At 50.4% G+C, this 115,343-nt stretch carries 101 protein-coding genes and 1 tRNA gene (1 of these 102 running past the window's edge); 47 read left to right on the top strand and 55 right to left on the bottom strand.

Annotated features, from left to right (window positions below):
• The first annotated feature begins 598 nt into the window (after window positions 1-598).
• The 3 genes from BLX24_RS21130 (at window position 599) to BLX24_RS21140 (ending at window position 5,350) form a co-directional block, all read left to right on the top strand.
• Window positions 599-1,831: a metallophosphoesterase family protein gene (locus BLX24_RS21130; RefSeq protein WP_071505200.1), complete on the top strand. Its 1,233-nt coding sequence runs from the start codon at window positions 599-601 to the stop codon at window positions 1,829-1,831.
• Window positions 1,828-4,911, top strand: coding sequence for an SbcC/MukB-like Walker B domain-containing protein (locus BLX24_RS21135; protein ID WP_071505201.1), 3,084 nt, complete (start codon window positions 1,828-1,830; stop codon window positions 4,909-4,911). Before BLX24_RS21130 ends, BLX24_RS21135 begins: the two co-directional genes overlap by 4 nt.
• 166 nt (window positions 4,912-5,077) lie before the next feature.
• Window positions 5,078-5,350 carry an acyl carrier protein gene (locus BLX24_RS21140; protein ID WP_071505202.1) on the top strand — a complete coding sequence of 91 codons (273 nt, stop codon included), beginning with the start codon at window positions 5,078-5,080 and terminating at the stop codon, window positions 5,348-5,350.
• Window positions 5,351-5,431: 81 nt separating this feature from the next.
• On the opposite strand, the gene BLX24_RS21145 is transcribed toward BLX24_RS21140, so the two are convergent.
• The 3 genes from BLX24_RS21145 to BLX24_RS21155 all read right to left on the bottom strand — a co-directional run bounded on the left by BLX24_RS21145 (window position 5,432) and on the right by BLX24_RS21155 (window position 8,793).
• Window positions 5,432-6,250, bottom strand: coding sequence for an enoyl-ACP reductase FabI (locus BLX24_RS21145; protein WP_071505203.1), 819 nt, complete (start codon window positions 6,248-6,250; stop codon window positions 5,432-5,434).
• Between the two features lie 121 nt (window positions 6,251-6,371).
• On the bottom strand, window positions 6,372-7,409 hold the full coding sequence (locus BLX24_RS21150; RefSeq protein WP_071505204.1) for an alpha/beta hydrolase: 1,038 nt from the start codon (window positions 7,407-7,409) through the stop codon (window positions 6,372-6,374).
• Between the two features lie 4 nt (window positions 7,410-7,413).
• On the bottom strand, window positions 7,414-8,793 hold the full coding sequence (locus BLX24_RS21155) for a methyltransferase RsmF C-terminal domain-like protein (protein ID WP_071505205.1): 1,380 nt from the start codon (window positions 8,791-8,793) through the stop codon (window positions 7,414-7,416).
• Between the two features lie 94 nt (window positions 8,794-8,887).
• On the opposite strand from BLX24_RS21155, the gene BLX24_RS21160 reads away from it, so the two are divergent.
• Complete coding sequence (locus BLX24_RS21160) at window positions 8,888-9,409, top strand: KdsC family phosphatase (RefSeq protein WP_071505206.1); 522 nt, start codon at window positions 8,888-8,890, stop codon at window positions 9,407-9,409.
• Between the two features lie 99 nt (window positions 9,410-9,508).
• On the opposite strand, the gene folK is transcribed toward BLX24_RS21160, so the two are convergent.
• From folK to BLX24_RS21185, 5 genes are all read right to left on the bottom strand, one after another.
• Window positions 9,509-10,000 (bottom strand): 2-amino-4-hydroxy-6-hydroxymethyldihydropteridine diphosphokinase, encoded by a 492-nt coding sequence (folK, locus tag BLX24_RS21165; protein WP_071505207.1) that lies wholly within the window; start codon window positions 9,998-10,000, stop codon window positions 9,509-9,511.
• Window positions 10,001-10,028: 28 nt separating this feature from the next.
• A complete protein-coding gene (locus BLX24_RS21170; protein WP_071505208.1) occupies window positions 10,029-10,790 on the bottom strand; it encodes a TspO/MBR family protein in 762 nt (253 codons plus the stop codon).
• A gap of 96 nt (window positions 10,791-10,886) precedes the next feature.
• Window positions 10,887-12,875 (bottom strand): CHU_0125 family OmpA-like outer membrane integrity protein, encoded by a 1,989-nt coding sequence (locus BLX24_RS21175; protein WP_177225887.1) that lies wholly within the window; start codon window positions 12,873-12,875, stop codon window positions 10,887-10,889.
• Window positions 12,876-13,001: 126 nt separating this feature from the next.
• Window positions 13,002-13,562 carry an LOG family protein gene (locus BLX24_RS21180; protein WP_071505209.1) on the bottom strand — a complete coding sequence of 187 codons (561 nt, stop codon included), beginning with the start codon at window positions 13,560-13,562 and terminating at the stop codon, window positions 13,002-13,004.
• A 24-nt stretch (window positions 13,563-13,586) separates the two neighbouring features.
• Window positions 13,587-14,942 (bottom strand): UDP-N-acetylmuramate--L-alanine ligase, encoded by a 1,356-nt coding sequence (locus tag BLX24_RS21185; RefSeq protein WP_071505210.1) that lies wholly within the window; start codon window positions 14,940-14,942, stop codon window positions 13,587-13,589.
• Between the two features lie 98 nt (window positions 14,943-15,040).
• On the opposite strand from BLX24_RS21185, the gene BLX24_RS21190 reads away from it, so the two are divergent.
• The 6 genes from BLX24_RS21190 to BLX24_RS21215 all read left to right on the top strand — a co-directional run bounded on the left by BLX24_RS21190 (window position 15,041) and on the right by BLX24_RS21215 (window position 21,641).
• Window positions 15,041-15,898 (top strand): dienelactone hydrolase family protein, encoded by an 858-nt coding sequence (locus tag BLX24_RS21190; RefSeq protein WP_071505211.1) that lies wholly within the window; start codon window positions 15,041-15,043, stop codon window positions 15,896-15,898.
• A gap of 131 nt (window positions 15,899-16,029) precedes the next feature.
• On the top strand, window positions 16,030-16,713 hold the full coding sequence (locus BLX24_RS21195; RefSeq protein WP_071505292.1) for a response regulator: 684 nt from the start codon (window positions 16,030-16,032) through the stop codon (window positions 16,711-16,713).
• Between the two features lie 3 nt (window positions 16,714-16,716).
• A complete protein-coding gene (locus tag BLX24_RS21200; RefSeq protein WP_071505212.1) occupies window positions 16,717-18,084 on the top strand; it encodes a sensor histidine kinase in 1,368 nt (455 codons plus the stop codon).
• Between the two features lie 113 nt (window positions 18,085-18,197).
• Window positions 18,198-18,506 carry a hypothetical protein gene (locus BLX24_RS21205; RefSeq protein WP_071505213.1) on the top strand — a complete coding sequence of 103 codons (309 nt, stop codon included), beginning with the start codon at window positions 18,198-18,200 and terminating at the stop codon, window positions 18,504-18,506.
• A 54-nt stretch (window positions 18,507-18,560) separates the two neighbouring features.
• Window positions 18,561-20,183: a SulP family inorganic anion transporter gene (locus tag BLX24_RS21210; RefSeq protein WP_083422098.1), complete on the top strand. Its 1,623-nt coding sequence runs from the start codon at window positions 18,561-18,563 to the stop codon at window positions 20,181-20,183.
• Window positions 20,184-20,429: 246 nt separating this feature from the next.
• Complete coding sequence (locus BLX24_RS21215) at window positions 20,430-21,641, top strand: DUF6371 domain-containing protein (protein WP_071505214.1); 1,212 nt, start codon at window positions 20,430-20,432, stop codon at window positions 21,639-21,641.
• 1 nt (window position 21,642) lies between these two features.
• Here the strand turns inward: BLX24_RS21215 and tnpA are convergent, their stop codons facing one another.
• The 3 genes from tnpA to rocD form a co-directional block, all read right to left on the bottom strand.
• The gene (gene tnpA / locus BLX24_RS21220; RefSeq protein ID WP_071505215.1) at window positions 21,643-22,104 is read right to left on the bottom strand and encodes an IS200/IS605 family transposase; all 462 of its coding nucleotides are present in this window, start codon (window positions 22,102-22,104) and stop codon (window positions 21,643-21,645) included.
• Between the two features lie 587 nt (window positions 22,105-22,691).
• Window positions 22,692-22,764 (bottom strand) — tRNA-Gly (locus tag BLX24_RS21225).
• 86 nt (window positions 22,765-22,850) lie between these two features.
• Window positions 22,851-24,101, bottom strand: coding sequence for an ornithine--oxo-acid transaminase (rocD, locus tag BLX24_RS21230; RefSeq protein WP_071505216.1), 1,251 nt, complete (start codon window positions 24,099-24,101; stop codon window positions 22,851-22,853).
• A gap of 106 nt (window positions 24,102-24,207) precedes the next feature.
• Here rocD and BLX24_RS32780 point away from each other — a divergent pair, with 106 nt between their 5' ends.
• Window positions 24,208-24,378, top strand: coding sequence for a C1orf53 family protein (locus tag BLX24_RS32780; RefSeq protein ID WP_177225888.1), 171 nt, complete (start codon window positions 24,208-24,210; stop codon window positions 24,376-24,378).
• 63 nt (window positions 24,379-24,441) lie between these two features.
• Window positions 24,442-24,681: a 50S ribosomal protein L28 gene (gene rpmB, locus BLX24_RS21235; protein ID WP_071505217.1), complete on the top strand. Its 240-nt coding sequence runs from the start codon at window positions 24,442-24,444 to the stop codon at window positions 24,679-24,681.
• 82 nt (window positions 24,682-24,763) lie between these two features.
• Here the strand turns inward: rpmB and BLX24_RS21240 are convergent, their stop codons facing one another.
• Complete coding sequence (locus BLX24_RS21240; protein ID WP_071505218.1) at window positions 24,764-26,026, bottom strand: aspartyl protease family protein; 1,263 nt, start codon at window positions 26,024-26,026, stop codon at window positions 24,764-24,766.
• A gap of 211 nt (window positions 26,027-26,237) precedes the next feature.
• Here BLX24_RS21240 and tpiA point away from each other — a divergent pair, with 211 nt between their 5' ends.
• Together tpiA and BLX24_RS21250 are read left to right on the top strand one after the other, a co-directional pair.
• Window positions 26,238-27,002, top strand: coding sequence for a triose-phosphate isomerase (gene tpiA / locus BLX24_RS21245; protein ID WP_071505219.1), 765 nt, complete (start codon window positions 26,238-26,240; stop codon window positions 27,000-27,002).
• Between the two features lie 85 nt (window positions 27,003-27,087).
• Complete coding sequence (locus tag BLX24_RS21250; protein WP_071505220.1) at window positions 27,088-27,615, top strand: cupin domain-containing protein; 528 nt, start codon at window positions 27,088-27,090, stop codon at window positions 27,613-27,615.
• 76 nt (window positions 27,616-27,691) lie between these two features.
• Here BLX24_RS21250 and BLX24_RS21255 read toward each other — a convergent pair whose 3' ends face one another.
• The 3 genes from BLX24_RS21255 to BLX24_RS21265 form a co-directional block, all read right to left on the bottom strand.
• Window positions 27,692-28,801, bottom strand: coding sequence for a DUF4097 family beta strand repeat-containing protein (locus tag BLX24_RS21255; RefSeq protein WP_177225889.1), 1,110 nt, complete (start codon window positions 28,799-28,801; stop codon window positions 27,692-27,694).
• The gene (locus BLX24_RS21260; RefSeq protein ID WP_083422099.1) at window positions 28,785-29,408 is read right to left on the bottom strand and encodes a hypothetical protein; all 624 of its coding nucleotides are present in this window, start codon (window positions 29,406-29,408) and stop codon (window positions 28,785-28,787) included. Before BLX24_RS21260 ends, BLX24_RS21255 begins: the two co-directional genes overlap by 17 nt.
• A 68-nt stretch (window positions 29,409-29,476) precedes the next feature.
• Window positions 29,477-30,037 carry an RNA polymerase sigma factor gene (locus BLX24_RS21265; protein WP_071505222.1) on the bottom strand — a complete coding sequence of 187 codons (561 nt, stop codon included), beginning with the start codon at window positions 30,035-30,037 and terminating at the stop codon, window positions 29,477-29,479.
• Window positions 30,038-30,257: 220 nt separating this feature from the next.
• Between BLX24_RS21265 and BLX24_RS21270 the strand changes: the two genes are divergently transcribed.
• From BLX24_RS21270 to BLX24_RS21280, 3 genes are all read left to right on the top strand, one after another.
• The gene (locus tag BLX24_RS21270; protein ID WP_071505223.1) at window positions 30,258-32,573 is read left to right on the top strand and encodes an ATP-dependent helicase; all 2,316 of its coding nucleotides are present in this window, start codon (window positions 30,258-30,260) and stop codon (window positions 32,571-32,573) included.
• A 99-nt stretch (window positions 32,574-32,672) separates the two neighbouring features.
• Window positions 32,673-33,095, top strand: coding sequence for an rRNA maturation RNase YbeY (gene ybeY / locus BLX24_RS21275; protein WP_071505294.1), 423 nt, complete (start codon window positions 32,673-32,675; stop codon window positions 33,093-33,095).
• Between the two features lie 7 nt (window positions 33,096-33,102).
• Window positions 33,103-33,990, top strand: coding sequence for an SAM hydrolase/SAM-dependent halogenase family protein (locus BLX24_RS21280; RefSeq protein ID WP_071505224.1), 888 nt, complete (start codon window positions 33,103-33,105; stop codon window positions 33,988-33,990).
• On the opposite strand, the gene BLX24_RS21285 is transcribed toward BLX24_RS21280, so the two are convergent.
• Window positions 33,991-34,608, bottom strand: coding sequence for a DUF4230 domain-containing protein (locus BLX24_RS21285; RefSeq protein ID WP_071505225.1), 618 nt, complete (start codon window positions 34,606-34,608; stop codon window positions 33,991-33,993).
• Between the two features lie 168 nt (window positions 34,609-34,776).
• Window positions 34,777-36,069 (bottom strand): glutamyl-tRNA reductase, encoded by a 1,293-nt coding sequence (hemA, locus tag BLX24_RS21290; RefSeq protein WP_071505226.1) that lies wholly within the window; start codon window positions 36,067-36,069, stop codon window positions 34,777-34,779.
• 329 nt (window positions 36,070-36,398) lie between these two features.
• Here hemA and BLX24_RS21295 point away from each other — a divergent pair, with 329 nt between their 5' ends.
• Complete coding sequence (locus BLX24_RS21295; protein WP_071505227.1) at window positions 36,399-37,601, top strand: sensor histidine kinase; 1,203 nt, start codon at window positions 36,399-36,401, stop codon at window positions 37,599-37,601.
• Window positions 37,602-37,643: 42 nt separating this feature from the next.
• Here the strand turns inward: BLX24_RS21295 and BLX24_RS21300 are convergent, their stop codons facing one another.
• The gene (locus BLX24_RS21300) at window positions 37,644-38,198 is read right to left on the bottom strand and encodes a hypothetical protein (RefSeq protein ID WP_071505228.1); all 555 of its coding nucleotides are present in this window, start codon (window positions 38,196-38,198) and stop codon (window positions 37,644-37,646) included.
• A 44-nt stretch (window positions 38,199-38,242) separates the two neighbouring features.
• Here BLX24_RS21300 and BLX24_RS21305 point away from each other — a divergent pair, with 44 nt between their 5' ends.
• The gene (locus BLX24_RS21305; protein ID WP_071505229.1) at window positions 38,243-39,304 is read left to right on the top strand and encodes an acyl-CoA synthetase family protein; all 1,062 of its coding nucleotides are present in this window, start codon (window positions 38,243-38,245) and stop codon (window positions 39,302-39,304) included.
• Between the two features lie 51 nt (window positions 39,305-39,355).
• Here BLX24_RS21305 and BLX24_RS21310 read toward each other — a convergent pair whose 3' ends face one another.
• On the bottom strand, window positions 39,356-40,507 hold the full coding sequence (locus BLX24_RS21310; protein WP_071505230.1) for a sigma-54-dependent transcriptional regulator: 1,152 nt from the start codon (window positions 40,505-40,507) through the stop codon (window positions 39,356-39,358).
• Between the two features lie 345 nt (window positions 40,508-40,852).
• Here BLX24_RS21310 and BLX24_RS21315 point away from each other — a divergent pair, with 345 nt between their 5' ends.
• Both BLX24_RS21315 and BLX24_RS21320 read left to right on the top strand, forming a co-directional pair.
• Window positions 40,853-44,089: a SusC/RagA family TonB-linked outer membrane protein gene (locus BLX24_RS21315; protein WP_071505231.1), complete on the top strand. Its 3,237-nt coding sequence runs from the start codon at window positions 40,853-40,855 to the stop codon at window positions 44,087-44,089.
• Window positions 44,090-44,124: 35 nt separating this feature from the next.
• A complete protein-coding gene (locus BLX24_RS21320) occupies window positions 44,125-45,657 on the top strand; it encodes a SusD/RagB family nutrient-binding outer membrane lipoprotein (protein ID WP_071505232.1) in 1,533 nt (510 codons plus the stop codon).
• Window positions 45,658-45,737: 80 nt separating this feature from the next.
• Here BLX24_RS21320 and BLX24_RS21325 read toward each other — a convergent pair whose 3' ends face one another.
• From BLX24_RS21325 to BLX24_RS21355, 7 genes are all read right to left on the bottom strand, one after another.
• Entirely contained in the window at window positions 45,738-47,102 is a 1,365-nt protein-coding gene (locus BLX24_RS21325; RefSeq protein WP_071505233.1) for an alkaline phosphatase family protein, read from the bottom strand.
• Between the two features lie 40 nt (window positions 47,103-47,142).
• Complete coding sequence (eboE, locus tag BLX24_RS21330; protein ID WP_071505234.1) at window positions 47,143-48,330, bottom strand: metabolite traffic protein EboE; 1,188 nt, start codon at window positions 48,328-48,330, stop codon at window positions 47,143-47,145.
• An 82-nt stretch (window positions 48,331-48,412) separates the two neighbouring features.
• Entirely contained in the window at window positions 48,413-49,576 is a 1,164-nt protein-coding gene (locus BLX24_RS21335) for a 3-dehydroquinate synthase (protein WP_071505235.1), read from the bottom strand.
• 93 nt (window positions 49,577-49,669) lie between these two features.
• Window positions 49,670-50,545 (bottom strand): UbiA-like protein EboC, encoded by an 876-nt coding sequence (gene eboC / locus BLX24_RS21340; RefSeq protein WP_262482997.1) that lies wholly within the window; start codon window positions 50,543-50,545, stop codon window positions 49,670-49,672.
• On the bottom strand, window positions 50,546-51,469 hold the full coding sequence (locus BLX24_RS21345) for a TatD family hydrolase (protein WP_229201863.1): 924 nt from the start codon (window positions 51,467-51,469) through the stop codon (window positions 50,546-50,548).
• A 92-nt stretch (window positions 51,470-51,561) separates the two neighbouring features.
• Entirely contained in the window at window positions 51,562-52,398 is an 837-nt protein-coding gene (locus BLX24_RS21350; RefSeq protein WP_071505237.1) for an EboA domain-containing protein, read from the bottom strand.
• A gap of 158 nt (window positions 52,399-52,556) precedes the next feature.
• A complete protein-coding gene (locus BLX24_RS21355; protein WP_083422100.1) occupies window positions 52,557-53,252 on the bottom strand; it encodes a hypothetical protein in 696 nt (231 codons plus the stop codon).
• 270 nt (window positions 53,253-53,522) lie between these two features.
• On the opposite strand from BLX24_RS21355, the gene BLX24_RS33655 reads away from it, so the two are divergent.
• Window positions 53,523-53,741 (top strand): hypothetical protein, encoded by a 219-nt coding sequence (locus BLX24_RS33655; protein ID WP_071505238.1) that lies wholly within the window; start codon window positions 53,523-53,525, stop codon window positions 53,739-53,741.
• 102 nt (window positions 53,742-53,843) lie between these two features.
• The gene (locus BLX24_RS33660; RefSeq protein ID WP_071505239.1) at window positions 53,844-54,581 is read left to right on the top strand and encodes a vanadium-dependent haloperoxidase; all 738 of its coding nucleotides are present in this window, start codon (window positions 53,844-53,846) and stop codon (window positions 54,579-54,581) included.
• Window positions 54,582-54,649: 68 nt separating this feature from the next.
• On the opposite strand, the gene BLX24_RS21370 is transcribed toward BLX24_RS33660, so the two are convergent.
• The 11 genes from BLX24_RS21370 to BLX24_RS21420 all read right to left on the bottom strand — a co-directional run bounded on the left by BLX24_RS21370 (window position 54,650) and on the right by BLX24_RS21420 (window position 63,423).
• The gene (locus tag BLX24_RS21370; RefSeq protein ID WP_071505240.1) at window positions 54,650-55,015 is read right to left on the bottom strand and encodes a hypothetical protein; all 366 of its coding nucleotides are present in this window, start codon (window positions 55,013-55,015) and stop codon (window positions 54,650-54,652) included.
• Window positions 55,016-55,033: 18 nt separating this feature from the next.
• Window positions 55,034-55,348, bottom strand: a complete 315-nt coding sequence (locus BLX24_RS21375) for a hypothetical protein (protein ID WP_071505241.1) — start codon at window positions 55,346-55,348, stop codon at window positions 55,034-55,036.
• Between the two features lie 20 nt (window positions 55,349-55,368).
• The gene (locus BLX24_RS21380) at window positions 55,369-55,953 is read right to left on the bottom strand and encodes an RNA polymerase sigma factor (RefSeq protein ID WP_071505297.1); all 585 of its coding nucleotides are present in this window, start codon (window positions 55,951-55,953) and stop codon (window positions 55,369-55,371) included.
• A gap of 175 nt (window positions 55,954-56,128) precedes the next feature.
• Window positions 56,129-56,683, bottom strand: coding sequence for an acyl-CoA thioesterase (locus BLX24_RS21385; RefSeq protein ID WP_071505242.1), 555 nt, complete (start codon window positions 56,681-56,683; stop codon window positions 56,129-56,131).
• A gap of 149 nt (window positions 56,684-56,832) precedes the next feature.
• Window positions 56,833-57,441 carry a hypothetical protein gene (locus tag BLX24_RS21390; protein ID WP_071505243.1) on the bottom strand — a complete coding sequence of 203 codons (609 nt, stop codon included), beginning with the start codon at window positions 57,439-57,441 and terminating at the stop codon, window positions 56,833-56,835.
• Between the two features lie 2 nt (window positions 57,442-57,443).
• Window positions 57,444-58,730, bottom strand: a complete 1,287-nt coding sequence (locus tag BLX24_RS21395; protein ID WP_229201862.1) for an LVIVD repeat-containing protein — start codon at window positions 58,728-58,730, stop codon at window positions 57,444-57,446.
• Window positions 58,731-58,944: 214 nt separating this feature from the next.
• Window positions 58,945-59,403, bottom strand: a complete 459-nt coding sequence (locus BLX24_RS21400; protein WP_071505245.1) for an META domain-containing protein — start codon at window positions 59,401-59,403, stop codon at window positions 58,945-58,947.
• Entirely contained in the window at window positions 59,400-60,650 is a 1,251-nt protein-coding gene (locus tag BLX24_RS21405) for a serpin family protein (RefSeq protein ID WP_071505246.1), read from the bottom strand. Before BLX24_RS21405 ends, BLX24_RS21400 begins: the two co-directional genes overlap by 4 nt.
• A 21-nt stretch (window positions 60,651-60,671) precedes the next feature.
• Window positions 60,672-61,145, bottom strand: a complete 474-nt coding sequence (locus BLX24_RS21410; protein WP_071505247.1) for a hypothetical protein — start codon at window positions 61,143-61,145, stop codon at window positions 60,672-60,674.
• A 30-nt stretch (window positions 61,146-61,175) separates the two neighbouring features.
• On the bottom strand, window positions 61,176-62,861 hold the full coding sequence (locus BLX24_RS21415) for a hypothetical protein (RefSeq protein ID WP_143092745.1): 1,686 nt from the start codon (window positions 62,859-62,861) through the stop codon (window positions 61,176-61,178).
• Window positions 62,848-63,423 (bottom strand): RNA polymerase sigma factor, encoded by a 576-nt coding sequence (locus tag BLX24_RS21420; RefSeq protein WP_071505298.1) that lies wholly within the window; start codon window positions 63,421-63,423, stop codon window positions 62,848-62,850. Before BLX24_RS21420 ends, BLX24_RS21415 begins: the two co-directional genes overlap by 14 nt.
• A 363-nt stretch (window positions 63,424-63,786) precedes the next feature.
• On the opposite strand from BLX24_RS21420, the gene BLX24_RS21425 reads away from it, so the two are divergent.
• The 6 genes from BLX24_RS21425 to BLX24_RS21450 all read left to right on the top strand — a co-directional run bounded on the left by BLX24_RS21425 (window position 63,787) and on the right by BLX24_RS21450 (window position 67,521).
• A complete protein-coding gene (locus BLX24_RS21425) occupies window positions 63,787-64,446 on the top strand; it encodes a hypothetical protein (protein WP_071505249.1) in 660 nt (219 codons plus the stop codon).
• Window positions 64,447-64,657: 211 nt separating this feature from the next.
• On the top strand, window positions 64,658-65,212 hold the full coding sequence (locus tag BLX24_RS21430; protein ID WP_071505250.1) for a YqgE/AlgH family protein: 555 nt from the start codon (window positions 64,658-64,660) through the stop codon (window positions 65,210-65,212).
• 70 nt (window positions 65,213-65,282) lie between these two features.
• Window positions 65,283-65,891 (top strand): porin family protein, encoded by a 609-nt coding sequence (locus tag BLX24_RS21435; protein ID WP_071505251.1) that lies wholly within the window; start codon window positions 65,283-65,285, stop codon window positions 65,889-65,891.
• A 48-nt stretch (window positions 65,892-65,939) separates the two neighbouring features.
• A complete protein-coding gene (locus BLX24_RS21440; protein WP_071505252.1) occupies window positions 65,940-66,443 on the top strand; it encodes an NADH-quinone oxidoreductase subunit A in 504 nt (167 codons plus the stop codon).
• 42 nt (window positions 66,444-66,485) lie between these two features.
• Window positions 66,486-67,010: an NADH-quinone oxidoreductase subunit B gene (locus tag BLX24_RS21445; protein ID WP_071505299.1), complete on the top strand. Its 525-nt coding sequence runs from the start codon at window positions 66,486-66,488 to the stop codon at window positions 67,008-67,010.
• A gap of 25 nt (window positions 67,011-67,035) precedes the next feature.
• A complete protein-coding gene (locus BLX24_RS21450; RefSeq protein ID WP_071505253.1) occupies window positions 67,036-67,521 on the top strand; it encodes an NADH-quinone oxidoreductase subunit C in 486 nt (161 codons plus the stop codon).
• Between the two features lie 79 nt (window positions 67,522-67,600).
• Here the strand turns inward: BLX24_RS21450 and BLX24_RS21455 are convergent, their stop codons facing one another.
• Window positions 67,601-69,298 carry an amidohydrolase gene (locus BLX24_RS21455; protein WP_071505300.1) on the bottom strand — a complete coding sequence of 566 codons (1,698 nt, stop codon included), beginning with the start codon at window positions 69,296-69,298 and terminating at the stop codon, window positions 67,601-67,603.
• A 235-nt stretch (window positions 69,299-69,533) separates the two neighbouring features.
• Between BLX24_RS21455 and BLX24_RS21460 the strand changes: the two genes are divergently transcribed.
• The 3 genes from BLX24_RS21460 (at window position 69,534) to BLX24_RS21470 (ending at window position 72,469) form a co-directional block, all read left to right on the top strand.
• Window positions 69,534-70,754 (top strand): NADP-dependent isocitrate dehydrogenase, encoded by a 1,221-nt coding sequence (locus BLX24_RS21460; protein ID WP_071505254.1) that lies wholly within the window; start codon window positions 69,534-69,536, stop codon window positions 70,752-70,754.
• A 235-nt stretch (window positions 70,755-70,989) separates the two neighbouring features.
• A complete protein-coding gene (locus BLX24_RS21465) occupies window positions 70,990-71,796 on the top strand; it encodes a sensor histidine kinase (RefSeq protein ID WP_071505255.1) in 807 nt (268 codons plus the stop codon).
• Between the two features lie 13 nt (window positions 71,797-71,809).
• Window positions 71,810-72,469, top strand: a complete 660-nt coding sequence (locus BLX24_RS21470; protein WP_071505256.1) for a response regulator transcription factor — start codon at window positions 71,810-71,812, stop codon at window positions 72,467-72,469.
• Between the two features lie 50 nt (window positions 72,470-72,519).
• Here the strand turns inward: BLX24_RS21470 and mce are convergent, their stop codons facing one another.
• Window positions 72,520-72,924 (bottom strand): methylmalonyl-CoA epimerase, encoded by a 405-nt coding sequence (gene mce, locus BLX24_RS21475; protein ID WP_071505301.1) that lies wholly within the window; start codon window positions 72,922-72,924, stop codon window positions 72,520-72,522.
• A 126-nt stretch (window positions 72,925-73,050) separates the two neighbouring features.
• On the opposite strand from mce, the gene BLX24_RS21480 reads away from it, so the two are divergent.
• Window positions 73,051-73,377 carry a HesB/IscA family protein gene (locus BLX24_RS21480; protein ID WP_071505257.1) on the top strand — a complete coding sequence of 109 codons (327 nt, stop codon included), beginning with the start codon at window positions 73,051-73,053 and terminating at the stop codon, window positions 73,375-73,377.
• Between the two features lie 94 nt (window positions 73,378-73,471).
• Here the strand turns inward: BLX24_RS21480 and BLX24_RS21485 are convergent, their stop codons facing one another.
• Window positions 73,472-73,906, bottom strand: a complete 435-nt coding sequence (locus BLX24_RS21485) for a cytochrome B (RefSeq protein WP_071505258.1) — start codon at window positions 73,904-73,906, stop codon at window positions 73,472-73,474.
• A 39-nt stretch (window positions 73,907-73,945) separates the two neighbouring features.
• Here BLX24_RS21485 and BLX24_RS21490 point away from each other — a divergent pair, with 39 nt between their 5' ends.
• Together BLX24_RS21490 and BLX24_RS21495 are read left to right on the top strand one after the other, a co-directional pair.
• Entirely contained in the window at window positions 73,946-74,248 is a 303-nt protein-coding gene (locus BLX24_RS21490; RefSeq protein ID WP_071505259.1) for a DUF4286 family protein, read from the top strand.
• Between the two features lie 89 nt (window positions 74,249-74,337).
• The gene (locus tag BLX24_RS21495) at window positions 74,338-76,428 is read left to right on the top strand and encodes a sialate O-acetylesterase (RefSeq protein WP_083422102.1); all 2,091 of its coding nucleotides are present in this window, start codon (window positions 74,338-74,340) and stop codon (window positions 76,426-76,428) included.
• A gap of 61 nt (window positions 76,429-76,489) precedes the next feature.
• Here the strand turns inward: BLX24_RS21495 and ahcY are convergent, their stop codons facing one another.
• The 3 genes from ahcY to BLX24_RS21510 form a co-directional block, all read right to left on the bottom strand.
• The gene (gene ahcY, locus BLX24_RS21500; RefSeq protein ID WP_071505261.1) at window positions 76,490-77,806 is read right to left on the bottom strand and encodes an adenosylhomocysteinase; all 1,317 of its coding nucleotides are present in this window, start codon (window positions 77,804-77,806) and stop codon (window positions 76,490-76,492) included.
• A gap of 170 nt (window positions 77,807-77,976) precedes the next feature.
• Window positions 77,977-78,633, bottom strand: coding sequence for a GDSL-type esterase/lipase family protein (locus BLX24_RS21505; RefSeq protein ID WP_071505262.1), 657 nt, complete (start codon window positions 78,631-78,633; stop codon window positions 77,977-77,979).
• A gap of 15 nt (window positions 78,634-78,648) precedes the next feature.
• The gene (locus tag BLX24_RS21510; protein ID WP_071505263.1) at window positions 78,649-79,944 is read right to left on the bottom strand and encodes a UDP-N-acetylmuramoyl-tripeptide--D-alanyl-D-alanine ligase; all 1,296 of its coding nucleotides are present in this window, start codon (window positions 79,942-79,944) and stop codon (window positions 78,649-78,651) included.
• A 112-nt stretch (window positions 79,945-80,056) separates the two neighbouring features.
• Between BLX24_RS21510 and BLX24_RS21515 the strand changes: the two genes are divergently transcribed.
• From BLX24_RS21515 to BLX24_RS21525, 3 genes are all read left to right on the top strand, one after another.
• Window positions 80,057-82,258, top strand: coding sequence for a T9SS type A sorting domain-containing protein (locus tag BLX24_RS21515; RefSeq protein ID WP_071505264.1), 2,202 nt, complete (start codon window positions 80,057-80,059; stop codon window positions 82,256-82,258).
• A 119-nt stretch (window positions 82,259-82,377) separates the two neighbouring features.
• On the top strand, window positions 82,378-82,758 hold the full coding sequence (locus BLX24_RS21520) for a hypothetical protein (RefSeq protein WP_071505302.1): 381 nt from the start codon (window positions 82,378-82,380) through the stop codon (window positions 82,756-82,758).
• Window positions 82,759-82,906: 148 nt separating this feature from the next.
• The gene (locus tag BLX24_RS21525) at window positions 82,907-84,217 is read left to right on the top strand and encodes a type IX secretion system plug protein (protein WP_071505265.1); all 1,311 of its coding nucleotides are present in this window, start codon (window positions 82,907-82,909) and stop codon (window positions 84,215-84,217) included.
• A 60-nt stretch (window positions 84,218-84,277) separates the two neighbouring features.
• Here BLX24_RS21525 and ychF read toward each other — a convergent pair whose 3' ends face one another.
• Entirely contained in the window at window positions 84,278-85,381 is a 1,104-nt protein-coding gene (gene ychF / locus BLX24_RS21530) for a redox-regulated ATPase YchF (protein WP_071505266.1), read from the bottom strand.
• Window positions 85,382-85,663: 282 nt separating this feature from the next.
• Window positions 85,664-85,984: a DUF3276 family protein gene (locus tag BLX24_RS21535; RefSeq protein WP_071505267.1), complete on the bottom strand. Its 321-nt coding sequence runs from the start codon at window positions 85,982-85,984 to the stop codon at window positions 85,664-85,666.
• 272 nt (window positions 85,985-86,256) lie between these two features.
• On the opposite strand from BLX24_RS21535, the gene BLX24_RS21540 reads away from it, so the two are divergent.
• Window positions 86,257-86,703 (top strand): septal ring lytic transglycosylase RlpA family protein, encoded by a 447-nt coding sequence (locus tag BLX24_RS21540; RefSeq protein WP_071505268.1) that lies wholly within the window; start codon window positions 86,257-86,259, stop codon window positions 86,701-86,703.
• Window positions 86,704-86,854: 151 nt separating this feature from the next.
• On the opposite strand, the gene BLX24_RS21545 is transcribed toward BLX24_RS21540, so the two are convergent.
• From BLX24_RS21545 to BLX24_RS21555, 3 genes are all read right to left on the bottom strand, one after another.
• On the bottom strand, window positions 86,855-92,356 hold the full coding sequence (locus tag BLX24_RS21545) for an alpha-2-macroglobulin family protein (RefSeq protein WP_071505269.1): 5,502 nt from the start codon (window positions 92,354-92,356) through the stop codon (window positions 86,855-86,857).
• A 167-nt stretch (window positions 92,357-92,523) separates the two neighbouring features.
• Complete coding sequence (locus BLX24_RS21550) at window positions 92,524-93,267, bottom strand: LCIB family protein (RefSeq protein WP_071505270.1); 744 nt, start codon at window positions 93,265-93,267, stop codon at window positions 92,524-92,526.
• 23 nt (window positions 93,268-93,290) lie between these two features.
• Window positions 93,291-94,298, bottom strand: a complete 1,008-nt coding sequence (locus BLX24_RS21555) for a bestrophin family protein (RefSeq protein ID WP_071505271.1) — start codon at window positions 94,296-94,298, stop codon at window positions 93,291-93,293.
• A 93-nt stretch (window positions 94,299-94,391) separates the two neighbouring features.
• On the opposite strand from BLX24_RS21555, the gene BLX24_RS21560 reads away from it, so the two are divergent.
• The 4 genes from BLX24_RS21560 to BLX24_RS21575 all read left to right on the top strand — a co-directional run bounded on the left by BLX24_RS21560 (window position 94,392) and on the right by BLX24_RS21575 (window position 98,563).
• Window positions 94,392-94,826: a very short patch repair endonuclease gene (locus BLX24_RS21560; protein WP_071505272.1), complete on the top strand. Its 435-nt coding sequence runs from the start codon at window positions 94,392-94,394 to the stop codon at window positions 94,824-94,826.
• A 40-nt stretch (window positions 94,827-94,866) separates the two neighbouring features.
• Window positions 94,867-95,937, top strand: coding sequence for a DNA (cytosine-5-)-methyltransferase (gene dcm, locus BLX24_RS21565; protein WP_083422103.1), 1,071 nt, complete (start codon window positions 94,867-94,869; stop codon window positions 95,935-95,937).
• Window positions 95,938-96,125: 188 nt separating this feature from the next.
• The gene (locus BLX24_RS21570; protein WP_071505273.1) at window positions 96,126-97,073 is read left to right on the top strand and encodes a hypothetical protein; all 948 of its coding nucleotides are present in this window, start codon (window positions 96,126-96,128) and stop codon (window positions 97,071-97,073) included.
• Between the two features lie 275 nt (window positions 97,074-97,348).
• On the top strand, window positions 97,349-98,563 hold the full coding sequence (locus tag BLX24_RS21575; RefSeq protein WP_071505274.1) for a site-specific integrase: 1,215 nt from the start codon (window positions 97,349-97,351) through the stop codon (window positions 98,561-98,563).
• A gap of 50 nt (window positions 98,564-98,613) precedes the next feature.
• Here the strand turns inward: BLX24_RS21575 and BLX24_RS21580 are convergent, their stop codons facing one another.
• The 5 genes from BLX24_RS21580 to BLX24_RS21600 form a co-directional block, all read right to left on the bottom strand.
• Window positions 98,614-99,258, bottom strand: a complete 645-nt coding sequence (locus tag BLX24_RS21580; RefSeq protein WP_083422104.1) for a DUF4391 domain-containing protein — start codon at window positions 99,256-99,258, stop codon at window positions 98,614-98,616.
• On the bottom strand, window positions 99,255-102,479 hold the full coding sequence (locus BLX24_RS21585; protein WP_071505276.1) for a helicase-related protein: 3,225 nt from the start codon (window positions 102,477-102,479) through the stop codon (window positions 99,255-99,257). Before BLX24_RS21585 ends, BLX24_RS21580 begins: the two co-directional genes overlap by 4 nt.
• A gap of 6 nt (window positions 102,480-102,485) precedes the next feature.
• Entirely contained in the window at window positions 102,486-105,542 is a 3,057-nt protein-coding gene (locus tag BLX24_RS21590) for a type III restriction-modification system endonuclease (RefSeq protein ID WP_071505277.1), read from the bottom strand.
• 3 nt (window positions 105,543-105,545) lie between these two features.
• Window positions 105,546-107,654 carry a site-specific DNA-methyltransferase gene (locus tag BLX24_RS21595; protein WP_218160709.1) on the bottom strand — a complete coding sequence of 703 codons (2,109 nt, stop codon included), beginning with the start codon at window positions 107,652-107,654 and terminating at the stop codon, window positions 105,546-105,548.
• A 255-nt stretch (window positions 107,655-107,909) separates the two neighbouring features.
• Window positions 107,910-110,930 carry a DEAD/DEAH box helicase gene (locus BLX24_RS21600; protein ID WP_083422105.1) on the bottom strand — a complete coding sequence of 1,007 codons (3,021 nt, stop codon included), beginning with the start codon at window positions 110,928-110,930 and terminating at the stop codon, window positions 107,910-107,912.
• A gap of 826 nt (window positions 110,931-111,756) precedes the next feature.
• Between BLX24_RS21600 and BLX24_RS21605 the strand changes: the two genes are divergently transcribed.
• The 4 genes from BLX24_RS21605 (at window position 111,757) to BLX24_RS21620 (ending at window position 113,902) form a co-directional block, all read left to right on the top strand.
• Complete coding sequence (locus tag BLX24_RS21605; RefSeq protein ID WP_071505279.1) at window positions 111,757-112,311, top strand: hypothetical protein; 555 nt, start codon at window positions 111,757-111,759, stop codon at window positions 112,309-112,311.
• Window positions 112,312-112,348: 37 nt separating this feature from the next.
• Window positions 112,349-112,651, top strand: a complete 303-nt coding sequence (locus BLX24_RS21610; RefSeq protein ID WP_071505280.1) for a hypothetical protein — start codon at window positions 112,349-112,351, stop codon at window positions 112,649-112,651.
• A gap of 24 nt (window positions 112,652-112,675) precedes the next feature.
• Entirely contained in the window at window positions 112,676-113,416 is a 741-nt protein-coding gene (locus BLX24_RS21615) for an N-6 DNA methylase (protein ID WP_071505281.1), read from the top strand.
• A gap of 135 nt (window positions 113,417-113,551) precedes the next feature.
• Complete coding sequence (locus BLX24_RS21620; RefSeq protein ID WP_143092746.1) at window positions 113,552-113,902, top strand: hypothetical protein; 351 nt, start codon at window positions 113,552-113,554, stop codon at window positions 113,900-113,902.
• Here the strand turns inward: BLX24_RS21620 and BLX24_RS21625 are convergent.
• On the bottom strand, window positions 113,899-114,969 hold the full coding sequence (locus BLX24_RS21625) for a M48 family metalloprotease (RefSeq protein ID WP_071505283.1): 1,071 nt from the start codon (window positions 114,967-114,969) through the stop codon (window positions 113,899-113,901). The genes BLX24_RS21620 and BLX24_RS21625 overlap by 4 nt on opposite strands.
• Window positions 114,970-114,985: 16 nt before the next feature.
• Window positions 114,986-115,343: the 3' portion of a hypothetical protein gene (locus tag BLX24_RS21630; RefSeq protein ID WP_071505284.1), read on the bottom strand. Its footprint extends 107 nt past the window's final position; 358 of the gene's 465 nt are visible here — the last part of the coding sequence; its start codon lies beyond the right edge, outside the window; its stop codon occupies window positions 114,986-114,988.

Genomic DNA, 115,343 nt, shown 5'->3' on the forward strand with positions numbered 1-115,343 from the left:
GGGAGTGCAAAATTAGTGTTTTTCAAATTTGTTGTCAAGTGTTTTTCAAAATATTTTTTTTTAATCTTTATTCCGAAATTCAGCTTGTCAAACGCCGTATCAGGAGGACTCTTTCGTGTCGGCTGCTTTCCCTCATTTGGGAGTGCAAAATTAGTATTTTTCAAATTTCGTGTCAAGCGTTTTTCAAAATATTTTTTTTAACCTTNGCTTGTCAGTTTGTGGCTTCTATTTCTGCTTTCGCTTTGTTTTTCAGCCGTTTCCCTCATTTGGGACTGCAAAGGTAGGGCATTTTTCACCCTCTTGTCAAGCCTTTACTTAAAAAAACTTCAAAATAGTTTACTCATATCAACTTAACTGGCTGGTTTTTCGAAACTTATATCGTTAAAAAAAATACGTTTTTTTTGCCCGTCATTATGCTTCTTCCAGAATCAAAAAAATTGTATTTTTCCGGTATATAGCCGGCTTAGATCTACAGGATATTTGGCCATTTTAGTTATTATATGGCATATCTCCCGTCAAATAAGGGTATACCGGACAATATGACGGCAATCATGCAGCTATAGCAGAATATTATCTTATATGATTTAGTACCTTTTTTATGAAAATACTGCACACCGCTGACTGGCATCTCGGCAAAAAGCTCTTTGATAAATCCCGGGCACAGGAACAAAAAGATGTATTGGAAGAGATCATTTCCATTGCAACTAATGAAAATGTTGACCTGATTCTGGTTGCCGGAGATCTGTTCGACACCTTTACGCCTTCAGCAGAAGCAGAAGACTTGCTGTATAGTACGCTGAAAACGCTGTCAGACGGAGGACGACGCCCTGTTATTGCTATTGCCGGTAATCACGACAATCCTGACCGCATCGAGGCACAGGACCATTTTGCCCGTGAGTGCGGCATTGTCTTCACCGGCTATCCGACGACCATTGTCAATCCGTTTCAGCTAAGCTGTAATGCGCGGGTGATCCGGACAGCACCCGGATTCGTAGAACTCCGGTTGCCCGATCATGCGGCTCCGGTACGCATTCTACTGACACCTTATGCCAATGAAACCCGGATGCGGCGCTTTTTAGGCATCGATCAGGCCGATGATGAATTACGGCAACACCTCCATACGCACTGGCAGCAGCTGGCCGACCAGTATATGGATGAGGAAGGGGTTAACTTATTAGTCGCTCACCTGTTTTTCATGAAGCGGGATGGCGAACAGCCTGAGGAGCCCGAGGAAGAACGTAGTATTCTACAGGTGGGCGGGGCGTCTATGATCTTCACTGACCTGATTCCGGCACAGGTACAATATGCGGCGCTCGGACACCTTCACCGGTATCAGTCGCTGGACGGCGGGCCGTGTCCTGTTATATATAGTAGTAGCCCGCTGGCCTATAGCTTTGCCGAGGCCGATCAGCAGAAATACGTTGTCCTGATCGATGCAGTCCCCGGACAGCCGGTTTCGTATCAGCCGGTCCCCCTCACTAAAGGACGCCGCTTATTACGGAAGCGGTTTACGCAACTGACCGACGCCATTGAATGGCTGACCGCTAATCCGGATTGCTTTCCGGAAGTGACATTGCAAACCGAAACCTATCTGACCAGTGAAGAACGCCAGCAGCTGGCCCGCTCTCATGACCGGCTGGTAGCTATTATTCCGGATATTCGTCCTGAAGCCGGTGAGCCGACTGCGGAGTCGGCCGGTTCTCAGATTGACCTCACCCAATCGATGACAGATTTGTTTACCGGGTATTTTAAAACCCAAAAAAAGAATCAGGTCCCCAACGAGCGTTTACTGGACCTGTTTAAAGAAGTACTAAACACAACTATTGAATGATTCCGGTTCGATTGGCCGTTCAGGGTTTATATTCTTATCAGGAACGGCAGGAAGTAGATTTTCAGAAGTTAACCAATACCAGTTTATTCGGCATTTTCGGACAGGTCGGCAGTGGTAAGACCTCGTTGCTGGAAGCCATCAGCTTTGTGCTGTATGGCGAAACCGAGCGGCTTAATGGCCGGGACAATCGTCAGTATAATATGATGAACCTCAAATCGGGCCACATGGTCATTGATTTTGAGTTCCGGGCTGGTGCCGGCCATGAGCTGTATAAGTACGTTTACGAAGCAAAGCGGAATGCGAAAAAGCATCAGGAAATAAAGGCCGGCGAACGGCGTGTATTCCAATGGCAGGAGACCGGCTGGGTTCCCGTATCCATTGAACGGGAAGACATCGGTCAGTTTACTCAACAGTTGATTGGCCTCGACTATGATAATTTTAAGCGCACCATTATCATTCCCCAGAACCAGTTCCGCGAATTTCTGGAACTGAGCCCTAAGGAACGCACCGACATGATGAGCCGGTTGTTCCAGCTTAATAAGTTTGATTTGTCGGCGCAGGTAGCCAGTCTGGAGAAAAAGAACAATACCGAACTGGATTTCGTCAAAGGGCAGCTTGATGGCCTGGGACAGGCCTCGCCGGAGGCGATCGATGACGCGTGGAAGCAGATTCAGCAGGTAATTAGCGACATTCAGGCACTTGATCAGCAAATCGGCGTCCAAAAAAAGCAGGAAGAGCAGCTGATCGGTCTTAAAAAACGGCATGATGAGCTGGCAAAAGCACAGCAGGAGTTAACCGCCCTCGCCGGTCAGCAAGCCCGCTATGATGAGTTACAGCGCCGGGTCCGGCAATATGAGCAGTGTCTGGTACTGTTTAAGCCGTTGCTGTCGCAGATTAACGAACAGACAAATAAGCAGAATAGTACGAACCGGTCCATTCAGGCGATACAGCACGAACTGTCGATTGCCCGGCAGACCCTAACCACACTACAGCAGGATTACGACAAGGCCAAAATCGCCTATGAACAACGGGAGGTCATTCGGGAACAACTGGACGAACTGGATACGGTCATTTTAATTCAAAATAACCGGAATGCCATTTCCAGACACGAAAAAGACCTGGCGCGCGCTAAAAGAGACGTGGAGACGATCACACGTGAGATCGAACAACAAACCGGGCAGCAGACAGCGTTACAGAAAAAAGTCAGCGCGTTCAGTCAGGACGAGTCGAGAATTGACCAGCTGAACGAAATCCGGTTGTGGTTTACGGGATATCGGCCATTGAAGGAAAAAATTGACGGGTTCGACCGCAAGATTGCGGAAAACGAAAAAGCACAGGAACAGATTAAGCAACGGAAAGACGAAGCACTTCAGGGCTTCCCTGCCGAATGGGCCGATCTACAGCTGAAAGTTCTGCCGGACACCATTGAAGAAGCCTTCTCCCGTCTCAAAAGTCAGCGCGACGAGCGTAAGCGGCTGCTGGATGATTTACTGCTGAAACAACACCTCCAGCGCTACGCAAATGCCCTGACCGACGGTAAACCCTGCCCGCTCTGTGGCTCGGAGCACCACCCGGCCGTTCATCAGGATAGTACCATTGATGATGAGGTGACCAAAGCGCAGGGCATGCTGGTGCGCTGGGAAAACCGTCTTGATCAAACAATGAACCTGAAAGCGGCCATTACCGGGCTTTTGGGCGAAATCAAAACGGTGTTCGGACAAACCAGGCAGCTGATCAACGAAAAAGCGGAGGCCGTAATGGCGAAAAACGAACACGAGCGGCTATTCGTCTGGCAGGAGTTTACCACCGATCAGGAACAGGAGGTTAAGCAGGCGCTGTTCCGGGAGCAGGAAAAGCAGAAGCAACTGGGCGAAGCACGGAAACAGCTGGATGCGCTTAATGAGCAGTTGGCGAAAGCCGAGAAAGACCGTTTTTCGCTCTTAACAAAACAAACTGAGACGGTAACCCTCATTGCCAGCCTGCGTGAAACCATTCAGGAAAAGCTCAACACACTCCGGCATTTTCAGGAAAATCAGATTGCCCCCCTGGACATTACGGAAATCAGTGATCTGAAAGACAAGTTAAGCACGAAATACACGCGGGCTAAAGAGCAGTTTGACGATATTACACAAAACCTGGACAAGGCCCGGCAGCAGAATGCCCGGCTGGACGGACAACTGGAGGAGCTTACCAAACAGCTACAGACGCTGCAAACCGAACTGGCCAAAACGACACGGGAGCTGGAACAAACCCTGGCCGGCCATGCCTACGACCGGCCGGCAGTTGAGCAGATTCTGCGGGCCGACCTGAACGTAGCCCATGAAAAGAAAAACCTGGACAGCTTTTATGCCGAACTGGAAGCCTGCCGCCGGACCGTTGAGAAACTGAGTGACGAACTCGCCGGTCAGCCGTTTGATGCAGCCCTTCTGCAGGCAGTAACTGCCAGACTCCGGCAGATGCAGCAGGATAGCAACGCCCTTCATCAGTCATTAGGAACAAAACAGAACGCCCACAAGGAGCTGGTACAGCAGTGGGAACTGAAACAGGATATCCAGAAGCAGTTTGATGCACTGACCATCCGGCAGAAAGATCTGAAAGAGCTGGAAGGTCTGTTCCGTGGGCAAGGCTTTGTTAAATACGTATCGACGGTTTACCTGAATGAACTCTGCCAGACGGCCAATGAGCGGTTTATGCGTTTGACGAAGAATCAGCTCCGGCTTGAGTATGACGATAATAACTTTGTTATCCGCGATTTTCTGAATGGTGGCAAAACCCGTCTGGCCAAGACCTTATCAGGGGGGCAGATGTTTCAGGCGGCCTTGTCGCTGGCACTGGCCCTGTCAGACAACATCCAGCACCTGACCCAGTCAAAGCAAAACCTCTTTTTTCTGGACGAAGGGTTCGGCAGTCTGGATAAAAACTCACTGGAAACCGTGTTTGACACCTTAAAATCGCTGCGGCGCGAAAACCGGATTGTTGGTATCATCTCACACGTTGAAGAATTACAGCAGGAAATTGATACCTATATCCGGACGGTGCATTCGGAGCATGGCAGCGTGATTAAATGCAGCTGGGATTAATTTTCAACTGCCCGAGCGGTGGGACGTTCACCCACATATATGACCGTTCCACCTTATTCCCGGGACGCTTCATCCGAAATTAGTTTCGATTTACTTGCTTATGCAACATTTTTGAGCGGAAAAGCGTATACCAGAATATGTGTATTTCATATTGCAGCCAACTACCATGAACACACGAACTATCGGGCAACAGACAGCCCCTATCGCTGAAATTGAACGCATACTTACTCGTAAATTATTTGTCCGTCCGGGCACATTCCGGCCTGACTATGATTTATTCCGGCATTTACATTTGTTCCGTACCGACTTTTTAGAGTTACTCAATTATGTAGAAGACCGGTTCCGTATCGAGCTACATGAGGAAGAGGTGAATCAGGTTCGCACAGCACGTCAATTGAGTGATCTTGTTTTACAGCATCTGGAGGTAGAACACGCTTAATTTTACAGACATCAAACCAAAAAAGGCGGGGCATTCCGGATTACCGGACGCCCCGCCTTTTTTGGTATCAATCAGACAGGATTACTGCTGGTTCTGCATCATCTGCATTACTTCTTCTGACACACCGGTCATGGCAAAACCACCATCGTGGAACAGGTTCTGCATCGTTACCATCCGTGTAAAGTCAGAGAACAGCGACACCACGTAGTTTGCACAATCTTCGGCCGATGCATTGCCTAGCGGCGCCATACTGTCGGCAAAACCATAGAACTTATCGAACCCGCCGATGCCCGAACCCGCCGTTGTAACGGTTGGTGACTGCGACACGGTGTTGACGCGTACTTTCCGGTATTTACCATAGTGGTAGCCAAAGCTGCGGGCGATTGATTCCAGCATGGCTTTCGCTTCAGCCATATCGGTATAGAACGGGAATGTCCGCTGGGCTGCCATGTAGGTCAGTGCCACAACAGAGCCCCACTCGCTGATAGCATCCATTTTATAGGCTGTCTGCAGCATTTTGTGGAAAGACAGCGCAGAGATGTCCACACTTTGCTTGAACCAGTCATAGTTCAGGTCGGTGTAGGCACGGCCTTTCCGGATATTCGGGCTCATACCGATTGAGTGCAGGACAAAGTCAACTTTACCGCCCAAAACTTCCTGCGACTTCGTAAAGAGGTTCGTCAGGTCGTCGGTAGACGTGGCATCCGCCGGGATAATTTCCGCTTCGCACTGCTCAGCCAGTTGTTTGATCGCGCCCATCCGCATGGCGATCGGGGCATTCGTCAGTGTGAAGGTAGCTCCTTCTTCTTTTGCCTTCAGGGCAACCTTCCAGGCAATTGATTTTTCGTCGAGGGCACCAGAGATGATACCGCGTTTTCCTTTGAGTAATCCGTAAGCCATTTGTTTAATGTATAATGGAAAATGAATAATGAATAATGAAGGGCTTTCTACTCCACCATGTGGTCTTTATTGTCCATTGTACATTATTCATTGTACATTGATGAAATCGCGTCAAAGGTAATTACTTTTTTCGGGCTAATGCGAATTTCGTGGCGGATGGTGCAACCGGTTGCAGATGTAGCACCTCTTCCAAAAACTGTTTGGTCGACTGATAGACAGCACTCAGCGATTTAGATGTAAAGTGCGAAGCGATCACGTGGGCACCGGCATCGGGGAATGCCTGTCTGCGTTTCAATCCGGCGGGTGTACCCAGCGCCTCGTACATCTCCTGCATGGCTGCCACCGACACCACCTTATCCTGGTGTTCTTCGTCCTTGTAATAATACCCCATGAACAGCGGCTGCTTCACCATGGCAAACGTTTCCGGGGTCATGTACGTGTCCAGCATGGTTTGCAGCGTCAGGAATCCGTTGATGTGGTATTGTGTCAGCCAGTACTGCGCCCGGTCGGGTGTATATTTTGTAACGACCACATGATTGCCCAGCAATACGGTCTGCCCGATCTGCTTACCCCAGGGCCCTGTTACGAGCTTTAAGGCCGGAACCGCCACGGCAATACAGGGTGAGTAGAGTACAATGCCCGCCAGATCGGGGTGTTTTGCCGCCAGACAAAGCGTCAGCATCCCTCCCGCCGACGTTCCGATCACAATTACCTTATCGCCCAGGGCCCGCCCGATGGCCAGCGCCTCCTCGGCCGACGCCAGGTACCGGGCCGGTGTCATGTGCTCCATGGCATCCGGCGATTTCAGACCATGCTCATAGGTTCGTCCCAGATAGAGATTACACCCGAAGGTTTTGGCCAGCTGTTTATGCACCGGATCCCCCTCGGCCCAGCTCGCCGCAAACCCCGGAATATATACCATACTGTAGGGGGTTCTGACTTTCCGGTTGCTATCCGCCCAGACGATCCGGGCCTGATTGTCGGGCTTCAGATCCGCTTTGGCCTCCGAGGCAGCAATCTGCCGGTCGAGCTTAGCCAGATCGGTTTCGACCGGAGCAGTCCGGATCTGCTCATCCGGAAATGTAAACCTCGGTCCTGCCATATATCCTATTCCTAGAATGGCCATCAGGATACCGGCCCGTTTGAAAAAGCGTTTCATAGCATTAACTGTATTCCTTGATATCCATCCGGATACGCCAGTCTTTAGGCAGATAGTTGTTCACCCGATTGCCGATGCCCTTGAGCCAGCCCAGATTCAGGCCTTCGTAGCGGGCTACGATCCAGCCCCGCACCGATTCATCCAGCACCAGATTTTCTTTTTTAAAGTAATGCAGTGCTTCTTCGCGGCTCAGATCAACCCCGGCCACATCTGCCCGGATGGCTGTACTGAGCGCCAGCGAATGCGAAGGGATAAAATCATTGCCTTTGAACAGGCCCATGTCAAGGCCGAAGCCTTTGTTGTGCAGGGCAGCATCCAGCAGAATCAGATCTTTTTCAAGCGCCTTTGGTATCGCCATCACATCCTGATTCGGTTTTTGCCAGTATGAAAACGCCTGTTCGTCTGTCAGGAAGCTCTTTACCTGCCCGGTTTCCCGGGGCCGGAGCGGTTTCAGGTTTTTAAAACCGCGCGGAGGTTGTTTGCTGGTCTGATAATCCGCCGCTTTTTTGCGGAATACACTGATAAAGAACCCCTCTCCCTTTACCCGATGCGGATAACACTGGTAGCCGACAGCCTTCCCGACCGTTTTTTCCACAATCTGCCAGGCAGCAGGCAACGACAGCGGGATGCATTCGAAACCATGCTCCGTCAGCCATTGCAGGTTTTCGGTGTTTTCGGAATCATTATAGGTACAGGTACTGTAAATCAGCACACCTCCTTCATCGATCAGTGGCGCGGCGGCGGTCAGAATGCGCTTCTGGCGACCGGCGCATAACTGCACGCTATCCGGCGACCATTCCCGCATGGCTTCCGGATCTTTGCGGAACAGCCCCTCGCCCGAACACGGGGCATCGACCATTACCAGGTCAAAGAACCCGGTCAGGGCTTTAAAATCTTCAGGATCATGATTGGCCACGACCACATTCGGATAACCCCATTTTTCAATATTTTCCCGCAGCACCGGCACCCGTGTCCGGATCACCTCATTACAAACCAGCAACGAATCGGGATGCAGTGTTGAGGCCATGAGTGTACTTTTCCCGCCGGGGGCCGCACACAGGTCAAGCGCACGGATGGGATAATTGGTTTTTACGGTTTGCCGCATGGCCTCCGCCAGGAGCATCGACGACGCTTCCTGCACATAATAGGCGCCCGCCTGAAAAGCCGGATCGAGCGTAAATACAGGCCGTTCGGGCAAATAAATACCCTCCGTACACCAGGGAACCGTTGCCAGCCCCTCGGTCTTAAACGCTGGTTTGCGTGGATTGATCCGAATACTGACAGGTGTTGGTTCACGCAGAGCAGCCACAAAGGCAGGGAATTCGTCACCCAATTGCGCTTGCATAGCTGCCTCAAACGCAGCAGGAAGATTCGACACGTTCATACCACAAAGGTACTCTTTTGTAAAACGGTTTGGTAATCTGTTTCTTTGCACACAAAGCAATCAATCTGAATCGGAGCACATGCCTCAAGAACCAATGAATCAATTAACGGAGCGTTTCAGCCGCATTAAAACCTTCATTTTCGACGTCGATGGTGTATTGACGGATGGCAGTGTAAACTGTCTGGCTTCCGGCGAAATGTATCGTACGTTTAATATTAAGGATGGCTACGGCATTGAGCAGGCCATTAAGGCCGGGTTCAAAGTCGCCATCATTTCGGCCGGCAATCAGGAAGGGGTTCGCAAGCGGCTCGAATTCCTGAAGATCAAGGACATTTTTATGGGCGGGCCAACCGATCAGAAGATCAATGCATACCTCGGCCTGATGACGCGTGACAGCCTGGTAGAAGACGAAATTCTGTACATGGGCGACGACCTGCCCGATTATCAGATTCTGGCGCGTCCGGCCTTACTGAGCGCCTGCCCCGCCGATGCCGTCGAGGAAATTCAGTCTGTCTGCGACTACATTTCGCCGAAAGGGGGTGGTCAGGGTGCGGTCAGGGACGTTATTGAGCAGGTGATGAAAGCCCAGGGCAACTGGGCGGCGTGGCTGAAGTAAAGAGCGAAAGAGCGGGCCGCTTTGGCGGCCAAAGAATGAAGGAGCGACGGTGGCCTTTGGCTGAATACCTCACCTAAAGGTGGCTATCACTGTCCCTCATCAGGAAATATCCATTACCCTGACCACCTCACCGGTGTCGCTACAGGTGTCGAGCAGGATTTGGTTTGTCTGATGCAGGAGCGGGTGAACAACGTCCGGGGCTACCTCGGCCAACGGTACCAACGTAAACCGGCGGACATGCAGGTATGGATGCGGCAACGTAAGCCGGTCGCTCTGGCAGATCAGCTGATCGTAGTAAAGCAGGTCAATATCAATCAGCCGGGCACCCCATTTCTCGTGGCGCACCCGGCCCAGCTCCTGCTCAATGGCCTGTGTTTTGGTCAGTACCACCTCCGGTGCATCCGTCGTTTCAACCAAAAGAACCTGATTCAGAAACGCAGGTTGATCGGTCAGCCCCCAGGCGGCCGTTTCGTAGAACGCCGATGCGCGGGTTACGTTTCCAACCCGGTCACCGAGCAGGGTACGGGCTTTTTGCAGGGTATTAACCCGGTCGCCCAGATTCGCGCCGAGCAGAATAAACACAGTATGCATGCACAAAGGTAATACGACAACCGTTCGGCTACGTGTAAGCGGGGGTTTTCCGGGAGAACAATCCCACCACGGCCATCACAAACGCACTGGCAGCGCCAAGGCCGGCAATTACCTGAATCGACAGCGTCTGTTGCTCAACGGCAATGGCGATATAAGCCCAGACAAATACCAGGATATACGCCACATCGCGGTAACGGTTAAAGAGGTAAGCCCCGATTAAGATTCCTATAACCAGTATGCTAAGCGCCCATCCGGCTTCGGGCAGGCTTGCCAGACTAAAATCCGTGGCCTTCAGCAGCACCGTCACGTTTAGAATCGTCGCTACCGTCAGCCAGCCGAAATAGATTGAAAACGGCACACGGGCCAGCCAGGTCTCGGTGGCATTGACGGGGCGCGTACGAATCTGCAAGGCTTCAATAACCTTCCAGAGGCTGAGCAGCATGGCCAGAATAACCAGCACCGAAACACTGATCCATTCCTGATTGAAGATCGGGCTCCAGATCGCATTCAGAAACCCGTTTATAATGACCCAGTGCCCGGCAGCCCGGAAACGGGGGTTGTGTCGTTGAGCCGGAAGCGCCTGATACACGGCAAAACCGATCAGGCCCAGAAAAATAATTCCCCAGATCGAAAACGCGTAGCCGGCCGGGGTAATCAGTGTGTGATACTTGTTGGAGACATCGCCGTTGGTTTGTCCGCCAAAAGCACCGGTATTCGACAGGTAGTTCATGACGAGCAGCGTAACCACGCTCACTACCACTAAAATCTGACGTAGTTTATCGTTCAACATAACAAAAGCCACTAATTGATTTTTACTCAACTAATGGCTTTCGGTTATGTTCGGGCAATTTCCCGTGTTTCTATCGTAGAGACAAGGCATGCCTTGTCAATATTCCAGAATTTTGAATTCGGTCCGGCGGTTGCGCTGGTGCTCCTCTTCGGTTTTCGCATTTTTCACAATCAGCTCGGTTTCGCCGTACCCTTTTGCCGTAATCCGCTCAGCCTCGACGCCCTTTGACACGATGTAATCCACTGCCGACTTAGCCCGGTTCTCTGAAAGTTTCATGTTATATGCATCGCTCGAACGCACATCGGTATGAGACCCTAATTCAATTTTGAGTGTCGGGTTATCTTTCATGATCGTTACCAGCTTATCAAGTTCAATAGCTGCGTCAGGACGAATATTGTATTTGTTTAAGTCATAGTATATGTTATCCAGAACAAACGTTTTGTTCAGTTCCAGCCGGTCCAGCAGCAGGTCGACCGTAAACGTAGTATCGGTTTCGGCTTTTTTCAGGAAGATCTCCGGAATCCGGCGGCCCTGCATCGTAAACGGCTCCCGTTTGGCCAGGTATCCGCGACGCTCGGCCAGAATCGAATAGTCTTTACCTTCCTGCAATGGATATTTACCAAATGTACCAGGTTTGCCGGTAGTACCTTCGGCAATGGCTTCACCGGTTGATTCGTCAAAAATGCGGACCCGTACAGAATCCAGCAACACCGGTGCTTCTTCTTTGGCGGAAACGGTTCCGGCCAGGAAGTAGTGAACAATTTTCGGCGCCCCCGCCGGCGGCGTATTTTTCGCGATCGTGGTTGAATCTTCCTGTACGGAGGTATCGTTGATAAAGTAGATATCATCATCACCCTTACCACCGGTCCGGTTTGACGCAAAATACCCCTGACCGTCGTCGAAGAACATCAGGCCAAAGTCGTCGGCCGGCGAGTTAATTGGCTGGCCCAGATTTTCGACGCGGATAACACCCTGCGATCGGGTAGCAACAAAAATATCCAGCTTGCCAAGGCCCGGATGACCGTCTGAGGCAAAATACAGTTTCCCGTCGCTTGCCACGTACGGAAACATTTCGTCGCCCGGCGTATTGATGTCGCGGCCCATATTCACCGGACGGCTGAAGCGGCCCGATGCATCAATGTTGGTCCGGTAGATGTCAATCCCACCGGCACCACCGGCGCGGTTCGACGCGAAGTAGAGCGTCCGGCCATCGGCAGAAAACGCCGGTGAGCCGTCCCAGGCGGTAGAGTCACTGATGGGCAGACGAATCGGCGCCCCCCATGCCCCGTTAGCATCCTGACGGCTAACGAACAGATCGACATCAAGGCCACCTTTTTTCTTACCGTTGTTGCCCCGGGCAAACACCATTACCTTACCATCTTTCGAAAACGTCGGTGTTCCTTCGTTTACATCGCTCTGAAAAACCGTGTTGCTGAATACCTGCGCATTGTTGCCGGTTTCATCCGGATTCTGACCCAGTTTAATTTTATACAGACCCAGCATTGGCTGGCCGTTGTTCTTGTAAATCTGGTCTTTGCGTGAAGCCGTGAAAATCAGTTCTCCGTTGCGCGCCATTGGCGAGAATTCGGCACCGGCCGTGTTCAGACCACCCATATTTTTGATTTCATAGGGCGTCTTCTTCGAGGCGATGATGTCGATGGCTTTCAGTGTTTCTATTTCCCGGCGGGCCTTATCGGCAAAGATTTTACCCGACGGCTTGCCATCTACATACTGCTGCAACTGCTGCAAAGCTTCCGGATAGCGTCCCTGTGCCTTCAGGGCATATGCATAATGAAAACGCACATCGGGTTCAATGGTGCCTGCGTCAATGGCCTTCTGGTAAAAAGGGGCTGACTCTGCAAAACGGTTCGACAACCGGTACGACTCACCCAGGTAATAGTTTACCCGCTTTGGGTCGAGGTCGCCCTTGTTCGCCTTTTCGAATTGCGTCAGCGCCAGGTTATATTCACCGGCATCGTAGTAATGCACACCCTTTTTGTAAGCCTGCATGGCCGAATTGCAGCCAGCCAGGCCAGCTGCCACGCCTACTGCCAACAACCAGGTATAGGAAGTACTGATTTTCATGTCGTTTGAAGAAGGAATCAACCGATTTTGCCCAAGATACATAAAACCGGGCTGGCTTGGTTTATGTTGTCTTACATTTAACGATTGAAACCAAAAATTAGTCTGAGTGACTACTGCGAATACGTTTTATACTGCCGGCTCGTCTTCATCCGACCCGATCATCTTCTCCAGCGCCTCCGTAACCGAGGTCGCCACGATGAGTAATTCGCGGTTTTCGGCCTTCAGAAACCCATCGTCTACCATACGGTCAAGCTGTTTCAGCATCAGATCGTAATAGCCGTTGATGTTGATTACCGCCACCGGCCCATCATATAGTTTCAGCTGCCGCCACGCCAGAATCTCAAACAGTTCGTCGAGAGTACCATATCCGCCCGGCAGGGCAATCACTCCGCGGGCCAGCTGCACCATCTTAAATTTCCGTTCGTGCATGGTCTCCACAAAATGCAGCTCAGTCAGGGTCTGGTGAGCCACTTCCAGTTCGGCCAGGAAATTCGGGATTACACCCGTGACTTCGCCGCCGCTCAGAATAACGGTATCGGCAACGGTACCCATGAGGCCGAAACCGCCTCCGCCATAAATCAGCCGGATTTTACGGGCAGCCAGCTCACGGCCCAGCTCAGCCGCCACTTCTTTGTATATCGGATTTGTACCGGGGCTGGATCCGCAGTACACAACAATGCTTTGCATGGTTAACAGCTAAATGTCAAATGGTTAAATCAATGTATTCAGATCAAGACCGCCAAAGGTGCCCGACGACATCAGCAGCAGCACATCGGCCTGCGGCAATTGCTGTAACAGCCAGGTTTGCAGATCGGCTGTTTCGGTAAACACCTGCAGGTCGGCGCGGCCGAAAGCGGCTTTTACATCGTCCGGCGTAATCGGCTCCAGCCGCTTGACAGCCAGCGTATGGGCATTGTAGTACACGACTGCCACATCCGCAGCATCCAGCCGGTTTTTATACTGGCTGAGGAAGTTTTTGTTCAGACTGCTGAAGGTATGCAGTTCCACACAGGCCAGGATTTTCTTGTCGGGGAATTGCTCACGAACGGCTTCTGTGGTGGCTTCTACCTTTGACGGAGCATGGGCAAAATCACGAAAAACCGTTTTGCTGCCTTGCGTCGTGACCCGCTCCAGCCGGCGGGATGCGCCCTTAAACGACTGAATCGCTTCGTAGAACATATCTTCGGTAATGCCCAGCCGGTCGCAGACAGTCATAGCTCCTGACAGGTTTTTCATGTTGTGCTCGCCGAAAATCAGGAGCGGCAACCGCGTATTCTGTTTGGTCAGCAGGAACGTCTGTCCGTCTTTAATTTCGTACGGATGTGCTTTATACGGCAACCGGTGTACGTCTTCGCGCTCTTTCTGGCCGATTACATCGAGCATATCGTCGGTCTGGTCGAACACCAGAATACCGCCTTTCGGCATAGCATCAGCCAGCAGCTCAAACTGATCCACATACACTTCGTAGGTCGGGTAGATGTTGACATGGTCCCAGGCAATCCCGCTGATGAGGGCAATATGGGGCTGGTAGTGCAGAAATTTCGGACGCGAATCCACCGGCGACGACGCATATTCATCGCCTTCGATCACGATCACCGGCGCGCGCTGCGTCAGCTTCACCATGTTGTCGAAGCCTTCGAGCTGAGCCCCTACCAGGTAATCGAACTCCCGCTTGTGGTACTTCAGCACGTGCAGGATCATCGACGTAATCGTCGTTTTGCCATGGCTGCCGGCAATCACCACCCGCTGTTTGTTTTCGCTGTGGCGGTAGATGTATTCCGGATACGAATACATCGGGATACCCAGTGCCTGTGCGCGGGCCAGTTCCGGATTGTCTTTGCGGGCGTGCATACCCACAATTACGGCATCCAGCCGGTCGCTTATTTTTTCGGGAAACCATCCTTCCGTTTCCGGCAACAAACCATGTTGTGCCAGGCGGGTGCGCGACGGCTCATAAATTTCATCATCAGATCCGGTAATGGTATGACCTTGTTGATGGAGCGCAATGGCCAGGTTGTGCATCGCACTGCCACCAATCGATATGAAGTGTATAGCCTGTGGCTTCATTCGTGTATATTAAGTATAAAAAACAGACTTGTGTAGTAAAAAACGCAGACAAAGTTAGAAGTTCTTATTTACTTATCTTTGTTGAAAACCTTTACCTTATGGATCAGCGCATTATTAACCTCTTCGATGAGTACACCCACAAGCCGCTCAAGCGGGAAGACTTCCTGAAACGGCTGGCAAACCTGACCGGTGGCATGGCGGCGGCACTGGCCGTATTGCCAATGCTCGAAATCAATTACGCCAAAGCCGAAACCGTTCCGACCGACGATGACCGGATCAAAACCGAGCGCATCGAGTACCCGGGCGACGGTACTACGATGAAAGGCTATGTGGCCCGCCCCACCGCTGTCGGCAAGTACCCTGCCGTTGTTGTGATTCATGAAAACCGGGGGCTCAACCCCCATATCGAAGACGTAACCCGCCGGCTGGCCCTGTCCGGTTTTCTGGCCATGGCCCCCGATGCCCTCTCGGTGTTCGGCGGTACGCCAACCGACGAAGCGCAGGTCCGTGAGAACTTCGGGAAGCTTGATGCCGCCAAAAACCTGACTAACTTCAAAAATGCAGTGGCCTATCTCAAAGGACGGCCCGACAGCACCGGCAAAGTCGGTTGTGTCGGCTTTTGCTGGGGCGGCGCCATGGCCAACCAACTGGCAGTCAACGTGCCCGACCTGAAAGCAGCCGTTGCGTTTTATGGCCGGCAGCCGGAAGTCGCGCAGGTGCCGAACATTAAAGCAGCCGTACAACTCCACTACGGTGGCCTCGACGAACGGATCAATGCCGGCATTCCGGCCTACGAAGAAGCCCTGAAGCAGGCAAAGGTTCCGTATGAACTGTACGTATACGACAACGTTAACCATGCTTTCCATAACGATACGGCCCCGACCCGCTACAACGAAGCGGCGGCGAAACTAGCCTGGGACCGTACACTGACATTCTTCAGAAAATGGCTGGCCTGATGGCCGTCTGCCGTTTAGGTGCTTTCTTTACAGTATTAATGTAAAGCCTTTCTGATCGGACAGGTATAATGGCTCCGGCCCGCCGCAAGCCGGATACCGGGCGGTTATACCTGTTCTACTACGACGATTGTATGCGTGTACTGATTGTTGAAGATGAAAAAGACGTCGCCTCGTTCATAAAAAGCGGTCTGGAGGATTACGGTATTCAGGCTGATACAGCGCCCGATGCCCTTATCGGGCAGAAAATGATGGCCGAAACGGCTTATTCAACGGTCATTCTGGACGTGAACCTGCCGATGATGAACGGTTACGAATTCTGCCGGATCATCCGCGACCGGTACGACGAGGTGTCGGTATTGATGCTGACCGCTCTCGACAGCACCGAACACAAGCTGGCCGGCTTCGACGTGGGGGCCGATGATTACCTGGTCAAACCGTTTGAGTTCAGGGAGCTGATGGCGCGCCTGCGCGCCCTTAACCGGCGCCGCATGACGATTCCGGCCGATTCGGTCACCTTGAAGATGGCCGACCTTGAATTCAACCAGAAAAGCAAGGAAGTCCGGCGAAACGGCCAGAAAATAAGCCTGACCGCCCGCGAACTGGCTTTGCTCGAATTTTTCATGAAAAATACTGACAAAGCCCTGACCCGTGTCGAGATTGCCGAAAATGTGTGGGATATTAACTTTGATACCGGCACCAACGTGGTTGATGTATATGTGAATTACCTCCGGAAAAAGATAGATAAGCACTTTACGCCGAAGCTGATTCATACCATTCCCGGCATTGGCTACATCATGAAAGAAGCAGAAGAATAACCTATGAATATCCGCGCCCGCCTTTCGATCAACTTTTTGCTTGTTGTCGCTGCCAACCTGATTATTTTCTCGCTGGTTATTTACGTTACCTCGTCGTATTACCGGCGCAGTGATTTCTACAAGCGGCTGGCCGAAAAAGCGGTTGCCACTACCCGGCTGTTTGAACTGAGTAAGGTCAACGAACCGCTGCTGCGTGTGATTGACCGGTATAACCTGACGGCGCTCCCCGAAGAGCAGATTACGGTTTATGACCAGAACAACCGCGTTGTCTACGCCAGCGACGACCGCCCCGATGAGATCGATGAAAGCAAGGAGCTCCTCAGCCAGATCCGGCGCGAGAAAGAAGTCTGGCTGCAGCACAACGACCGGCAGGTAATCGGCCTGTATTACACCTTCGATCAGCAAAAACTGGTAATTGTGGCCTCGGCCTATGACGAATTCGGCCTGGCCGAACTTTACCAGCTCCGTGCCATTATCATTGTCGGGCTCTTTATCAGCCTCACCCTCGTGGGCCTGACGGGCTGGTTTTATGCCGGCCGTACCCTGCGGCCGATTACCGATGTGATCCGGCAGGTCGACACCATTACTGCCTCCAAACTCAACAAGCGGGTAAAAGCCAGTTACGACGGTGACGAAATTGACCAGCTTGCCCATACCTTCAACCGGATGCTCGACCGGCTTCAGGCTGCCTTTGACCTGCAGCGAAGCTTTGTGGCCAATGCCTCTCATGAGCTGCGGACACCGCTCACGGTCATTACCGGTCAGATCGAGACGACCCTCATTAAACCCCGTACCGTTGACGAACACGAAGCCAAATGGCGGGCGGTGCTGGAAACCATTCACCAGCTCAACAAACTGGCGAACGGACTGCTGCAGCTGGCCCAGGTAAGCGTCGATAAAGCCGACAAAATCGACCGTGAAATACCGGTTGATGAGGTTATTTACAGCGCCATGAAGCTACTGACCACCCGCCACCCCGACTATCAGGTCACGTTTACCATTCAGACAGATACCGATGAGCCTGACTTCCGCGTTACCGGCGACGAATCGCTGCTGACCACCGCCTTTCTGAACCTGATGGAAAACGCCTGCAAGTTTTCGGCCAACCAGAAGGTGGAGGTGGAGCTGGGTGCTGATGACCGGTGGGTACTGATCCGGTTTAAAGATCGCGGAGTAGGCATTGATAAATCAGATTTGCCGCATATTTTTGAGCCGTTTTTCCGCGCCGAAACAATCCGGCATATCAAAGGCCATGGCATCGGCCTGCCGCTTACGCTCCGCATTGCCCAGATGCACAACGGCCAGCTCGCCGTTTTTTCTGAAATTAACAAGGGGACCGTCATCACCTTTAAGCTTCCCAAACTTCTCTAATCGAATTCTAATCGGATTCTAACCGAACTCTCATGAGCTTCTAACGAACCTTTAACCAGGCCCGTCATCATAGCGTGTATTTTTGCCGGTAGAAGATTGGACGATATACATGTATGAACAGCACAATAAGCAATGACTATAAACCATCCGGCGCGCTGGTGAATTGGGTCTCTGTCTGGGGCTTGATTGCGGCTATCGTCGGCTTTAATCTCTATACCGAATACCGGCAGGATGTCAGGACAAGGCGGACTTACCGCGCACAGATTGAGGCACAGAACCGCGCCATCGACTCGTTGCAGGCCGCCCGCGCCCGTCTGAATCAACGGCTCATGGAAACCAAATCGGCCCTGAACCAATGTCAGACGTCACGTACCAGCCCGGCAACGGACAATCAGTCAACTATGTTACCTACGGGGTATTAACGCAGCACGACCAGGCAAGAGAGCGCGCTTTACATCACCCTTAACAAGTTACGAATGAATCGGCTACAACAAAATCAAGGGCTTACGCAGCAATACCTTCAGGGCGATATCCGGGGAGGCGTTATTTCCTTTCTGGTAGCCGTACCGCTCTGTCTGGGCATCGCTCTGGCTTCCGGCGCTCCCCTTTTCTCGGGGATTCTGGCGGGAATCGTGGGAGGGCTGGTAGTCGGTGCTTTCAGCCGGTCATCGCTCAGCATCTCGGGACCCGAAGCAGGGTTGATCGTGGTGGTATTGGGCGCTCTCGAAACGCTCGGCTCGTTCCCGGCCGTTTTGCTGGCGACCAGTCTGGCTGGCGTTATGCAGATCGGTTTCGGATTTGCCCGTGTCGGTATCATCAGCAACTTTTTCCCGTCGACGGTGATCAAGGGCATGCTGGCTGGCATTGGTATCATCCTGATTATGAAGCAGATTCCGCACCTCGTCGGCTACGACGCCGATGCAGCCGAAGAATATATTCTGCTCCCCAACCAGGGTATCGACATTGTTGATCAGTTTATACTGGCGTTCGGCCAATTCAACCTTGCCGCCATACTCATTGCGGCCGTATCGCTGAGTCTGTTCTGGCTGTTTGATAAACCGGCCATCAAAGAGCATCGGCTACTGAAGAGCGTGCCGACGGCTTTAGTGGTGGTTATTATGGGGATTCTTATCAATGAGATCCTGAAGACCTTTTTTCCGGATATGGCCCTGCGCGGCAACCATCTGGTACAGCTGCCGGTACCCGGCAGTTCGGAGGAATACCTGAAGCTGCTGACCTTTCCGGACTTTTCGCAGCTGACGAATCCGATGGTTTATACCGCTGCCCTGTCGATTGCCATGGTTGCCAGTCTGGAAGCGCTGCTGGCTATTGAAGCGACCGACAATCTGGACCCGCTGAAACGCAAGACGCCGACCGACCACGAGCTGAAAGCTCAGGGAATCGGAAACATAATCAGCGGACTTGTCGGCGGACTGCCGCTGACTTCGGTTATTGTCCGCAGTACCGTCAGCCTGAACGCCGGTGCCCGTACAAAAATAGCAGCCCTGGTTCACGGTTCACTGCTGCTGGTCTGCGTGCTGGCCATTCCGACAACACTGAACCTGATTCCATGGGCCTCACTGGCATCTATTTTACTGATTACCGGCTACCGGCTGGCCAGCCTGACGATTTTCCGGCAGTTATTTGAACAAGGCCTGTCGAAGTTTTTGCCCTTTGCCACAACGGTCGCCGCTATTCTGCTGACCGACCTGCTGACAGGGATTGCCATTGGAATGGCCGTCGGGATTTTCTTTATCCTGCGCGACAACTACCGCAAAGGCCACCAGATCGACACGACACAAACCGACGGGAAACCGCATATCCGCATCCGGTTAGGCGAACACGTTTCCTTTTTAAATAAAGCCGGCATTGCGGATATGCTCCGCAACGTACCCGACAATGCCATTGTAGAAATTGACAGTTCACGATCAACCTACATCGACAACGATGTGCTGGAGCTGATCAGGAATTTCAAGGCGACGGCGCAGGCGCGCAACATTCACCTGATTTTCTTCAAAGCTCCGGCCAACCGGTCGGCCCTGCCGTCGGCCTTCCCGTTTTCGAGCGTAAGCCATGAGCTGACTCAGAGAGTGTTTTAGGTAACGATTAATAGAGTGGTTAGAATAGCCAGTGGTGTAGGACCGCTGGCTATTTTTGTTTTTTATCTGTTTACAAACATCAATTCAATCGACTAATAATCAATCTTTTAAATAAAAAATATAGTTAAAGGGCAACGTTTTTACTTACCGTTTTCAGGTCGTTGGCGGGTCTGTCAATTTCGCGTTGCTACAAACTATTTTCAGGCGATCCCTGTATTATTGCAAAGCCCTTACGAGCTCTGCGTTATGCCTGCGAATACGTACCGTTACCAGCTCCCCAAAAAAGCAATTAAGTCTGACTGCCCGAACTGCGGCCCGAAACACCGGCGTACGCTCAGCCGCTACATAGACACGACTACCGGCGAGCCGCTGCCCGACCAATACGGCCGCTGCGACCGCGAGAGCAACTGCGGGTATCACCTCAGTCCCTACCAGAAAGGCCCGTCGGGGAAGTCGTATGCCGAGGAAGTATGGGCCCGTAATTCGGTGGGGCCTATCCCGAAAGAGTGGTTTACCATTGCAGGGCGGCAGAAATACCGCGGCATCAGCCGGCAAACTATCCTGGCAGACCTGATTCAGATGGAAGGCGCTACGCTGGAGCAGGCCGAACGCGTCGTTGCCTACCTTTTTGACCAGCCGGCGGCATCTTCCCGCCCGCCGTTACCGGCCGCTCCTGCGGGCAAGCTGTGTACCATTCCGCGGGAGGTATTAAAGCAGTCATTGGGTCATTACGACCGCAACCAGTTTGCCATGCTGCTGCGGAATCATTTCGGCACGGAAGTGGCCGATGACCTGCTGAAGCGGTTCAACATCGGTACCTCGGGGCGCTGGCCGGGTGCGTGTGTGTTTTGGTACATCGACGAACGGCAACGGGTACGGGGTGGTCAGATCAAGCTGTTCGATGAGACGTTTCATACCGTGAAGTATATTTTCAGGGACGGCGAAAAACGGAGCGCCACAACGTGGGTACATTCGGCCTATGCCCGCCGCTGCGACCAGCAGAACCTGCCCTACCCTGAGTGGCTGGCCGAGTATCTGGATGAGCAGAACGATGTGCAGAAATCGCCCTGCCTGTTCGGGTTACCGCAGTTACAGGATGCCCCGTCGGATAAGCCCGTCGCCATTGTAGAAGCGCCTAAAACGGCCGTAGTCAGCACGCCCTATTTCCCTGATTTTATCTGGATGGCGGTGGGGGCCCTGTCGTACCTCAACGCCGACCGGCTGGCTCCCGTCCGTAACCGCCGCATTGAGTTGTTTCCTGATCTGTCTAAAGACGGCAGTGCCTTTGAGCGCTGGAACCGGGTGGCCAATGAGCTCATAGGCCTCGGTTTCCGCATCACGGTCTCGACCTATCTGGAAGAAAACGCCACCCAGCCCGAAAAAGACGCCGGCCTCGACCTCGCCGACTTCCTGCTCGATCAGGGGTTGGGGGCCTATTATGAAGGGGAGTTCTGGTAGGTTAGTCAGGGATTTTAAACAGATACCGCTGATCATAGTTAATGCCGGCACGGTCTAAAAAATGCTGATATTCTTCGGTAAATGGCCGGTCGCGGTGGTGTTCTTCCTGGCGTTCGATGTATCGGATAACGGCAGGCAACTGGCTTTTGCTGTACGAAAAGGCACCGTATCCTTCCTGCCATGCAAACCGGCCGGCCGTTAACCGCTCCGTATTAATCCATTTTGAGGAACTCTGCTTTGTTTTTTGCATCAGTTCAGCAATACTTTGGTCCGGCCGCATGCCAACAAGCAGATGGATATGGTCGGGCATACCGTTAATAGCGATCATCGTATGGCCATGATGCTGAATAATACCAGTTATGTAGGTGTACAACCGGTATTTCCACGACGGATCAATAACTGCCGCCCGGAATTTCACGGCAAACACAAATTGAACATGCAATTGGGTGTATGTATTGGCCATAGCAGAAAAGGTTATGCCCCTGAGACGTTCTTATACTGTGTTTGTAACATAACTCCGGTAGATAACCCTGTAATGTGTTGCGTACCTGACGGCACGCATGGATCCGGGACGATGGCCGTTCACGACGTTATCGCCCTGCCCTGCTACCGACGCTACGCTGTTACGGCCCTACGGGCCTGTTTTGCCCGGCAATTCAAATTGCCGGAATCCCATGCGTTATCCATTGTCCCGTAGGGACACAACAGCGCAGCATCGGTAGCCGGTAGCAGGTCGGCAACATCACCCATCCATTGTCCCGTAGGGACACAACAGCGCAGCATCGGTAGCCGGTAGCAGGTCGGCAATATCACCCATCCATTGTCCCGTAGGGACACAACAGCGCAGCGTCGGTAGCCGGTAGCACATCGGCAATATCCCCAATATCCATTGTCCCGTCAGGGACACAACAGCGCAGCGTCGGTAGCCGGTAGCACATCGGCAATATCCCCAACATCCATTGTCCCGTCAGGGACACAACAGCGCAGCGTCGGTAGCAGTCTAAAACAAACAAAGACGCCTGTTGGCGTCTTTGTCATAAAAACCGTAAGAGCGGGAAATGGGTCTCGAACCCACGGCCTGCAGCTTGGGAAGCTGCCGCTCTACCAACTGAGCTACTCCCGCTAATGGAGATGGCAAATGTGCAATGCATCCCCCAAAAAGTCAAGTATTCGCCCCCGAAACAGGCATAATTTATCAGTTTTGCGCTGCTAAAACGCCAGTACGGTCTTTTCGATGATGTCGCAGGCTTCGTGCATCTGCGCTCCGGTAATCACCAGGGGGGGCGCAAACCGGATTTTGTCGCCGTGCGTGGGCTTGCACAACAGGCCGTTGTCCATAAACCGCAGACAGAGTTCCCAGGCGGTTTCGTCGCCAAGACCGGGGCGTTCCTGAATCTCAATGGCGTTGAGCAGCCCTTTACCGCGTACGAGCGTGATCAGGTCGGTACGTTCACGAAGGGCCTCCATCCGTGCCCGGAAAATCTGCCCCACGGCTTCTGCATTTTCGGCCAGTTGTTCGTCCCTGACAACATCCAGCGCGGCCATCGTCACGGCACAGGCCAATGGATTGCCCCCGTAGGTCGACCCGTGTTCGCCCGGCTTCAGGGTCATCATGACCGCATCGTCGGCCAGCACCGCCGACACCGGCAGCACCCCGCCCGACAGCGCTTTGCCCAGCACCAGCAGATCCGGCTTTACGCCTTCGTGGTCGCAGGCCAGCCGACGGCCCGTCCGGCCAATGCCGGTCTGTACCTCATCGGCAATAAACAGTACGTTGTAGCGCGTGCATAGCTCACGCACACCGCGCAGATACCCTTCATCGGGGACGATCACACCCGCCTCCCCCTGAATTGGCTCGACCATAAAGCCGGCAATGTGCGGATCTTCGCGGAACGTTTCTTCCAGAGTAGCCAGATCGTTATAGGGTACCAGTTTATACCCCGGTAGCAGCGGCCCGAAATCGCGGGTACTGCTCGGGTCGGTAGACGAGGAGATAGCGGCCAGCGTACGTCCCCAGAAATTACCGGTTGCATACACCGTCTTCGCCTGATTGTCGGGAATACCTTTCACCAGATACGCCCATTTACGGGTCAGCTTCAGCGCGGTTTCACCGGCTTCGGCCCCGGAGTTCATCATCAGCACTTTGTCGTAGCCGAAATAGTCGCAGAGGTATTTTTCGCAAAGTCCCAGCTTATCGTTGTAAAACGCCCGGGAGGTTAGCGTCAGCTGCTGCGCCTGTTCAATCAGCGCCTGAATAATGCGCGGATGGCAATGTCCCTGACTGACGGCGCTGTAGGCCGACAGAAAATCGAAATACCGTTTTCCGTCTACATCCCATACAAAGGCCCCCTCCCCCCTTGCCAGAACGACCGGGATCGGATGGTAGTTGTGCGCACCATAGGTATGCTCTAGTTCAATAGCCATCTCGGCAGCGTTGCGGGTTGGTAGGGTCGTTTTCATGACAGGTTGTGTTAGGTGAGCAAAAAAAGTCAGATTCGGATAACTAAATGGTTAAACGTTCGGTTGCAGTCAAAAATACGAGGATTTCCCCCACCCGCCAAACACGATGGATGCAGGTCAGAAAAAGCGAAAAATACCCGGTTTAGCCGATGAAGATTATTATATCACAAAAGAAGGTTTTGTAGTCTTTACGGCTGTTTATCACCTTAAAAGAGGCTACTGCTGCAAGAACCAGTGCCGCCATTGTCCGTATACTACTAAAAAAAATGGAACATAGGTTGCACGTTATCAAGTAATTTCCGAATTTTGCACCCTTAATTCGAAGGAAAGCTATAAGGTCATGGCCAGAGTTTGTCAAATTACAGGAAAACGGACGCAGACAGGGAACAACGTTTCTCACGCCAACAATAAAACGAAACGTAAATTTTACCCTAACCTCCAGAAGAAGAAATTCTTCGTAGAATCAACCGGAGAGTGGGTAGTTTTGAAAGTTTCGACGAAGGCGATCAAGACCATCAACAAGAACGGTCTGGAAGCTACCCTGCGCGATGCTCACAAAAAAGGCACACTTTCGTTATAAGATGACGAAGTTGCGTCCCCGCGTCAAGAAATCAACATAAAAAAGCCCCTTTCAGCGATGAAAGAGGCTTTTTTAATGTCGCTCAGATGAGTCGTTTCAGGGCAAACTGCGTGATTACCAGCTGTCCGCGCCGCCTGACCATCAGAACAATCTCTTTTCCCTCTCCTTTCTGGAGCATTTTATAAATATCGCTGATGGTCAGATCCGCCGCCGCCTGGCTGTTGATAAACATCAGTTCGTCGCCCTCGGCCAGCCCTGCCGAATCAGCCGGTGATCCTTCGATAACGCGGTCAACGTAATAGGTCCGGTATTGCTCGCCCTTTGCCCGGAGCTCCATGCCGCTCATGTCGTGCTCAAAGCTCTCCCGCAGCAGCCTCTTCACTGGTTTCAGGACCACATACTGATCCTGATAATTAAAAGTCACGTAGAAGCGGCGCAGCAGTTCGCAACCGACGTTACCCTGTCGCTCACGGGAATTGATTTTCATCCCGAACGACATACTGTCGGGAAACGACGCCAGAATATCATCCATTTCGTAACGGCCAAAACGGATTTTCTGAATCCGGCCGAGGCTTCCGTTGATGACACCGCTCAGGCCGCGGCCTAACTGGGCACGGACAACCTTTTCCGGCAACGCCACACCCGCCTGATTGCCACTGCGTGTACGGTCGAGCAACAGGGCATGACCCGCACCGGTATCCAGCACCACCCGCATGGGCATTTCGGCTTTGCCGTCGAAAACGGCAACTACATCTGTATATGGTTTTGCATCCTGAATAACAATGGGGTATTTATCGCCTTTACTTTTACGGTACCGGTATTTTTTGGGGTTCATGAGCAGGATCTCACGGTGCAGAAAATCAATCGATACCACGAAATTATTAAACAGTTCAAACCCGAAAATGCCGTGAATCGGCGTACCTACATATTCTGACAGCTTCAGAATATCTTCATCCAGTACGACAACGTTGTGGTGCGATGCCCTGACATGCCCGATATTCATCTGGTTATCAATCGCCACCGAGGCGGTCAGCGTGCCTCCCTCCCCTGCACCCGCGAGATTGACCTTCCGGGTAAGGGCCAGTTTTTGTCGTTTCAGTACCGAAGGGTCTGTAATGATGGTAGAGCTGACGCCCGTATCCAGAATAAACCGCAGTGTATCAGAGCCGTTGATTTGAACAGGAATGATAATCAGGTTTGAGTGGAGCTGAAAAGGAATGCGCGTCCACTGGCGGTTGCCGGACAAATGGAAGCCGAAGCGGTCTTTATCCGGCTTTTCCTTATCCTTTCCGGCAGCCGTAAGCCAGATTCCCATCAATGCGAGTATCCAACCTAGCGTTTTCATCCGTATTTATATGTGAGTGAAAGGAAATTTACAAAATAATAACAATATAGTTACGAAAAAGGATTGGCCGGTCCATGCTTTTTTATGAGAACGGCAGATTTTATGGCTTCAAGCTGAGGTTTTTACGGATAAAGTGGCCAATGGGTTGCGTGAAAACCATTAATTTCGCCGGCGTAATTAAATACAAACGTTTACCCTTTGTTTTATTCTCATGCGTAAACTCATTGTTGCCGGCAACTGGAAGATGAATAAAACCCTCGACGAAGCGGTCGCGCTGGTGTCGGAGGTTGTTAATATGATAAACGACGAAGTGACGGGCAACGTCGACGTGGTGCTCTGCCCGCCTTCGGTGTATCTGTCCGTACTGAAGCAGTATATTCCTGCCGGTGGCCGGATTTCATTAGGGGCTCAGAACTGCCACGAGAAGGCATCGGGCGCCTATACCGGCGAAATTTCTGCCCCGATGCTGCAGTCGTTGTCGGTTCCTTACGTGATTCTGGGCCACAGCGAGCGTCGTCAGTACTTCAACGAAACAAACGAACAGCTGGCGGCGAAAGTAAACATTGCTCTGGAAAACGGCCTTACGCCGATCTTCTGCTGCGGTGAATCACTGGACCTGCGCGAAAACGGCGATTACGTTGGCTTTGTGAAGGATCAGCTGACCGCCAGCCTGTTCCACCTGAGCGCCGAACAGTTTGCCAATGTGGTGATCGCCTACGAACCAATCTGGGCTATCGGCACAGGCCTGACCGCCAGCTCGGCCCAGGCGCAGGATATGCACTTCGAACTGCGTCAGCACATTGCCGGCCAGTACGGCGACGAGGTAGCGCAGAATACAACGATCCTGTACGGTGGCAGCGCTAACGCCGCTAATGCTGCCGAGTTATTCGCCCAGCCCGACGTTGACGGAGGCCTCATTGGTGGCGCTTCCCTCAAATCCCGCGATTTTACAACGGTTGTGAAAGCAAGACAATAATAGTTGCGAATGAGTGATTGAGCGATTGAGTGAGCTGACGCCTACGTTTCACTCAATCGCTCAATCACTCATTCACCATTACACTATGACCGCGCAAGACTGGGTATTCGCCTATAAGATGCAGGCTCATCCGGAAGGTGGGTATTATGCAGAAACGTATCGGGCCGGCGAGGTGATTCCGCATTCGGCGTTGCCAGACCGGTTTGGCGGTGACCGTAGTTTCAGTACGGCCATATACTTTCTCCTCGAAACGCATCACGTGTCGGCGTTTCACCGCATTCAGGCCGATGAGGTCTGGCATTTCTACACAGGGCGTCCGCTGAACGTGTATGTGATTGCGGAAGACGGCACACTGTCGGTCATCCGGCTGGGCAACAATCCGGCACGGGGCGAAGTGTTTCAGGCAGTCGTACCGGCGGGGAGCTGGTTTGGCTCACGACCGGTCCCGGACGCATCCGCCGATGGGCTGCCCCCCTATTCACTGGTCGGCTGCACCGTGGCGCCCGGCTTCGACTTTGCCGACTTCGAACTCGCCGACCGCGACCAGCTCACCAGCCGCTACCCGCAGCATGCGGCGCTGATTGCCTCGATGAGCCGTGGTAGTGGTGATTGAGCGAATGAGTGATTGAGTGAGACGAATTGGCGAAGCAATACAACCCCACTCAATCACTCATTCGCTCAATCACCAATTATTTAAATCTCACGCTTCCGTATTTCGACACGACTTTGACTTTGGTGCCGGAGCCATTGCCGACTTTTCCGGAATACTGCTTGATCAGTTTAGGCCCTTTACTATCGTTGTTGTCGGGTTGCAAAAAGAAATGAATGTTCTGGCCGGTCGGATACTGAAAGCCCCCGTAGCTTACGGTCACATCAAAATTGCAGTCGCTTGACTCCGTGATCGGCAGCGTAACGGTTGAGTAATTAGCCTGGATATCCAGGTTATCGACCGATTTCGGCAACTGATCAATGCGGAAGCCACTGGCAAAGCTCAGGCGGATTTTACCCGACTCACGTACCGTACCAACTTTCCCGCCCGAATACCCGATATCGGCATCCAGTTTGCCCACCTCACCAATGTTCATACTCCCCGATTTATTCGACAAAATCAGCACATTGGCTTTGTCCAGTTCCAGACTTGAGTAGGCAATATCGAGCTTTCCGGATTCGAGATTCTTGATTTCTGCCTTTCCGTAGGCGACATCAATTGTATTCTGACGGCTTTGCAGGTCATTGGCATAAAAGCTGCCGTACCGGCTATGTACGGTCAGTGGCGCACTGAAAGCAGGAATATTGGTTGTCCCGAACTGATTACGGACATTCAAGGGATTCCGGCGCGGCATCGAAATGTCGTAATCAATCTTTACGTTATTCTTCTCGTTGTTGCTTGCCCACATCCAGGCGGAGGCCGCCGGCTTCCGGATCTGTGTTCTCAGCATGATCTGATCACCCACGCGCCGCTCTTCAATGTCAACCAGTGCCAGGTTGTCCTGCACCTTGTCATCGCTGCCGGCATTGGCGGTTATGGTAATCTGCACCCTGATTTCGTCTTTATCCCAAAGGGCCACATTAACTTTACCGTATTGATTATCAATTACCAGGTTATCCTTCGGGGTCACATCATACATTTTGATGATGGTCTTCCGCTTTTCTACCGCTCCGCCTTCCGGCCCGCCGGGAGCGTCCACTCCGGGAGCATCCACTCGGGGAGCGTCCACTCGGGGAGCGTCCACTCGGGGAGCCGCTACCAGCGCCATCGGGAGCAGGGCGAGGAAAAGTATGTTAAATAAGATGTTCATCTGTGTTCTGGCTTTGTTGTTTAATGCGCTGAATCACGCGTAACTGTTCATTGAGCAGATCAATCTGCAGCTGTAAGTTCTGAATCATGGCCTGCACCAGAACTTCCTGATTCGGATTTTCGGGCAGGTCAGCTTTCAGCGTCTGGTAATTCCGCTCCAGCCGGTCAAGGTCTTTTGCGAAGGTTTTGTAAAGTTCCGGATTACTGGCCGTCATTTGTTTCAGTTCTTCCCGCTTCAGGTCGACCAATCGGGTATACTGTACAAACTCTCTGGCATACGACGGGTTAACCGCCACCACTTCCGGCTGCTCTGTTACGCCATACCGGTGATTGGCGTAAAAAAATGCACCTGCCAGCAGCAGCACAGCCACCGAAGCAGCTACCCGCCAGTCGAGGCCCCGCCAGATGGCAAACCGGGAACCGAACGGCTTTTCTTTACCGGGGCGCGGCATGGGTGCTTCCGGTACAATCGGGCCGCTGAACGGGCCGGCAGTTGTATCCGTAGCCAGGCCCGTCTCGATACGTGCCCACAAGTCGCCCGACGGCTCAAAGGCGTCGAAATCCTCGCGGTTGTCACGAACAAATCGTTCAAGGTTCTTTTTCATAATTCAATTTGTGAATGCGCGAATTAGTGAGTGAATTAGAGCAAATCATTCGCTCAATCACTAATTCACAATTATTTCATTAGTTCCAGCAACCGTTTCTTGGCCCGCAGGTACTGCGTCCGCGATGTGGTCTCGCTGATATTCAGAATATGGCCTATCTCCTCATGGTCGTATCCCTCAAAGAGATAGAGCGACAGAACAATCCGGTACCCTTCAGAAAGCCTTTCCATAGACTTTCTGATTCGCTCGACTTCGTATTGAACTCCGTCTTCGTCAAATGGTTCGTCATCCGCAATATCCGGCCCTTCGTCATCGCCTAAGCGGCTCGAATCAAGATCGACCAACGTTAACCGGCGACTGCGGAGGTGATTAATCGCACGGTTTACTACGATCTGTTTCAGCCAGGCCCCGAAGGTACTTTGTCCCCGAAACGACTGAATATGGTTGAAGGCATCGATAAAGGCTTCCTGCAACACATCTTCTGCTTCGGCGTCGTGATTCAGTATCCGGACACAGACGTTGTACATAGCCTTGGCATATTGACGATACAACTCATACTGCGCCTTCCGCTCGCCCAGTTTGCAGCGTTCAACTAACTCTGTATTACGGTCTATGTACACTTTAGTCTCCAAAAGATACGTATCTGACAAACGCTGCCGGTTTGAGTGAATTACAAGCTAAAGACACCACCGGTTTGTAAACGTTGCAAGGTAAGCTAAAAATTTTCGCCAACTTATTGCAATATAGTTAGTAACGCCCCGTTACATAGCCTTTCTTCATGTATGGATTCTCAGGCCGGATGCAAATTTTTCCGTAATTTTGATTGTTATCCATTCGGGGAGCAACGTATTAATGATTGACTACATATCTGGTTTGAACGAACCGCAGCGGCAGGCCGTGATGCACGGCAATGGCCCGCTGATGATTATAGCCGGCGCAGGTTCGGGCAAAACCCGCGTCCTGACCTATCGGATTGCCTATCTGATCGAACAAGGTGTTGATCCGTTCCGTATTCTGGCCCTGACCTTTACCAATAAGGCTGCCGGCGAAATGCGGCACCGGATTGAGCGGGTTGTCGGTACGGATGCCCGCAATATCTGGATGGGCACTTTCCACTCGGTATTTGCCAAAATACTCCGGATCGAAGCCCGGGCGATTGGTTATACCAGTAACTTTTCGATTTACGATACCGACGACTCAAAGTCGCTCTTGCGGAGCATCGTTAAAGAAATGGGGCTCGACGATAAAACGTACCGCATCAACAGCGTATTCAGCCGTATTTCAGGAGCCAAAAACCGGCTGATCGGTCCGGAAGATTATCTGGCCAATACCGTCATTCTGGCCGATGATCTGGCTGCCCGCATGCCGGAAATCGGCCGGATCTATAAGGAGTATGCCCGCCGGTGTTTTTCGGCCAACGCAATGGATTTCGATGATCTGTTGTTTAATACGAACGTCTTATTCCGCGATCACCTGGATATTCTGAACAAGTACCAGCATAAGTTTCAGCACGTACTGGTTGATGAGTTTCAGGATACCAACATTTCGCAGTACCTCATCACGCGTAAACTCGCAGCGGTCCACCAGAATATTTGTGTGGTAGGGGATGATGCGCAGAGTATCTATGCCTTCCGCGGTGCCGACATCGAAAATATCCTGAACTTCCAGCGCGATTATGGCAAGGAGAACGTAAAGATTGTCAAGCTGGAGCAAAACTACCGGTCGACCAATAACATCGTTCAGGCAGCCAATTCGATCATTCGCCGGAACAAAAACCAGCTGGAGAAAAATGTCTTTACCGACAACGAAGAAGGTTCGCTGATCGATCTGATCAAAGCGTCGTCGGATAATGAAGAAGGCCGTCTGATTGCCACGTCGATTTTTGAGGCTAAGATGCAAGACAATCTGGCCAACAATGACGTTGCGATCCTGTACCGGACCAATGCCCAGTCCCGGGCGTTTGAAGAAGCCCTGCGCAAGGTCAGCATCAAGTACCGGATCATCGGCGGTCTGTCGTTCTACCAGCGGAAAGAAATTAAAGACCTGATTGCCTATCTGCGGTTTACGGTCAATCAGCAGGACGAGGAAGCGTTTAAGCGGATTATCAACCTGCCCAAACGCGGCATCGGCGATACAACCATTGCCAAACTGTTTGTGGTTGCGGCCGAACATAGTGTCGGGATCTGGGAGGTAGTCGCCAACATCAGTAAATACGTGGCTGGCCGCGCCGGTCTGGCCATTGAAGGTTTTGCCCACCTGATCAAGAGCTTCAAGCTGATGCTCGACAAAAAGGATGCCTATGATGTAGCGGCCCACATTGCGAAGGCATCGGGTATTCTGAAAGAGCTCTACGAAGATAAAACCGTGGAGGGGCTGGCGCGCTACGAGAACGTCCAGGAATTGCTCAACGCGATTAAGGAGTTTGTCGACAATCCGGAGAACGACGACAAAAGCCTGGGGTCCTTCCTCCAAACGGTTTCGCTCCTGACGACGGCCGATGAAAAAGAAGACGACGGCGACAACGACAAGGTGACGCTGATGACCATTCACGCCGCCAAGGGGCTTGAGTTTAAGAACGTGTACATTGTCGGGATGGAAGAAGACCTGTTTCCCAGCCAGATGATGCTCGAAAGCCGGGAAGATCTGGAAGAAGAACGCCGGTTATTCTACGTAGCCATCACGCGGGCCGAAAAGCGTCTGACGCTGTCTTTTGCCGAATCCCGATATAATTACGGTCGTCTGAAGGTGTGTGAGCCAAGCCGTTTCCTGATGGAAATTGACCCGCGCTTCCTGAAAATGGCCCGTATGCGTATGGAAGCCGCCAGGCCGGAGCGCAACAGCGACATCAACAATTTTGAACGGAACTCACGCGACCGGAACGATATGCCATCGGCGGGGTCGATGTCGTTTGTGAAGACGCTGGCGCAGCGTACGGCACAAAAACAAGGTACCCAACCCACCGGTAACCACGTCCCGTCGGCCGATTTTGCGCCAAGCGACACCTCGGGGCTGACTGCCGGTATGCGCGTTGAGCACATGAAATTCGGCTTCGGTAAGGTGAAATCACTGGATATCAACGGTACCGAACGCAAGGCCGTTATTCAGTTTGAAACCGTCGGCGAGAAGACATTACTATTAAGTTTTGCCAAGCTGCGCATTGTTGAGTAAAATGATCAATGGATAATGTAGAATGACCAATGGCGAAGCTGCTTCATGTTTCAAAATCAGTTATTCATTCTACATTATCCATTTTACATTATTCCCAGTATGATCCGTTTTTTTACCGAAGACATTACCTATAACCTGCCGAAAAAACAGGTGACCCGACAGTGGCTTAAACAGCAGGCTAAGCTGGAAGGCTATGATCTGGGCGAACTCAACTATATTTTTTGTTCAGACGAGTACCTGCTCAACGTCAACCGTGAGCACCTCGACCACGACTATTACACCGATATCATTACGTTTGATAACTCGGAGGAAGAGGGTAAAATTGACGGCGATCTGTTTATCAGTATCGACCGCGTTACCGACAATGCCGGGCAGCTGAATGTGCCGGCCGATACGGAACTCCGGCGGGTGCTGGCGCATGGCTTGCTTCACTTATGCGGGTACGGCGATAAATCAGAGGAGGAAGCAAAGCGTATGCGCCAGAAAGAAGAAGAGTGGCTAAGCGCGTTTCCAACAACCTGATCCATATATGCGTTTCCTTTTACTCCTTGTTGGTCTGAGCCTGTCACTGACGGGCCGCGCCCAGAACGGCGTCGTTGTTTTCCAGACAGATTTCGGCCTGAAAGACGGGGCTGTAGCCGCCATGAAGGGCGTGGCACTGGGTGTCTCCACCGATCTTAAACTCTACGACCTGACCCACGAAATTCCGGCCTACAACATCTGGGATGCCGCTTATCGGCTCTATCAGACGGCATCGTATTATCCCAAAGGCACGGTTTTCGTTTCGGTATGCGATCCGGGTGTCGGCACAAACCGGCGTTCGGTAGTGATGCTGTCGGAGTCGGGGCATTATTTTGTGACACCGGATAATGGCACGCTGACCTTAGTGGCCGAACAGCTGGGGGTCCGGGAACTGCGGCAAATCGATGAAACGACAAACCGGCTGCCCGGTTCTCAGGCGTCGTACACCTTCCACGGCCGGGATGTCTATGCCTACACGGCGGCACGGCTTGCCGCAAAAGCCATTTCCTACGAACAGGTCGGTCCGAAGCTGACCAATGAGGTTGTGCGGTTACCGTATCAGAAAGCGGAGCTAAGCAAAGGGGTGCTGAAAGGAAACATTCCGGCACTGGACGTGCAGTATGGCAATGTCTGGACCAACATTCCCAAAGAGCTGGTCGATCAGCTACCCGCCAAAGCGGGTCAGAAACTGAACGTACAGATTTTTCAGGGGAACCGACTGGTATACAGCAAAGCCGTTACGCTCGTCAATACCTTCGGAGAAGCCGCCGTTGGCAGTGATGTGGCTTATTTCAACAGCCTGCTCAATTTTTCGGTTGCCATCAACATGGGCGATTTCGCCAAAACCTACAACGTAACAAGCGGTGCCGACTGGCGGGTAACGGTGAAACCGTAATTACCGCAGTGGCCCTAACCGTGTCGGGGGAGTCTGGTAGGTCAGTATCACTTTCTTCCCCGATACTTTTTCCAGAACGGGTCTCAGAATCCGGTCGGCGTTTTGCTTTGTCTGCTCCAGAATCCCGCTGTTCAGGGCTGATTGCTGTATCTGTTTTTCGGCCAGTTTAAAGGCGTTATTCACCAGCGCCGATTCGTCCATAAAGCCGTATTCGGTATCATATACCCGCGACCGCTGGTGATCAATTTTCCAGCTGCACAGCTCTGGCTGTGGTAACCGGACCACAACCGTATCGCCTTCCGGACTAATGTCACCGGCCGTCAGACGTGTCAGGTCGATACAGCCAACGGCTTCGCCTTCCACAATCAGAACCGCTTTGGCATTCGGCAGCAGCGTCCGGATCTGGCTATGCTCGACAATGTCCTTAAACCGGTATTTGACCAGCTCTACCTTGCCCATAGCGGTAATTTCCTGCAACACCACCATTTGGGTAGTCTCTTCGCGTTTAGCCAGCCACCCGAATCCGCTCCAGCCCCGTAACTGCTCCCAGGCAGTTAATAAACCCAGTACTATTAATACCAGCAACAGCAGGCGGAATATAAATCGTAATAAGCGCATACGTATCAGTAGAGACGCAATATCTTGCGTCTCATGTTATTATAAACACATCAAAAGTTGCACAGCAGCAGAGACGCAAGATCTTGCGTCTCTACATGAATATAAAAAAGTCCCGGACCACAAAGCAGTCCGGGACTTTCGGTTGTATGTATCGATCATAGACAGGTACTAGTGCTTGTCGGTTCCCTCAGCAACCTGCTCGAGATTAAACAGATCGTTCAGTACGTCAATAAGGGTTTCGGCTTCGCCACGTTTGCAGGCCGCCTTTAATTGCAGCACCGGCAGCTTGATGATTTTCTGCATCATGCCACGGGTAATTTTATCAATTTTTTCAGATTCTTCCGGCGACATGTTTTTCATGTAACGTGCCATCTCTTCCTTCCGGATCTGCTCCAGTGCATTTTTGAGCTTGTTGATCGTCGGCGACACCATCATCTCCTTCGACCAGTCATTGAATTCAACAATCGACTGAGCAATGATGGATTCAACCTGCGGAATTGATGCCAGGCGGCGGTTCAGCGCCTCGTCGGCGCGGCCACGGATATGATCAATGTTGTACACCAATACACCCGGAATCTGCTCCAGTGCCACATCAACGCTGCGGGGCACCGATAAATCGAGGAAGTATTTAAACGTTAAGACGCTTACCTGCTTCATCAGATCCAGGTTAAATAACGGCTCCTCGCGGGCTACCGACGAAATAATTACATCCGCCCGGCGGATTTCGTCAATCAGCCGGCCAAAATCGGCTACGTGGAAGTTATACTGTGACGCCAGCACTTCGGCTTTCGCGGCCGTACGGTTACACAGGGTAATATTTTTCAGTCCGCGGTCGGCCAGATTCTTGCAGACATCTGTTCCGATTTCGCCGAGACCAACCACCAGTACATTTGGCTGCGCATGCTCACCAACCAGTTCTTCAATAAGTTCAACAGCGGCGTATGAAGACGAAGCTGCCCCGTCGCGGAAGCATGTTTCCTGCGCAACCCGCTTGTTGGTGAAGAAAATGGTGTGCATCAACCGGTGTAGAAACGGACCGGCCATGCCCAGATCGGCCGACCATTGATAGGCCTGCTTTACCTGGTTCGGGATCTGCATATCGCCGATCACCTGTGAATGTAATCCGACACACACTTCAAATAAGTGTTGTACGGCATCCGCATAACCGGGATACAACTGGAAATAAGGTAAATAATTTTCGGTATCGGTAATTCCTTTTTCGATCAGTAGCAGACGAACGATTTCTTCGTTTACATCCGGCGTTACGCGCTCTTGGCCGAACGAGTAATATACTTCGGTACGGTTACAGGTCGAAACAACTAACAATTCCGTGATGCCGAAAAAGTCACGCAAACGCAGCATAAACCGCTTTGCCTCCTCTTCGTTAAGTGCAATTAGTTCGCGCACGGCAAGAGGTGCCGTTTTGTATGACAAACTAACTGATTTAAAATTGTCAAGCATAACCTAAATTCACTTCAGTATACAAAATTACGCTACAGTTGGCGGACAAGAAACAACTAATTGACTGAAGGGCTTATTTAGAATTAGTACAAACAACAAGATTTTATTTCTTCTATCTGTCCTATTTTAAGAACACAAGCCCCTCTCCGCTCGTTCAGTTGTGGTGATATTTTAACCGCCTTTTTAGTTTACCCTGGTAAAGCAACCTACTTTTGCTCCGTTGTCCTAAATAATGTACGTTAAAGTGCCAAAATTGGTTGTTAAAACGTTAGATAAATGTGACGAAAATCACATGGCGCTACTGATAGAAGACAGTCTTTTCCATACACATGCTCAAGTCATTCGACATTTATAGTCAGAATAATATTTTAAAGATCATTGTAGCCATCAACCTGATGCTGGTTGGCACGGCTTCTTTGTTTTATACGAACCGGATCATCGAACGGCTGGAGGTCCGCGAACAGCAGTACGTGAATCTTTATGCCAAGGCTATTGAGAGTGCGCTCACTTCCGACCAGAACGAAGACATCAACTTTGTCGTGCAGGAAATCCTGTCGATCAACAAAAACAGCACGATTCCGGTCATTTACATCAACGAACGTAACGAACCGGCGGAGTCGGCCAACATTGAATTTTCCGGTGATACAACATTGGCCGGAAAGCGGGAATTTCTGCGGAAAGAGGTTCAGGAGCTGAAACAGGAACATCCGCCGATTGTGGTCGACTTCCGCAACGGCAACTTCGGGCTGATTTACTACGGCTACTCAACCCTCCTGCAACAGCTCCGGTATCTGCCTTATGTGCAGCTGATTGTGCTGACGGTACTGGGCTTCCTGGCGTATCTGGCTTTCAGTTCGTCACGGCGGGCGGAGCAAAACCGCGTTTGGGTCGGGCTGGCGAAAGAAACGGCTCACCAGCTGGGCACCCCCTTGTCGTCGTTACTGGCCTGGGTTGAGTACATGCGGTCGATGCCCGAACAATATGAGCAGGAAGTAACCGACGAGATTGAAAAGGATGTACACCGGCTGGAAACCATCACGGCCCGCTTCTCCAGCATCGGATCTATCCCGACGCTGAAAACCGAAAACCTGACGGAAGTTGTGCAGAATTTTACCAGCTACCTCTCACGCCGTATTTCCACGAAGGTAAAAATGAGCGTTGAGAATAACCTGCCCAGGGCTCAGCAAAACGTCCAGATTAACCGGCTTTTGTTTGAGTGGGTTATTGAAAATATCTGTAAAAACGCCGTGGATGCCATGGCCGGCGTCGGTGAGCTACGGCTCAACATTCTGGCCCTGCCGCAGAACGAAGTAGCCATTGATATTACGGATACCGGCAAAGGCATTCCTAAAGCCAGTCTGCAGAAAGTTTTCTCTCCCGGCTTCAGTACTAAAAAGCGGGGTTGGGGGTTAGGTCTTACACTGGCGAAACGAATTGTGGAGGAGTATCATAACGGAAAGCTGTTTGTAAAACACTCAGAGGTTGGGAAAGGCACTACTTTCCGGATTACACTCAAACAGCAGACACCGTAAACAGGCATAAAAAAAGGAAACCGTCGTGGTTTCCTTTTTTGTTTATCGGAGCAGAAGCGGTACGTGTACGGTATCCGTTTCAATAATCGTACTTTCCTGGAGCTTACGATCCCGTATTTTAATCGTAAACTTTACCGGTGTAATCACCGAACTGTTTGAGTAGGTAAAGTTCTGGCGGAAATCAAGTGTGCCTTCGATCGGTCCCCGCTGACCTTCTTTGGTCAGACGCGGAAAGAAGAGTTTGGCATTGACGGCCAGCGGTAATTCTTCGTATGTAGATGTAGTATTGTTGAGCCGGTAGGCCGTAATCCTGTAGTTTCCCCAGGTTTCTTTCGCAAAAACGGTTCTCAGCCGCGTTGAATCGGCTTTACCAACATCCTCGCCCAAATCACCGGTCCCGTCCTGAAAACCAATGGTAATGATCACCGAATCACGCCTGGGTGTGCGCCGGTCTTCGCTGGCCGGCAGCGTAATTTTATCAATGGCTTTGTAGCTAATGGCTGGTACATCACTAAAATTGGGTTCATTCCAGCAAGCAGTCAGCATAAGGGTTAAACTTGCCAGCAGGAAACCACATTGAATTAGTTGTCGTTGCATAATGTTGTAATCGTAACGAACTCCAAATTACTCAATTTTTTCGTTTGCAAACGCTAAATAATTTACCGCCCGAACTCCTCCGGCAGCGCCATACGTTGCGGGAGCGCATTTTGTCGGTCACCGCAGCGGATTTTAACGCAACTGCACTGGCTGTTTTCCGGTATCAGGCTGTTTATAATCCGGTCTATAAAACCTATCTGTCTTTGCTCGGCATAACTCCCGGACAAGTTACCGGTTTAGCGCAGATTCCGTTTATGCCCATCGGCTTTTTTAAACAGCATCCGGTGCTGAGCCTGGCCGGAGTCGGGATAACGGAACCCACAACAACCTTTGCCAGTAGCGGGACGACGGGCACGCAGACGAGTCGCCATATTGTGCCCGACACCGCTCTGTACGCCGACGTTAGCCGGCGCATTTTTGAGCAACAGTATGGCCCGCTGACCAACTTCCACATCCTTGCCTTACTGCCGTCATACCTTGAACGAAATAACTCTTCGTTAGTGTATATGGTTCAGCAGTTTATTCAGGATTCCGGTTCCGCTCAGTCAGGTTTTTATCTGAACGACCGCGACGCTCTCACCGGCCACCTGCGGACGCTGCTCCAACAGGACGACCGGACGGTTTTGCTGATCGGCGTTACCTTCGGACTGCTCGACTGGATTGAGGAGGGCGCCGACCTGCACTTTGTCGGCAAAAGTAACCGCGTGATTGTTATGGAGACGGGCGGAATGAAAGGCCGCCGGAAAGAACTCCTGCGGGAAGAGGTACACGCACTGCTGACCGACAAGCTGGCGCTGCCTGCCATTCACTCCGAATATGGCATGACCGAACTACTCTCACAGGCCTACTCGCCGGGCGAAGGTCTCTTTTATCCGGGAGCCACCATGCGGGTGTTGCTGCGCGACACCAACGATCCGTTCTGTATCTATCCGGAAACCTATACCCGCACGGGCGGCATCAATGTCATTGATCTGGCCAATCTGGACTCCTGTTCCTTTATTGAAACGCAGGATCTGGGCCAGTTCGGTCCCGACGGCACCTTCCGCGTCATTGGCCGGTTCGACAACTCAGATATTCGTGGCTGTAATCTGATGGCCAGCCTATAACTAAAAAGGGCAGTAGCCTGCTGACTACTGCCCTTTGATAAGCCGGATGACTTAGGCGTATAATTTCACATCCTCGAGCGAAATACGGTCGCCGCACATGATGACTAAACGCTCAACCACGTTGCGCAGCTCCCGAACGTTACCGGTCCACGGTAATGATTGCAGGTGCTGCATTGCCGCCGGTTCAATTTCTTTTACCGGAGAACCATATTCGCCGGCAATGTCATTCAGGAATTTGTCGGCCAGCTGCGGCACGTCTTCGCGACGCTCTGCCAGCGGCGGCACATGAATCACAATAACGCTTAACCGGTGGAAAAGGTCTTCGCGGAAGTTGCCTTCCGCAATTTCCCGGCGCAGGTCTTTGTTGGTCGCGGCAATCACCCGGACGTTTACCCGGATTTCCTTGTCGCCGCCCACACGTGTGATTTTACTTTCCTGCAAGGCCCGCAACACCTTGGCTTGCGCCGAAAGGCTCATGTCGCCGATTTCATCCAGAAACAGCGTACCGCCGTCTGCCTGTTCGAACTTACCGATCCGTTTGCTCATGGCTCCTGTGAAGGCGCCTTTTTCGTGACCAAACAGCTCGCTTTCGATCAGTTCACTCGGAATAGCTGCGCAGTTCACTTCGACCAGCGGCATGGCGGCACGCGTACCTTTCTCGTGTATCTGCTTGGCGACCATCTCTTTGCCGGATCCATTGGGGCCGGTAATCAGTACCCGTGCTTCGGTGGCTGCCACACGGTTAATGGTTTCCTTCACCTTCTGGATCGGCAACGATTCCCCAATGATTTCATTGAGTTTGTAAATCTTACGACGCAGTGTTTTGGTTTCCTGAACCATCTTGGTACGCTCAATGGCGTTACGAACCGTAATCAGTAAGCGGTTCAGATCAGGCGGCTTGGTAATGAAGTCAAATGCGCCGCGTTTCGTGGCCTCTACGGCATTTTCAACGTTGCCGAATGCCGAAATCATCACAAATTGAGTTTGCTTCCCGGCCTCCCCAGCTTTTAGCAACACCTCCAAGCCGTCCATTTTGGGCATCTTAATGTCACACAAAGCAACATCATATGAGCCCCTCAAAATCATGTCTAAGCCCTCCTCACCGTCCTTCGCTTCTTCTACGTCGTACCCTTCGTACTCGAGAATGTCGCGTAGTGCGGCCCGGATGCTTTTTTCGTCATCAACAATGATGAGTTTGGCCATAATAGCGGTATAAATCGGTCAAATGAACAAGTTCGGAAATTTCTGTCCGAAAATAAACGGTTCAAAAATAGAACCCAATTATTTCCTTGATTTTAGCAAATATATATACAGCCTACCGGCTATTTATACCTTTTGGTAGATATTGTTGACAGCTCTTTCTTTTTAGTAAATATTATAATATCCCAACAATATAATATTATAAATTGTTCATATTGTTAATTTTCTAAAAAACAATCGGTTAAACAGTATAATACGTCAATCAGACACTTATTAACCATAAATAAGCAAATATTTTTTTGCCTTATTCCATTGCCATCTTTTCATTCTTTCTAAATCGTTTAATTCATGAAACATGTGTTCTACAACCAACCGGACAGACGTTTACTTCTTGTCTTCTGTTTTTGCCTGCTCAGTTTTTTAGGGCTGGCGCAGGACCGGAAAATCTCTGGCAAGATTATTTCGGCACTTGATCAGAAACCGCTTCCAGGGGTCAACGTGGTCATCAAGGGTACGCAGACCGGCAGCAGTACCAATGCAGACGGAGATTTTTCCATGAGTATTCCGGCAAACCGAGACCTCCGCACAACCATACTGGTGTTCAGTGCCATTGGCTACCAGTCGCAGGAAGTAACGATTGGCAGTCAGACCCAGATTACGCTCGCTCTGACCGAAACCTCGCAAAACCTGAACGAAGTGGTAGTTACCGCCCTTGGTATCAAGAAGGAAGCGAAACGACTCGGCTATGCGACCGCCAACGTCAGCTCAGAGCAGATTTCGACCAACCGGACCGTTAACTTTATGAATGCCTTGCAGGGTAAAGTAGCGGGCGTAAATATTTCCGGTCTGGGTACGGGCGCGGCCGGTACCAGCAAAATCCGGATCCGCGGCCAATCGTCGTTTTCCGGTCAGAATAACCCGCTGATCGTCGTTAACGGTGTGCCGATTGATAACACCAACTTTGGCCAGAACAACGGAAATGCCGGCAGCGATAACTCCATCAGTAACCGCGACCGGAACTACTCCGACGGCGGTGACGGTCTGTCGTCGATTAACCCGGACGATATTGAGGGAATGACCATTCTGAAAGGCGGTACGGCTGCGGCCCTCTACGGCTCACGGGCGAAAGACGGGGTCATCATGATTACGACCAAAACCAAAGGCAGCGGCCAGGGCATCGGTGTTGTCTATAACACCAACTTCACAACCGATCAGCCACTTGATTTCACGGATTATCAGTACGAATATGGACAGGGCGAATATGGTGTCCGGCCAACGGCTGCCAACCCGACCTCCGGTGTGTGGAGCTTCGGCGAAAAATTCAATGGCCAGACACAAGTGCTGTTCGGTGGGGTGACCGTGCCTTATGCACCGGTTTACAACCGGATCCGCAAATTCTACCGCACTGGCTCTACCTGGACAAACTCCATTTCGTTGTCGTCGGGCAGCGACCGTGGCGGCTTCAACTTGTCGGTTGCTAATACTGACAATAAGGGTATTACGCCGAATAACTCCTTCAACCGGAAAACCATCAACCTTGGTTTCAGCTACAACCTGTCGAGCAAACTGAACATTACGGGAACCATCAACTACTCCAACGAGTATAACCGCAACCCGCCGCAGATCGCCCAGCAGGATAACAGTATTCCGACAGTTATTTATACCCTGGCCAATTCGATGCCGCTCGATGTGCTGGAAGCCAACCAGATCAACCCGGCTACCGGCAACGAGTTTATTTACTCGCGTTTCCAGAACCGGACAAACCCGTATTTTGTCCTGAATAACAAGTTCGAAAACATCCGGCGCGACCGTCTGTTCGGCAACCTGGCCGCCCGTTATAACTTCACCGACTGGCTGTATGCCCAGGTTCGGGTAGGTCAGGATTTCTGGTCACGGGATCAGGACTACAACTTCCCGACCGGTCAGGCATCACTCGCTGCTGCACCGGCCGGTTTCGTTAACGGAGCGTATGTGCAGGAAGCCCGCCGGTTCCGCGAGATCAACAGCGATTTCCTGATCGGCGCCAACCGCAAGTTCGGTAAACTGGGGATCGACATTACGGCCGGTGGCAACCAGCTTTATCGCCGGAGCGATGTGAACAGTGTTCTGGCAACCGACTTCATCGTACGAGGGCTGTATGTACCGCAAAACGGCCGCGTAAAGGATCCAACCTATGGCCTCAGCGAACGCCGCGTGAACTCCCTGTATGCTGCGGCTGAATTTTCATACAACGACTTCCTGTACCTGAACGTAACGGGCCGGAACGACTGGTTTTCGACCCTCGCCCCTGCCAACCGGAGCATTCTGTACCCGTCTGTTACCGGTAGCTTTGTCTTCTCACAGGCGTTCAGCGCAATGCCGTCCTGGCTGAATTTCGGCAAGATCCGCGCGGCCTATGCCGAAGTGGGCAGCGACGGCGACGTAGCCCCCTACTCAAACAACCTGTTTTATGGTGTTAATGCCAACCTGTTCCCGAATCCGGCCGGACAAGGACAGCCGGTGGGCTTCATTACGTCGAACACGGTACCAAGTGCTACCCTGAAGCCAAGCCGGACGGCCGAAACCGAAGTTGGTCTGGAACTAAAACTTTTTAACAACCGCGTCGGCGTTGACGTAGCCGTTTACAACAAAATCACCAGCGATCAGATCGTTGCGGCCCAGTCGTCGGATGCATCAGGATACACAAATACACTGATTAACAGCGGGCAAAGCCGTAACCGTGGTATTGAATTACTGGTAAACCTGGCCCCGATCCGGAGCAAAGATTTCTCATGGGACATTACGCTGAACGGGTCTTATAACCAAACTAAACTCCTGCGGTTGCTGACAGACGATGACGGAACACCGGACAAAGACTACAACAAAGACAAACAGGCCGAGCAGATCGTGGTCGGTAACGGTGTTTTCGTCGGCGACCTGCGCCACGTGGTAGGTCAGCCACTTGCCCAGTTGTATACGTTCGGCTACGCCCGCGACGCCCAGGGCCGCATTATCCACGGTGGCGATGGCTTACCGCTCCGGACATCGGCACCGATCTCGTTCGGCTCGGCCCTGCCGAAATACGTAGGCGGGATTACCAACTCGTTTACCTACAAAGGCATTAACCTGTCGTTCCTGATCGACTTCAAACTAGGCGGCAAAATGATGTCGGGTACCAACCTGAACCTGTTCCGTCATGGTTTGCAGAAAGAAACGCTGGTGGGCCGGGGCGATGCTGATAACAAAATGGTGGGTGTTGGCGTCAACGAAAAAGGCGAACCCAATGCCGTGCGGGCATTTGTACAGGACTACTACTCGGTGGGCCGGTCAAAAAGCTTAGGCGAGCAGGTGATTTATGATGCCGGTTTCTGGAAACTACGTCAGGTATCGCTGGGGTACGATTTCACGAAATACCTGCCGAAAAGCCTGTTTATCAAAGGTATTCGTTTCAGCGCTGTGGCCAACAACGTGGCTATGCTGAAAAAATGGGTACCGAACATCGATCCGGAGCAGTTCGGTTTCAGCTCCGATAACCTTATCGGCCTTGAGGCGACGGGTCTGCCGACAACACGCAGCATTGGTTTTAACCTGAATGTACGTTTCTAAACCCATTCACATCAGGCATTTAATTCGATATCACGATGAAAAAGATCCTTTTTTATATACCGCTTTTTGCACTTTTGTTGGTTGCCAGTAGCTGCGACAAGGGTTTTGACCAACTGAATATCAACCCAACGGCAGCGACCTCGCTCAATCCGGTGTTTACGTTTAATAACGCCATGGTTAACACCTCATTTCCGGCTTCGTCGCTGGTATTTGAGCATCCGATTGTGCAGTTTATGTACTCGCCGAACTCCGGGGTTCTGGCGGGCGGCAACTTCAATGTCGACAACCGCGGGGCGGCCGGCCCCAATGCCGCACTCTGGCAACGGTACTACCGCGACGTAATCCGGTATCTGGTCGATGTCATTAACCAGACCAAAACCGATGCCAACCGGACAAACCTCTACAACATGGCCCGCATCTGGAAAGCCTATGCCTTTATGGTGTTGACCGACTCTTACGGCGATATTCCGTATAAAGACGCAGGTCTGGGGTATATAGGTGGCAACGTAACGCCGAAATACGACACGCAGCAAAGCATTTACGACGATATTATTAAGGAGCTGACCGATGCCACAGCCGCCCTCGACGCCAACAAGGCGACCGAAGCCGGTGAAATTATGTTTGGCGGTAATATTCCCCGCTGGAAAAGATTCGGGTACTCAACCTTGCTGCGGGCCGGTATGCGTCTGACAAAAGTTAACCCGACGCTGGCACAGGCAACCGTGCAGAAAGCGATTGCTGGTGGCGTCATGACGTCGAACGCCGATAATGCAGCCGTCCGCAACAATGCCAACTATCAGAATCCGGTGGGTGTGACGCTGAACTCAACCGAAGCCGCCAACTTCTACCTGACGGCGTATTTTGTCAACCTCCTGAAGTCAACTGCCGACCCGCGGCTGAGTTCGATTGCGGTACGGTATGTGGGTGCTAAGAGTGGTTCGGAACACACCGCCGCCCGGATGAACCGCGACCCGGCGATACAGATCGGGATGCCGCTCGGTTTCGATAACGGCACCGTTCCGGCACAGGCAACCAAAGACGGCCTGGCCAGCTTCTACGATTATTCGCAGCTGGACCGTACGCGGCTGGCGAAACTTGATGCGCCAACCTTCCTGGTGACCTACGCGCAAACGCAGCTGTTACTGGCAGAAGCCGTTGTGCGCGGCTGGACAACGGGTAGCGCGGCGGATTTTTATGCGGCAGGTGTAACAGCCCACATGCAGCAATTGGGCGATGTCGACGCCAATTCGGCAATACCGGCCGCGTCGATCACAGCGTATTTGCAGAAGAATCCTTATGTGGCCGCCAATGCGCTGGAGCAGATCAATACGCAATACTGGATGGCTTCGCTGCTGAACGGTCCGGAAGCATTTGCGAATTTCCGCCGGAGCGGTTTCCCGAAACTGACACCAAACCCGTATCCGGGCAAAGAAATCAAAGGCAGTTTCATTAACCGGCTGACTTACCCTGACCTGGAACTGTCGGTAAACAAGGCAAACCTGACCGAGGCGACAACACGCCAGGGGGCCGACAATCTCGACACCCGTGTCTGGTGGGATAAGCAATAAGGATTGAGTAATGGAGTGACGAACGATTGAATAAAAAGGACCGATATTCAATCGTTCGTCACTCAATCACTCCTCATTTATTAAAACAGATGATCCCAGATGACGTCGTAGACATCAATGGCATCTAGTTCGGGCTTGCCTGTCGGCTGGTCCGTAATCAGGATTGGATAGTATTCTTTCGGCGGATTAATAGCCCCGTGCGATCCTTTGATCAGTGTTGCATCCAGCGGTATAACATCCATCAGGTACCGGAACCCGAGCAGTTTCCGGGCTAGTTTATACCCCGCCCGTAGTTTAATCAGCGGGTTTGCGGGGTCCATAAACATCTCGACCGGATCATAGCCCGGTTTGCGGTGAATATCAACCAGCCGCGCATAATCAGGCGCTTTGGCATCATCCAGCCAGTAATAATACGTAAACCAGCTGTCGGTCTCCGCAACGGCGACCAGATCGCCCGAGCGCTCATGGTCGAGGTGGTGCTGCCTTTTCCCTTCATCGTCCAGCACATAAGCAATCCCCGGCGTTTTTTCGAGCATCGCCTTTACCTGTGCTTTCGTTGCGTCGTCCTGCACGTAGACATGTGCAATCTGGTGATCGGGCGTGGCGAAGGCCTTACAGGTTCCGGCATCCAGCAGCTCCAGCCCCTGCTCTACCCGAACCGAAATCAGACCAGCCTCCCGCAGCAGACGGTTGATATGTACAGGCCGGTTCACATTGTTGATGCCATACTCCGATAACAGAATTACCCGCGCCTTTTTGCGCTCATAAAACGTGACGAGCTCCTGCACCAACCGGTCAATTTCGCCCAGTTCCTTACTGATTTTCGTAAAATCGACACCGAATTTTTGCAGGCAGTAATCCAGATGAGGCAGGTAAATCAGGGTCAGTGTGGGGTTATTGAGGTCATCGACGTACATCGACGCATCCGCTATCCACTTCGATGATTTGATGTTGGCATTGGGCCCCCAGAAGCTAAAGAGCGGAAATGTCCCCAGCTTCTCCTGAAGTATATCGCGCAGTTCCATCGGATAGGCATAACAGTCCGGCATTTTTACGCCATCGGCATGGTACTGCGGCCGGGGCGTTACCGACCAGTCGGCAGTGGAGTACATATTATACCACCAGAACATCTTGGAACACGTAAACGACGGATCTTCCCGGCGGGCCGCTTCCCAGATTTTTTCGGCATGCACCAGCTTGTTCGACTGTTTCCAGAACTTCACCTCAGCATCTTCCCGGTCATACCAGCCATTGCCGACAATGCCGTGCTCAGCCGGCCACTTGCCTGTAATATAACAACTTTGTGAGGTAGTCGTGACCGCCGGCAACACCGGTTTAATCAGTGCCAGGTTCCGGTCGGCAACGTATTTTTTCAGGAAGGGCGTATGCTCACCAATGACGCTGCTGCTCAACCCGACGATATCAATAACAACGGTCTTTTTCATTTTTTCTGATCCAAGGAGTACGCTGAGTAGGCCCGGGGGGTTATTGGTGCAGGGCCATGACCCACGCCATTTCGCGGCTGATGGACTCATTCAGCGGCAATTGCATTGATTCCGGCAATACCCCCCATGTATAGGTTTCCAGTTCGAGCTGATCGGTAAACGGCCGTTTCTGATTCAGAGCCAGTACGTCACGGATCGCCGATTGGGTTGATTCGAGTAAACCGTAGTTGTCGACAAACAGCGGAACGTGAAAATGCACCCGCCACTCCAGATGCGTAGCGGCATCAAACGCCTGTAAGGCTTCCGGCAAATCGGCAAACCGTTTGAGCGAACCATCCGTCAGCCGGGCCACAACCTGATGCAGGTAAGTTGGTTCGTCAAAACCGGCGATGGCGGCCAGCTTCTCCTCTGCCTGCGACGAGAAATCGACTTTCAGCGCCGAACTCACCTGAATTTTACCAACCCGGATGCCGCGTGCCTGCAACTGATCCAGCACGGATGCCGGGTTTTCATAACCCACTGCAAAGTGGCAGACATCGTAACACAACTGAATATGGTCGCGGATAGCCGCAGCAGCTTCGTCGGCCGACAAACCGAGCTTTTCACCTAAATGAGTAATACCGACGGGCAACAGCCATGTCTGATACCAGTCCAGGAATTCAGGGCCGCTTTCCAGAATGCCGTCGGGCTCGGGTTCAATATCCAGATGGAGCCACTTGCCCGTTTGCTGACGGAGCGCAATCAACTCTTCCACCACCCGCAGCATCTGACGGGTGCCGGTTTCGGTGGCCGCGGCCAGCTCATCGGGGGTTTTCCACCAGTACCGATATGAGATCGGCGAGGTAGAAATACCACCATCGGTTAAGGTGTCGGGTAGTAGCTGCGCCAGGACCCTGAACATCCGGATGGTATAGTCCACCCGGTCATCGGTTGTCCAGTCCGGCGCGTGGACCTGGTCTTTCACCCGTGTGTTGTGAAAGCCACCATACGGAAAGCCGTTCATGGTGAAAACATACAACCCGTTATCATCCAGCCATTGCCGGAGTGTTGCCACCAAGGCCGTATCCTGCAGGTCATGGCTTGCCTGATTGGCCAGCCGCAGTCCCACACCCATCGGCTTATCCGGACTTATACGCCCTTTTACCGACGGCAGGCTGTCCTGTAAAATAGCAAAATGGCTAACCCAGTCTTCGCCGAGATGAATATTTGTACAATAACCGATGTGCATAACTATTGAGTAATTGAGTGATTGGGTGAATGAGCGATTGGGTGTTTAAAAAATTCACTCAACCGCTCATTCACCCAATCACTCAATCATTAGTGACTAACGATTGCAGTTTTTCGAGGTAATCGACGGAGGCTTTGACGTGGGTGAGATCCATTTCGTGGACTTCGAGGCCCTTGCCGAGTGCTTCGAGCAGGGTAATGGTCAGACGGCCGCCGAGGTGTTCACGAAATTCGCGTAACCCGTTGATCAGGTTGATTTTATCATTTTCGGCCAACGCCGGATGGAACAAGTCAAAACCAAGCTGCTGGAAGACCCGTACTACCCGCTGCACCTCCTCTTCGGTCAGATACCCTTGCCGGTGTGAGTAAACAGTATCGAGCACAATGCCAATGGCCACAGCTTCGCCGTGACGCAGGCTGAAGTTTGTGAGGTATTCGAGTTTGTGGGCAGCCCAGTGGCCAAAATCCAGCGGGCGGGCCGACCCCATTTCAAACGGGTCGCCTCCGGCAATGTGTTTCAGGTGCAGATCGGCGCAGCGGATAATCAGCTCCTGCATCGGGCCTTCTTCCCGATTGGCGAGTGCAGCGGCATGTGCTTCAATCCACTCGAAAAAGGCTAAATCCTTGATCAAGGCCACCTTAATGGCTTCCGAAATGCCCGAGCGCCAGTCCCGGTCTTCGAGCGTACGCAGGAACGCCAGGTCGTTGAACACCGCAACCGGTGGCACAAACGTACCGAGGAAGTTCTTTTTACCGTGGAAGTTAACGCTGTTTTTCACCCCAATGCCGGAGTCATTCTGCGACAACACCGTTGTTGGAATCCGGATGTGCTTGACGCCACGGTGTGCAATAGCCGCCGCATAACCCGCCATGTCCAGAAAGGCTCCGCCACCGATGGCCGCCAGATAAGAATGCCGGTCAATACCAAATTCATCGACGGCCTCCAGAATTTGAGTCACCAGCTCCGGTTGGTTCTTCACCTGCTCTCCTCCCGGCATTATAACCGGTGCCGTGGCTAAAGTAACGCCCGGAACGGTGTCAACATAGTGCGTGATAGCAGCGACCAGACCCGGGTGATGATCCGAAACACCGGCATCAATCAAAAACAGGATCTTTTTCTGAAACTGCGGATCCCCCGCCGTTTGCAGGAAGTTCCGGAAGGTGGCGTTCTCCGGAGCGAACAGCTGTTCGGTAAACGCGACCGGATATGAAAATGAAACCTTAAAGGCTTGATGAAGAACCGTCATATCACTTGTAACACGGAATGATATTCCGTGCATGGTATAAATTAGAGTATTGCACGGCATGGGATTGCCAGGCGACCCGGTCCGTGCGACAAGTCAGGTTACCGCAAACGCTTTTGCCAGTAGCATAGATACCGGCAACAGGGCCAGTACGCCTAAGGCCAGCATCCAGTTTCCGGAAACGCTCACCCACGCAGCATCCATCACAATCAGCGACAGTACCCCTGCTTTTACCGCTTTGCCGATATTCGGGCCGATCGGTTGCCGGATGGCGGTCAGCAGCGGTTTCAGAATCAGGAACAGGTGCAATACAACAAACGCAGCCGTGAGGTAGATGTTGCCCGTTTGAGTGGCTACTACTAACTGGGAAACACTAACCAGGGCATAAAGTATCCCTGCCCAATACAAAGTTTTTCGTTTTCCGCCGTGTACTTCATCACGGCTGATCATGGTAATGGCCGCAATGTAAATCACCGGAATCAATCCGAGCCACTTTGCTGCGCTGTATCCGGTGATAATCAATGTCATTCCCAATTGCAGGTTAACGCCCCGGCAAAGGCCCATGTTGATAGGGCCGATTACCGGATGGTGCTTCCCGTAGCGATCATATACAACCGCCAGCAACGCAATCAGCACGGCGAGCAACCCGCTGATTTCGCGGAACAACGCCGCAATGACAATGCCGGCCAGCAATAAGCCGACGCCCAGGAGGGTTGCGCCTTGCTTCGACACCCGCCCGCCCGGGATCGGGCGCTCCGGCCGCTCAACGGCATCCAGTTCTGCGTCGAAAACGTCGTTCATCACCACGCCCCCGCCGTACAGACAAATCGTTGCCAGCATCAGGTGTACCAGCCCATGGAGATCGGTGATCGGCGTATTGGTCAGTACGCTGCCCAGCGCAGCACCCGCCAGCACATCGGCAACAGCCGTCACCAGATTGGCCGGCCGCATCAGTTGCAAATATGCTCTCACCTAACGAATCACAATTGAGTTTTTATCGACCCGTGGCTGCTGACCGCCGCGAAGGACGGTATTGCCATTGAACTTCAGGCTTTGATCAATCGCCTGCGGGTTTTCGAAGTCAGCCACGTTGATCTGACCGCTCTGTGCAAACGCATCAATGGCGTTCTGGTAGGTCACCAACCGGATCGCTTCGTCGGGAATGCCTTTGATTTTCATCAGCGCGGCCGTTTTCGGAATCGCCAGCGGATCACTGATGCCCCAGTCAGCAGCCGAGTTCACCATAATCCGCTCTGGACCATATTGCTGCACGATCTCTACCATCCGCTCGTTCCCCATTTTGGTAAACGGATAAATGGTAAAGGCCGCCCAGAATCCCTGATCCAGCACCGATTTTACGGTTTCTTCGTTGTTGTGGTCAACAATGACCATACCGGGGTCAAGGCCGTGCTCCAGGGCGATGGCCATGCTCCGCTCCGTGCCCTGCTTCTTGTTCCGGTGCGGCGTATGAATCTGCACCGGCAGATTGGCTTCTTTGGCCAGTTCGAGCTGAAGGCGATAGTATTTGTCTTCGGCCTCCGTCTGGTCATCAAACCCGATTTCGCCGATACCCACCACGCCTTCTTTATAGATAAACAACGGCAGTATGTCCATAACCTCCGCGGCCAGGACTTCGTTGTTAGCTTCGCGGGAGTTCAGGCCAATGGTGCAATAATGTTTGATACCAAACTGCGACGACCGGAAGCGTTCCCAGCCGATCAGGCTGTTGTAATAATCCTTGAATGTTGCCAGACCGGTACGCGGCTGACCCAGCCAGAAGGCCGGTTCAATCAGGGCCACCACACCGGCATCGGCCATCGCCTGATAGTCGTCGGTAGTCCGCGAGGTCATGTGGACGTGCGGATCGAAAAATTTCATGCCCTTCACATAGTCCATGAAATTAACCTGATCAGGAATATTGGGGGCCACTTCCGGCAGACTATCTGCCAGGTGTGACGGGTTAAGTTGAGATTCTGCTGAATTCATGATTATGCTTCCAGATTCTGCCAGGTTAGTGAGCCATCCATAATCGCTTGGTGCCATAACGAATGCTGCGTTAACAATTGACGGGCCGGTTCGTAATTTGTTTCTGAACAGACCAATGCAGCAGCCTGCTGATTCAGAACATCCGGCGAGCGGAATAAAGTTTGTATATCCTCAAAAATTACATCGTCGACAAAACTACTCACTAAACGCCAGGCCTGGGCCGGTAACTGCCGGCCGGCCGCCCACCGCTCGTGGGCCAGATCCGACAGATTATGGGCCAGCTCGTCATTAGCGCGGGCCATTAACCCGTCAATCAGGTGCATCGGCTTGTCGTTGAAAATACATTTGAGGATCAGCTGATTCCAGGCCGGCTGTGAAAAATGCAGCCTCGGGTACGGATTAAAAAAGGCAATGGCTTCGAAAACCGGCCCCATGTTCGACCGCACGGCTTCGGTAGCGCGGTAGAGCCAGTGATCCGGGTACGACAGGACGGGCAGCGCGGTATACAGCGCAACCAGTTCCTGCAACTCGGCTGTCCCAAACAGATTTTCGATAGCCTGTATGTAGACAGCCTGATCGCTGTCCGGCAAACCAGCCAGGAGATATACCCGTGCCAGCCGGTCGGCGGTCCAGGTCTCCGGTTGCCAGCCGGGAACGGCCGCGGCAAGTTGGGTCAGCGCCTCACCGGCAACCGGCCGGCGGGTCACAAAACGGGGAGCGGCCACGAAAGCGATCAGCGTGGCCTGCTGCCCCTGTGCGCTTTTTGTTGCCAGCCAGGCCTGCTCTTTGTCAGTCAGCACCTGTTCCACTGCCCGTTGCAGTGCATCAATAGGTTTCATAGGTCTGCGTCAACTAGATCATTCAAAAAAGAGGCACCCGCCTTTGAAGCGCCCTTTCTGCTTTATTCTACAAATTTGCCGGAATAATCATTACCATGAAAACCGGATACAAATGACTTTTGTCAGTATGCACGGCTATATACGGTGAAACCATGGGTTCAGTTGACCGGCGACGGCGTATTAACGACTTTATGCAAGGCCGTCCACGACTGCTCCAGCAGCTCTTCAATGTACTTCCAGTCAGATTCAGTAATGTCTTTTCCGCGGTAGTCACGGTACATCATCGCCCGGACCCGCAGCTGGGCATGCTCCTGAAACCGTTCGGCAGGTACATTAAAAATAGCGGAGGATTCCTGTTTAAGAATCGTTTCCCAGTCACCGGGCCGGAAGCCGTTTTTCTCACGGCGGATCATCCACCACTTCAGTTCAAGTGCTGCCACTTTACCGGCCGGGAACGGAGTTTCCGACAAGTCGTTGATCCCTTCGTAAAACCTCTGAATATAGGGCAGGGCTTTGGCGTAATCCTGCTGATTTTTACCATCCTTAAAGACAAAGGCTGCCTTACCGGCACGGTATCCTAACTGCCAGGAACGCCAGTAGGGCGCGCGGTACTGCGAGCGGATGAGATCGGTCAGCTGACCGATCAGGCGCAGCGGCCGGCGTTCGTAATAAGACCGCCACATGCCTGCTTCCAGCTGCCCGACCTGTTTCGGTTCAAAATTGCGGATATCAGACCGTACCGGGATGTAGATATCCGCCAGTATCCAGACAAATAAAAAAAGAACAAACCCTGCGGCAATCCGGATCACCCATTCCTTTGCTGTTTGGGGTTTCTTCAGTAACGAGGTCGACATGCGTACAAAAAACGGTTTATTAGCTTCTTATTAAAATACCTATGGTGCTGCCGGATTACTCAAATGTTAATAACTTAGGGGCGTATTTTCAAGTACGCTGTTCATGCACAAGTATTTACCACAGTTAGTATCAGTATCTCCTCAACGTTCAGGCTATGTGCTTTTAGTACTATTAGCCTTCGCCGGCTGTAAACAAAACAACGATACTCCCGACCCGGTTACTCCGCTTGGGGATGCCATTACCGGTATGCCTGCCGACGTCGCGGCCAAATGGGGCGACATGACACTGCGGCTGGCCAAAAATACGCCCGGCAGTACGCCGACCTTTGCCTCCCGCTCAAACAGCTATACGAGAATACGGCCGACAAAAATAAGCAAGCGATTGATTCATTAAGCATAGCCATCAAAGCAAGCCGTATCACCGATGCCGACGTAGCCGACCGGTCGGAGAAATTCGGGCTGGCCGTCGCTCAGGCGATTTATGATTAGTCGAAAACGGACGGCGGCCATCAGGGATATAAGGATCCGTTTCCGCTCGACTATGTTCTGCCAACCGCTCCCGGCAACTGGATTCCGCCGACCGACGGGCAGGTGGCTATTCGCCGGGCCCTGCATCCGTACCAGGGCAATAACCGCCGGTTTGTCGCGGCCAACGGTAATCTGCCCATCCCGAAACCGGAGGCTTATACCAAAGATCCGGCCGCGAATTACGACAAACTATATAAAGCCGTTTACGACAAGAATATTTCGCTGACACAGGAAGAAAAAGAAATCGCCGCCTGGTGGGGCGACGATCCGAGCCAGACGTTTACTCCGCCTGGCCACTCCTATAATCAGGCAACCATTACCGTCCGGACGACAAAAGCGACATTAGCCAGGGCCATTGAAACCTATGCCCGAACCGGCATGGCCGTCGCCGACGCCTTTATGAACTGCTGGAAGTGTAAATATACTTACCACAACGAGCGCCCATCGACGTTTGTCCGTGCCAATGTTAATGCCGCATGGACGCCGTTCTGGCCCGAGCCGCCGTTTCCCGCTTTCCCGTCAGGCCATTCAACGCAGGGAGCCGCCGCAGCTACCGTACTTACTGACCTCTACGGGGCCAATGTTTCGTTTGTCGATAACTCCCACGTTGGCCGTGCCCGCGATGAACTGCGGCATGTCGATTACAAAGCACGCTCGTTTACTTCGTTCTGGCAAACGGCCGAAGAGTCGGCCTGGTCGCGCTTTCCGGGCGGTATTCATACCCGGCAGGATAACGAAACCGGCCTTGCAGAAGGCAAAAAAATCGGAGAGAACGTAAATCAATTAGGGTGGAAAAAATAAAGAGCGAAAGAGTGACCCTTCCGGTCAGATTGCTGCGAAGCGATCCGCTCTTTCGCTCTTTATCTCTTTCACTCTTTACTAAAGCTCTTCGCCCACGGCCCTTCGCCACCGCAGCGGCTCTGCATTTTCTGGCGGAAGGCGTCGCGCTCTTCGGGCGTCATTTTTTCGAAGCGTTCGGCCATTTTGTGTTTCCACTGGGCCTTGAAGGGGTGATTGTGTCGTGGTCCGCCCCAGCCCGGCCGGCCAAAACCGCCGAACAGAATGCGTGATAACACCAGTATGCCGAATGCTTGTCCGAAGGTGATGGTGCTAACGCCCAATACGGCCGGTAAAATTCCATTCCAGAGATTCATGACGATGAAGCCGAACAAAGCGGCGATCCCTATTCCAAAAGCGAGGAAACCTATTCCCCGACGAATCCAAAAACGTTTCATGTTGATTTTTCTTTGTTGTTACAGTTCAGTTGTGGTTGATTTTTTCTGTATCCCTTCTTCAGGCTTACAGTAAGGTGCTTCTTTCGTTACAGCAGGGTGCTCCTTCCCGTGTTTCATCCACGGGCCAGCGTGGCCGCCTACATGGCCCGGCCCTCCGAACCCGATGAATAGCCGGGTCAGGAAAACCAGCCCCAATGCCTGGACAAAGCGTAGGCGAGGCCCCTTAAACAAGGAAGGTACCAGCCAGTTCCAGAGCGCCATAGTGACAAAAGTCATGCCCAGAAAGGCGATAATGCCGAGAGCGACAAAGCCCATGATTGCAAAAGATGTCATTTTTTTTGTTGTTTAATGGTTTAGTCAAGCAGGTCTTCATAATATGTCTGCAAACGCTCACGCAGGGAACGAACCGCATAATGCTTACGCGACAGCAGTGTATTCTGTGATACACCCAGCGCCTCCGAAATCTGCCGGAACGATTGCCCTTCAATTTCATGACGGACAAAAACTTCCCGCTGTTCGTCGGGCAACTCTTCCAGCGCATCAGCAATGGCGTCCATCAGCGACTCCCGCAGCAAGCCGCCATCGTCGCCGTTATCATCGGCAATGGCCAGCCACTCGCCCAATACCGGCGCTTCATCGTCGTCGTCGCCGGATGCCGGTGCATCCAGCGACTGCATTTTAGGTTTCCGGTACCAATCGTTGATTTTGTTACGGGCCACGGCAAATAGCCAGGAGGCTACGCGTTCAACGGGTTTTGTCAGCTGATAGGCCAGGGTCAGTTCGTAAAAGACATCCTGCAGCAGGTCTTCTGCATCGTCGGGATCGGGGAGCCGTCGGCGGATGAAATCGAGCAACCGGGGACGCTCGCGCCGTACGGTCTCGCGAAGGTCTGGTTGTCCGCTTTCGTCTGCGGTGTTGCTTAGTTGATTTACCGACATATCCATGTTGTGCTCAGCGTGTCAGGCAACCTGCCTGTTTATTAGTATAGTCGGCTCAGAACGGAGAATATTTTAGGAGAGGCCGAAGAACGGCAATATGGCGGGATAAACGGCCGGATAGCAGGATAAATGAAAAGTCGCCGGGTTCAGAAAACACCGGCGACTCTGTCTGCACCTATTCACCTGAAAAAGTAATCACACAGCGTTCGCTGGCCAGCCGGCTCAGGTTTTCGTCGACAGCCAGACTTGATTTTTCATTATCGAATGCGTCGCGGTAGCCTGCCTTCAGTTCGCGGCGCTTGATGGCCTCCAGAAACCGGCGCGCGTCGTCGCGGGATTCGAGTTGCAATGGCGGCACTTCCGTTGGCCGGTCATCATCGCCTTTGGCTACCATCGTGAAATACGAGGTATTCGTATGCTTGATAATGCCGGTCCGCACGTTTTCGGCAATAACCCGGATCCCGACGACTAACGATGTCCGGCCCACATAATTGACCGAGGCCAGCAGCGACACCAGATCGCCGACTTCTACCGGCATCAGAAAGTTGACCTCATCGACCGATACCGTTACGCAATACGTGCCGGCATGTTTGGCCGAGCACGCATAAGCAACTTTATCCATGAGTGAGAGCAGAATGCCCCCGTGAATTTTACCGCCAAAATTGGCATATGCCGGAATCATCAACTCTGTAATGGTTGTCCGGGAAAACGCTACGGAACGAGGCTGCATAGAATTGCATATGAATGGTTGCAGCAAGATAAGTTAAAGAGCGAAAGAGATAAAGAGTGAAAGAGCGAAAGGTGCAAGGTATGCTAACCGCAAGGTTCACTCTTTCACTCTTTATCTCTTTTGCCGCATGGCGGCCGCTCTTTCACTCTTTAAAACGAAAAGCCCATCCGGAAGTAGATGCGGTTGTAATGACGGTATTCGACCTGCGAGAGCGTATAGGTCCCGTCAACAGGGGTTCGCTGGCTGGCACGCTGGTGCTTATAACCCGCGCTGATGACAAAACCGGTGTGGTTACCGGTATTGATCCGGAGCCCTGCCCCCGACGAAACCAGCCAGCCTCCGCTGAGGTCTTTGCCATGCGGATTGATGCCCCGAAAGGCGTACCCCGACTCCAGATTGACGAACGGACTTACACGCTGGTTTTTCTTCGGCAGACGGCCCTCAAGACTGCCCGCAACCGGAAACAACTGCGTCTGGCTATACCAGTCTACGCCGGCCGAAACACCCGTCCGCAACCACGGACGTACCGCATAATTGGTTGTTCCGTAAATGGACAGGCTGTAGCGGTTACCAGCCGGCCGCACAGGATAGTACGGGTAATACCAGCCCCCGTTGCTGACATTCACATCCGGGCGCACCTGCCCAGCCTGAACGCCAACCTGAACGGTTGTTTGCCAGCGTGACGCATCAGTGGTTTGGGCCATGGCGTATGATCCTGACGCCGTAGCGGCGATAAGTAAGCAAATAAGTCGGCGCATGATCAGTAGGCGGGTTGAACGGCAATTTTACTCAGTTGGCGCAGATTCGTCGGATTTGTGTAGTCGTACTGATACAGACCATCTTTACCGATCAGCATCAGCGTATTCCGCAGCGGGATAACATCGTAGGCATTCATATCGCCGAAGCTCTGCACTTGCGTCAGATTTGTTGCATCGGTCATTTTCAGGACCTTCAATCCTTTCTGGCCTTCGCACACAAACAGGTTCGGGAAGTCGACGCCCAGCCCGTACGGTCCGTCCATCGGATACGACTTCGCCAGGGTTGGCATGGATGGGTTCGATATGTCGACTACATCCAGTACGTTCTGGGCACCGCCGCAAAAGCCCCCACCCCGTAAGGTCACGTAGGCGTAATTGCCCTGCACCACCACCGGATCGCATGACCGGATATGACGATACAACGACAGCTGCTTTGGATCAGTTGGCGTTGAGGCATCATAAATATGCATGCCATCCTGCGCACCGATAAACAGCTTGTCCTGATACGGGAAAATCGTTTCAATGCCCCCCCAGCCCAGATTGATCGTCTTGCCTTTTACCGGCTTTGACAGCGTTGAAATGTCAAATAACTGCATCACCGATGAGTTCACGACATACAGCTGGTTGTTCATAATAGCGAACCGTGCCATAGAACCGCCCTGGCCTGTTGTTGAGGGGCTGGTTGTGCCGGAATTACTCTTGCTGCCGACACTGAAATTAACAAAATCAGACTGCAAGTAGGCCCGGCCAAACCAATACAACGCGATCGGATACGGTATAAACCCGTAATTGCCCTCACAGTCGGTATCAAAGGTTTCGGTCGTAATTTCTTGCTTGTAATCGTTTATGGTTCGGGTCTGGTTATCATACGACCAGCTTGTCCGGCCTACCTGTCCGTACGAAAATCCGCTTTCGACGCGGCCTGCTTCTTTGATAGCTGCCGGATTGCTGATGTCCAGCGCTACCACATCGATGTAGCTGTCGGCATATAAGGTGTTATCGGCGACGGCCAGATCGACATTGCCCGGAATCGGCAGGAAGGAAATAAATTTCGGGCTCGACGGATTCGCATTATCAATCACGTGAATCCCCTTTTTCACCTCAACGATGAACAGGTAATTATCCTTGGCATAAATCTTACCGGGCTCGATCAGTTGCTGCGGTGCTGTTGACACAACCGGTTTGCGCAGCTCCTCAAGGGTTACCTTCACCGGTATCTGTTTGCGATAGGTCCGCACTTGCCGGCAATTGTCGGTACAACCGGTGGTCACAAGTGCTAACCAGCTCATCAGTAGGAGTAGTTGTTTAAATTTCATACAGTTAGGAAGAATTTATAGTATGTAACCAAGAGTCATTTTCTATTACTCAGGTTGGAAGCCTGGCAAAAAAAATCGCCCGACGGCAAGGCCATCGGGCGATTTATCTTACACAAAAAGTCAGCAATTATCACCTAAAAAAATTACTGTTTACTGTATGCGTGCATGACCTTATCGGCCACTGCAGCTATTTTATTTTTTCGTAGACCAATACGCCACTACTATGGTGGAGCCGCAGCCTGTTCTGTGTCGTTAATTCATAACGGGTTACGTTTTTCAGGTTCGTGAAATACGTCTGTTCCGCCTGCATGACTTCGGCCGGACCACCTACTTTGGTGGAGCCAATGCCATCTACAATTACCTGATCCGACTCCGCGGGCTTTGGCTGAGTCAGTTTCGTGAAATAGGAATTTATGGGTGCCTTGCCTGTAGCTTCATATACGTTCGAAGCAGTCAATGCCGTTGCAGTGGCCGGCATTAAATTCAACTCAAGCGTAATGGTATAAGGCGTAGCCGGTTCTACCAGCTTCCAGGTACCGTCAAGTTTAGCCGTTGCCGCACTCAGTGCCACGACCGTTTCATCATTCCGCTCGCAGCTGAACGCCATGGCGATCAGCGATGCGAAAAAGAGCAGGATCGTTTTCATGAGTTTGTATCCGGATTTACGATTTTACCCATAAACAAGACCGTACCGGTTGTTTTTTCGTGAATCACGAACGCAAAAGGCCGGTTGCAGATGTAAGACATACCCGCTGAGGTTACGCCGACACCGATGCTGGTCACAGCCGCCGCTTCAGTTCCTGACTCGTCGACGGCAACATAGGTATCCTGCTTTACAAAATCGACATAAAGCTGTTTGCCCTTGCTAATGCCCGACAAATCAGCCGAGTTCGAGAAAGCCGTTGGCATACCCATACCCGACAGGATGCTGTTTAGCTTAATACTGTATTTCATCCCGAAACGTGGCAGACCGATGTCGATTTTCCCTTCGGCCATCCCTTGTTGCAGAGCCGCCCACTCCGTACCGTTCAACGTGTTTATCATCGCATCCAGCGAAGAATTCTCGTTAGGTAACAGCACAGTCATCACATAGTTTCCCTGACTGTAAGGCAACTCGAAAGCGGTATATGAAGGACGGAAAACCCGGCGCAGCGGTACATCCAGCCGCATCATTTTGACGCTTTTGGTTTGTCCCGACAATAACCTGAAGTCTGTATCGTACGTTTGTTTGGTATCGAATTTTGTCTTCCAGTCGCCTTTAAAATAGAGCGCATTGAGCAGGAACATCACATGCTCGGGCTTCACCTCCGAAATTACATTCGGGATTTTACCGTTGGTTTTATCGCTCGCCCACTGATTGATCCGGTCTTTAGCCGTCGGGCTGTTGAAGTCAAGCCCCGTTATGTCGGCCTGAAATGTTTTCCGCAACACATCCTGAAACGACGTCTCGACCGTAAACCCGTTCCGATACCACATCGAGTTGGCAATCGACAGTTTGACGTTCGGATCAACGCCCGGCAGGTTCGTCATCAGGTTGGCGTAGGTATCATTCGCTTCTGACAATGTCTGCGCGTCCAGTTTCAGTGTTTTCTGAATTTCGGTCTGTGTCTGCCCGCCGGCACCGTTCATCAGCATACCCAGCGCAATATGCAGGCTCAGCGGTGATACAAAGGCGTTTTCTGTTTTTGCTTCTTCAGCATATACTTTTTTGAAGAAGTCAAAGGCAAAATCATTGGTCTGGCCCGCAAATTTCGTCGATACCCGAAGGGCACCGGCCGTACTTCCGCCCGGCGAAGGCGATGAATTGTTCTTCTGACAACCTACCGTCGCCAGCGTCAGCGCCGCGACGGTCACCGCCGTAACAGCCATGGCTGAGGCAAAAAGGCGTTTCATGTTCTTTGTTGTTCGGTTATTTTATTGACAATCATTGAACGCAGTCCGGCGCTTCCGCAAGGTTTCTACCAGCGATTCGAAACCAGGAATGGTTTTACCCGCCTCAAAGGTTACGCGGTATTTATCCCCCGAGCGCTCAATTTCCAGAAACTCAGCACCGCCATCGGCACAATCCGGGCAGCCGATGCGCTCCGGTTGTTTTTTCAGGGCGGCCAGGTCAGCCTGGGCGGCCAGCGTTTTCCACTCATCCGCCGTTACCGTTCCTTTGCATGATTTCACCGGCAATTCCTCCCGGTTGTCTTTCATAATGAATGTAGCGTCGGTAGCTGTGAGGTCCAGCTGACGCTTGCAGTAGCCAATGCAGAACCCGTAAGAGGTGCCGCTGCGGATAATGACATCGGTTGATGCTCCTTTTACTTCGGCATCAACGCTTTCCTGTGTGCCGCATTGGGCCGCCATCAGCGCCACCATACCGGCTAAGATCAATGCTTTCATCGTATGTGTTGTTTACTGTTAAACATAGCCTTAGAAGTGATAATCGATTCCCATACTCATCCCCAGCGTCTGCGGTTTTGTACGGACATCTACACTCGCTTTGGTCGCATTCTGCAACGCCTGCTGATACATACCGGCAAACGAAGCCGACCAGCGTTGTGTCGGACGGTAGCGGAAACGCAGGCCGGTTGTTGCCGACAGCGTAACAGGACGGTACACATCGTCTCCTGATTTGATTGTCACACTTTTATCAACCTGATTCTTAACAAACCAGTTTGTCAGGAAACCACCAAGCATAGCGATTCCTAAGCGTTTACGCGGACGTAACTGGTAGCCAACCTGCACCGGAACCTGCACAAACTGATAGGTATTGCTGATTTTCTGTACCTGTTCGGTCGAATACGCGTTGTTGCTTGGAATAAACGAATTGCTCTTGTCAAACGTCGCCTGCGCATAGTTACTGTTCGCTCCCGAAACAGCCCCCCGCAAAGCATCAGCATACAGGTTCGATGTACGTATTTCGCCGAGCATCGCCGACTGCAGGTTAGCAACAATTGTCTGAGCCGGGCTGTTCACCGTCGAATTAGCCTCCAGATAACCAACGCCGGTTTCGATAGTCCAGCGGTTACCAAGCTTCATTCCGGTCGATAGTTGATAAGCGATTGAGAGGTCAGCCCGGCTGTTGACACTTTGTGTCGGTGAAGCGACTCGTGTATTTGCCACATAGTTGGCATACACTACCCCAGGCTGCGACGACGGAATAGACACCGATGGGTTGAAGGCCCCCGGCATAACGCTGGCCGACGCCCACAGTTCGCGGTGTTCCTTCGGCTGACTGCTGTTTTCCTCCAGCACAGCGTCTGAGATCCGGTACCAGACAATGCGCTGTGTGCCATACATACGGTTGTGCAACGGCCGGCTGGCCAACGGCTCAATCGAGGCAATCACCGTTGCTTCTTCTGCGGATTCGGCTTGAACCAGCATACGCGCCGGTGCTTCATAACCTATAGCACCATTTTCCGTAATGGTTTCGCTACCAGCTTCTTTCACCGTTCGTCTCGTTACAAAAGCTACACTTTTCTGTAGTTTTCCTGCCTCAACACCAGCCAGTACTTCGGCCGGATTTTGTATTTTTTCCCGATACGTACCGGCTACCCGCACTTGTGTGGCTGCATCGGCTTCCGGCTTCCGGAGACTACCTTTTACCTGTAGCGCCGCTAATTGCTCTTCCGGCGACGAGTTATTCACATTACGGGGCATTTTTCCTGAGTTATCCACAGCCATTGTGGATAACTTTTGTTTGCCCGCCGGGTCCGATGCCGCAACCAGTGCCTCCGGTCGTTTTGTAATTTGGTCAGATGGCGTTCCGGTCGTTTTTGTTGATGATAATGCTGGTTTTTCACCGGTTCCGGTATTGAGTGCCCACCAGCCAAGGCTCAGCAACAAAACGGCCGCCGACGCCGCTGCACTCCAGCGCATCCATGGCCGTACGGTTATCAGCCCCCCCCTTTCGGCAGCGCCGGTACCTCCGGCCATTGGCGTTCCTCCCCACAGTGGCATTACTCCACGATCGTCCTCCTCGTCGAGCCGGCGTTCGATAGCATCCCACACACGGGCTGAAGGCATTTCTGATGCCTCCCCGAACGCCTTTCTCCATAGAGCTTCACCCGGCTCTTCAGGACGTTTCCCTGGTGTATGTTCGTCAAACTGACTCATTTCTTAATGGCGGCATTCCGCCGGATGGTAATTTATATTCTTTCTGTAATTTCTGCTGAAGTAATTGTCGTGCCCTGGCGTACTGCGATTTTGAGGTTCCTTCTGAAATAGAAAGCATTTCGGCAATTTCGAGGTGATTGTACCCTTCAATCGCGTACAGGTTAAAAACAGCCCGGCAACCGGGTGGCAACTCCTGCACCAACTGCAACAAAAACTGATAGTTCAGCGACGGCAGACTTTCGTCGGCCTGCCCGATAAACGGAGCCATATCGGCGATGTCGGTGGTTTGCTCCCACGGCTTCTGCTGCCTGATCTGCTTCAGTGCCGTATTGATAACAACCCGTTTCAGCCATGCTTCAAGCGGACACTCAAACCGGAATGAGCCAATGTGCTGAAAGATTTTGACAAAGGCATCCTGCAACACATCTTCGGCCTCTTCCACATCTTTGGTGTATCGTTTACAAATGACAAAGAGCTTCCCGGCAAACCGCTCATAGAGCTGTCGCTGCACTGAACGGTCCTGCCGCCGGCATCCTTCAACTAATCCGTAATCATCAAGCATATTAACGTCGACACCATAAAGACCCACCCTTTCCTAAAACGGTTGGAAAGCCTTTCTCCTTTTTAACAAATTTTCACACAAGGGGGTTGGTACTTTTTGCTGCTGAGGGTTGCTGCATTACGGAGGGCTCCTCTATCTGGTGGTATTTCATAACTGAAGCATGGTGTTTCAGGTTTAAAGTCGTTGACACATCAAAACTTACTGTTGCGGAAAACTAATAATGGCACACCGCCATCCGCACAATCAGCAACAACCAGTCACTTAAAAGCAACTGCCTCAAAGACGTTCCGCTTCCTCAAAAGAAATGTGGATCTAACGGGTTGTCACCTACCTTCGGGCCGGAACAAAACGAAATGAACACAGATGAAAGCGACTTTTTCCCTAGTATTTGCCCTCCTGACCATTTTCAGCGCTCAGGCGCAACTGGCCAACGACAATACATTGGCGGTCCAGATTGACGGTAAGGAATACAAAACCCAGCCCCGCCAGATCCAGATTGGCAATTATGCCTACTTTACCGGCAACAGCACCAAACCCGACCGTATGCTCCGTGTCTGGCTCGGCGATTTCAATGGCCGTGCCGTGAGCGAGCCAGGTCTTTACCTGATTGTGAATGCTGACCGCCCCGATACCCGCGAGAACATTAAACGGGCCCAGGATCTGGGTAAATACAGAGGCATTGCGGCTATCCGCTATGTGGAAGAAACCAAAACACCACGCATGGAATACCACGTCGGCGATTCGCAGAACAACAACGAAACACTGGAGGTAAAGTCGGTAAGCGACGGGTTTATTGAGCTTTCCTTCAACGCCACGCTCTCGGGTACGTACTGGAAAGAAAAGGCCTCAGCCACCGTATTCGGCGGGTTAGGCCGGCTGCGCGATAAAATCGAAGACAAAGTCGTAACCTCGGCGACCGGCTACGACAACAATATTGACCCGGAAGGAAACGGCTACAAAAAGCAGGATAAGACCGATACGGTCATACTGAAAGACGGAAAGATGCGGCTGAAGAAAAATTAAGCCTCCTCAGTACAAGTGGTGGCACGACTTTGACAGGGCCGCCTGGCGGTCGTGCCACCACTCAGTTCCTTGCTTGCCACCCTAAGCTCTCTGCTCACTACTCTCTCCCCCATACCAACTTCCCCTGATTCTGCGTTTTCGATAAAAATACGCTATACTTACAAACCTAACGACGGGTTTTACCGTATTCCACCTAACATCGATCTGCGCTATGAAAACAACAACTGTTACCAACGGAAGTATTCTGATTGCGGAGCCGTTTCTGGGCGATGCTAATTTTGAGCGCAGCGTGGTGCTGGTCTGCGAACACAGTGAGGAAGGGACGTTCGGGTTAGTGTTGAATCAGACCACCAATCTAATGCTGAGCGATGTCATTGATGATATCTACAGCGATGTTCCTCTTTTTCTGGGCGGTCCTGTCCAGCAGAATACGCTGCATTTTATTCACCGGCGGCCCGACCTGATCGAGCACTCAATCCGGATTCAGGACGGTCTTTACTGGAGCGGTGACTTTGAACAGATTAAACAGGCGATCAATATCGGCACGCTGTCTGAGGAGGATATCCGCTTTTTTGTCGGCTACTCCGGCTGGAGCGAAGGACAGTTGGACGGTGAACTGAATGAAAAAGCATGGATCGTCTCAAAAGCCGATACTGACTTCCTGTTTAATACGCCTGCGGATCAGTTCTGGCGCGGAATTCTGAAACGAATGGGCGGAGAATTCAAGGTTCTGTCAAACTACCCGGTTGATCCTCGGTTGAATTAACTTTTTTTAACCAATTTTGCAGCCGGATCTATCGTTAAGAGAAGGTAACAAACCTTCTGCTGCTTCATTCATGCGTATTAAACAGCTACTTTTCATGCTTGCGCTGGTCTGCCCTTCGGTAGTCTTTGCACAAACTAATGCTCTTTCGGGACATTTTGGGATTAAAGCCGGGCCGTCTATTACCCGCTTAGCCCTTTCGGGGGTGACCACCAGCGTTCCCAAGCAAAAAATAGACTTCAGCCTCGGTGCCATGTATCAGCTCCGGTATAAAAACTTTACGGTACAGCCGGAACTGTTGTATTCAAAAGAAGGCGGGACGCTTAAGGTGCAGCGCGTTGGCCGGACAGAAATCGTCCGGAATAACTTCAGCTACATTGCTCTCCCCGTGCTGTTTGGCTGGATTCCGACAGAGGGAATTGCCCTACAGGCCGGCCCGCAATTCAGCTATGCCGTTAATGCCGGATCGACGTATGGCCCGGGCACCAAAAACGACATGGGTATCGTGATCGGCGCTCACTACGATTTTCTGGATATGCTGGATAAGTTCAGTCTTCAGGTACGCTACATCCACGGCCTGACCAATGTGGCACCGGCTACCGCTACGGGCATCGATCTGAACTACCGCAACCGTGTGCTTCAGGTAGCGTTTGTCTATAATTTTTACAAAAAGAAAAAATAAGCAGCAGGCCACGGCCGCTATTGTCCGTGGCCTGCTGCCTGTATCGCCATGCTTTCTGACTTCGGCATTATTCTGCTGTTTATTCTGGCCGCCTTTGCCTTCATCTCCCTTGTCTTGTTCGGAGCCAGCTTTCTGCGCCCGGACCGGCCCAATGTCGAGAAGATGAGTACGTATGAGTCGGGCGAAGAACCGGTAGGCAATGCGAATGTGCAGTTTAATATCCGGTTTTATGTAGTGGCGCTGATCTTTGTTTTGTTCGACGTCGAACTGGTCTTTCTCTTTCCATGGGCTACCGTTTTCGGCCAAAAAACGCTTATTAACGAAACGAAAGGGCTTTGGGGCTGGTTTTCGCTGGCCGAAATGAGCATCTTCGTCCTCACACTCGCCCTCGGCCTGGCCTATGCCTGGGTCAAAGGCTATCTGAGCTGGGTAAAACCACAACAAAAGATACCAACCGTTGATACAAAAGTGCCTCAGTCGCTCTACGATCAGGTAAATAAAAAGTACCAGCCGAAAGCGAAGGCCTCCCAGCCGGCAAGCGGAACCGTTTGACGGCCCCGGCTCGTTACACCGGTACAGACAATGACATATCCGATGAACGCATCTTCCCCAACCAATAAATCCGGTGACCACGGCATTGTGCTGCTCCGTTCGGAGGAGCTCCTGAACTGGTCGCGGGAGTCGTCGTTATGGCCCCTTACATTCGGGCTGGCCTGCTGCGCCATCGAAATGATGGGCTCCATGGCATCGAGCTATGACCTCGAGCGCTTCGGGATTTTTCCGCGACCCTCGCCGCGGCAGTCGGATATCATGATTATTTCAGGGACGGTAACCTACAAGATGGCCGACCGGATCCGCCGGTTATATGAGCAGATGGCTGAGCCGCGCTATGTGATTTCGATGGGCTCGTGTTCCAACTGTGGCGGGCCTTACTGGCAGCACGGGTATCATGTCGTAAAAGGCGTGGATAAGATTATTCCGGTGGATGTCTACGTACCCGGTTGTCCGCCCCGCCCCGAAGCGCTGATCGACGGATTTCTGAAACTACAGGAAAAAATCCGGCAGGAGAAGCCGCTGACGGGCACGGCCCTTACGGGTGAAAACCCGGAACGCTTATAGCAACGTTTCTTTACCCCTACTAAGCATGTCTTTCGACGATATCGCCGCTATTCTTCAGGAACAATTTGGCTCAACCATTCAGGTACAGACGGCCTCACCGGCAGTTGCGGTATCGGCAGACGTGCTGGTCAATGTCTGTCAATTCCTGCGCGACGACGAACGTTTGTTCTTCGACTTACTCGCCTGCATCACCGCCATCGACAACGGGCCACAGGTTAATACCATGGAGGTGATTTACAATTTTACATCCATCCCGTTTGAGCATGACCTGATGCTGAAAGTAACGGTCGCCCGCAACCAGCCCGGCATGCCGTTACCGGCCGTACCGACGGTCAGCCATATCTGGCGTACTGCCGACTGGCACGAGCGTGAAGCCTACGACCTGGTCGGTATTTCCTTTACCAATCACCCCGACCTGCGCCGCATCCTGATGCCCGCCGACTGGGACGGCCATCCCCTCCGCAAAGGCTATCAGGAACCGGAACAATATCATGGGATAAAGACGAAATGATGCTGGATACTAGATGGTCGGATACTGGATATTCAGGGTCTACGGCATCAACTCTATCCAGCATCCAGCATCCCTGCCCCTACTTCCCTCCGCTCACTTTACTGGCACTGGTTTCTTTCGACTCCTTCTCTTTGATGGCGGCGCGCTGATCGTCCCGGACGGTCGGGTATTTAATACCTAACTGTTCCAGATACGTCTTATACTTCGACGGATCGTAATAGTACTTCTCCAGTTTCGGCTTATATTCCGTCATAATCTTCTTATTCAGGAAAACCGCAGGCTGCTCTTTCGGCGAAATCAGCGGGGTGTACTTAATCTCTTTTGTCTGTTCGTTGCGGTAATAATCCCACGCATTTTTGATGATTTCCGGCTTCATCAGCATATCGATCAAGGTCATCGCTTCAGCCTTGGCTCCCGCCACAATGCCTTTATGGGCAATCGGCGTGGCCATCGAAATCGCATTGGCCCAGTGATGGCCCGGCAGCCCGGGAATGTTCGACGGATAACGCAGCACAACCGTTGGCAGTGACCATGAGATGTCGGCAATATCGTCGGATCCGCCGCCCATGGCGGTCATCATCTGACCACCCATCATGACCGGCGCGGCCGATACCGGCATTCCGATTGAGTCAATCTTAGTGGCCAGCCCTTCTACTTTCGGAGCCTGTAATTCGATCTGCGACGCCTTGGCCAGCAGCTGATCCTCCGGCGACCATGTCGGCAACCCTACCTTACGGATATTTTCGTGCATGGCCTCCGCAATGGGTTTGTTAAAATGGCCGGGCCAGGCTGAGCCCAGTACTTCGTAGGTAAATTTGGTATCGGTCATCATCGCCGCACCTTCAGCGATTTTCAGCCCGGTCTCGTATAATTTCTTGATTTTCGGATACGTACGTTCACGGAAGTAATACCAGACAGCCGCTTTCGACGGTACTACGTTCGGCTGATCGCCACCGTCGGAGATCACATAATGCGATCGTTGGGTTACTTCGAGGTGCTCGCGGCGGAAGTTCCAGCCGACGTTCATCAGTTCCACCGCATCCAGTGCACTACGGCCACGCCATGGCGCACCGGCGGCGTGTGCGGCCTGGCCTTCAAAGTTGAACCGGACCGACACCAGCCCGTTGTTGCCGGCATCACCCCACGAAACGCCCAGGTTGTTGCCGACGTGCGTAAAGATACAGGCGTCGACATCCTTAAAATAACCGTCACGCACGAAGAAGGCTTTGGCGCCTACCAGTTCTTCGGCCACGCCCGGCCACAGCATCAGCGTGCCCGGAATTTTTTCACGCTCCATGATCTGCTTCACGGCCAGGGCTGCCACGATGTTCAGCGCCTGCCCTGAGTTATGGCCTTCGCCATGCCCCGGTGCGCCCTCGACAATCGGGTCATGGTAGGCAACGCCCGGCTTCTGGCTCGCTTTCGGAATACAGTCGACATCAGAGCCGATGGCGATCAGTGGTTTTCCGTTCCCCCAGGTAGCAATCCAGGCGGTAGGCATGTTGGCAATTCCTTTCTGTACCGTAAACCCTTCCTTTTCGAGCAGTGTGGTCAGGTATTTAAACGACTCCTCTTCCTGAAAACCCAGTTCGGAAAAACTGAACAGCATATCGTTGATTTGCTGCGCCTGATCCTTACGGGCATCAATCGCAGCCATCACTTCCTGCTTTAGTTTTTCTGTTCGGTCAGCCGGCGCTTTTGGTCTCTTCGACTGGCCGAACAGAAGGGCAGGCACTAATGAAAGCAGAACAATCCACTTTGTTGTAGAATTTTTCATAATTGCCATATATAGCTTAGGTTAACTCTGTAAAACAGGATGAAATATACTAAAACACCCACTTTCAGCCACATATTATTTCGGACAGACGGCAAAAAATAATGACCCGGATTGCTGATTACCGGCTTCTGTAAAACTTTGCAGGCGACTCGTTTAAACTTTCGTTTTCATGTAACACCTTTCTGAGTACTTTTGCGGTGAATTTCAATTTTCCAACTGATTGACAGAACATAAAATGGAGAAAATCAAAGTAGCTAATCCGGTGGTTGAACTGGATGGCGACGAAATGACGCGAATTATCTGGAAGTTCATCAAAGACAAGCTTATTCTCCCCTACATCGACGTAGATATTAAATATTATGATCTTGGTATCGAATACCGCGACGAGACAAACGATCAGGTGACGATCGACGCGGCTAACGCTATCAAGGAATACGGTGTTGGTATCAAATGTGCAACCATCACACCTGACGAAGCCCGTGTGACAGAGTTCAATCTGAAGCAAATGTGGAAGTCGCCGAACGGAACAATCCGGAACATTCTGGACGGTACGGTATTCCGCGAGCCAATCGTTATCAACAACGTACCCCGTCTGGTGACGAACTGGTCACAGCCAATCATCGTTGGCCGCCACGCGTTCGGTGACCAATACCGCGCAACGGATTTCGTTGTACCGGGCAAAGGAAAACTGACGGTGAAGTTCGAAGGTGAAGACGGAACCGTGATGGAGTACGAGGTCTACAAATTCAACGGTCCGGGTGTAGCCATGGCTATGTACAACGTTGACGAGTCGATCCGTGGGTTTGCCCGTGCCTGCTTCAACATGGCGCAGCAAAAAGGATGGCCGCTGTACCTGTCTACGAAAAACACGATCCTGAAAAAATACGACGGTCGTTTCAAAGATATTTTCCAGGAGATTTACGAAACAGAATTCAGCGATTCAGGCGTTCACTACGAGCACCGTCTGATCGATGACATGGTGGCCTCTGCCCTGAAGTGGGAAGGTTCGTTCGTATGGGCCTGTAAAAACTATGACGGTGACGTTCAGTCGGATACCGTAGCACAGGGCTTTGGCTCACTGGGCCTGATGACATCGGTACTGGTTACGCCGGACGGACAGACGATGGAAGCCGAGGCCGCTCACGGTACGGTAACCCGCCACTACCGCGAACACCAGAAAGGCAACAAAACGTCGACCAACCCGATCGCTTCAATCTACGCCTGGACGCGTGGTCTGGCATTCCGTGGTAAACTGGACGGCAATCAGGCGCTGATCGACTTCTGCCATGCCCTGGAAGCCGTTTGTGTGGAAACGGTTGAAAGCGGTAAAATGACGAAAGATCTGGCCCTGTCGGCATATCCTGCCGGTACGAAACTGATCCCTGGCGAACATTACCTGTATACAGAAGATTTCCTGGAAGCACTGGACGCGAACCTGCAGGCTAAATTAGCTTAGTAGCCGTCTTTTTTCAGGCTGATATGGCCCGGCAATGCCTGTGCATTGCCGGGCTTTTGCTTTCAGGCACAGCCAAATAATAAATCATGTGTCCATTTTACCCGTTTTTATGACCGTATCCTAAACGGGATTTGTCATTCCGTCTCAACTTCTGCATATTTAACTGATTCTGCCTTTCTAACTGACAATAACACAGTTCTGTCCGGATACGCCAACCTGAAAATTTTATGCTGAAATGAGTGCGGGCCTAGTCATTGCAATTGGTACGGCAGTTTTGCTGATGATGGCGATTTTTATCATCATCTTCGTGGCCTATTACCAGCATAAGCAGTCACAGCAACGGTTGGCGCTGAAAGAAATGCAGGAACGCCACCGCCAGGAACTAATGGCGGCAACCTTTCACGGGCAGGAGGCCGAGCGCCGCCGGTTGGCCCAGGATCTGCACGACGACATCGGGACCATGCTGTCGGTGGCCAAACTGACCCTGAATCAGCTCGAACGCCAGCTGACGCCCGAGACACCGCCGTCGCACCAGGCCCGTAAAACGCGTCAGTTGCTGGATGATACCCTGAAAAACGTTCGCCGGATCAGCCGCGATCTGGTTCCGACTACCCTTGAACGGTTCGGCCTGCTGGCCTCCCTTGAAGAGCTTGTTAGTAATGCCAGCAATGATCTGGTTGATGTACGGCTCGAACGGCCCGAAACCCTGCCCCCCCTGACGTCTGCCGTCGAAATTATGATTTACCGTATCGTACAGGAACTGGTCAGCAATGCCATTAAACATTCGGGAGCAGGCAGCATCGTGATTCAGTTGTTTCCGGCTCAGAAAGAAATCCGGCTTAATGTATTCGACGATGGCCGCGGTTTCGATCTGGATGAAGTGCTTCAGAATAAGCAGCGCGGACTGGGTATCCGGAACATCGAAAGCCGGCTGAGTGTGGTCGACGGACACGTGACGTTTGATGTAGCGCCTGGCCGCGGATCACATATTTATGTGCAAGTTCCGCTCGAAAATGCTAAACTTGTTCCGCTTTTGACCTAATGCGATTTCGACCATGCGTAAGATAAAACTAGCCCTGTGCGACGACCATAATTTATTTCGGGTAGGCATGGCTACCATTCTAAGTCAGGTTGCTGATTTTGAGTTGCTCCTGGAGGCCTCAAACGGTCAGGAATTAATTGACAAAGTACCCCGCAAAACGCCCGATGTTGTCCTGCTCGATCTGCAGATGCCCGTTCTCGACGGCACGGCAACCGCCGATTGGCTGCGTGAGCATTATCCGCTCATCAAAATTATTGTGCTGACCATGCACGACGAAGACCGCATGGTACTGCACCTGCTGGAGAAAGGCGTCAGCGGCTATCTGCTCAAAGATGCTGAGCCCGACGAGGTAGAACTGGCCATTCGCAAAGTAATCGACGAAGGGGTTTATCTTAATGAGTTTGTGTCGAAGGCCATGCTCCGGAAAATGACCAACCGGACTACGGTTGTTAAGCAGCCATCGACGTTTTACAATAGCAAGGTCTTACTCTCAGAGCGTGAAAAAGAAGTACTCAAGCTGATCTGCGAAGGTCTGTCGACGGCAGAAATCAGTGAGAAGCTCTTTTTGAGCCCGCGCACGGTTGAAGGACACCGGCTGCGGATTCTGGAAAAAACAGGTACTAAAAATACGGCCGGCATGGTAGCCTACGCCTTTAAAAACAACCTGGTTTAGGCTATTTGCCCCCCTCCGGCAAGGCAACTTATTGGAATAAGCGGCCTTTTTTATATCCGTTCCTGGCAAAGCTCGATCAAAACCCCGTTTGTCCCTTTCGGATGGAGAAAACAAACCAGTTTGTTATCAGCTCCTTGTTTCGGGGTTTCGTTGAGCAACGTAAAGCCTTCGCCTTTCAGACGTTCCATTTCCGCCAGTATATCGTCGACCTCAAAGGCCACATGGTGAATTCCTTCGCCCTTTTTGTCGATAAATTTAGCAATGGCACTCTCGGGGCGGGTTGCTTCGAGCAACTCTATTTTGGTCTGATTGATTTTAAAAAAAGAGGTAGTAACACCTTCCGATTCAACGGCTTCGGATTTGTAGGGAGGTACTCCCAGCAGCTTCGTAAAAAGGTCATTCGATGCGGCCAGATCCTTTACCGCAATACCCAGATGTTCGACGTTTGTCAGCATGAGATCAATAAATGCTTTTGAAAGATAAAAAGAGTCCGGCCCGGGAACCGAACTTTTCAAAACGGCGATAAGTTATTAAATTAGCAAAAGACATTTCTCATAACCAGCTATAGATTTCTGTCAACAATGGTATCGGTATCAGATAAAGCAAAAGAAAAAATCGTTGAGTTGCGCCAGAAAGAAGGGTTAACCGACAATTACGCGATTCGGGTGGCAGTAGAAGGGGGCGGTTGCTCAGGCCTGATGTATGACTTGCAGTTTGATACCGCTCAGCAACCGACAGATCACATTGTCGAAGACAAAGGCATCAAAATCTTTGTTGACCGTAAAAGTCTGCTGTATCTGGCCGGTACGGAGCTCGACTTTTCGGACGGTTTAAATGGCAAAGGGTTTCAGTTTAAAAACCCGAACGCTACCCGTACCTGCGGTTGCGGCGAAAGCTTCGCCGTATAATCCGGTGCTGATAAGATAAAATCAAATCGGGGGATCTGAAGAATACCGGCATGGTATTCTTCAGATCCCCCGATTTATGTTTCGCCTGACCGGATCAGAACCAGCCTGCGCCCGGAATCCGGAACGGCCACGGAATAGAAGCCAGAATAACCAGCAGACCGATGGCATAAAAAGTAAATACGGCCTTGTGCTTCGCCGCGCTGTTGGTCTGGCGCTTATGTTTTGAGTAACCAACCGTAATGAGCGCAATGGCAATCAGCATACCCAGCGAGTGTTCGGCCGTGTAGAAGCGATAGAGCTTATCGCTCATCATACCGAAATCAACCTTAGGGCTGATGAAGAACAAAACCAGCCCGATCAGTAGCTGAGTGTGTACCGAAATCAGCGTAAACAGATAAAGTTTACGGTCGCCATCGGTATAACCCGCCTGTCCCGAACGCTTTTGCATGGAAACAAATACGGCTGCCAGCAACAGAATAAGGGCCAGCCAGCGAAGTCCCGAGTGGGCATGTAGGAGTCCTGAGTACATAGTATCTTTGTAGTTTGTACAGCAAATAAACCGAACTTTATGCTTCTCTACAACGTCACCGTAAATATCAGTAAAAACGTAGCCCCTGATTGGTTACACTGGGTACGCACCGAACACCTTCCCGACATCATGGCGACCGGCCTGCCTACCCGGCACCAACTGCTCGAATTACTGACCGAGATCGATAACGGAGGCTGCACGTATACCATTCAGCTTATATTCCCCGATCAGGCAACATACGATGCTTACGAGACCATTTACGCCCCGAAATTACACCCGCAGATGCAGCGCCGTTACATAGGAAACATCTATACGTTCCAAACCCTGCTCCGCGAAATATGATTTTTATCTGAAATCAGGTATCCCTGCAACAATTTCCTGCGTCATAGTGTATATTAACAGATGTAGTACCATAACTGTTTCTATACATTATGCCAGCTATGATCCTTACCTCTACACTACCGGGAAGGCTATTTTTCAGCGCTTTAGCCGTCGCGTTAATCTGTTCATACGCTGCATCTGCGCAGGTACAGGTTACGTTTCCCGTCTCCCGCATTGTGTTTCAGCGTAACAATGCCAATCAGTCGCCGATTACGATAACGGGCCTGTGTCCGGCCAATACGCAGCGGATAGAAGTCATGCTGACGGCCACAGCGGCCGGGTATGGCTCCTCAACCAACGGTTTCGTTACGCTCGACAGCCAACCGCAAAACGGACAGTTTTCCGGCCAGATTACGCTTTCGGGCGGCTGGTACCATCTGGATGTCAGAGCCATCAGCAACGAGCAGGTTACCGGCAGCACACGCGTGAGTCCCATCGGCGTCGGTGAGGTGTTTGCCATCGCCGGCCAATCAAACGGACAGGGCGTATTACCCAACCGCGAAACCGTTGCAGCCACCGACGACCGGGTCAGTGCGGCTACCCACTTCAATTTTTCGGATACTATCCGGTTACCGCTGCCACCGACATTCAGCCAGATTACCAAAGACATGACCATTTCGCCCCGTGGCCTGACGAGCTGGTGCTGGGGCCGACTAGGCGATTTACTGACGCAGCGACTCAATGTGCCGGTCTTGTTTTATAATGCAGCCTGGTCGGGTACCGCCGTCAGAAACTGGCGGGAAAGTATCGTTACAGACAGCACGGCAACCGCCTGGGGTGAATATTTTATGCCTAAAATGCCGTATGCCAACCTGAAACGCGTGCTTCAGGATTATGTGCCGCTGACAGGGCTACGCGCTGTTCTCTGGCACCAGGGAGAGGCTGAAGCCTATGATACCATTCCGACACCAGCCAATTTACAGGGTACACCAGCCAAATCCCCGAACTACGAAGCGGACCTTAAATTTGTTATTGCCCAAAGCCGGACTGATGCCGGTAATGTGGCGATTCCATGGATGGTAGCCCGCGCCTCTGTTGATAACTGGACAGCAACATTTTATCCCTCCGGCCTGTATGAACCGGTTACGAATGCCCAGACGCGGGTGATTCAAACGACCGACCGGGTCTTTTTCGGGCCCATTACCGATTACGTTCAGATACCCCGGACCGATGGCGTTCACTTCTCAGGGCAAGGTCTGATTGATCTGGCTAATGCCTGGAACGTTCAGCTGACCAACGATTTTTTCAACGCCGCCACGCCACTGCTACCCAAAACCATTACGGTTACCAATTTACGGTTAGATGGCCGGACCAGCCACCGCCTGGCAGCGATTGGCAGCCCGGTTATCTTTACGCTCCTTGTTACTAACAAAGGGGCCAATGCGGCCACAAACATCCGGTTACGGTGTCAGTTGCCCGCCAATGTCGCCTTTGTCAGCAGCCCGCAGCTAACCTACCGAAAAGGCGTTTTGCTGGGCACCATCAATCAGATCGGTGCCGGACAGCAGGCCGCCCTTACCTTCACGGCCTATCCGGCAGCAGCGGGCCTTTACCGCATAGCTGCCGAGATTATTAAAGCCGACCAGCTCGATCCGGATTCACAGCCTAATACCAGCTTTTTCGACGGGCAAGACGACATGGTTTGGCTGGATTTCCGGACTATAGACGGCGGCACCACGGTCTATTCGCTCACGCCTTCGGCCAACGTTGATCCGACCCCGACGGTTATCAGCAACCAGCCGGCCATTGATAACAACAGTGCTAATCTCCGGCTGGACCTTATTTCAGCGGCTCTGGTGAGCCGTACTTTTCAGCCGGTCGCGATCAGCGTTGTGGTTACGAACCTGGGCGGCGCGACTGCCTCAAATATCCAGGTGGTCTGCCAGCTGCCCTCGTCGCTCTATGCCTATTACAGCGAAACCTTTTCAATCAACGGGCAACAGGCAACAACAACCATCACTACGCTCCCGCCGAACAGCTCCGTCCGGCTGGTCATTACAGCCGTACCGGCAATCAGTACCAACTACCTTTTTATTGGTCAGATTACGGCAGCCTCTCCCGGCGACCCGAATTCTACACCAAACAACGGGTTTGATAAAGGCGAAGACGATACCGCACAGCTGACCATCAGGGCCTATTAAACACGCGAGCGCGCAGCCCCGTTACCGGCACTGCGCGCTCGCGTGTTATCTGTCTGACCGACTAGTAGCGGTACATTTCTGATTTGAAAGGACCTTCGGTTGTTACACCAATGTAAGCAGCCTGCTCTGAGTCGAGCGAGTCAAGCTTAGCCCCTACGTGTGCCAGGTGAAGGGCGGCTACTTTTTCGTCCAGTTTCTTCGGCAGTACGTATACTTTGTTTTCGTACTTGGCGGCATTCTGCCACAGTTCAAGCTGAGCCAGTGTCTGGTTCGAGAATGAGCAAGACATAACGAACGACGGGTGGCCCATTGCACAACCCAGGTTCACCAGACGGCCTTCAGCCAGTACGATGATTTCCTTGCCGTCAACCTCATACATATCTACCTGTGGTTTGATGGCCGATTTTGTATGGCCGTAGTTTTCGTTCAACCATGCCATATCGATTTCGTTGTCGAAGTGGCCGATGTTACAAACAACAGCTTTGTCACGCATATTTTTGAAGTGACGATCTTTGATGATACCGATGTTACCGGTAGCTGTTACGAAGATGTTGGCACGACTAACGGCTTCGTCCATCGGCACCACTTCATAACCGTCCATAGCTGCCTGCAGGGCGCAGATCGGGTCGATTTCAGTAACCAGTACGCGGCAACCGGCACCACGCAGCGATTCGGCCGAGCCTTTGCCTACGTCACCATAACCAGCCACAACGGCTACTTTACCAGCCAGCATCAGGTCAGTGGCACGACGGATGGCGTCAACCAGTGATTCGCGGCAACCATATTTGTTATCAAACTTCGACTTGGTAACCGAGTCGTTTACGTTGATAGCAGGCAGGTGCAGCGTACCGTTCTTCATCCGCTCATACAACCGGTGAACACCTGTTGTTGTCTCTTCTGACAGGCCTTTGATGTTCGGAATCAGTTCCGGATAAACATCAAATACCATGTTGGTCAGGTCACCACCATCATCCAGAATCATGTTCAGTGGCTGACGGTCTTCTCCGAAAAACAGGGTTTGTTCAATACACCAGTTAAATTCTTCCTCGTTCATTCCTTTCCAGGCATAAACAGGGATACCCGCTGCCGCAATCGCTGCTGCCGCGTGGTCTTGTGTGGAGAAGATATTACATGAAGACCAGGTTACGTCGGCACCCAGTTCAACCAGCGTTTCAATCAGAACAGCCGTTTGAATGGTCATGTGCAGACAGCCTGCGATCCGGGCACCAGCCAGTGGTTTCGACGGGCCAAATTCCTGACGAAGTGCCATTAAACCTGGCATTTCGGCTTCTGCCAGCCGGATTTCCTTGCGGCCCCATTCAGCGAGGGCGATGTCCTTAACTTTGTAGGGGACGTAGGCAGATGTTTGCGTTGACATGGTTTGTCAGTTTACGTTTATGGTTGTTTGCCAGTGCGGCAAACTGGCTTGTTTCTTAGTAAAATACAAAATTATAGAAGTCCCGGCAGAATACCTAAACCGCTTCCTCGTTCGCCGGTATGCTAAGCCGGTAAATCACAAATTATGCCAGAGATCCGGACATAAACTGTCTATTTCAACGCCGGTTTTACCAGTTTGGTCCAGAGTGCATAGCCGTTTGGCAGCATGTGCAGGCTATCTCCCTTGTAGTACTCCCCGTGTGGCTGTCCGTTGGCATAGAGCATCGGGGTATAAGTGTCTACGTATTTTGTTCGCTTCTGCTTTTTCAGGTAGCCTTTAATCATTGCGTTAGCTTCCTGAACAACAGGCCAGTACTTCCGGCGCGACGGGCTTGGTTTCATAGCAATGTAGACAAACGACACTTTCGGCAACGCCTTGCGGACGTACTGAAACAGATCCACAAACTGGTCATAGACATACTGCGCCGACTTACCGGCGGCAACATCGTTCTCACCCGAATACAAGACCACCTGTTTCGGCTGGTATCTGATAATGATACGGTCGGCGAAGTAACGGGCATCAGCCAGCCCTGATCCGCCAAAACCACGGTTTAGAACCGGTTTATCCGGAAAATCGGCAGCAAGGCTTTCCCAGTACCGGATCGACGAACTGCCGGTAAATACAATCGGATGAACAGGCGGCGGCGTAGTTTTGTCTTTTTCCTCAAAGGCGTTGATGTCGGATTCAAACTTATTCTGGGCAAAAACGCACAGGGGAAATAAAAACAGGAACAGTTGGGTAATGTAACGGGTTGTGTTGAGTTTCATGTTGTCAGGGTCAGATTAAATAAACGGCACGACGGTCTCCAGCCCCATACCGCGGGAGCCTTTAATGAGGATATGTGTATTCTCAAAGGGATAGTCCATAATCCAGTTGTGCAGCGAGAACTTGTCCGGAAAAAAATACGCCTTAGGCAGTGCTGGCAACGCGTATTTCATGTCTTTTCCGGCCAGAATGACCAGATCAAACTTACCGGTAGCGACCAGCTCGCCCAGAGCCGCGTGTTCCGCTTCACTTTCGGGCCCCAGTTCGTACATATCGCCCAGAATTACCGCTTTCCTTTCTGCCGGCAGGTTCATGAACTGCCGGATCGCAGCGGCCATCGAACTTGGGTTGGCATTATAGGCATCCAGCAAAATCGTGTTCGACCCTTTGTGCACTACCTGCGACCGGTTGTTGGTCGGGTTATAATCGGCCACGGCGCGGTTGGCTTCTTCGCTCGTTACGCCGAAATAAGCGCCTATTGCCAGGGCCGCGGCCATGTTATCAAAATTATACCGGCCGGGCAGATGGGTTTTGACTTCATGACCGGCGGCATCCCGATATACCACCACCGGCGTTTCGTCAAGCAGAGTCGGGCCGTCGGTTAAATACGTCACGACTTCCTTAAACGACCGCTCTTCTTTCATGGCCATAATCGTGGCATCCTGCGCATTCACAAACACCGTTCCGCCCGATTTGGCCAGCCAGTCAAACAGCTCCCCCTTGCCTTTCCGGACGCCCTCAACGCCGCCAAAGCCTTCGAGGTGTGCTTTCCCGATGTTGGTAATCATGCCGTGGGTCGGCTCGGCAATCGAACAGAGCAACGCAATTTCCTGCTGATGGTTCGCGCCCATTTCAATCACAGCCATTTCGTACCGGTCATCGCCGTCGCCCCGAATGGAGAGCAGCGTCAGCGGTACGCCAATGTGGTTATTGAAGTTGCCAAGGGTAGCGTAGGTTTTATAGCGCTTCGACAACACGGCAGCAATCAGTTCTTTAGTGGTTGTTTTGCCGTTTGAGCCTGTCATAGCCACTACCGGGATAGTGAGTGTCCGCCGATGATACCGCGCCAGGTCCTGCAAGGCTGTCAGCCCATCGTCAACCAGCAGACAGCGCTGATCAGAAGCCGCCACGGCGGGATCGTCTACCACGGCATAGCGCGCCCCTTTCGCCAGAGCATCCGCCGCAAACTGATTTCCGTCGAAAGCAGGGCCTTTCAGGGCAACAAACAAACATGCCGGCAAAATCTTCCGGGTATCGGTCGAAACACTCGTGCACTCCAAAAATTTATGGTATAGTTGAGCCGTTGATGTCATAAGAACAGAGTCTTGTTCGTTGTTAGCTTAATGTACAGGTTTGGCGCATGGTCATTTACCCGCGCAGCTACAGACAGGTACACCCGCTCTGCCCATAGATGCCCAAAAATACATGAAAAACTATATTGCAGCCCTGCTGGTTGCTTTTCCGTTGCTTAACTACGCACAATCGCTCTCTTTCCGGTATGATCTGAAACCTGCGCTGACAGTAAATGGCCGGACCTTACCCAATCCATGGGTAGGTGGCATGAACGCCTGCCAGTTTTCGACCATGAAACTCAACAATGATACGTTCGACGATCTGGTGGTGTATGACCGCAGTAACCGGAAAATCAGCACGTTTCTATGGACCGATAAGGGCTGGCAATATGATCCGTCGTACGAAACCGCCTTTCCGGCCATCCAGAACTGGATGCTGCTGGTTGATTATGACGGCGACGGCAAAAAAGATCTTTTTGCCCAAAGCACATTTGGCATTCAGGTATTACGCAATACGTCGGTGGGTGGCAAGGTAAGCTGGCAGGTGGCCGCCAACCCGCTGATTACAGAGGGCTTAGGTGGCCGCCAGAACCTGTACGTAGCCTCGTCAGACATTCCGGCCATCGTTGACCTCGACGACGACGGCGACATCGACATTCTGACCTTCGATGCTTCGGGCAACCTGCTTACGCTACAGCAAAACCTCAGCCGCGAACAACAGGGCGTTTCGGGTCTGACCTTCAAACGGATCGGCAGTTGCTGGGGTGGTTTTCAGAAAGAATACTGCAATGATTTTGTGTTTGGCGTTGATTGCAGTCTCGGCGGTCGCATAGCCGTTACCGGCGCTGCACGCCCGGCCACGCCCGCCCATACCGGCAACACCATTACGCTGTTCGATACCAACGGCGACGGCACCAAAGACCTGCTGGCGGGCTTTGTCAGCTGCCAGAATATTGCCCTCGTCAAAAATGGAGGCCCGAATACGGCCGAAGCCAAATTCACGTCCTTCGAGGCTAACTTCCCGGCCAAAGATCCGATCAACTTCCAGAACTTTCCGGCGGTTTTCTGGGAAGATGTCGACGGCGACGGCAAAAAAGATTTACTGGCCACCCCAAACGTACTCAGCAATGAAGGCAATCTGATCAACTTTCAGTCGTCGAACTGGTTTTATCGCAATGTCGGCACCAACCAAAAACCTGACTTTCAGTTAGTACAGAAAGATTTCCTGCAAAAGGATATGCTGGACCTCGGCGAACGGGCAGCTCCGGCCCTGGCCGATCTGGACGGTGACGGCGACCTTGACCTGCTGGTTGGTAACGGCGGTATGCTGACTAACCAGGGTTTTCGTGGAAGCCTGTTTTATTTCGAAAACAAAGGCACGGCCCAGGAAGCTTACTTTGATCTGGTTTCCAGTGATTATCTCGGGTTGGGAAGTTCCACTGTTCTGACCGACCTGATGCCGCGCTTTGCTGACCTGGATGGCAACGGGGGGCTAGATCTGATTGTGTTCAGCAACTCCGCACGCGGTATTGAAATCCGTACCTTTTTTAACCAATCAGGTGCCAGAGCGGCTGCTAAATATACGCTGGCCAGCGTCAGACTGATTCCAACACCTAACCTGCTGGGGCCGGGCGACATTCCGGCGTTTGCCGACGTTGACAAGGACGGATTGCCCGATATGCTCGTTGGCCGATCTATCGGCAACATTGCCTACTACCGTAATACCGGCACGGCCTCAAGCCCTGCTTTCCAGCTCCAGACCGAAGAGTATGGCGGCTCAAAGGTTAACACGCTTGCCGGCGGCCCGTCACTGGCTATTGTTGATCTCAACGGCGATCAGCGGCCGGAACTTGTTTCGGGGGATCAATGGGGAAAGATGAAGCTATATCGTTTTCCGGATCAGCCCAATCAGTCGTTGGTGCTGCTGGATACACTGGCCGCCCTGGGAACACCTGGTCATGACCTGATGCTGGCCACCGGCGATCTGGATGGCGATCAGCTCCCCGACCTGATGATCGGGACAGCAGGCGGCGGGCTCCGGTACCTGAAAAATACGTCCGAAAAAGTAGTCATTACCGGTACAGACAACGGTGAGCCTGTGCTGCCATGGGCCTATCCCAACCCGACCGAGCGCTACGTCACGATCCGCCCACCCCGCGACGGGATCGCCGAAGTTATTTCGCTCAGCGGGCAGCAACTGATGCAGGGACTGTCTGTCAGAGCCCATAACGAAACCCTACTGGACCTCGGCGCTCTGGGCGATGGCACGTATCTTATCCGGCTCTTATCCGACGGAAAACCGCCGCTGATTCAGAAGGTTGTGGTCTGGAAATAAACCTTGCCCAGTAGTTTCCGGTTCTGTATGAACAAGCCTGCGTCTGACGGTGTCTGATCAGCAACCCATTGCCGGATATAGCTCGTCAAATGCAGTTCGTAAAATCACTTCAGAACGTTATGGAAAATACCAACAACGCCGACCAACAACCCGTTGACCAGCAGACCGGCGGACCGCTCGAAGGCCTTTCGCCACGCAACAACGCCAGCCAGGAAAACCTGGCCAAAGACGCAGCCGGTGATCCGGAAGAGAGCGCCATCTACGCCGGCCTCGGCCTGAACAGCGACAGTACCGATGAATGGAATCCGGCCTCGGAAGAGGCGACCGACTCCGTTTTGTATACCGATACGGCAACCGCTCAGCATGCGTTTGACAATGTCTCGAACGATGTCGATTATGACAAGCTTCCGACCAATGAAGCCCTGAGCGAAGAGGAAATCGACCGGCTCAACGACGAAACGGATACAACCGATAAAGGCGATCCTTACCTGGCCTACTAAGTTTGTTTCTGCATCCGGCCAATTACCTATATTTTTGTCTGACTGACGAAAGAAGAACTCAGGATCGTTTTCTGTTAACCTTCCGTGAGTTCTTCTTTTTTTTGAGACCCCAGAAGGTCATATTCAGCAGCACATAACCACTTTTTGTATGCCCAACGCCTTCCACCGTATCTGGATTGCTCTTTCGTGGTTGTTAACCATGCAGGCAACCGCGCAGACAATTCCGACAACAGACCAGATCCTTGACCCCAAAATCCATACGGTTTTGCTGTACCCGCTGATTGGCTCCACCCCCGACAGCCCCGGTAAAACCTTGAACCCACCCATAGTGCTGACCAGCGAAGACGCCATGAACGGGCAGCAGCTGCAACTCGAATTTGACGATCTGACGGGCAGTTACCGGATGTTCCGGGCAAAGTTTATTCACTGCAACGCCGACTGGCAGAAATCAGCCCTGAACGACATTGAATTTACGTATGAATACAACGATTATCCGATCAGCGAATACCAGACTTCCCTGAATACCAAAGTCTTATATTATCATTATCGGTTTACTGTTCCACGTGTAAAGTTACCGGGCAACTACATTCTGGTTGTTTTTGATGAGCGGAACCCGCGTAAAATTCTCTTTACACGCCGGTTTATGACGTATGCCAACAAAGTGAACGTAACGGCCGGTATCCGTTTCTCAACCAGTCCGCAGCGGCAGTTTCAGGACCAGCAGATTGATATGAGCATCGACTACCGCAATTATCAGGTAGTATCACCACAGGACGATTTCAAGGTTGTTATCCGTCAGAATTACCGCGACGATAAGGTCATTACGGGGCTGAAGCCCAACAACGTCCGCGTGTTTGAGCAGCAGATTGATTATAATCTGTTTGACCTCAGCAATACCATACCGGGCGGTAATGAGTTCCGTTTTTTTGACACCCGTACGGTACTTTCCCGCGGTAACTATGTCGACCGCGTACAGTACCAGCCCGACCGCACGATTGCGTTTATCTCGCCGGATCAGCCACGTATACAGGGCGCCTATATTCAGGCCGACGACTTCAACGGGCTGTTCGTAATCGATCACCGCGAATCCGGCAATCCGGGAGTCAGTGCTGATTACATTGAAACCGTTTTTACGCTTAATATCAACGAATTGCCCGATGGCGAGCCGTATGTCAACGGCGCGTTCAATTTCTGGCAACTGACCGACGCCAACCGCATGACCTATGATCCGGCGATTCGTTCGTACCGGGCATCCATCTGGCTGAAACAAGGTGTTTATAACTATGATTACGTTGTCAAACGCAACAGTCCACGACCTACGGCTGATGAGCTTCTGATTGAAGGTAGCTATTCGGGCACCGAAAACGATTACGAAGTTCTGGTCTATCACCGCCCGCCCGCTGCCCGCGCCGATCAGCTGATTGCCTACAAGCGGCTCGGCGTGAATAAGCGGAAATAGATGCCCATAAAAAAGGCGGACATCAAATGTCCGCCTTTTTTTATGAATGAGTTAATCCGTCTACACGTTAAACCGGAAGTGCATGATATCGCCGTCCTGAACGACATATTCCTTGCCTTCAACTGACATTTTACCGGCGTCCTTGATAGCGGCTTCAGATTTATACTGTACGTAGTCCGGCAGTTTAATTACCTCAGCCCGAATAAAGCCCCGCTCAAAGTCGGTATGAATAACACCGGCTGCCTGAGGTGCTTTCCAGCCGCGCTGAATCGTCCAGGCGCGTACTTCCTTTACGCCGGCGGTGAAGTAGGTAATCAGGTTCAACAGGCTATACGACGCCTTAATCAGCTGGCTAAGGCCCGATTCGGTCAAACCATATTCTTCCAGGAACATCTGCTGTTCTTCCGGCTCCGACATTTCCGAAATCTGCGACTCGATATTGGCGCAAATCACCAGTACGTCAGCACCTTCGGCTTTTACAGCTTCCCGCAGTTGATCCGAATATTTATTCCCGTTTGGCAGAGAACCTTCGTCTACGTTAGCCACATAAATAACCGGCTTGATTGTCAGGAGGTGCAGATCACCGACAGCCGCCCGTTTTTCTTCTTCCGTTGCGTCGACCAGACGGGCGTTTTTACCATCTTCCAGCGCATTTTTATACCGCAGTAAAACCTCCAGTTCCGCCTTTGCTTTGGCATCGCCGCTTACACGGGCTGCTTTTTCAATCCGTTGCAGTTTTTTATCAACCGACTCAAGATCTTTCAGCTGCAATTCGGTGTCAATGATGTCTTTGTCAAAAATCGGATTGACACGACCTTCCACGTGCACGATATTGTCGTCTTCGAAGCACCGGATCACGTGTACGATGGCATCAACCTCGCGGATATTGGCCAGGAATTTATTACCCAGACCCTGTCCCTGGCTCGCGCCTTTAACCAGACCGGCGATATCGACAAACTCAATGATTGTCGGTACTACTTTCTGAGGTTTAACCAGTGTTTCCAGCGTATCCAGCCGCTCATCCGGCACGGTTACGACCCCTACGTTCGGGTCTATGGTACAGAACGGATAGTTTGCGGCCTCAGCCTTACCGCTCGAGATTGCATTAAACAGTGTTGACTTACCCACGTTTGGCAAGCCCACAATTCCACATTGAAGTCCCATATGATTTGTGAATGAGCGATTGAGTGATTGAGTGACTGTTTCCGGCTTGCCACTCACTTATCGTAAGGCTGCCGCTCAATCATTCAATCGCTCATTCACTCATTAAAATTTCCGCAAAAGTACAACAAAAAAGCCTGCGACGATGAGTCCAGGCTAAGGGTAGTAATGATTTACAGGCGACAACGGTCAATTATTGCTTACGATCTGCATTTCAGTGGAAAGAAATAATCTAATACGTAAGAAAAATCGTAAAACAACCGCCGGTTTATCGTCCGACACAGGTTAATCCCACTTCAGATCGCTGTTGAAGTCGTCAAATTCTTCCCGCTGGTTAAACTGAGAGAAGTCAACATCGGGCATGAGTTCATTTTTTATGTGATCTACGGTTCCCCGCAGCGCCTCGATAAATTTATCGAAGTCCTCCTTATAAATGAACATTTTATGCTTCTCGTAGGTAAACCCATCGCCCTGCGGGTGGCGGCGACTTTCAGTAATAGTCAGGTAATAATCATTCGCACGGGTCGACTTAACGTCAAAGAAATATGTTCGTTTCCCGGCCCGTACCCGCTTAGAGTAGATTTTTTCCTTCTCTCGTTCTTCCACAATTACAGTGAGGTTTAGAGTTGCTCTAAACGCCAAATTAAGTGCAATAGTATCAGGAACAAAAGAATATTATTAAATAAATTTTAAGATCAGTATACAGACTCTTTAGCAGGCGGCAGATTTTTGAGTGGACGGCTGACAGACAGACATTTGGGCCTTAACGTTTTTTTTCGTAACTTTGTTTTGTGGAAGTTGCACTTTTTAGGGAGAGGGGTATGTGTCAGCGATAGAGACATACCCCTCTTTGCTTGTTAAACTTAACCGTACGCTGTATGAGCATAATCATGTCACTGATGCTGCTGTTTAGCACCATCAAACCGACGGAGGCTCAATCGGGCCTCATACAGAAGGGTAAGGCGTCGTTTTACTCTAAAAAGTTCCATGGCCGCAGAACCGCAGGAGGAGAAAAGGTGAATAGTCTGGCTTTTGAAGCCGCTCACCGGAACCTGCCGTTCAACACGATGGTCGAGGTTAAAAATCTTGACAATCAACGCTCTGTCATTGTTCGTATTAACGACAGAGGGCCATTCTCTAAAGGCCGCATAATTGATATGACTTATGCAGCTGCTAAAGCGTTAGGCATCGTTCAGAAAGGTGTTGCTAACGTACAACTTCGGGTTGTCGGCGAAAATGGGGTCGTTGCACTGGCAGCCCCCGCCACGGTTCCCGCCACCGAAACTCAGTTCCTTTCATCAGCTGAGTCAGTGAACCGCAATTGATTGGCGTGCAGGTTTATCCTGCTTTTATCAGTCGGGCTTACAAGGAGATATCGTACCTTCCCCCGACTTTCGTATCGAACCGTTCGGATGCCGCTGCCTAAACGTAAACGGGCAACTTCCCAGGCTGACATCCGAACGGTTCTTTTTTGTACTATTCTACGATTACACTGCCACTACCCGAATAACTGCGATAGGCTGCATTGTACATCGCATCGGCCGAAACAGGGCCCAAAACAAACTTACCTTTCGAAACAGCCCGTACCATATAATAGAAGTCCTGCTGCTTACCGGTTGCGTCGGTATAGAAATTTATCCGGTCATCGCGCACATCAAAATAATCAGGAACTGCTGGTTTCTGCAGCCAGTCCATATCACGCGGTTCGGTAATCCGGGGATTCTCAATTTCAAACCCGGCCGGCAGCAAATCGGTTATCACTACATTCTTTACCGGCAAGCCATCAGTACTGTTTACTGTAATTTTTACGACGATCAGATCATTTTGCCGGAAACGGCTCAGTGGCTGACCATCGCGGCTCAGGAACGTACGGCGCACCTGCAACCCATTGTCTTCGTCGGCAATACCGCCCGTTGCCGGCACACCCTCACTCTGCCAGAAATAATATACATTGCCTGTTCCTTTAGCTGTAAGTACCAGCGGTTGCCCTACCCGTTTCAGGAATAAATCAGCGCCGGTGAAGTTGCCTGCCACCTGTTTACCAGACATAATGGTTGCGGTTGCGGTACTATTAGCGTTCTGGCGGGCCAGCTTACCCAAGGCCAGAAACGCATAGGCGGCCTCCTGCGTATTCAGATCGCCAGCCTGCCGCAACGCACCGGACAGCTGCCGCGCCAGCGCCGGAATCTGGATGTTATCCGGATCCGCATCGACCAGCGTTTGCAGGACCAATGCCAGATTACGCAGCGGGGAGGCATAGCTGCCGCCGGTTTCACGCTCGGTGCTGTTGCCAATAAACCGCTTTGGCAACAGAGCATTGTAGCTCCGCACATCACCGGTCCGGAAAAACGCAGCGGCCAACACATACCGGCTGTCGGTCGTCAGCGTATTGACATTCTGCTTGTAATAATTCATAGCCGCGCGGTTGGGTTTACCAGCATTGGCCAGCACATACAGGCTGTAAATATTCGTCCGGCCCGCAACCTGACGGACGGTCCGCGTACCGCTTTCGTCGTATGACACCATGTCTTCCATCGCCGGCGTACTGCTTTTAGCCGTCAGGAAATCAATGGCTTTGCTCAGTACGGCACTCCGCACCTCATAACCGGCCTGACCGGCTTCTGTCAGGAAATGCACGGCATAAGCCGACGCCCAGTCTTCTGACTGAGTCTGGCCTGGCCACATGGCAAAACCACCGTTGTACACCTGCCGGGCTTCAATTTTCTGAATTGCCTGCCGCACATTGGTAGCCGGATTCAGGTCTGACTCGCCACCGCTCCGGACAAAATATACGCCGTTGGCACCCATGGTCCTCGTCAGGTCAGCAAAGTAAATCTGCGGGAAAGCTTTTGAAATCGTCTGTTCCAGGCAACCATGCGGATAGCCCAGCAAATAAGCCAGCTCGCGGCCGTACTGCATCACCGGCGACCGGCTCACCGTCAGGGTAGTACGGCTGGTGCCGGGCAAAAAGTTATTCGTGGCCTGACCGATAGCGAGGCTTTTGCCACCCGCAACCATACCGGCCTGCGTGATTTTCTGAAGCGATGCCGCCGGACGAACCGTAACGTCTGTTTTTTCGCTGAACACTTCATTGCCAAAACCAGACACAGCGACTGAAATAGCCCCGGCTCCCGTGGCCTGCTGCGCCCGGACGCGGAATACCGCCCTTACCTCCCGGCCCGCCGGAATCGTCAGCTTCTGAACGGCCCGCACGCTACTATCGCTTACGACCATCAATGGGCCGCTTACGCCTAGCTTTGCCTGTACAACGGCCGGCTTATTGGTGGTATTACTCAGGTTTACGGGCAGTTGCAGCTCGTCTCCGGGACTCAGGAAACGGGGCACGCCGCTACTGATCACTATCGGATCGGCCACTTTCATGTTATGGGTAGCCGAGCCAAAAGCACCCTCCTTGTAGGCCACGGCCATTACCCGTAAATCCCCCGAAAACTGTGGAATGTCAACGGTAAATTCAGCCTCTCCGTCAAAGCCTGTTTCCAGAATACCGCTCCAGAGCGCCACCAGCCGGACCCGTCCGTTGCTGAGCGGATTCACCCGCCGTTCGAGGTCGTAGCCGTCACCGCCCGAGCTTGAGCGGGAAGCAAGCGATAGTTCAGGGAAGAGCAGGGCATACAAATCATGGCTACCGACTTCGAGCGCCCGCTTCTGGTAGAAAAAGCCGTGTGGATCGGGGGTTTTAAAGTTTTTCAGCTGCAAAATCCCTTCATCAACGACCGCAACCGTCACCTGCGAATTAGCCTTTGTTTTAATACGGATCGTCTGCTTTGTTTTAGAACGGGAGCTTGTCGCCGCAACGACCTCAACCGGCAGTTTTGTATCGCCGTCCTGCACCAACACCGGCGCAAAACCGTGCGCCACCGTCAGCGGCAGGTTGGTTTCATCCATTGGCCGGATCAGGGTAGCCGTTATGTAGACATTCGGCAAATGCCCCTCTCCGACGGAGAAACTCCATTCGGCCGACTTGTTTTCGGTGGTCAGCCAATGTTGTTCAAATACTTTATTCCGCTCAACCGTCACTAACAGCTTACCGTTGAAGGGTGCTTTGAACAAGACGTTGGCTTTATCTCCGGTTTCATACACCGGCTTATCAAACTCCATCAACACCTGCCCCTCCTGGCTGACCTCGAACGATGACGCCACCGTACTCCCATAACCGTAGGCGTAAAAACTCGTGGCGGTGTAACCCATGGCTCCCTGACGACGCACACGGACCTCATATTCTCCCGATACCGTAGGCACATACGAGAAATCAGCCTTGCCGCCTTTCATGGTCACCGTATTTGAGTACACCTGCTTTTCCCGCCGTTTGGTAATGTATTTCAACTGCGCGTTTTCGCCTTCACCATTCTTCTCGATCACGGTCTGGTATTCGTAGCGGACAATGTCTACCGCCGCTACCGCGCCGGGCCGCAGCTGTCCATCTTTATTTACACCCACCAACCCAATGGCCAGCGGCGCGTTGGTGGTCACGTAATGGTCCGCCAGCCGGATGCCGTAGAAGATATCCTGCGTCAGCACATCAAGTTTCCGGAGCCGGTTTACCGGCCTCCCGTTTTCGTCGAATACCGTCACAAATAGTTTGGCTTCCAGCAGGCCCATATCCTGATAGGTTGCGGGAAGCTGAAAACGCTCAGTTGCCTGGCCATTGGCATTGGTCCGCGCCTGACGCAGGTCTTTCTCAAATTTGTAGGGTTGACCCGCTTCGCCGCTCCGGCTACCGCCATCGGGTATATCGAAGGTGTATTCGCCGTAGCCTTTCGGGGCAAAGACCTTGCGTTTCAACTGTAATTCCATTTCATAGGCACGGTCGGCGGCCGGTGGCCCGAACAGGTTCATGGCCGTAGCCGATGCGGTAATGGTCTGGCCCGTGCGGTACACCGTCCGGTCAGTGGCAACATCTACCTTGATGCGGTCGGGAATAAATTCCTCCACACTGATCGATTGCGAGGTCAGCAGCACGTTGTTGGCATTCAGTACCTCAAATGTATAGGTTCCGGTAACGGCAGCGGGGTCGAGTGCAATATCCGTGGCGACAGCACCGGCCTCGTTAGTGGTTTTCCGGAGCGTAGTGTACTCACGGCCATTGGGCAGCAGCAGCTTAACCGTCAGCGGTACCTGTCCGACAGATTGCCAGGTTTCGGTCCGGACAATGGTATTGACATGAATCGTTTCACCGGGGCGGTAAATATCGCGGTCGCCATACACAAATGCCTCAAATCCCGATGCATTATCTCGTTTCCCTTCTACATCAAACCGCGATGTTTCCACCTGCGTATCGGGCAAATAAAGAAAATTAAAGTCGTCGGCAGTGCGGGCGGTTACCATACCAACCTGAAAACCGGGCGCTTTTTCGGTAACCTTATCGAAGCGGGCAAATCCTTCACCGTCTGTTTTCAGGGAAACCATTGTCTGGTTATTGGCGCTCACAAGGGTGATCTCCACGTCTTTCAAGGGCTCAGCCGTACGGATGGAGTTGGCCCATACCAGTACCTCGTCTTTCGTCTGGCGGGTAATCAGGCCAAGATCAGACACCGACACCAGCTGGGTTGCCTGCAAATAGGCCTCGTCTTTCGAACTTACCGATACCAGATAAACCCCGCGCAAGGGCTGTTGTCCGTTGCCAACCACCTGATCCGGAACGGCCACGTTCAGGGCGGAGAGCCCACGGACTTTCGGCAGGTCCTGCGTATCGACCGTTTTGTCTACCAGCACATTGCCATACTGATCCTGTTCATCCTGATTGTAGTTATAGGCCCCGGATGGCATCCACTCACCACTCCCGTTTTCGGCATATTCTTCGTAACGGCCGTTTTTCAGAAACTGGATAATGTTGTTTTCGTAGACCCTGGCAATCTTAACCTGCACGTTGGGCACGTTGACCACCGTCAGGCCAATGTTACGCGCGCCTTTCGACGAGAGATACAAGGCCTTTTTGCTGGCAAACTGAATGCTGGCGGGCATTTTACCGAAAAACAGATCACGGTTAACCGGCTGGTCCAGCTTTGTATTCAGGACCCCGCGAATCTGGTCAGTCAGCGTCAGGACATAGGTATCGGTTTCGTTGAAATCGCCATGGATCAGGAATCCGTTTTCGGTTAACTCCACCGTTGTTTCGACCTGCGGCTGAATGCTGTAGTACTGGCTCAGGTTGCCGGGCTGTAATTCCTGGGTGGTAATTACCCGCACGGTACCCCGATTATTTTCATAACCGGTCTCTACATCGACCACGTCTACTTTATACCGCGACGGCAACGCTGCATTTGCTTCAATCGGTTCCTGGCTCTGATAGGCCGTGTTGGGTACTTTAATCCCTTTATCGATCCTGATTGCCAGCGGTACCTCTTGTTTAGAGGCAGGTGCTTCAGGCAGCAGCAGACTAACCTGCGCCTGATTGTCGGTTGACGTAATCTGAGTTGTCTGTGCCCCTTCCTCCGTTGCAATACGGAGCTTCGAGGATACCTCGGCCGACGAAACCGGATAATTAAAGTTCAGCTTTGTGCGGGCCACCGGCTGGCCCGTTTCCCGCGAACGGGTCCACCAGGTTTCGGTACCGGCGAGTTGCAGGTAAGGGGTATGAAACGCCATTTCATCGGCAGACACGCCAAGGTCTTTATCGGCAGCATGGGCCAGTACCTCATTGGTCAGTTCGGCGCGGTAGTCGGTGGCAGGGTCAAACGCGGTTGAGGGCGAAAACACCAGTTCGCTCGGCGAGGTCCATTTAAACTTACCCCGAACAGCCGGTTTGAAGCGAATATATTGGGTCGAATCCCACTCGTTGAGATGACCTTCCGGTCCGATGTTTTTGTTAAAGGAAAACGTCAGGTTCTGGGTTCGCTGGATTTCGTCGTCGAAATTACGGCCAATCACAGCAACCGAATTCAGGTTCGCCAACCGCGAACAATCAGCTAATAAAAAGGAAAAAAGGAGCAGGCAACAACCGGCAAGGAAGGGTTTCATGACAGAAGCGTGATCTACGCGTTTAAAACGCAGAAAGATGGAGAAACGCATCGTGCTTGTCAAGTTTCAGCCCGGAAGAAAGAAAAGGACTTATTATTCGGAGTGCGTATTGCCGCCAGTCTAAGCATTTCCCGGAAGTTTTCAGACTGGCGGCAATACGTTTTCCCTCAGTTGAAGCGCTCCACTAATTGTTGCCGCTCCCGGCTAGCCAGATCAATGACATCAAACCGCTTGATCGACGTATACGAGCCCATATCGCTGTCACTATTAATTAGAATGGCGCCAATCAGGATAACATACCGGCAATTGTATGTTGTTTTACTGACCAGTTCATTGATACGCTCGTCAATGGCCTCGTAAATCACGTCTGTTGCTTCGTACAACGGTGTCGGCGCGCTTAGAATCCGGTCTTTCTGACGCAGCAGAATCTGTTCGAGGGTATTCATCTGATAGTCCAGATCGGTCACATGCCCCGGTACAATCTGCCCGCTGGCAAGTTTAGCCAGCGCTCCTTTTGCCGCCCCGCAGCAACCACTGTTTTTACTTTGCCCGATGCGGTGAATTTCGCCGATGGTCCCGTTTTTTGTAATGCCTATATGCGGGCCATAGTAAATCAGTACCGCGCCGCAGTCGGGCACATGGCTGGCAAAAGCGCCCATCCCCGTCAGGCCGGTAAATGGAAACCCATCGAGCCCGCCCATTTTAAAAGGGCCCAGAAACTCGCTGGCCCTTGCCGGATACTGAATACTGTTGACATCATCGCTGCAAACACTATCGGCCAGCATCACCTGCCCCGGCTCCAGCTCAAGTTCTTCTTCGACAAAATCGATCAGGCGGTTCACACTGTCGATAGTAGTCATTGCATTCGGGTACCACTGGTGAATGATCGCCAGTTTCTCTTTTTTCAGCATAGGATTACTGTATAGAGGTGAGTTTATAAAACAATATTATTTTTTGGCTGGAGTGCCGGCGGCAGATCGGTTTCGCCCAGCATTTCGCGGAGATCAATTTCGATGGTGCGGCTGATCTGAGAAATCGGCACATCGTTAGGGCCACCCTCAAACGGGTTTTCGGTACTTTCGCCTACCTGTTCGAGTGAGGTGTAGACCCACGAAATAAGCGCGCTGAACGGAATGACCAGCCATACCATGTAGCCCTGCAGCGGGCCGGTAATCTGGTTGTTCAGTTTTTCAAAATCGCTGAGCATCCCGAACGGCAGCATCAGGCAAAAAAGCCGTACAAAAAAGGTATTGATTGTGGCCAGCTGACGGGGATAGGGAAAATTTTTGATGCGTTCGCTACGCCCCTGCTGGTCATAAAAGGCCGCAATCATGCGCTGCATTTCCACAAACTGATAGCTGTCGATTAACTGTTCATCGAACAGCTGGCGGGTCGTTTTACTTTGTAGGCTCATGAGCTGCGCGGCCCGGTTTTTCGTCTGTAGGACATAGGCTGTTTCGTCGGCCGATAAATATGCTTTCAAGGCCTCTTCCAGCGGCGTTTCCTTTTCCGGCACTACGTAAAACTGAGCGTACTCCAGATTGTGGGCCTTCGTGGTATTCTCCCACGCTTTAGGCTCCCGCATTTGGTAACGCAGGGCCGTCAGCCAGGCAAAATGCCGGTAAACCAGCGTTTGGGTATGGCCGGGGTGGCCGACAAAATCACGGCTCATCGTCCCCCACGCACGGCTGTTGTTCAGAATAGCGCCCCAGATCTGACGCGCCTCCCACGTACGGTTATAGGTCTGTGTGTTTTTAAAACCAATCAGAAACGCCGTTGCCGTACCGAGCAAGGCTACCACCGTCCAGGGAATAGCCAGCCATGTGAGTCCAATTACATGGTACAGCACCACCGGAATGGTACTGATGAAGAGCAGTCTGTAAATATTTCGCCGGGTCCAGACAACAAACTCCGGAAATGTATACGATTTACCAACATGCATACAGGTGAACTGGTTTTAGTGAATAGTTGCGTCTTTGGTTGAGACGTAGCGGCCGCTCAAAAGTTATGTAAACGCCTATGATTTCTATCTGCCATGACAGACGTACACACCCCGCAGCAACGGAGCTACAACATGTCCCGAATAAAAGGGAAAGATACAAAACCAGAGATGATTGTCCGGAAATATCTGCATGCCAGAGGGTTCCGCTACCGGCTTCACAACAAAGACCTGCCCGGCAAGCCCGACATTGTCTTACCCAGATACAGAACCGTTATATTTGTACACGGCTGTTTCTGGCACGGGCACGAAGGGTGCCGGTACTTTATTCTCCCCAAAACGAAAACAGACTGGTGGGAAGCCAAAATAAGCGGCAATAAAGAACGGGACAACCGTAACCTGGCCGCACTACGCGCGTCAGGATGGAAGGTAATTATTGTGTACGAATGCGAGCTCAAGCCTAAAGTGCGGGAAGAAGGCCTCAGCAGGCTGGAAGACGCGATCCGGCAGCAAGCACCGCCATCGCTTTAATGCCTTTCCGAACATAAGCAGGCAAAAGCAGACTTAACCAATGCTGGCAGAGAATACAACACGTACGAGTATCCCGAACGATGGCGGAAGCAACCCGGCCGCGTTTACATTCATTGACCTGTTTGCCGGTATCGGCGGTTTTCACATTGCCATGTCGTCGGTTGGCGGGCACTGTGTATTTGCGTCGGAATGGGATAAGTTTGCCCGAATGACCTACGAGGCCAATTACCGGCCACACAACCCCGGATTATTTGACAGCAACCGGTTTAACTGGGACATCAACCAGGCAGCACCGGACGACATTCCGGATTTTGACGTTATGTGCGCCGGTTTTCCCTGTCAGCCGTTTTCGCATGCAGGACTGAAAAAAGGGTTTGAAGATACACGGGGAACCCTTTTTTTCCGGCTGGCCGAGATTGTGAAGCATAAAACGGATACCGGCAAAAAACCAAAGGTACTGTTTCTGGAAAATGTAAAAGGACTGAAATCACACGATAAAGGCAATACGCTGCGGCGGATTCAGGAAATTCTGGAAGACGACCTTGGCTACAACCAGAAGACGGTAGTGCTTAACTCCAAATATTTCGGAGTGCCGCAAAACCGTGAGCGACTCTTTATTGTGGCCGTCGACAACAGCACCGGCCTGACCTTCCAGTTTCCGTTTGGCCTGACCAAAGAAGGGTTTCCGATCTACGAACCCGCTGATCTGGAACTGGCCAAACCAACGCGCGTCGGTAACATTCTTGACCCGAATCCGCCGGAAAAATATACCATTTCCGACCGGCTTTATCAGGGTCACCTGCGCCGTCGTCAGGAACATGCCGTTAAAGGCAACGGATTTGGGTTTTCACTCTTCAAGCCCGATGCACCCTATACCAGCACCATTTCGGCACGCTATTACAAAGATGGCAGCGAAATTCTGATTGACCAGGGCGAGCACAAAAACCCGCGCAAACTTACCCCCGACGAAGCACGGAAGTTGCAGGGCTACCCCGACGGCTTCATTATTCCGGTGACAGATGTACAAGCCTACAAACAATTCGGCAACAGCGTTTCGGTACCGGTTATCAAAGCCATTGCCAACGAAATAAAGCAGCAGATTCTACAGTAATTCAAGATTTTGTCATGCTCCCCTTTTTTGTCATGCTGACGCAGGAAGCATCTTAATCCTACATACGCATCATTGCCCCCTCTTCGGGTCGCTCTGGTTTAGAGCGACCCTTTTATTTTCAGGGCGACCGTGACAGACGATGAATATCGGCGTATTAAGATTAACCATCAAGCCTTTACCTCTCCCGTATGCACCTGTTTAATCTGCTTTCCGATGCCCTGCGCATGAACATCATTCACGACAATGCATACAAAACCCGTATGAACGGCTTTGCGTCTGAGTCCTTTTTCAGCCGCTACCTGAGCGACAGGCAAATTACCAGTTATCAGGGCGGTTATCTGGTGCCTGTCCGGAAAAAATCGTCTGCGCTGGACAATTTTGTTTATTTTACCTGCATCAGCAACACAGAGGAGCCAGCCGATTACCAACCGATCTATCAGGCGCTTCTGCCCCTTAGACCCGTCTGCCAGTTTCTGATTGTTTACGAAAACGAGAGATTCGCTGATGATGCCGTTGTGGATGTCGCAGGACGGCACTTTCCGTTACCTGTCTGGCAAGTGTATCGTTTTCGGGACGGGGCATTTGTCGCGGAGCCAACCGGTATAGATGCCTTATTAAATCTGTTCACCGATACTAACCAGCCTGCGGTTTATCACCCGGTCAGCGAGCAACTGGTTGAGGTTGCCCGGCACCACCTGGCGTTTCTATCTGCCGCAGAACTGTTTGCGCGCTACGTAGACCGGTTCATTTTTGACGTGTTGATCGGCAGGCAGAAAACCAAAGGTGTACCGACCGATATTGATGTCATTGTCAGACAGCCCGGCACGGAGCAGCTTGTACTGATCGAAGTGAAGGAGAAGGATTTAGCTAAAACCATTTCCGGTTTCGGGCTCGACGAGCACCGGATGCGGGCGATGAAGCAGATCTCGGACCGTACCGGCCTTCGATACTCGTTGGTAGTTCGGCACATTCGTAATCAGCACGACCGGGCATTTATTGGCTGGAAACGTATTGAAATCAATGCGTTCCTGCAACACCGGAGCCGTACGCCCATTGAAGGCGGCAAAGGCATGCGTTCTATGTACTCATACAATCCGACTTATATCTGTCCGGTGGGGTATTTTAAAGAGATTTAGGGGTGGGGTACGGCGGATGGTGCAGGCATTTTTGGGGAAGCCACTTAAGCAAAAGCCGCTGAATTCAGCGGCTTTTGCTTAAGTGGCTTCCGAAGCTGGGCTCGAACCAGCGACCCCTCTGATTAATAGTCAGCGGATTATTGGTTTGATGTGGTTTAATATAATTTATAAATGCCTCATTATTAGTAATTTATAAGTCATATAATTTTAATTCAAACCGTATAAACACTGATTTCTTGTGCAAATCTTGTGCAAATTTTTTGTATCTTTAATTCATGAACACCAATGTCGTGATTTCCTTAGATACACGCCGTGCCAAAAAAGATGGTACTTATCCGGTCATTATGCGGCTGGGCCATAATGCGCAAACAACCTCTATCCCCATTGGAATAAGCGTTGCAGCAGCAGATTGGGATGAGAAAAAACGGGCTATTAAAAAAAGCTACAAGGGTGTCACTTCCGTTACCCGACTAAACAATCAGATTGAGAAGGAGAAGACCGACGCAATGGACATTATCCTCAAACTCCATGAATTGGGCACACTTCAAATCTTATCGATCACTTCCTTAAAAGACCGGATTACACAGAAGGAAGCCAAGGATTCTTTTTTGCAGTTCGCCAGTCAATGTGTGGATGAACTAGTTAAAGCGCATCGGGTTGGTACGGCCAGATCGTATAAAGGCTTGATTAGCGTTTTGAAAGAATACCGCAAGGGTAAGGATTTATTGTTCAAGGAGATCACCTACGATTTCCTTGCCAGATTCGAGACCAATCATAAAAGCAAAGGCAATGGCGCGAATGGCTTGGCCGTCTATATGCGGACAATCAGGGCCATCTACAACAAGGCCATTAAGTCTGGGGTAGCCGACAAAGAACTGTATCCGTTCGATGATTACAAAATCAAGACTGCTCCCACCGAAAAACGGGCTTTAGATGGAGAGTTTCTCAAAAAGATTATTCAATTAGACATTCCGGTTACCCACCTGTGCTTTAATACGCGGAATTATTTCATTGCTAGCTATATGATGTACGGGATGAACTTTGCGGATATGGCTTACCTGGAAAAAAGCTCTGTGGAAAACGGGCGCGTGAGGTATCGCCGGAGAAAAACGGGCAAGCTCTACGATATTAAGATTACCCCGCAGCTTGAAAGCATATTGGTTCACTATATGCAACAAACTCCCGATTCCAAGTTCGTCTTTCCGATCCTGAAACGGGACTCGCCAACCCTGCGTGAAAAGGACATACAATGGGCCAGAAAACGGTACAATAAAAAGCTAAAGCTACTGGCCTCGCTATGCGGGATTGATTCAAACCTGACAAGCTATGTGAGCCGTCACTCATTTGCCACCCAGGCAATGCTACATGATATTCCGCTCACGGCTATCAGTACGATGCTTGGCCATTCCAGTGTAAAAACTACAGAAATCTATCTAAAAGGGCTGCCAGTCAATGTCCTGGATGACTACAATGAAAAAATTTTAGGATAAACTCGAATGTCTGAAGCACAAAGGCCAATGTAGGAATGGGATAGTCCTGACTACCTCGAAATAGTGTTGAGCCTATCTTTCTGCTTCTGTAATTCAATATTCAGCTCTACTTTTCTATTGAACTGCTTACATTTTGCGATTTGAGACTCTAACTTCGTGATAGTGCTTTGTACTTCTTTCCTGTTTCGCTCAATTGTTACCAAATCTTTCAAAGTGGGTTCTGTTGATCCACTTATTTGCTGGCAAATATCCAAATAAACCAGATCTAAGTTTTTTCGTAAATTCAGGGAAAATGGATGACTATCAATACTTATCCAGGCACTGTTAAACATCCAGTCAATCACAGCACTATCTGCATTCAGAGGATTAGGATGCTTCTGGCAGGCGGATATCAATAATTCATGTCCATAGGTGGCACAGCAAATCAAGTGATAAGGAATTGCTTTATTAATGACTTCAAGGACAGCTTCAATCCCTTCTTTCTTTCTCAGTTCGAGGCTGAAAATCTGTATTTCCTGAATTTCATCTCCTGTTAAATTAATTGTATCGAAACTGAGCTTGTTTATCCACCGCATTCGCTCAATCACATCAACAAATAACTTTTTTTGTTGCGACGTAGCTTGGGTATCAAAAGCATTTTTGGGAATGCTCCTGCCGATCATAGTTCTTGAAGGAAGGTTAAATACATCCATCATTTTACGACAATAAAACTTACAAGGGTGAAGTCTTCAATTCCCTTGGGCATTCCTATTGTTGCGGTGCCACCTGCTTTAAATAGGCTGAGTACTTCTTTCTCATCTCCGGTTTTTAGAATGGAACGGATACTTTTTTGCAATAACTGGGAATAATCGTGCATATCACGGAAATCCCGTGTTTCAAGATTAAGCTGCTGGCAAAGTTCCTTCAACGGTTCAGTTTTGCCCTTGCAAAGTAGCCGTAGCATATCCAATGATTTCTTCGCTTCTAAATAGCCATGTAATACATTCTCATTTTCCTGAATGTACACCACGTAATACGGGGCTAACCGGTTCAGTTTATCCTTGTCTACAGAATCACTTATGTTCTTTAAAACAAAAATTACCCCGCGTTGATCAGCATCACTTGCTCGCGTAACGGCATGCAATCCCAAGGGAATAGAATCCGGATTTGGATATATTTTAACGAAATTAGCCAGATCCACCCTAAAATCATTTAATCCAAGATCAGTTATACTGACTCCTTCACGGAGATCTTCCAGGTCAACAACTTCTTCTTGCAGCCTTTTCAGTTGGATTTTTCTGTATTCCAGATCTTTCTCATCGGCATTGAGTATATTGTCATCGCCTGTGCTTGCCAGGTTACTGATGGCCATTTTATTCTCTACGCGCTGCTTGAGATTAATATAGGCATCCAGTGTGACGTCCGGCCAGAAATTAACCATGGTGATGGTGTCGTTCACTGAGCCAATCCTATCAATACGACCAAACCGCTGAATGATACGAACGGGGTTCCAATGAATATCGTAATTAATCAGGTAATCACAATCTTGTAAGTTCTGCCCTTCCGAAATGCAATCTGTTGCAATCAGAATATCGATTTCTTCCTGAATATCAGGATAAATGATTGCTTTCCCTTTAGATCGTGGTGAAAAGCAAGTTAATAGCGTATTCAGATCAGATGGAACAGTCTTGGATGAACAAGCTCGTTTTGATCCCGTAATTAGAGCGGTATTCAGACCATGCTCATTCCTAAAATAATCTTTCAGCTCTGAATAAAGATAATTTGCTGTGTCTGCAAAAGCGGTAAATACGATCACTTTTTTGTTCCCGGCATTAACCGGGTTTTGGATCTTATCTACAATAATTTCTCTAAGCTTACCCAGTTTCAGATCATCTTTCCCTCTCAGTAATTCAATTTCTTTCAAGAGTTCATTGATCACCAAGAGATCAGCAGTAAGGTCTTCCTGCCATCTTACTTTATCCATATCAGCGATATGAACTTTGACCTTACTCCCAAAAACATTTTCCTCTTCTCCCCAGTCCGGTTCCCAATCAAACTCTTCAGATGTAGGGTCAGCCTGAAGGCCGGAATACGTGTTAGCATCACCTCGCGTGATCGCGCTTAGTCCTTCTTCAATTAAGCCTCGAATATTCTGAAGAGTCAGAGCAAAAGAATCTACAGAACTTTCTATTCGCTTTAAAAGATTGATGCGCATCAGAAGCTGTAAGCTCTTTTCACGGTCCCTTTGCTTGAAGGTTCCCGACTTTACGCGCTTATCATATTTCTCCGCATAAAACGGAATTTTGCTTGGCAGAATGTAATTTAAGGGCGAATAAATCGAAAGGTTCAGAAACTCTAACCAATCGGCGATATGTTTGTAATTTAACTCCGTTCCTTCTTTTAATGGGCTGTAAATCGAGATTGGTTTATTCCGTTGAGGGAATTTCCCGATTGCTGTCGTGTCGTAATAATTGGTGATATGTTTACGGGAGCGGGCAATCGTAAGGCTATCTAATATTTGGAAAAAATCAAAATCCAGCGCTTCCAATAGCCGGTCTGAGGTTCTTTCTTCGGTAGATAGTTTGGACCAACTATTGAAGGCCTGTTGCGCCCTCCGGAAAACCAGTTCGATTCCAAGATCTGTATCTAGTTTTTCATCAATTTGCCCTGCGGCACCTTCGTAGGCCAGGGCAAGCTGATTACGCAAATCATTAAAGCGGTTATTGACAGGAGTGGCCGAGAGCATCAATACTTTCGTTTCAATACCTTCCTGAACGATCTTCCGAAGTAATTTCTGATAGCGGTTTTCTTTCCCTACGACTGTGTTGTTGTTACGAAAATTGTGTGATTCATCAATGACGACTAAGCCGTAGTTCCCCCAGTTAACACTTTCGAGGCTCCTCCCATTGCTAATTCCTTTGTCTCGTGAAAGGTCTGTATGAAACAAAACGTCGTATCGAAAACGATCTTTCCCTAAGATGTTGTTCTTATCGTTGTGTCGGTAGGTGTTCCAGTTGGCCTCAAGCTTTTTAGGGCATAATACCAGAACATCTTTATTTCGCTTCTCGTAGTATTTGATAATTCCCAGAGCTGTAAAGGTCTTTCCCAAACCCACACTGTCGGCGATGATACAGCCGTTGTACTTTTCAAGCTTGTTAATACCGCCAATAACAGCATCCTGCTGAAAATTGAACAGCTTATTCCAGATGACAGTCTCTTTAAAACCGATGCTGTCATTCGGTAGGTTATCCAGTGACAAGTCACTGAGGAAGTCGTGGAAAATATTGTAGAGCGTTACAAAATAGACAAATTCCGGGCTGTTTTCCTGGTAGGCTCCCGCCAGATAACGGAGCACGCTTTCCGTTACTACATCCGTATTTTCGTCGTTATTCCATATCTCGTCAAACCACTCCAAATAGCCCTCAGCCATTGGATAGTTAACTTTTGTTATCATTGAGCGATGGCCTTTGCGAGAAGTAAAACCCAGATCGGGCGATGTAAATCCAGCAAATCCAGAATAGGATGCACTATCCTCAGGCCCATTATCAACATGAATCAGGCTATTCAATGGCGAATTGCCAAGGGCGTTTGTTTTAAACACAGCCTTGTCCTTCACCCACTGGGCGCACTCCCTTGAGATGGCTCTCTGAGTCATCTCGTTTTTTAAACGAAGCTCAAATTCACCGCCACACAAATCAGCTTCTTTCCAGATGTTCGGAATATAAAATTCCCGCAGCTTTGGTTTGGACTTCTCCTCCAGGAAAGTCGGAGTTGTAAAAATAAACCGAAGCTCTTCAATGCTCTTCAGTTCTTTCCTTAATGCTTCAAACGCATAGATTGAAAAGGCAGAAGCGGCTATACTGAGCTTACTACCCTTTCTGAACTCCAGCTTCAAATCATCTCCCAGACGATTATCAATGTTATTGAAGATTTTCATCCAAGACTATTTAACCTGTACTATTTCCAGCATTTGTTCATAACTGCTGACTTTTGAAAACTTCACTTCCTGTCCGCTGATTGCTTTAAAATGTTCCCCGGCACAATGGATTTTCAGCTTTTCTATCTCGCGTAGCTCTAGGTCTGAATCCGTACCCTTGGTTTCTGCTACAAAATAGATGTGGCGGATGGTGTCCTTATCAAACACAATTGCCCAGTCAGGACTATAATTAGCGACAGGCGTGGTAATGTAAAAACTTTTCGGAAGCTTAGCGTATACCTGAACGTGGTTGCTGTTTTCCAATGCTTCGGCAAAACGGGCTTCGGTTTGTGAATCAGTAGTCAGGAAGTCATAAACATGCTTTTTCAATATTTCTGACTGCCGAATAACGGATTTGTCATTCACAAATACGGTTTTAGCGTCATGCCTGTCATCAACTTTGTGATAGACGATGTTATTGATGATTAGACTGGCCTTTACTTCATTGATTAGCTTGCTGGTTCGGGCGATAAACTCCTCTGGATTTTTCCGTATCATCAGGAACTTGCCCGTGTCAATGCCCTTTAATATCTCTACGATGGTTTTTCGGGTAAGGTTGGTATGTTTGACAACCTCTCCAACCACATCATATCTTGTATTTGTATAGACATCGGAATTGAGCTTCTTGTGTTGGCGGGAAGTCTCCTGAAAGGCATTCTTTTCCTGCAACTGCTCTTTCGTACTCTCCTCCAGCTCTCCGCTGCGGATTTCATACGTACGCTCCGAAATGTTCAAATCAGCGTTGATCCGAATTTTGGCATCAGCAACCAACTTTTCCGAGTTAAACTGTACTTCATAAATGGTTTTCAGGTTGATCTTATTCCAAAGCTCCTGAAATTCCTTCTTATGAAAGTTACTGTTCGTCTGAATTGTAATGCTTTGCCGGTCATTCTCAGGTTTGATGGCTTCACCCATATAAACGGATCGTAGCAATTGATTCACGCTATCCCGAAATCCTTCTAGATGAGCAGGAAGAGGGATCTTATTTTCATCAATCAATCTCCGTCCGTCCTCCGTAATTTTATCGTCGTCGTCCAAAACATCCTCTTTATAAAGATACTTGTTCAACTTTTTCGCTTCTTCGGAGGTCAGGCGTTTTTGATTTCCATGCTCGTCAGTCAAAAGTTTACCTGTTAAAAATTCAACGGTCGCTTTTTGAGGTCTATCTTTTAAGGTAGCGGCAATTTCTGATTGCAGGCCTCTGGCGAATTCTTCATAGCTTTCAGAGGCTATGATAGTCAGTTTATTGATTTCATGTACCTGCTCTCCAATGGCCTCTTCGTCCTGCCGTATGCCATGTTTATTGACCGAAAGACGCATACCACGCCCAACCTCCTGACGGCGACGAATGGAAGCATCAGAATGCTTGAGGGTACAAATTTGAAAGACGTTCGGATTGTCCCATCCTTCTTTCAAGGCAGAATGCGAAAAAATGAAGCGGGTGGGTTCATCAAAACTCAACAATCGCTCCTTATCCTTCATAATCAAGTCATAAGCACTGATATCATCCGTCTCTTCACTTCCCCGCTTTACTGAGGGATCAATCATTTTCCGTTGCTTATCAATGGAGAAATACCCATTGTGCACCCTCTCTGCCGGATCGCGTTGCAGATATTGATTGTAGTCGGGATGGAACAGATCCAAATATTCGCTCCTCAACTGAACGTATTCCTCCTCAAACATCTGGGCATATTCACCCAAACCAGGATTGCCATCCTTATCATATACACGGTATTTATCTACTGTATCGATGAAGAAGAGCGAAAGTACCTTAATTCCCTTATCAAAAAGCTCGCGCTCTTTTTTTAAATGAGAACTGATCGTTTCCCGGATTTGTATTCGACGGAATGCCTTTTCGTCCAGATCGCCAATAGCCTCTCCGGCTTCAATCACTTTTCCGTTGATTACCACACGGTTAAAATAGCCATCGACCTCCTCTAAAAGCCAGTTTCTATACTGGGGCATTTCGCCGGAAAGTTCAAACAGGTTAGCCCCTTTTTCAAGTTTCTCTCGTACCCGCCTGACACCTGTTCCACTACGCTTTTCATACTCCAAGACGGCAAGCGGGGGCTTTGAGGTAGAAAGCTGAATTTGCTCCAGATATAAATATCCGCTGGTGCCGGTGGCCCCTTTGATGTTGATACCTTTCACCTGGATTTTCTTTACCAGCTTCTTGTTATAGGCATCCAGTGCGTCCAGGCGATATACTTTGTTGTATTCATATTTATGGGTGGCCGAGTAACGGAGCGTACAAAGCGGATTGAAATCCTGCATACTCTCCAATGTCCTATCACCTTCTACTGATTGGGGTTCATCAATAATCAGAATTGGATTTGTCTGAGCGATAATTTCAATGGGTTTTCGCGTGCCGAACTGATCAAGCTCCATATAAATACGGCGGGCATCTTTACCTTTAGCATTAAATGCCTGCGTATTGATGATCATCACACTGATGCGGCTATCCGATGCAAAACTCTCAATATCCTGCGGACGAGTCGAATTATAAATAAAGGGGCTAATGCGATGTCCATATCGTTCCTGAAAATGGTCTTGCATCACCTGGAACGACTTATAAACCCCTTCGCGGATTGCAATGCTGGGAACAACCACAATAAACTTACTCCAGCCGTAAAGCTGATGCAGCTCATACATGGTACGGATATAGGTGTACGTTTTACCCGTACCCGTCTCCATTTCGATGGTGAGCTGGTAGCCTTTTTTTACACCTTTGGGCTTTTCAAGGGATTTACTTTGAGTGATATCATTTTGCCGCTGAACCTGCTGAATGTTCTCCAGTAACTGATCTTCGGTAATCTGGATCTGGCGGTTCCGGTAACCGATAAGCTCCTCTACTTCCAGATCCATGCCAAACTGACCTTTGCTTGCTGACCTCGCTTTGGCAATCAGTTCCTTGCTTTTTTCCAGCGTAAAACGGTTCGTTTCTCTGGGTTGCCCCAGAAAGCAGTCGGTGATGGCCTGAACAGCATCTAACTGAAAGCTTTGTTCTTTAAATTGTAGTTTCATACTTTAAATCACACGCATTTCAGTATCAGGGCTCAATTGCTTCAACAACTGGCGAACATTTTCCTTGGCCGTATCATCTTTGAAACTCTGATCCCGAAACACGATACGCAGCGGTTTATAGGATGCTACTTCCTTTGCAAAGGCCTCATCTATTCCCTTATCAAAGCAGGCCAGCAATGAGTCCTGGGCTACGCGGAACACCTTTTTATCGAGTACCAGTAGTTGCTCAATCTTATAGGAAAGCGGCAAGCCCCAATCTAGCATTACCTGAGCCAATAGATCATCAGCGGTACGATCAGGTTTGATATTGTCGGCGAATATGTCCAGTTGATCCTGCTGGTAATCTTGGGGTCGATAATACACATCCTGCATATTACTGGAGTCCAAGCGATAGACACGAAAGCCGGTATCTAAAGCATCCACTGTAAGCTCATCGATTATGTTGGCTTGATCGAAGTTTAGCAATGAAGTTTTATTTCTTAATTGAAGCCCATGATCTTTACTTACTTGGCTTCCAACCTTTCGAATTCGGTCCTTACCAATTTCACATATATTTTTGAAGCCAACTTTATATGCTTCACTACCTTCTTCCGTTAGCTCTGGTAATTGCACCATTATGAACTTACGTTTACCGTTATCAGAAGTGTTAAGCCTCATTAATGACTCTGCGGTAGATGTTGACCCAGCAAAAAAGTCTAGTACAATTCCGGTCGAATCCTGGCATCCAATTTTGATTAAATACTTAATTAAATCCACGGGCTTTGGATAACTAAAATGGATGCCCATCTTCTTTAAATACGTTTTAGACTTTTCAGTTGTGCCCAAGTTCCGCAATACAGAAAGTATATTTCTAGATTCAACATTTTCCTTTCTATATCTTATAGCACCATTACTATTTATATAAAAATGTATTGGTGAACCATCTTCTTCAACAGGAACGAAGCCACCTGAAATAAACTCTTTAAGCTTATTCCTATTAGCAAAGCCTCCATATATTCTACAAGGCTTTACAAGCTGGTATCCGGATACTACTAGGTCATCAATTTTGACTGGTAACCCCGACAAGCTTTCAATGTTATATTCTTTTTTAATATCTTCCGATATATATTTCTCAGCCTGAGTAATTTCAAAGAATCTATCATCTAGCTCTTTCCCCTTATAAAAGAATTCTTCCTCTGACGAAGGGAAACCAGCAGGAAGTTCCAAAATAGCAGGAGGATTTGCCGGACTATTCTTATTTATATTATTATCAACCACACCTGCATGCAGGTTGCTATCTTCTCTAGTGTTAGGATCAATAACGTTACCTATTGCAACATTTTTATATTGTATGTCTCTTAGGTAACATAAAATGTATTCATGGTTTATCTTAATCTCTAACTGATTATCCGTATTCCCTTCTGAGTTCCAAATCAAACATGCCAAGAAATTTTTTGCACCAAATATCTCGTCGCATAATTTTCTTAGATTATGGACTTCCTTATCATTTATTGAAACAAATAAAATTCCATCGTTCCTTAACAAATTACGCGCAAGCTTCAGCCTAGGATACATCATACTCAGCCAATCGGAGTGATATCTTCCACTGGTTTCGGGATTAGCAATCAGTCGCTCCCCTTCTTCATTAACATGGCCAGACTCTTCATTGAATTCATTTAACCTCTTGGCAAAGTTATCTACATATATAAAGTCTTTACCAGTGTTGTAAGGTGGGTCAATGTAGATCATCTTGATCTTCCCGAAGTAGCTTTCCTGCAAAAGCTTCAACACTTCCAGGTTATCGCCCTCTATATACAGGTTTTCTGTATCATCAAAGTTGACGGAGTCTTCACGGACCGGACGTAGCGTCTTCGTTGTAGGCAGGTTCGCCGTGACGATGGCCTCCCGCTTACCGGGCCATTCCAGACGATAACGTTCTTTGTTGCCTTCAATCACCTGATGACTGAGTTCCTGCTTCAACAGATCAAAATCAACGGCCTTGCCGTTTTCTGTCTCAGTGATACAGTTAGGAAATAGGGCAGCCAGTGCTTCCAGGTTCTTACTCACCTGATCGGGACTAGCCATGTCAAGACGGTCTTCCTCTGATAAATAGGGCATTGTGGGCTTTTCCAACGACAAAATGTTTTTTTATTATTACCTAAGTACCACCAAAAGCAAAGATACCAAACGAATCTTTGTGGATATACTTAGAGCTAAATCTCGAAAAATACTAAAATATAAGGGAATTTGAGCCTTTCATGGGCAATTTAGGTAGAATACAAGCTCGGAACAGGATAGAGCTGAGATCCCCCTCGGCACCTCCCGAAGCTAAGGTGCTTTAGCCATTCTCTACTGATTCTACGAGGAATAGGGCTAGATAATCATATTCTACTTACTACCAATCACTGTTAATGGAATATTTGCCTGCTTCATCAAATGGTTTTCAGTAACAGCTAACAGAGTTAACTGTTCTTGCGTAACCAATCTCGGCGATATCCCTGGCTGAACAATGTAAACTTTAAGCTCTAGCGGAAAACTCTTCTTAACTTTTGTGAGAAGTTTAATGAGTTCTTCCTCTGAACCTTTTTCCAATCGACTGCATGTGTTGCCCTTATAGGTCTTTGTTAACCGTCTTAGCATATGATCAAAAAGCTCTTTGGGCTCTTTATGCTTCCAATGATATGACTTTTGGGCTTGGCCACATACCTCATACAAGTCTTTAATATCACCCGCTGGCTTACCATTTTTGGCAAACTTAAGATGATACAACTCCATAATAATCTCGTTAGAATTTTCCTTTATAGTTACTACGTCTGCAATTTCACCGGAATAATCATCGTCATAAACAATATCATAGTCTTCTGCTATAAATTTCTGAACACAGAAATATTGTATTGAGTCAGTAATTTTAGGATAGACATCCTGAGCTTCTGCTCTTAAATTTACGCCTGACCAGTCCCAGGCTATAATCTTGTCAACTGAGTAAGGCGTTGTATTTTCCTTTAATTTAACATACTTGTTGCCCTCTAGCGACGAGCCATCCACGAACCAAATCTTTGGCGTGCTTCTGTAAAAGAACTCTTCTACTGTTTCTGTCTTTTTACCATGGGTAATATGTAATTTTTGGGTCGGTGTTCTTTGAATGAATTTAAAGTCTTCATAGTCCTTTTTAAACAAAACTAACTCGAATTCGGCTAGCACAAGACCCTTTGATATAAAATTAAAACGTATATTTCCAGAATCGTCAGGATTTACTAGCTGCAACTCAGAATTATATAGCTCATAATTGATGCCATTAATAGTAAACGTAAATCTTGTTTCATATTTACGATATACGTCGTCATTCCAATCAATCGTAACAGGATATTTTTTGGGTATAGAATCGACTGATTTTGGAATTAATGTTCTTTTTAGTAAATTTTCAACACTAATAGATTTATCAATTACCTTTCGCCCCACATCACTGGACCAGGTAATAAGGCTCTCTAAATCATTTGTCCTTTTAGACCAAATGCGGCCCTTATAAGAACAGCCCATTGTTACCTCTTTACCTGCTTCGTATCCAGCACCAAATATTACAGATTTTTCAGCATTATCTTTATCAGCATCAGTTAATGCCTGTTCAATATCGGTCCCAACTCTCATTATGAACCGAATTAATTTGCCAAGATGCTCTGCTAGCCCAACGTTCTGTAATTTTAAGCGATCTATTCCATAAAAACATTTAAACAAGTCTTGCCCAGTAAGTAGTCTGGCGTTTTCTCCTGCTATTGCTTTTGCTAATTTCTGATGATGAGAGCTCTTGTCTGAACTATGAATAAACAGAAGGTTTGTTTTTGTGTCCCAATACACAACATATAAATCCCATGTTGTATTTCCAATATCTTTTATATTTCCCCAGTCAATGTAAGTTTTTCTTTCAGTGATAAAAACAAGTACCTTATCTTGCGTATTCAGGTCTTCATATATTTCCGTAATGCTGTCCTTATCTTCTAGTCCTTTCCTGAAATTTGAAGGATTCCACTTTTGGGAATAGTTGTCGAAAATAACAGTACTAAGGGCAGGTTTAATATCAGCAATGGGTATTTTTTTATCTTTAAATGCTTTAAAAGAATCAAAAAATCTTTTCTTATTTATTTCTTCTTGTGTTTTTTGTTCGCTAAATCTTGGTAATAGATAATTCCAATCGGTATCCTCTGCATATAACTGTCCCAACTCTTCTTTAACGTCTGCATCCAAAACACTGGCTATAAAAGTTGCATTGCCTAGTTCTTCATCACGCTTCGTTCTGGTAAATCTTCCAGCGAATTGTAATGTAACGGGCAAACTCTTTCTTATATCATGAAAAGCAGCAATTTTAAGATAAGGGTAATCAAAGCCTTCGCCCAACATATCTACGCAGACTATTATATCTATCTCACCTTTTAGGAGCTTGGCTTTAATTGACTTCTTCTCTGTTGCTGACAAACCGGAATGAATGCAGGCAGATGTAAACTCAGTGTATCGTTGATAGATAGCATGAACTTTTTCTGCTTTATTCTTATTTTCAGCTCTTGCCATTAAAACATGCTTGAAAGACTTTTTATCTTCTCTGAGTTGTTCAATCGCTAATTCTGCAATCTTTTCATCTCTTAATGCATCATCGTATACGTAAACAGGTTTGAATTTTATTTCCTTATAATACCCTTCTTCTTGGGCCTTTTTTAAGGGGAAATTAAATATATGTTTTCCATCAATTCGCTTTGAGTCATTTCTGAATGGAGTAGCTGTAAATTGCAATATCACCTTATCAGAGAACTTATCCCTAATTTTAAACCAGGTTAATGCCTCTGAATGGTGGGCTTCATCAATAAATATATGAGAGAAATGTTCTTTAAATACTGTAAATACTTCGGGATTACACTTATTTAAAATACTTGCAGTAGCTACAATTACATTACACTTATCGACAAAAGATTTAGCTTCCTGTTCAGTTGATATTTTTTTACTAAATATTCCAACAACGGGATAAATAACGTTGTCATTTATAATACCCAAGCTTTTTAATATTCCTAACGAAACAAACTTTTCAGCAATCTGTTCCCTGAGTGGGTCTGTCGGTACTATTACAAGCAGCTTTTCGCATTGCTGTAATAGAAGTAAGGTAAGCATGGTTTCTGTCTTACCTGTACCCGTGGGCATGACTACTGTTGCTAGTTCCGATGAACACGCCCAATGGCTTAATGCAGCATAAATTGCTCCGACCTGAGGATTACGCAATCCATCCTTCTTAATCCCATTTTTAGAAGCTTCTCTGATAATAAAACAGTTATCTGCCCATGAACTAGTAACCAGATTTGTTGGCTGAAAAGGGGTATGAGGATCAATATCCTGCTTGACAAAATTTCCGGCAATTTTTTCAATTTTCATTTAAATTCAGTAAAGCTACAGGGATAACAATGAACAAAATAGTAAATTACCTATTATAAATTGTATATAAAAAACAGGGGTTATGTTTTTATTAATCGGTGATAGTTACCCTTTTGAACAGGGGTATCTCATTTACCGCGTTTAATTTATACACATTTGTCACTCCTTTCATACCTGTTTCTGTATATCCGGTTTAGCGATCCGTGTTTGCCGTCAAATACTCATTCGTATCCTCACCGGCTGCCAGCAGTCTTTCGCTTCATTTGACCGCTGCACTCATCCGGCTCGCTTCCCTTCGGGATCGTCAGAAACATATTATTGAAAGGAAATAATTATGGACATCTCCTAAAACGCAAAAAACGAATAGCCCGGATTTCCACGTGTTCACTGTCCAGAAGAATGGCAAAAATGAAGGCGTATGGACTAAAATCGGAGCCGCCTGGTTTAATGAAGACCAAAGTACCCTCAACGTTCGCTTGAACTGCATTCCTTTTGAGGGCAGGCTTTCTTTCCGAAAACCACTTCCAAAGGATGAAGAAGAAGTATCTGATAGCCTGTAATAGACCCTACAGACTGGGCATGAGCTTAACGGCTCATGCCCTTTTTCATGTTTAAGGGGCTAAGGGCTTCGCCCTCGCGTACGCAAGGGTAAAGACACTGTCGTTTCCGGTTTGCGGGGAATTTTCCCCTTTCCCCTTCGGGAAATTCCTCGCGGGCCGCTCCGCTCCAAAATTCCCCGCAAACCGCCCTTGCGTTTGCTACCCCACCCTCGGCGGGGGCCAAGGGTTATTCATAACCCATTTCTTAGTTTAAAAGGAGACTGTCCATGAAGCCGACCAGAGAATATTACCTACCATTAGATGCTAAACTCCACCTGAAAGATGAGTTTTCGACGGCTGTGATTTACCGGTATGAACGGAACGGTAATCTGATTGGGATGGCTTTTCGGGGAAAATCGCAAAAACCTGCCTGGCATTACCGCTTTAAATCAGCAGAGGCTCAGCAGCAATACGAGCAGAATTTCCTGCAATCGGTTCGTGAAGCCGAAGAACAAAAACGGAAAATGAGCGAGCAGAAAAATGCCCTTCATACCCTAAAAGAAGGAGACATACTTTATTCATCGTGGGGCTGGGAGCAAACCAATATCGACTTTTTTCAGATCATTGCCGTGAAATCCAAAACGCTGACCCTACAGGAAATTGGTGCAACCAGCGTCGAAACAACGGGCTGGGCATCAGATCGGGTCATTGCTGATCCTACGATTAAAATCGGCGTGGAATTTAAAAAACGAGCCGATGGCTTCAACCAAGTCACACTGGATCGTTGCCGTACCGCAACCCGTTATGACGGCAAGCCACTTCACCGCTCCTGGTACGCTTAATCTGCTTTAACGACCTCATAAAGAAGGAGATGCTTGCATGGGAGCCTATCAAACCTATCCAATGAACTGGCGTGGTATCAGCCTCACCGTTCGATATAACCCCGATTATTCGGCCAGCTATCATGAAATATACCGGGTACAGCTTGGCCATTTAGAAGTCCGTTGCCATGACCCGCTTCCCATCACCAGCACTGGCTATTGCTCCTATTTTACGCCTGTTTCGCACATTGAGGAGTGGGGAGGGCCACTTGAATTCGTTAAAGCGTGGCTCGACAAAGATGCCGAGCAGCCCGAATGGAAAGCCCAAAACGAGCAATCCCGCCAACTGACCCTGTTTTAATTCCTATCAAGAGGAGTATGAACCGTGACCGATTATTTTAACGAGCTATCCAAACAGTTGGATCAACTAGGTCGCAGGCATGAGCTTTCGACGGTTTTCAATGATCTTCTAACCCTATCGCTTTGTAGCTTTCACCAGACCAATCTTCAGAGCCGACTAACTGAAAAAGACCCGGATAACGAAGAAATGTATCTGAAGATCATTGACCCTTATCAGCCGGAAGAAATCAGTCTTTTTTCTCCAATCATGGGACTATTGATGCTGAATGTGCAGGACAACCCTTATACGGACCTATTGGGCGAATATTTTATGCAGCAGATTACTCATGGGCAAAACGGCCAGTTTTTTACGCCGGAACCCGTTTGCCAGATGATGGCTGCTATACAGGGAGATCCTCATTCGATACAAGGGAAAAGAGTGCTTGACCCAGCTTGTGGCTCGGGTCGCCTGATGCTTCAATTTGCCAAGCTCAACCCTGACAACTACTTTTTTGGAGCAGATAACAGCATCACCTGTGCCAAAATGACTGTCCTGAATTTCTTTCTAAACGGTCTTCGCGGTGAAGTCGCCTGGATGGACAGTCTTTCGATGGAATGGTATGGCGGCTGGCAGATCAATACGACTGGTCTGGGTATTTTGCCTATCGAAAAAGAACAGTCGTTTATTTGGACTGCTCCACCAAACGAAGTCGGTCCTGCTTTGACCTCGCAGAAGCCTCCTACGCAAAAGAAAATAACGGATAGCACACAGCTTACCCTTTTTTGATCGACAAAAAACAGGTTCTTTTCAGTAAGGTCTTCGAGCGATAGAGGCCAACCGGACAGGTGATCTTTCCATGTTGACATAATTCAGACGGGGTGCTATGAGATCGGGACAAAGGAGATCGCCATGCCCAATTTTATGGTTCCAAACGATGCAACCCTCAGGATGTTCGCCGTAACCGGATGGGGAGGGCGGGGAACTATGTTATCCCATGACCTGAGCAATGTATCTTCGCACGATTTGATGAAATTGAGGGCTGAATTACTTAAACTGGAATTTAAAAAAGCACTAGACCTTCCTTTCCTTCGTGAGTTGGACGCAAAGGAAGGGACGCTTTCCTATACCACGCAAGATAGCTCAGAAGAGCCTACGTATTTGGTTTATCGCATTCCCCTGCATTTAGCTCGAAGTAACTTTAATCGCATCGCTTCTTTGTTAAAACCGTATATGGCTCCCGAACAATATACCTGGAAACCGCTTTCGCCTTAGCTCCAGTCATCCGACGGAATCCAGGAATACTTTTGCCAAAGAGGCCGTATGGTGGAAGCTTTCTTTCCTAACACATTGTTTTTCTCATCAATAAGCTCCGTAATCTTTTCCAACACGGATTCCGGTTGATAGAACCCCAACTGTCCCAGTTGCTGATCAAATTCGTCCCAATACCTGGGCATCGCATCCAGAAGATAGGCCATGTCCAGATTAGGATGCCTTCGGCCCATTTGGGCTAACATGACATCCTTAATATAGAGAGCTCTGACCAGCGGCTGAGGGTGCGTACTATCCTGATCTGGGGCTCCATTGGATAAATAGACGAAAAGGGCGTAAATAAACAAAATACAGAAGATGGTAATGTCTTCCAGCAGCTTTCCCTTTTTGATCAGACCGGCATATACTTCAGCATGCCGAGCATATTTAAAGGCAGCCCTGTACACATCTTCGAGATATTGGACGATTAGCGTAGCGGCCAACAAATCAGCATCATATTCCATAGCATGATTGATATCGATCCGTTTCGGCCTTTTCCAAAAGTCGAAAAAATTCAAACAGTCTTCTTTGAAAAACAATCTCGTGTATCGCGTATGACCGTACACAATGTGCCCAACCTCATGACAGGAGATGAAGGTCATGCATAAATCGGCCATGGTTGTCGAGAACAGCAGTCGATTTTGGTCCGTTGACAGGTTCCCCTCCCTGACTTTGGTAACATCTTCCGGATCAATAATCAGGTTGGGAGTCCGGGTTGTTCCAATATCGATCTGAACCGTTGAAGGGCTGATTTCACTTAAAAACCGATCATCTGCCAGTAAGTGGTCGAAAAAGCTTCTCAGCAGGTAAATGGTTGGGGAGGATACCCGAATATAATCTTTCCCCAACCGAGTGCCCGTGGACGCATTCAAATTGGTATCAACAAAATAGTCAAATACGTGCGTTCTCTGGGTCTTTTGGGGTAAATAATGGTTTACAAATGAGCTGTAAATCTCATTTACACGAATGATCTGGTATTCATAAAGCCTTCGAAGGCTTTCATCGGCCAACTGAGTAGGATCAAATTTCATAACCCTAATGAATGCGTTAGAAAAACAGGGAAGAAATTAAGGCCGGTGGAGAACCCGCCAGCGTTAGAAAATAGCCAACCCGCTCCCATCTTTTTAGGTTACCCCATTCCTGCCAGGTAAAAATAAAAGCGAGCCCCAGACTAATGACGGAGCTGAATCGAATAACGGCTTCCTTGTCGAGTTTCCATAAGTTGACCCAGTGATTGATCAAAAAGATGATAGCGGAGATCAGGCATATCAACGCTCCCACGGCAAGCAAGCGGATATAAATACGGTCCTGCTTGCGAGGAATGAATTGAGACTGGCCTGCTCCCAGCCACTTAGAGGCCAAAAACAACGCAATACCTATGACAAAGGCGAACAATGGAAAAAGA

Origin of the sequence: Arsenicibacter rosenii (assembly GCF_001870735.1) — a bacterium.
GTDB lineage: Bacteria > Bacteroidota > Bacteroidia > Cytophagales > Spirosomataceae > Arsenicibacter > Arsenicibacter rosenii.

Coding starts and splice junctions, on each gene's coding strand:
- BLX24_RS21130 (WP_071505200.1), top strand. CDS start 599: ATGAAAATACTGCACACCGCTGACTGGCATCTCGGCAAAAAGCTCTTT.
- BLX24_RS21135 (WP_071505201.1), top strand. CDS start 1,828: ATGATTCCGGTTCGATTGGCCGTTCAGGGTTTATATTCTTATCAGGAA.
- BLX24_RS21140 (WP_071505202.1), top strand. CDS start 5,078: ATGAACACACGAACTATCGGGCAACAGACAGCCCCTATCGCTGAAATT.
- BLX24_RS21145 (WP_071505203.1), bottom strand. CDS start 6,250: ATGGCTTACGGATTACTCAAAGGAAAACGCGGTATCATCTCTGGTGCC.
- BLX24_RS21150 (WP_071505204.1), bottom strand. CDS start 7,409: ATGAAACGCTTTTTCAAACGGGCCGGTATCCTGATGGCCATTCTAGGA.
- BLX24_RS21155 (WP_071505205.1), bottom strand. CDS start 8,793: ATGAACGTGTCGAATCTTCCTGCTGCGTTTGAGGCAGCTATGCAAGCG.
- BLX24_RS21160 (WP_071505206.1), top strand. CDS start 8,888: ATGAATCAATTAACGGAGCGTTTCAGCCGCATTAAAACCTTCATTTTC.
- folK (WP_071505207.1), bottom strand. CDS start 10,000: ATGCATACTGTGTTTATTCTGCTCGGCGCGAATCTGGGCGACCGGGTT.
- BLX24_RS21170 (WP_071505208.1), bottom strand. CDS start 10,790: ATGTTGAACGATAAACTACGTCAGATTTTAGTGGTAGTGAGCGTGGTT.
- BLX24_RS21175 (WP_177225887.1), bottom strand. CDS start 12,875: ATGAAAATCAGTACTTCCTATACCTGGTTGTTGGCAGTAGGCGTGGCA.
- BLX24_RS21180 (WP_071505209.1), bottom strand. CDS start 13,562: ATGCAAAGCATTGTTGTGTACTGCGGATCCAGCCCCGGTACAAATCCG.
- BLX24_RS21185 (WP_071505210.1), bottom strand. CDS start 14,942: ATGAAGCCACAGGCTATACACTTCATATCGATTGGTGGCAGTGCGATG.
- BLX24_RS21190 (WP_071505211.1), top strand. CDS start 15,041: ATGGATCAGCGCATTATTAACCTCTTCGATGAGTACACCCACAAGCCG.
- BLX24_RS21195 (WP_071505292.1), top strand. CDS start 16,030: ATGCGTGTACTGATTGTTGAAGATGAAAAAGACGTCGCCTCGTTCATA.
- BLX24_RS21200 (WP_071505212.1), top strand. CDS start 16,717: ATGAATATCCGCGCCCGCCTTTCGATCAACTTTTTGCTTGTTGTCGCT.
- BLX24_RS21205 (WP_071505213.1), top strand. CDS start 18,198: ATGAACAGCACAATAAGCAATGACTATAAACCATCCGGCGCGCTGGTG.
- BLX24_RS21210 (WP_083422098.1), top strand. CDS start 18,561: ATGAATCGGCTACAACAAAATCAAGGGCTTACGCAGCAATACCTTCAG.
- BLX24_RS21215 (WP_071505214.1), top strand. CDS start 20,430: ATGCCTGCGAATACGTACCGTTACCAGCTCCCCAAAAAAGCAATTAAG.
- tnpA (WP_071505215.1), bottom strand. CDS start 22,104: ATGGCCAATACATACACCCAATTGCATGTTCAATTTGTGTTTGCCGTG.
- rocD (WP_071505216.1), bottom strand. CDS start 24,101: ATGAAAACGACCCTACCAACCCGCAACGCTGCCGAGATGGCTATTGAA.
- BLX24_RS32780 (WP_177225888.1), top strand. CDS start 24,208: ATGGATGCAGGTCAGAAAAAGCGAAAAATACCCGGTTTAGCCGATGAA.
- rpmB (WP_071505217.1), top strand. CDS start 24,442: ATGGCCAGAGTTTGTCAAATTACAGGAAAACGGACGCAGACAGGGAAC.
- BLX24_RS21240 (WP_071505218.1), bottom strand. CDS start 26,026: ATGAAAACGCTAGGTTGGATACTCGCATTGATGGGAATCTGGCTTACG.
- tpiA (WP_071505219.1), top strand. CDS start 26,238: ATGCGTAAACTCATTGTTGCCGGCAACTGGAAGATGAATAAAACCCTC.
- BLX24_RS21250 (WP_071505220.1), top strand. CDS start 27,088: ATGACCGCGCAAGACTGGGTATTCGCCTATAAGATGCAGGCTCATCCG.
- BLX24_RS21255 (WP_177225889.1), bottom strand. CDS start 28,801: ATGAACATCTTATTTAACATACTTTTCCTCGCCCTGCTCCCGATGGCG.
- BLX24_RS21270 (WP_071505223.1), top strand. CDS start 30,258: ATGATTGACTACATATCTGGTTTGAACGAACCGCAGCGGCAGGCCGTG.
- ybeY (WP_071505294.1), top strand. CDS start 32,673: ATGATCCGTTTTTTTACCGAAGACATTACCTATAACCTGCCGAAAAAA.
- BLX24_RS21280 (WP_071505224.1), top strand. CDS start 33,103: ATGCGTTTCCTTTTACTCCTTGTTGGTCTGAGCCTGTCACTGACGGGC.
- BLX24_RS21285 (WP_071505225.1), bottom strand. CDS start 34,608: ATGCGCTTATTACGATTTATATTCCGCCTGCTGTTGCTGGTATTAATA.
- hemA (WP_071505226.1), bottom strand. CDS start 36,069: ATGCTTGACAATTTTAAATCAGTTAGTTTGTCATACAAAACGGCACCT.
- BLX24_RS21295 (WP_071505227.1), top strand. CDS start 36,399: ATGCTCAAGTCATTCGACATTTATAGTCAGAATAATATTTTAAAGATC.
- BLX24_RS21300 (WP_071505228.1), bottom strand. CDS start 38,198: ATGCAACGACAACTAATTCAATGTGGTTTCCTGCTGGCAAGTTTAACC.
- BLX24_RS21310 (WP_071505230.1), bottom strand. CDS start 40,507: ATGGCCAAACTCATCATTGTTGATGACGAAAAAAGCATCCGGGCCGCA.
- BLX24_RS21315 (WP_071505231.1), top strand. CDS start 40,853: ATGAAACATGTGTTCTACAACCAACCGGACAGACGTTTACTTCTTGTC.
- BLX24_RS21320 (WP_071505232.1), top strand. CDS start 44,125: ATGAAAAAGATCCTTTTTTATATACCGCTTTTTGCACTTTTGTTGGTT.
- BLX24_RS21325 (WP_071505233.1), bottom strand. CDS start 47,102: ATGAAAAAGACCGTTGTTATTGATATCGTCGGGTTGAGCAGCAGCGTC.
- eboE (WP_071505234.1), bottom strand. CDS start 48,330: ATGCACATCGGTTATTGTACAAATATTCATCTCGGCGAAGACTGGGTT.
- BLX24_RS21335 (WP_071505235.1), bottom strand. CDS start 49,576: ATGACGGTTCTTCATCAAGCCTTTAAGGTTTCATTTTCATATCCGGTC.
- BLX24_RS21345 (WP_229201863.1), bottom strand. CDS start 51,469: ATGGACTATGTGAAGGGCATGAAATTTTTCGATCCGCACGTCCACATG.
- BLX24_RS21350 (WP_071505237.1), bottom strand. CDS start 52,398: ATGAAACCTATTGATGCACTGCAACGGGCAGTGGAACAGGTGCTGACT.
- BLX24_RS21355 (WP_083422100.1), bottom strand. CDS start 53,252: ATGTCGACCTCGTTACTGAAGAAACCCCAAACAGCAAAGGAATGGGTG.
- BLX24_RS33655 (WP_071505238.1), top strand. CDS start 53,523: ATGGGGCGACATGACACTGCGGCTGGCCAAAAATACGCCCGGCAGTAC.
- BLX24_RS21370 (WP_071505240.1), bottom strand. CDS start 55,015: ATGAAACGTTTTTGGATTCGTCGGGGAATAGGTTTCCTCGCTTTTGGA.
- BLX24_RS21375 (WP_071505241.1), bottom strand. CDS start 55,348: ATGACATCTTTTGCAATCATGGGCTTTGTCGCTCTCGGCATTATCGCC.
- BLX24_RS21380 (WP_071505297.1), bottom strand. CDS start 55,953: ATGTCGGTAAATCAACTAAGCAACACCGCAGACGAAAGCGGACAACCA.
- BLX24_RS21385 (WP_071505242.1), bottom strand. CDS start 56,683: ATGCAGCCTCGTTCCGTAGCGTTTTCCCGGACAACCATTACAGAGTTG.
- BLX24_RS21390 (WP_071505243.1), bottom strand. CDS start 57,441: ATGCGCCGACTTATTTGCTTACTTATCGCCGCTACGGCGTCAGGATCA.
- BLX24_RS21395 (WP_229201862.1), bottom strand. CDS start 58,730: ATGAGCTGGTTAGCACTTGTGACCACCGGTTGTACCGACAATTGCCGG.
- BLX24_RS21400 (WP_071505245.1), bottom strand. CDS start 59,403: ATGAAAACGATCCTGCTCTTTTTCGCATCGCTGATCGCCATGGCGTTC.
- BLX24_RS21405 (WP_071505246.1), bottom strand. CDS start 60,650: ATGAAACGCCTTTTTGCCTCAGCCATGGCTGTTACGGCGGTGACCGTC.
- BLX24_RS21410 (WP_071505247.1), bottom strand. CDS start 61,145: ATGAAAGCATTGATCTTAGCCGGTATGGTGGCGCTGATGGCGGCCCAA.
- BLX24_RS21415 (WP_143092745.1), bottom strand. CDS start 62,861: ATGAGTCAGTTTGACGAACATACACCAGGGAAACGTCCTGAAGAGCCG.
- BLX24_RS21420 (WP_071505298.1), bottom strand. CDS start 63,423: ATGCTTGATGATTACGGATTAGTTGAAGGATGCCGGCGGCAGGACCGT.
- BLX24_RS21425 (WP_071505249.1), top strand. CDS start 63,787: ATGAAAGCGACTTTTTCCCTAGTATTTGCCCTCCTGACCATTTTCAGC.
- BLX24_RS21430 (WP_071505250.1), top strand. CDS start 64,658: ATGAAAACAACAACTGTTACCAACGGAAGTATTCTGATTGCGGAGCCG.
- BLX24_RS21435 (WP_071505251.1), top strand. CDS start 65,283: ATGCGTATTAAACAGCTACTTTTCATGCTTGCGCTGGTCTGCCCTTCG.
- BLX24_RS21440 (WP_071505252.1), top strand. CDS start 65,940: ATGCTTTCTGACTTCGGCATTATTCTGCTGTTTATTCTGGCCGCCTTT.
- BLX24_RS21445 (WP_071505299.1), top strand. CDS start 66,486: ATGAACGCATCTTCCCCAACCAATAAATCCGGTGACCACGGCATTGTG.
- BLX24_RS21450 (WP_071505253.1), top strand. CDS start 67,036: ATGTCTTTCGACGATATCGCCGCTATTCTTCAGGAACAATTTGGCTCA.
- BLX24_RS21455 (WP_071505300.1), bottom strand. CDS start 69,298: ATGAAAAATTCTACAACAAAGTGGATTGTTCTGCTTTCATTAGTGCCT.
- BLX24_RS21460 (WP_071505254.1), top strand. CDS start 69,534: ATGGAGAAAATCAAAGTAGCTAATCCGGTGGTTGAACTGGATGGCGAC.
- BLX24_RS21465 (WP_071505255.1), top strand. CDS start 70,990: ATGAGTGCGGGCCTAGTCATTGCAATTGGTACGGCAGTTTTGCTGATG.
- BLX24_RS21470 (WP_071505256.1), top strand. CDS start 71,810: ATGCGTAAGATAAAACTAGCCCTGTGCGACGACCATAATTTATTTCGG.
- mce (WP_071505301.1), bottom strand. CDS start 72,924: ATGCTGACAAACGTCGAACATCTGGGTATTGCGGTAAAGGATCTGGCC.
- BLX24_RS21480 (WP_071505257.1), top strand. CDS start 73,051: ATGGTATCGGTATCAGATAAAGCAAAAGAAAAAATCGTTGAGTTGCGC.
- BLX24_RS21485 (WP_071505258.1), bottom strand. CDS start 73,906: ATGTACTCAGGACTCCTACATGCCCACTCGGGACTTCGCTGGCTGGCC.
- BLX24_RS21490 (WP_071505259.1), top strand. CDS start 73,946: ATGCTTCTCTACAACGTCACCGTAAATATCAGTAAAAACGTAGCCCCT.
- BLX24_RS21495 (WP_083422102.1), top strand. CDS start 74,338: ATGCCAGCTATGATCCTTACCTCTACACTACCGGGAAGGCTATTTTTC.
- ahcY (WP_071505261.1), bottom strand. CDS start 77,806: ATGTCAACGCAAACATCTGCCTACGTCCCCTACAAAGTTAAGGACATC.
- BLX24_RS21505 (WP_071505262.1), bottom strand. CDS start 78,633: ATGAAACTCAACACAACCCGTTACATTACCCAACTGTTCCTGTTTTTA.
- BLX24_RS21510 (WP_071505263.1), bottom strand. CDS start 79,944: ATGACATCAACGGCTCAACTATACCATAAATTTTTGGAGTGCACGAGT.
- BLX24_RS21515 (WP_071505264.1), top strand. CDS start 80,057: ATGAAAAACTATATTGCAGCCCTGCTGGTTGCTTTTCCGTTGCTTAAC.
- BLX24_RS21520 (WP_071505302.1), top strand. CDS start 82,378: ATGGAAAATACCAACAACGCCGACCAACAACCCGTTGACCAGCAGACC.
- BLX24_RS21525 (WP_071505265.1), top strand. CDS start 82,907: ATGCCCAACGCCTTCCACCGTATCTGGATTGCTCTTTCGTGGTTGTTA.
- ychF (WP_071505266.1), bottom strand. CDS start 85,381: ATGGGACTTCAATGTGGAATTGTGGGCTTGCCAAACGTGGGTAAGTCA.
- BLX24_RS21540 (WP_071505268.1), top strand. CDS start 86,257: ATGAGCATAATCATGTCACTGATGCTGCTGTTTAGCACCATCAAACCG.
- BLX24_RS21545 (WP_071505269.1), bottom strand. CDS start 92,356: ATGAAACCCTTCCTTGCCGGTTGTTGCCTGCTCCTTTTTTCCTTTTTA.
- BLX24_RS21550 (WP_071505270.1), bottom strand. CDS start 93,267: ATGCTGAAAAAAGAGAAACTGGCGATCATTCACCAGTGGTACCCGAAT.
- BLX24_RS21555 (WP_071505271.1), bottom strand. CDS start 94,298: ATGCATGTTGGTAAATCGTATACATTTCCGGAGTTTGTTGTCTGGACC.
- BLX24_RS21560 (WP_071505272.1), top strand. CDS start 94,392: ATGACAGACGTACACACCCCGCAGCAACGGAGCTACAACATGTCCCGA.
- dcm (WP_083422103.1), top strand. CDS start 94,867: ATGCTGGCAGAGAATACAACACGTACGAGTATCCCGAACGATGGCGGA.
- BLX24_RS21570 (WP_071505273.1), top strand. CDS start 96,126: ATGCACCTGTTTAATCTGCTTTCCGATGCCCTGCGCATGAACATCATT.
- BLX24_RS21575 (WP_071505274.1), top strand. CDS start 97,349: ATGAACACCAATGTCGTGATTTCCTTAGATACACGCCGTGCCAAAAAA.
- BLX24_RS21580 (WP_083422104.1), bottom strand. CDS start 99,258: ATGATGGATGTATTTAACCTTCCTTCAAGAACTATGATCGGCAGGAGC.
- BLX24_RS21585 (WP_071505276.1), bottom strand. CDS start 102,479: ATGAAAATCTTCAATAACATTGATAATCGTCTGGGAGATGATTTGAAG.
- BLX24_RS21590 (WP_071505277.1), bottom strand. CDS start 105,542: ATGAAACTACAATTTAAAGAACAAAGCTTTCAGTTAGATGCTGTTCAG.
- BLX24_RS21600 (WP_083422105.1), bottom strand. CDS start 110,930: ATGAAAATTGAAAAAATTGCCGGAAATTTTGTCAAGCAGGATATTGAT.
- BLX24_RS21605 (WP_071505279.1), top strand. CDS start 111,757: ATGAAGCCGACCAGAGAATATTACCTACCATTAGATGCTAAACTCCAC.
- BLX24_RS21610 (WP_071505280.1), top strand. CDS start 112,349: ATGGGAGCCTATCAAACCTATCCAATGAACTGGCGTGGTATCAGCCTC.
- BLX24_RS21620 (WP_143092746.1), top strand. CDS start 113,552: ATGGTTCCAAACGATGCAACCCTCAGGATGTTCGCCGTAACCGGATGG.
- BLX24_RS21625 (WP_071505283.1), bottom strand. CDS start 114,969: ATGAAATTTGATCCTACTCAGTTGGCCGATGAAAGCCTTCGAAGGCTT.